96 protein-coding genes, 1 tRNA gene, 3 pseudogenes and 1 riboswitch (2 of these 101 cut by a window edge) are annotated in these 115,343 nt (G+C 47.8%); of the genes and pseudogenes, 23 read left to right on the plus strand and 77 right to left on the minus strand.

Annotated features, from left to right (window positions below):
- A protein-coding gene (locus ACSR9A_RS01370) for a saccharopine dehydrogenase NADP-binding domain-containing protein (RefSeq protein ID WP_473755228.1) crosses the window boundary here: on the plus strand, positions 1–154 show its final stretch. It extends 926 nt beyond the left edge of the window; the window shows 154 of its 1,080 coding nt (coding positions 927–1,080); the start codon falls outside the window, past its left edge; the stop codon is at positions 152–154.
- A gap of 207 nt (positions 155–361) precedes the next feature.
- Here ACSR9A_RS01370 and ACSR9A_RS01375 read toward each other — a convergent pair whose 3' ends face one another.
- From ACSR9A_RS01375 to ACSR9A_RS01385, 3 genes are all read right to left on the minus strand, one after another.
- Positions 362–2,338 carry a methyl-accepting chemotaxis protein gene (locus ACSR9A_RS01375; protein ID WP_473755343.1) on the minus strand — a complete coding sequence of 659 codons (1,977 nt, stop codon included), beginning with the start codon at positions 2,336–2,338 and terminating at the stop codon, positions 362–364.
- A 90-nt stretch (positions 2,339–2,428) separates the two neighbouring features.
- Positions 2,429–2,514: riboswitch (cyclic di-GMP riboswitch) on the minus strand.
- 272 nt (positions 2,515–2,786) lie between these two features.
- Positions 2,787–3,443 (minus strand): M48 family metallopeptidase, encoded by a 657-nt coding sequence (locus tag ACSR9A_RS01380; protein ID WP_473755229.1) that lies wholly within the window; start codon positions 3,441–3,443, stop codon positions 2,787–2,789.
- A gap of 3 nt (positions 3,444–3,446) precedes the next feature.
- A complete protein-coding gene (locus ACSR9A_RS01385) occupies positions 3,447–3,923 on the minus strand; it encodes a GNAT family N-acetyltransferase (protein ID WP_473755230.1) in 477 nt (158 codons plus the stop codon).
- A gap of 185 nt (positions 3,924–4,108) precedes the next feature.
- On the opposite strand from ACSR9A_RS01385, the gene ACSR9A_RS01390 reads away from it, so the two are divergent.
- Together ACSR9A_RS01390 and ACSR9A_RS01395 are read left to right on the plus strand one after the other, a co-directional pair.
- A complete protein-coding gene (locus ACSR9A_RS01390) occupies positions 4,109–4,564 on the plus strand; it encodes a MarR family winged helix-turn-helix transcriptional regulator (protein WP_473755231.1) in 456 nt (151 codons plus the stop codon).
- A gap of 118 nt (positions 4,565–4,682) precedes the next feature.
- Entirely contained in the window at positions 4,683–6,035 is a 1,353-nt protein-coding gene (locus tag ACSR9A_RS01395) for an MATE family efflux transporter (protein ID WP_473755232.1), read from the plus strand.
- 102 nt (positions 6,036–6,137) lie between these two features.
- Here ACSR9A_RS01395 and ACSR9A_RS01400 read toward each other — a convergent pair whose 3' ends face one another.
- The 9 genes from ACSR9A_RS01400 to ACSR9A_RS01440 form a co-directional block, all read right to left on the minus strand.
- Positions 6,138–7,349, minus strand: a complete 1,212-nt coding sequence (locus tag ACSR9A_RS01400) for a VWA domain-containing protein (RefSeq protein WP_473755233.1) — start codon at positions 7,347–7,349, stop codon at positions 6,138–6,140.
- A gap of 3 nt (positions 7,350–7,352) precedes the next feature.
- Positions 7,353–9,662 (minus strand): DUF5682 family protein, encoded by a 2,310-nt coding sequence (locus ACSR9A_RS01405; RefSeq protein ID WP_473755234.1) that lies wholly within the window; start codon positions 9,660–9,662, stop codon positions 7,353–7,355.
- Positions 9,659–10,762 (minus strand): ATP-binding protein, encoded by a 1,104-nt coding sequence (locus tag ACSR9A_RS01410; RefSeq protein ID WP_473755235.1) that lies wholly within the window; start codon positions 10,760–10,762, stop codon positions 9,659–9,661. The genes ACSR9A_RS01405 and ACSR9A_RS01410 overlap by 4 nt, the downstream gene beginning before the upstream one ends.
- A 57-nt stretch (positions 10,763–10,819) precedes the next feature.
- Entirely contained in the window at positions 10,820–12,607 is a 1,788-nt protein-coding gene (locus ACSR9A_RS01415; protein ID WP_473755236.1) for a HEAT repeat domain-containing protein, read from the minus strand.
- Between the two features lie 29 nt (positions 12,608–12,636).
- Positions 12,637–14,076, minus strand: coding sequence for an SWIM zinc finger family protein (locus ACSR9A_RS01420; protein WP_473755237.1), 1,440 nt, complete (start codon positions 14,074–14,076; stop codon positions 12,637–12,639).
- 170 nt (positions 14,077–14,246) lie between these two features.
- On the minus strand, positions 14,247–15,455 hold the full coding sequence (locus ACSR9A_RS01425) for an MFS transporter (RefSeq protein WP_473755238.1): 1,209 nt from the start codon (positions 15,453–15,455) through the stop codon (positions 14,247–14,249).
- A gap of 85 nt (positions 15,456–15,540) precedes the next feature.
- Complete coding sequence (locus ACSR9A_RS01430) at positions 15,541–16,092, minus strand: MarR family winged helix-turn-helix transcriptional regulator (RefSeq protein ID WP_473755239.1); 552 nt, start codon at positions 16,090–16,092, stop codon at positions 15,541–15,543.
- Between the two features lie 165 nt (positions 16,093–16,257).
- Complete coding sequence (locus tag ACSR9A_RS01435) at positions 16,258–18,816, minus strand: winged helix-turn-helix domain-containing protein (RefSeq protein WP_473755240.1); 2,559 nt, start codon at positions 18,814–18,816, stop codon at positions 16,258–16,260.
- Between the two features lie 359 nt (positions 18,817–19,175).
- Positions 19,176–19,886 carry a tautomerase family protein gene (locus ACSR9A_RS01440; protein ID WP_473755241.1) on the minus strand — a complete coding sequence of 237 codons (711 nt, stop codon included), beginning with the start codon at positions 19,884–19,886 and terminating at the stop codon, positions 19,176–19,178.
- A 131-nt stretch (positions 19,887–20,017) separates the two neighbouring features.
- Between ACSR9A_RS01440 and ACSR9A_RS01445 the strand changes: the two genes are divergently transcribed.
- Both ACSR9A_RS01445 and ACSR9A_RS01450 read left to right on the plus strand, forming a co-directional pair.
- Entirely contained in the window at positions 20,018–20,893 is an 876-nt protein-coding gene (locus ACSR9A_RS01445) for a LysR family transcriptional regulator (RefSeq protein WP_473755242.1), read from the plus strand.
- Between the two features lie 131 nt (positions 20,894–21,024).
- A complete protein-coding gene (locus ACSR9A_RS01450; protein ID WP_473755243.1) occupies positions 21,025–21,486 on the plus strand; it encodes an Lrp/AsnC family transcriptional regulator in 462 nt (153 codons plus the stop codon).
- Positions 21,487–21,498: 12 nt separating this feature from the next.
- On the opposite strand, the gene ACSR9A_RS01455 is transcribed toward ACSR9A_RS01450, so the two are convergent.
- Positions 21,499–22,710, minus strand: a complete 1,212-nt coding sequence (locus ACSR9A_RS01455) for an MFS transporter (protein ID WP_473755244.1) — start codon at positions 22,708–22,710, stop codon at positions 21,499–21,501.
- 314 nt (positions 22,711–23,024) lie between these two features.
- Here ACSR9A_RS01455 and ACSR9A_RS01460 point away from each other — a divergent pair, with 314 nt between their 5' ends.
- Entirely contained in the window at positions 23,025–23,759 is a 735-nt protein-coding gene (locus ACSR9A_RS01460) for an EcsC family protein (protein WP_473755245.1), read from the plus strand.
- Positions 23,760–23,830: 71 nt separating this feature from the next.
- Here the strand turns inward: ACSR9A_RS01460 and ACSR9A_RS01465 are convergent, their stop codons facing one another.
- Positions 23,831–24,754 carry an AraC family transcriptional regulator gene (locus ACSR9A_RS01465; protein WP_473755246.1) on the minus strand — a complete coding sequence of 308 codons (924 nt, stop codon included), beginning with the start codon at positions 24,752–24,754 and terminating at the stop codon, positions 23,831–23,833.
- 235 nt (positions 24,755–24,989) lie between these two features.
- Here ACSR9A_RS01465 and ACSR9A_RS01470 point away from each other — a divergent pair, with 235 nt between their 5' ends.
- Positions 24,990–25,841, plus strand: coding sequence for an aldo/keto reductase (locus ACSR9A_RS01470; protein ID WP_473755247.1), 852 nt, complete (start codon positions 24,990–24,992; stop codon positions 25,839–25,841).
- Positions 25,842–25,932: 91 nt separating this feature from the next.
- Here the strand turns inward: ACSR9A_RS01470 and ppsA are convergent, their stop codons facing one another.
- From ppsA to ACSR9A_RS01520, 10 genes are all read right to left on the minus strand, one after another.
- Positions 25,933–28,527, minus strand: a complete 2,595-nt coding sequence (gene ppsA / locus ACSR9A_RS01475; RefSeq protein WP_473755248.1) for a phosphoenolpyruvate synthase — start codon at positions 28,525–28,527, stop codon at positions 25,933–25,935.
- Between the two features lie 49 nt (positions 28,528–28,576).
- Positions 28,577–30,988 carry an RNA polymerase recycling motor HelD gene (gene helD, locus ACSR9A_RS01480; RefSeq protein WP_473755249.1) on the minus strand — a complete coding sequence of 804 codons (2,412 nt, stop codon included), beginning with the start codon at positions 30,986–30,988 and terminating at the stop codon, positions 28,577–28,579.
- A gap of 288 nt (positions 30,989–31,276) precedes the next feature.
- Positions 31,277–31,483 (minus strand): helix-turn-helix domain-containing protein, encoded by a 207-nt coding sequence (locus ACSR9A_RS01485; protein WP_341278689.1) that lies wholly within the window; start codon positions 31,481–31,483, stop codon positions 31,277–31,279.
- Between the two features lie 10 nt (positions 31,484–31,493).
- Positions 31,494–31,976 carry a DUF2975 domain-containing protein gene (locus tag ACSR9A_RS01490; protein ID WP_473755250.1) on the minus strand — a complete coding sequence of 161 codons (483 nt, stop codon included), beginning with the start codon at positions 31,974–31,976 and terminating at the stop codon, positions 31,494–31,496.
- A gap of 174 nt (positions 31,977–32,150) precedes the next feature.
- A complete protein-coding gene (locus tag ACSR9A_RS01495) occupies positions 32,151–32,618 on the minus strand; it encodes a DMT family transporter (RefSeq protein ID WP_341278691.1) in 468 nt (155 codons plus the stop codon).
- The gene (locus tag ACSR9A_RS01500) at positions 32,615–33,343 is read right to left on the minus strand and encodes a Crp/Fnr family transcriptional regulator (RefSeq protein ID WP_473755251.1); all 729 of its coding nucleotides are present in this window, start codon (positions 33,341–33,343) and stop codon (positions 32,615–32,617) included. The genes ACSR9A_RS01495 and ACSR9A_RS01500 overlap by 4 nt, the downstream gene beginning before the upstream one ends.
- Before the next feature lie 37 nt (positions 33,344–33,380).
- On the minus strand, positions 33,381–33,806 hold the full coding sequence (locus ACSR9A_RS01505) for a DMT family transporter (protein ID WP_473755252.1): 426 nt from the start codon (positions 33,804–33,806) through the stop codon (positions 33,381–33,383).
- 96 nt (positions 33,807–33,902) lie between these two features.
- Positions 33,903–35,087: an NAD(P)/FAD-dependent oxidoreductase gene (locus tag ACSR9A_RS01510; RefSeq protein WP_473755253.1), complete on the minus strand. Its 1,185-nt coding sequence runs from the start codon at positions 35,085–35,087 to the stop codon at positions 33,903–33,905.
- A 191-nt stretch (positions 35,088–35,278) separates the two neighbouring features.
- Positions 35,279–36,319 carry an ABC transporter substrate-binding protein gene (locus ACSR9A_RS01515; protein ID WP_473755254.1) on the minus strand — a complete coding sequence of 347 codons (1,041 nt, stop codon included), beginning with the start codon at positions 36,317–36,319 and terminating at the stop codon, positions 35,279–35,281.
- Positions 36,320–36,403: 84 nt separating this feature from the next.
- Positions 36,404–37,603, minus strand: coding sequence for a helix-turn-helix domain-containing protein (locus tag ACSR9A_RS01520; protein WP_473755255.1), 1,200 nt, complete (start codon positions 37,601–37,603; stop codon positions 36,404–36,406).
- Positions 37,604–37,735: 132 nt separating this feature from the next.
- Between ACSR9A_RS01520 and ACSR9A_RS01525 the strand changes: the two genes are divergently transcribed.
- Positions 37,736–37,808, plus strand: a tRNA-Ala gene (locus tag ACSR9A_RS01525).
- Between the two features lie 235 nt (positions 37,809–38,043).
- On the opposite strand, the gene ACSR9A_RS01530 is transcribed toward ACSR9A_RS01525, so the two are convergent.
- Positions 38,044–38,715 carry a TetR/AcrR family transcriptional regulator gene (locus ACSR9A_RS01530; RefSeq protein WP_473755256.1) on the minus strand — a complete coding sequence of 224 codons (672 nt, stop codon included), beginning with the start codon at positions 38,713–38,715 and terminating at the stop codon, positions 38,044–38,046.
- A 168-nt stretch (positions 38,716–38,883) separates the two neighbouring features.
- Between ACSR9A_RS01530 and ACSR9A_RS01535 the strand changes: the two genes are divergently transcribed.
- Positions 38,884–39,852, plus strand: coding sequence for an aldo/keto reductase (locus tag ACSR9A_RS01535; protein ID WP_473755257.1), 969 nt, complete (start codon positions 38,884–38,886; stop codon positions 39,850–39,852).
- 302 nt (positions 39,853–40,154) lie between these two features.
- On the opposite strand, the gene ACSR9A_RS01540 is transcribed toward ACSR9A_RS01535, so the two are convergent.
- The 7 genes from ACSR9A_RS01540 to nrdR all read right to left on the minus strand — a co-directional run bounded on the left by ACSR9A_RS01540 (position 40,155) and on the right by nrdR (position 44,668).
- Positions 40,155–41,171, minus strand: coding sequence for an LLM class flavin-dependent oxidoreductase (locus tag ACSR9A_RS01540; protein ID WP_473755258.1), 1,017 nt, complete (start codon positions 41,169–41,171; stop codon positions 40,155–40,157).
- A 44-nt stretch (positions 41,172–41,215) separates the two neighbouring features.
- A complete protein-coding gene (locus ACSR9A_RS01545; protein ID WP_473755260.1) occupies positions 41,216–41,587 on the minus strand; it encodes a MarR family winged helix-turn-helix transcriptional regulator in 372 nt (123 codons plus the stop codon).
- Between the two features lie 225 nt (positions 41,588–41,812).
- Entirely contained in the window at positions 41,813–42,166 is a 354-nt protein-coding gene (locus ACSR9A_RS01550; RefSeq protein ID WP_046230239.1) for a winged helix-turn-helix transcriptional regulator, read from the minus strand.
- Between the two features lie 65 nt (positions 42,167–42,231).
- A complete protein-coding gene (hxlB, locus tag ACSR9A_RS01555) occupies positions 42,232–42,789 on the minus strand; it encodes a 6-phospho-3-hexuloisomerase (protein ID WP_473755262.1) in 558 nt (185 codons plus the stop codon).
- Positions 42,790–42,794: 5 nt separating this feature from the next.
- Positions 42,795–43,427 carry a 3-hexulose-6-phosphate synthase gene (gene hxlA, locus ACSR9A_RS01560; protein WP_473755264.1) on the minus strand — a complete coding sequence of 211 codons (633 nt, stop codon included), beginning with the start codon at positions 43,425–43,427 and terminating at the stop codon, positions 42,795–42,797.
- A 144-nt stretch (positions 43,428–43,571) separates the two neighbouring features.
- Positions 43,572–44,018 carry a GNAT family N-acetyltransferase gene (locus ACSR9A_RS01565; protein ID WP_473755266.1) on the minus strand — a complete coding sequence of 149 codons (447 nt, stop codon included), beginning with the start codon at positions 44,016–44,018 and terminating at the stop codon, positions 43,572–43,574.
- Positions 44,019–44,188: 170 nt separating this feature from the next.
- Entirely contained in the window at positions 44,189–44,668 is a 480-nt protein-coding gene (gene nrdR, locus ACSR9A_RS01570; RefSeq protein WP_046230243.1) for a transcriptional regulator NrdR, read from the minus strand.
- A 110-nt stretch (positions 44,669–44,778) separates the two neighbouring features.
- Between nrdR and ACSR9A_RS01575 the strand changes: the two genes are divergently transcribed.
- Positions 44,779–44,997, plus strand: coding sequence for an alpha/beta-type small acid-soluble spore protein (locus tag ACSR9A_RS01575; protein ID WP_046230244.1), 219 nt, complete (start codon positions 44,779–44,781; stop codon positions 44,995–44,997).
- 76 nt (positions 44,998–45,073) lie between these two features.
- Here ACSR9A_RS01575 and ACSR9A_RS01580 read toward each other — a convergent pair whose 3' ends face one another.
- The 11 genes from ACSR9A_RS01580 to ACSR9A_RS01630 all read right to left on the minus strand — a co-directional run bounded on the left by ACSR9A_RS01580 (position 45,074) and on the right by ACSR9A_RS01630 (position 57,690).
- A complete protein-coding gene (locus tag ACSR9A_RS01580; protein ID WP_473755269.1) occupies positions 45,074–45,616 on the minus strand; it encodes a lytic transglycosylase domain-containing protein in 543 nt (180 codons plus the stop codon).
- 38 nt (positions 45,617–45,654) lie between these two features.
- The gene (gene coaE, locus ACSR9A_RS01585) at positions 45,655–46,254 is read right to left on the minus strand and encodes a dephospho-CoA kinase (protein WP_473755270.1); all 600 of its coding nucleotides are present in this window, start codon (positions 46,252–46,254) and stop codon (positions 45,655–45,657) included.
- Positions 46,255–46,271: 17 nt separating this feature from the next.
- The gene (locus tag ACSR9A_RS01590) at positions 46,272–47,069 is read right to left on the minus strand and encodes an MntP/YtaF family protein (RefSeq protein ID WP_473755271.1); all 798 of its coding nucleotides are present in this window, start codon (positions 47,067–47,069) and stop codon (positions 46,272–46,274) included.
- A 144-nt stretch (positions 47,070–47,213) separates the two neighbouring features.
- Positions 47,214–48,071, minus strand: coding sequence for a DNA-formamidopyrimidine glycosylase (gene mutM / locus ACSR9A_RS01595; protein WP_473755273.1), 858 nt, complete (start codon positions 48,069–48,071; stop codon positions 47,214–47,216).
- Positions 48,072–48,119: 48 nt separating this feature from the next.
- Entirely contained in the window at positions 48,120–50,795 is a 2,676-nt protein-coding gene (gene polA / locus ACSR9A_RS01600; protein WP_473755274.1) for a DNA polymerase I, read from the minus strand.
- Positions 50,796–51,010: 215 nt separating this feature from the next.
- Positions 51,011–52,246: an EAL domain-containing protein gene (locus ACSR9A_RS01605; RefSeq protein ID WP_473755276.1), complete on the minus strand. Its 1,236-nt coding sequence runs from the start codon at positions 52,244–52,246 to the stop codon at positions 51,011–51,013.
- Positions 52,197–53,828, minus strand: coding sequence for a GGDEF domain-containing protein (locus ACSR9A_RS01610; RefSeq protein WP_473755277.1), 1,632 nt, complete (start codon positions 53,826–53,828; stop codon positions 52,197–52,199). Before ACSR9A_RS01610 ends, ACSR9A_RS01605 begins: the two co-directional genes overlap by 50 nt.
- 266 nt (positions 53,829–54,094) lie before the next feature.
- A complete protein-coding gene (gene pstB / locus ACSR9A_RS01615) occupies positions 54,095–54,853 on the minus strand; it encodes a phosphate ABC transporter ATP-binding protein PstB (protein WP_056030197.1) in 759 nt (252 codons plus the stop codon).
- A 14-nt stretch (positions 54,854–54,867) separates the two neighbouring features.
- Entirely contained in the window at positions 54,868–55,755 is an 888-nt protein-coding gene (gene pstA, locus ACSR9A_RS01620) for a phosphate ABC transporter permease PstA (RefSeq protein ID WP_473755278.1), read from the minus strand.
- Positions 55,752–56,657: a phosphate ABC transporter permease subunit PstC gene (gene pstC / locus ACSR9A_RS01625; RefSeq protein WP_341278713.1), complete on the minus strand. Its 906-nt coding sequence runs from the start codon at positions 56,655–56,657 to the stop codon at positions 55,752–55,754. The genes pstA and pstC overlap by 4 nt, the downstream gene beginning before the upstream one ends.
- A 76-nt stretch (positions 56,658–56,733) precedes the next feature.
- Positions 56,734–57,690 (minus strand): phosphate ABC transporter substrate-binding protein PstS family protein, encoded by a 957-nt coding sequence (locus tag ACSR9A_RS01630; protein WP_473755280.1) that lies wholly within the window; start codon positions 57,688–57,690, stop codon positions 56,734–56,736.
- A 167-nt stretch (positions 57,691–57,857) separates the two neighbouring features.
- On the opposite strand from ACSR9A_RS01630, the gene ACSR9A_RS01635 reads away from it, so the two are divergent.
- Positions 57,858–58,760 carry a LysR family transcriptional regulator gene (locus ACSR9A_RS01635; protein WP_473755281.1) on the plus strand — a complete coding sequence of 301 codons (903 nt, stop codon included), beginning with the start codon at positions 57,858–57,860 and terminating at the stop codon, positions 58,758–58,760.
- Between the two features lie 79 nt (positions 58,761–58,839).
- On the opposite strand, the gene phoU is transcribed toward ACSR9A_RS01635, so the two are convergent.
- The 5 genes from phoU to ACSR9A_RS01660 form a co-directional block, all read right to left on the minus strand.
- Positions 58,840–59,499, minus strand: coding sequence for a phosphate signaling complex protein PhoU (phoU, locus tag ACSR9A_RS01640; protein ID WP_473755344.1), 660 nt, complete (start codon positions 59,497–59,499; stop codon positions 58,840–58,842).
- A 66-nt stretch (positions 59,500–59,565) separates the two neighbouring features.
- Positions 59,566–60,321, minus strand: coding sequence for a phosphate ABC transporter ATP-binding protein PstB (gene pstB, locus ACSR9A_RS01645; protein ID WP_473755282.1), 756 nt, complete (start codon positions 60,319–60,321; stop codon positions 59,566–59,568).
- A gap of 157 nt (positions 60,322–60,478) precedes the next feature.
- Complete coding sequence (locus ACSR9A_RS01650) at positions 60,479–61,696, minus strand: methyl-accepting chemotaxis protein (protein WP_473755284.1); 1,218 nt, start codon at positions 61,694–61,696, stop codon at positions 60,479–60,481.
- Positions 61,697–61,890: 194 nt separating this feature from the next.
- Complete coding sequence (locus tag ACSR9A_RS01655) at positions 61,891–64,002, minus strand: methyl-accepting chemotaxis protein (RefSeq protein ID WP_473755286.1); 2,112 nt, start codon at positions 64,000–64,002, stop codon at positions 61,891–61,893.
- A gap of 176 nt (positions 64,003–64,178) precedes the next feature.
- Positions 64,179–66,245, minus strand: a complete 2,067-nt coding sequence (locus ACSR9A_RS01660) for a beta-galactosidase (protein ID WP_473755287.1) — start codon at positions 66,243–66,245, stop codon at positions 64,179–64,181.
- A 142-nt stretch (positions 66,246–66,387) separates the two neighbouring features.
- On the opposite strand from ACSR9A_RS01660, the gene ACSR9A_RS01665 reads away from it, so the two are divergent.
- From ACSR9A_RS01665 to ACSR9A_RS01680, 4 genes are all read left to right on the plus strand, one after another.
- Positions 66,388–67,215 (plus strand): AraC family transcriptional regulator, encoded by an 828-nt coding sequence (locus tag ACSR9A_RS01665; protein WP_473755288.1) that lies wholly within the window; start codon positions 66,388–66,390, stop codon positions 67,213–67,215.
- A 194-nt stretch (positions 67,216–67,409) separates the two neighbouring features.
- Positions 67,410–68,585 carry a M20 family metallopeptidase gene (locus tag ACSR9A_RS01670; RefSeq protein WP_473755290.1) on the plus strand — a complete coding sequence of 392 codons (1,176 nt, stop codon included), beginning with the start codon at positions 67,410–67,412 and terminating at the stop codon, positions 68,583–68,585.
- Between the two features lie 553 nt (positions 68,586–69,138).
- Complete coding sequence (locus tag ACSR9A_RS01675) at positions 69,139–69,783, plus strand: DUF7662 domain-containing protein (protein WP_473755292.1); 645 nt, start codon at positions 69,139–69,141, stop codon at positions 69,781–69,783.
- Positions 69,784–69,949: 166 nt separating this feature from the next.
- The gene (locus ACSR9A_RS01680) at positions 69,950–70,600 is read left to right on the plus strand and encodes a hypothetical protein (RefSeq protein ID WP_473755293.1); all 651 of its coding nucleotides are present in this window, start codon (positions 69,950–69,952) and stop codon (positions 70,598–70,600) included.
- A gap of 75 nt (positions 70,601–70,675) precedes the next feature.
- On the opposite strand, the gene ACSR9A_RS01685 is transcribed toward ACSR9A_RS01680, so the two are convergent.
- The 4 genes and pseudogenes from ACSR9A_RS01685 to ACSR9A_RS01700 all read right to left on the minus strand — a co-directional run.
- Positions 70,676–71,125 carry a hypothetical protein gene (locus ACSR9A_RS01685; RefSeq protein ID WP_473755294.1) on the minus strand — a complete coding sequence of 150 codons (450 nt, stop codon included), beginning with the start codon at positions 71,123–71,125 and terminating at the stop codon, positions 70,676–70,678.
- Between the two features lie 21 nt (positions 71,126–71,146).
- Complete coding sequence (locus ACSR9A_RS01690; protein ID WP_473755296.1) at positions 71,147–72,037, minus strand: 2-hydroxyacid dehydrogenase; 891 nt, start codon at positions 72,035–72,037, stop codon at positions 71,147–71,149.
- Between the two features lie 298 nt (positions 72,038–72,335).
- Positions 72,336–72,638 (minus strand): annotated as a pseudogene (locus ACSR9A_RS01695) (transposase); the annotation flags it as partial.
- Positions 72,639–72,680: 42 nt separating this feature from the next.
- A pseudogene (locus tag ACSR9A_RS01700) lies at positions 72,681–73,385 on the minus strand (ISAs1 family transposase); the annotation flags it as partial.
- Positions 73,386–74,473: 1,088 nt separating this feature from the next.
- Between ACSR9A_RS01700 and ACSR9A_RS01705 the strand changes: the two are divergent.
- Both ACSR9A_RS01705 and ACSR9A_RS01710 read left to right on the plus strand, forming a co-directional pair.
- Positions 74,474–75,850, plus strand: coding sequence for a chymotrypsin family serine protease (locus ACSR9A_RS01705; protein ID WP_473755298.1), 1,377 nt, complete (start codon positions 74,474–74,476; stop codon positions 75,848–75,850).
- A 551-nt stretch (positions 75,851–76,401) separates the two neighbouring features.
- Positions 76,402–76,908: a hypothetical protein gene (locus tag ACSR9A_RS01710; protein ID WP_473755299.1), complete on the plus strand. Its 507-nt coding sequence runs from the start codon at positions 76,402–76,404 to the stop codon at positions 76,906–76,908.
- A 197-nt stretch (positions 76,909–77,105) separates the two neighbouring features.
- On the opposite strand, the gene ACSR9A_RS01715 is transcribed toward ACSR9A_RS01710, so the two are convergent.
- The 3 genes from ACSR9A_RS01715 to ACSR9A_RS01725 all read right to left on the minus strand — a co-directional run bounded on the left by ACSR9A_RS01715 (position 77,106) and on the right by ACSR9A_RS01725 (position 80,569).
- Positions 77,106–78,902 carry an IS1182 family transposase gene (locus ACSR9A_RS01715; protein WP_473755300.1) on the minus strand — a complete coding sequence of 599 codons (1,797 nt, stop codon included), beginning with the start codon at positions 78,900–78,902 and terminating at the stop codon, positions 77,106–77,108.
- Positions 78,903–79,106: 204 nt separating this feature from the next.
- Positions 79,107–79,523, minus strand: a complete 417-nt coding sequence (locus ACSR9A_RS01720) for a transposase (RefSeq protein WP_473755301.1) — start codon at positions 79,521–79,523, stop codon at positions 79,107–79,109.
- A complete protein-coding gene (locus ACSR9A_RS01725; protein ID WP_473755302.1) occupies positions 79,415–80,569 on the minus strand; it encodes an IS1182 family transposase in 1,155 nt (384 codons plus the stop codon). Before ACSR9A_RS01725 ends, ACSR9A_RS01720 begins: the two co-directional genes overlap by 109 nt.
- Positions 80,570–80,854: 285 nt before the next feature.
- Here ACSR9A_RS01725 and ACSR9A_RS01730 point away from each other — a divergent pair, with 285 nt between their 5' ends.
- Complete coding sequence (locus tag ACSR9A_RS01730) at positions 80,855–81,076, plus strand: hypothetical protein (protein ID WP_473755303.1); 222 nt, start codon at positions 80,855–80,857, stop codon at positions 81,074–81,076.
- Positions 81,077–81,554: 478 nt separating this feature from the next.
- Here the strand turns inward: ACSR9A_RS01730 and ACSR9A_RS01735 are convergent, their stop codons facing one another.
- Positions 81,555–82,523, minus strand: a complete 969-nt coding sequence (locus ACSR9A_RS01735; protein WP_473755304.1) for a 2-hydroxyacid dehydrogenase — start codon at positions 82,521–82,523, stop codon at positions 81,555–81,557.
- Between the two features lie 137 nt (positions 82,524–82,660).
- On the opposite strand from ACSR9A_RS01735, the gene ACSR9A_RS01740 reads away from it, so the two are divergent.
- On the plus strand, positions 82,661–83,527 hold the full coding sequence (locus ACSR9A_RS01740; protein WP_473755305.1) for a helix-turn-helix domain-containing protein: 867 nt from the start codon (positions 82,661–82,663) through the stop codon (positions 83,525–83,527).
- A 413-nt stretch (positions 83,528–83,940) separates the two neighbouring features.
- Here ACSR9A_RS01740 and ACSR9A_RS01745 read toward each other — a convergent pair whose 3' ends face one another.
- From ACSR9A_RS01745 to ACSR9A_RS01795, 11 genes are all read right to left on the minus strand, one after another.
- Positions 83,941–84,666 (minus strand): response regulator transcription factor, encoded by a 726-nt coding sequence (locus tag ACSR9A_RS01745; protein ID WP_056030237.1) that lies wholly within the window; start codon positions 84,664–84,666, stop codon positions 83,941–83,943.
- Between the two features lie 91 nt (positions 84,667–84,757).
- Positions 84,758–86,533, minus strand: coding sequence for a two-component system histidine kinase PnpS (gene pnpS / locus ACSR9A_RS01750; protein ID WP_473755307.1), 1,776 nt, complete (start codon positions 86,531–86,533; stop codon positions 84,758–84,760).
- Between the two features lie 492 nt (positions 86,534–87,025).
- Entirely contained in the window at positions 87,026–91,186 is a 4,161-nt protein-coding gene (locus ACSR9A_RS01755) for a DUF5695 domain-containing protein (protein ID WP_473755308.1), read from the minus strand.
- Positions 91,187–91,280: 94 nt separating this feature from the next.
- Positions 91,281–91,433: a hypothetical protein gene (locus tag ACSR9A_RS01760; protein WP_473755310.1), complete on the minus strand. Its 153-nt coding sequence runs from the start codon at positions 91,431–91,433 to the stop codon at positions 91,281–91,283.
- Positions 91,434–91,638: 205 nt separating this feature from the next.
- Complete coding sequence (locus ACSR9A_RS01765; RefSeq protein ID WP_473755311.1) at positions 91,639–93,642, minus strand: glycoside hydrolase family 127 protein; 2,004 nt, start codon at positions 93,640–93,642, stop codon at positions 91,639–91,641.
- A 27-nt stretch (positions 93,643–93,669) separates the two neighbouring features.
- Positions 93,670–94,521 carry a carbohydrate ABC transporter permease gene (locus tag ACSR9A_RS01770; RefSeq protein WP_473755312.1) on the minus strand — a complete coding sequence of 284 codons (852 nt, stop codon included), beginning with the start codon at positions 94,519–94,521 and terminating at the stop codon, positions 93,670–93,672.
- Positions 94,522–94,525: 4 nt separating this feature from the next.
- On the minus strand, positions 94,526–95,455 hold the full coding sequence (locus tag ACSR9A_RS01775; protein WP_473755313.1) for a carbohydrate ABC transporter permease: 930 nt from the start codon (positions 95,453–95,455) through the stop codon (positions 94,526–94,528).
- 249 nt (positions 95,456–95,704) lie between these two features.
- On the minus strand, positions 95,705–97,078 hold the full coding sequence (locus ACSR9A_RS01780) for an ABC transporter substrate-binding protein (RefSeq protein ID WP_473755314.1): 1,374 nt from the start codon (positions 97,076–97,078) through the stop codon (positions 95,705–95,707).
- Between the two features lie 205 nt (positions 97,079–97,283).
- Complete coding sequence (locus ACSR9A_RS01785) at positions 97,284–98,321, minus strand: LacI family DNA-binding transcriptional regulator (protein WP_473755315.1); 1,038 nt, start codon at positions 98,319–98,321, stop codon at positions 97,284–97,286.
- 187 nt (positions 98,322–98,508) lie between these two features.
- Positions 98,509–98,754, minus strand: coding sequence for a DUF2691 family protein (locus ACSR9A_RS01790; protein ID WP_473755345.1), 246 nt, complete (start codon positions 98,752–98,754; stop codon positions 98,509–98,511).
- A 107-nt stretch (positions 98,755–98,861) separates the two neighbouring features.
- The gene (locus tag ACSR9A_RS01795; RefSeq protein WP_473755316.1) at positions 98,862–99,794 is read right to left on the minus strand and encodes a bile acid:sodium symporter family protein; all 933 of its coding nucleotides are present in this window, start codon (positions 99,792–99,794) and stop codon (positions 98,862–98,864) included.
- A 223-nt stretch (positions 99,795–100,017) separates the two neighbouring features.
- Between ACSR9A_RS01795 and yfbR the strand changes: the two genes are divergently transcribed.
- Positions 100,018–100,617 carry a 5'-deoxynucleotidase gene (gene yfbR / locus ACSR9A_RS01800; RefSeq protein WP_473755317.1) on the plus strand — a complete coding sequence of 200 codons (600 nt, stop codon included), beginning with the start codon at positions 100,018–100,020 and terminating at the stop codon, positions 100,615–100,617.
- Between the two features lie 144 nt (positions 100,618–100,761).
- Here yfbR and ACSR9A_RS01805 read toward each other — a convergent pair whose 3' ends face one another.
- The 7 genes from ACSR9A_RS01805 to ACSR9A_RS01835 all read right to left on the minus strand — a co-directional run bounded on the left by ACSR9A_RS01805 (position 100,762) and on the right by ACSR9A_RS01835 (position 110,090).
- On the minus strand, positions 100,762–101,106 hold the full coding sequence (locus tag ACSR9A_RS01805; protein ID WP_473755318.1) for a hypothetical protein: 345 nt from the start codon (positions 101,104–101,106) through the stop codon (positions 100,762–100,764).
- A gap of 7 nt (positions 101,107–101,113) precedes the next feature.
- Entirely contained in the window at positions 101,114–104,116 is a 3,003-nt protein-coding gene (locus tag ACSR9A_RS01810; protein WP_473755319.1) for a DEAD/DEAH box helicase, read from the minus strand.
- Positions 104,113–105,723: an SWIM zinc finger family protein gene (locus ACSR9A_RS01815; protein WP_473755320.1), complete on the minus strand. Its 1,611-nt coding sequence runs from the start codon at positions 105,721–105,723 to the stop codon at positions 104,113–104,115. Before ACSR9A_RS01815 ends, ACSR9A_RS01810 begins: the two co-directional genes overlap by 4 nt.
- Before the next feature lie 626 nt (positions 105,724–106,349).
- Positions 106,350–106,937, minus strand: coding sequence for an NAD(P)H-dependent oxidoreductase (locus ACSR9A_RS01820; RefSeq protein ID WP_473755321.1), 588 nt, complete (start codon positions 106,935–106,937; stop codon positions 106,350–106,352).
- A gap of 32 nt (positions 106,938–106,969) precedes the next feature.
- Positions 106,970–107,395 (minus strand): MarR family winged helix-turn-helix transcriptional regulator, encoded by a 426-nt coding sequence (locus ACSR9A_RS01825; RefSeq protein WP_473755322.1) that lies wholly within the window; start codon positions 107,393–107,395, stop codon positions 106,970–106,972.
- Between the two features lie 162 nt (positions 107,396–107,557).
- Positions 107,558–109,315: a sensor histidine kinase gene (locus ACSR9A_RS01830; RefSeq protein WP_473755323.1), complete on the minus strand. Its 1,758-nt coding sequence runs from the start codon at positions 109,313–109,315 to the stop codon at positions 107,558–107,560.
- 100 nt (positions 109,316–109,415) lie between these two features.
- Positions 109,416–110,090 carry a tetratricopeptide repeat protein gene (locus ACSR9A_RS01835; RefSeq protein ID WP_341278738.1) on the minus strand — a complete coding sequence of 225 codons (675 nt, stop codon included), beginning with the start codon at positions 110,088–110,090 and terminating at the stop codon, positions 109,416–109,418.
- A 219-nt stretch (positions 110,091–110,309) separates the two neighbouring features.
- Here ACSR9A_RS01835 and ACSR9A_RS01840 point away from each other — a divergent pair, with 219 nt between their 5' ends.
- Positions 110,310–110,534 carry a helix-turn-helix domain-containing protein gene (locus tag ACSR9A_RS01840; protein ID WP_006040330.1) on the plus strand — a complete coding sequence of 75 codons (225 nt, stop codon included), beginning with the start codon at positions 110,310–110,312 and terminating at the stop codon, positions 110,532–110,534.
- Positions 110,535–110,712: 178 nt separating this feature from the next.
- Here the strand turns inward: ACSR9A_RS01840 and ACSR9A_RS01845 are convergent, their stop codons facing one another.
- Complete coding sequence (locus ACSR9A_RS01845) at positions 110,713–110,955, minus strand: hypothetical protein (RefSeq protein ID WP_473755325.1); 243 nt, start codon at positions 110,953–110,955, stop codon at positions 110,713–110,715.
- 236 nt (positions 110,956–111,191) lie between these two features.
- Between ACSR9A_RS01845 and ACSR9A_RS01850 the strand changes: the two are divergent.
- A pseudogene (locus tag ACSR9A_RS01850) lies at positions 111,192–111,441 on the plus strand (hypothetical protein).
- Between the two features lie 476 nt (positions 111,442–111,917).
- Here ACSR9A_RS01850 and ACSR9A_RS01855 read toward each other — a convergent pair.
- Positions 111,918–113,141 carry an MFS transporter gene (locus tag ACSR9A_RS01855; protein ID WP_473755326.1) on the minus strand — a complete coding sequence of 408 codons (1,224 nt, stop codon included), beginning with the start codon at positions 113,139–113,141 and terminating at the stop codon, positions 111,918–111,920.
- Between the two features lie 249 nt (positions 113,142–113,390).
- Positions 113,391–114,182: a YhcN/YlaJ family sporulation lipoprotein gene (locus ACSR9A_RS01860; protein ID WP_473755327.1), complete on the minus strand. Its 792-nt coding sequence runs from the start codon at positions 114,180–114,182 to the stop codon at positions 113,391–113,393.
- Between the two features lie 168 nt (positions 114,183–114,350).
- Here ACSR9A_RS01860 and ACSR9A_RS01865 point away from each other — a divergent pair, with 168 nt between their 5' ends.
- Positions 114,351–115,343 carry the 5' portion of a ketoacyl-ACP synthase III gene (locus ACSR9A_RS01865; RefSeq protein ID WP_473755328.1) on the plus strand. The gene runs 54 nt beyond the window's last position, so the window shows 993 of its 1,047 coding nt (coding positions 1–993); the start codon lies at positions 114,351–114,353; its stop codon lies off the right edge, out of view.

Genomic DNA, 115,343 nt, shown 5'->3' on the forward strand with positions numbered 1-115,343 from the left:
AGCGGCTGTCCAAGCCGAGAAATTGCTGCTAAGGCCTGACAACGAACCGCTCGCTCCCGGCGTTTATTATCCAGAAGAGCTGCCGGATTCGCGGATGGACGCAGCTGCGATTATCGGCTTTTTCAAACAATATGGCGTGCTTGTCTCCTACTAAATTAGAGCGTCATGAAGCCGCTGTACCCGCTAAACCGAACCTATCCCCGTGTCCGCATTCTCAAAATTTCGCTTATTAATCAACAATGCCACCACGCTGCATCCCTGCCACTGGAAAGCTAACGATCGTTAGCTTTCCAGTGGCAAAAAAAAGGCCGTGCCTTAGCGACAGGATGTCAGCTTTGGACATAGCCTCGTTGTAATTCAACTAAACATTAAACCGGTTAAGCATCGTTTTTAGCTCATCCGCTGTGCGTGTCAGTTGTTCCACAGAGCTGTTTATTTCCATAATGGAGGCAAGCTGCTCTTCCGACATTGCGGCAATCGTCTCAAAGCTTTGGGATGAGTTTTTGCCGATTTGCACACTTTCTTTAATCTCGGATTCCACACGCTCCGTATTTGCATTTAACCGGTCGGCGGCGGCGGCAATCCTCTCCATATGAATGGATACGTCCGTCGTTGTCGTCACTAGCGTCTGGAATAAAACGCCAACCTTCCCCACTTGCTCCAAACCAAGCGCAACCTCACCTGTGCCTTTGTCCATTGTCCCCACTGCATGGGTAGTGTCAGCTTGTACCTGATGAATGAGATTCGCAATCTGATTGGAGGATTCTGTAGATTTCTCCGCAAGCTTGCGAATTTCTTCCGCCACTACCGCAAACCCTTTTCCATGAACTCCCGCTCTGACAGCCTCGATTGAAGCGTTGAGCGCCAGAATGTTTGTTTGGGAAGCAATTGATGTAATGACGGACGTAATGTCGCCAATCTCCTCCGAACGCTCGCCCAATTGCTTAATGACTGCTGCGGCTTCTTTAACCGTCTGTTGGATGGAGTCCATCTGATTGGCCAAGCCACCAACGGCTTCATTGCCTGTTTTTGCTCCTTGGGAAGCCTCTGCGGCTATGCCGGAGGTTTGATTGGATGTATTCAAAATGCCATATACCCCTTCACCAATTTCACCAATTAACCCCAAATTCCTTTCATATCCCATCATTTGGCCCTGCAATCCGACATTTGCTTGCTGAATATTGGTAGTGGTTTGCTGAACGGTAGATGATATTTGATCCAGATTGCCCAATAGATGCGACGATGAGCTGGCAACAATCTGTCCCTTATCCAAAATAGAAATGATCAGCCCTTGCAGATTTTCAAGCATCCCGTTAAAACTTCTGGAAAGCTCGCCGATTTCATCCTTCGTTTCAAATGTCAGCCTGGAGGACAAGTCGCCTTCGCTGGCGGAGAGCCCTTGCAGCTTTTCGTTCATGACGGAAAGCGGCTTTAACGTTTTGCGCATGACCGTATAGATGATTGCTGCGGAAACCAGAAGGCACACGATTGTTACAAAAATCGAAAACCGCAACAAGGCGTTGGCTTCAGCATAGGCTTCACTTTTGGGAACCAAAATCGCTATGCCCCAATCCATCATGCCAGATTTCCCATAAACGATCATATGCTCCGAGCCGTTAATGACGGCTTCAGCCAAACCCGCGTCGCCATTCGTGCTGTTCGTTACAATTTTATTTAGCGTCTCATTCTCGTAATCGGCCATATTTTTCTGTAGGGTCTCTTCGGGTTTTTCACTGGCCACAACCGTGCCATCCTTTGTATAAACAATCGCATGACCGCTTTGTCCCAATTTCACTTTGGAGATGAGATCAATCAAGTCCTGAATAGGCTGACCTCCATTGCCGACTCCAACAATATTTCCTTGGTCGTCCCTTACAGGAGTAGCTGTAAGCACAATTGGAGTTCCCTCCACCCCGGGAGACTTTGAGCCTACCGGATCAATGGTGACGGTCTCACCGTTGATCGCCCTTTGAAAATGCGGGTAATCCTTTACACTAACCGTTGCTCCCGGCAAATAAAGCGTGCCGTCAGGGGCAATAAATGCAAATTCGTCCGGGTTATCAGTGATCTCCGTCATTCGGTTGCTATAAGCGAGAATTTCAGGAATATCTCTGTTCCTCACGTCATCGGACTGACTTAATGCCTCGTATTTGGCCTGTGTGCCCTGAATCCAAATATCGATGTAGTTCTGAACAACAGTCAGCTGCTGCTCCGCCTGCTTCTTAAAGTTTGCCTCCAATGTCGTTTTGGCCTTATCATAGCCAAGGAAAGACACACAGCTTAGCGATACTGTCATTAATAGAGTGGTAATCAGGCTGCTTTTGATGGTTAGTTTCATGGTAATCACTCATTTTCCCTCATAAATTTTTGAATACGAAAAAAATCCGGGCCGAATAGACTGGATTTGCGTACACGTACCCCTTCCTTATTCGGCGACCCGGCTAGCATCGCGCTTAGCTCATTAGATCCGAAGCTCTGCGTCCCCACCTTTCAGCGAGTTCGCCTTTACAGAAAAGAATATCGGTAAAATGACACTGAACTTTTATAGTTACACATTAATTATTTATTAGAACTCTTTAAAACTTACATTTTTATCCAAAAAATACAGTACTGATGAGCCAATGAAGGTTTTTTTTGCAATCAACGGGGAAATTGAAGGATATAGAGGAGCTTGAAAAAGTAAGATTAGAGGGGTAACGATGAAACCAGGTCGGGGGCTGGGGCTGGGGCACCCCAGGCACTGCGGACTCGATAACCATTAGGACGTTCTCTTTGACTGCCAAGCTTTAGAGCGTCATGAAGCCGCCATACCTGGCCAAATACTGTTCTTTTTCTTTATAATCCGGCATAAGACTGCCTACGCGCCGCCAAAAGGATCGGTCATGATTCATATGAAACAGATGGCAAAGCTCATGGATAATGACGTAATCAATCACATCAATTGGAGCCATCGCCAAACGATAGTTAAAGGTTAAATGCTTGCTGGAGCTGCAGCTTCCCCACTTCGTCGTGGACTCTACGATCTCAACCGTTTTGGGCTTTATCCTCAGCTGCGCCTGATAAATAGGCAGACGTTCCCCTATTAATTTTTTGCAGCTTGAAAAATAAAACTTCTTGAGGTTTTTCCGAAGCTCCTCCTCAGTTAAGCCATCTGTATTGATTAATTCATGCAGCAAATGCTCTTTGCCAAGGTAGAGAAATTTCTCTGTATCTTGGTATTGCTTCGTTTGCGGCGCTTTAGTAGCCTCCGCAAGATGCTGCGTTTGCTGCAAAATCCATTTCCCATGCCGCTCGACAGCTCGTTTAATGACCTCTTCACTTGCCGCTTTCGGCGCTTTTACCGTAATGAAGCCTGATGGCTCGATTTGAATCGATATTTTCTTTTCACGATTGCCATATTGAACATGAAACGATATCGTTTGATTTTCAAATTCAATGTTCATCGGCTAGTTATAGGTCATCCAGGCTGTTGTGCCGAGCACTTCAAAGTCTTGCTTAAACCAGAAGTTGCGCGTTTTATCCAGTGTGTACACATACATTCTCTGTTTCGGATATTTCGCTTTAAGCCAGTTGATAAAGGATGCCGCTTGCCCTTTGCCTTCATATTCCTTCAGCACATCCAGCGCTTCTATAAAAACAAAATCCTTTTTATTTTTAATGTCGATATAAAAGTCCTTTTCCAAATATTTTTCGTCATCGCTAAAATAATCCTTTTCCGCTTTTTCGATGAGCTGCTTGCCGCTTGCATATTCCCAAATGACGCCATAGCCAACCATCGTCTCTTTGTCTTCAATCACATAAATGTTTTCCGGCAGCTCCGATGGGTCCTTCTTGCTCAATTCGCTTGCATGGTAGGTCGTCGTAATCTCGCCGAGTGCGTTCTGCATTTCTTTATCAAATGGTTTGGCTGTAATGCTAGACATGATTTTAATCTCCTTTTTGTCTGGAAGCTTATCTTCTAGTCGCTCTGACTCGTGACCGTTATCATACCATAATCGATGAATTAAAAAATAATAAAAACGATTTGACAACCGAAATCCATCACGATATATTTAATTAGACATCTAACTATTAGATTTCTAATTCATTTTAACAGAAGGTGATAAGCATGCAGCAAGACCGCAACCTGCAGCATAAATTTCGTATGATCGGACTAATGATGAAGCTCAACGTCAATAAGAAGTTAGAGGCGTACGGGCTAACGGTAGAGCAAGGGCATGCCATTCGGTATATTAATGAACATGAAGAAGGGGGACTTTCCCAGAAGGATCTAGAAATCACCTTTAACCGTAAAGGCTCCTCTATCAGCAGTCTGGTCAACAATTTGGAGAAGAAAGGCCTTATTGTTCGCAGGTCTGATCCGAAGGATGAGCGCCGCAACCTATTGCGTGCAACCCCAGCTGCGAAAGAGCTTCTTGGCTCATTCAATCAATATTTTGAAGATTTTGAACTTACGCTGCTGGAAGGCTTCACCGACGATGAAACCAACTTACTGTTCAGGTTCCTTGCACGCATCGAAGCCAATATCGATGAAGATACAGCGAACTCTTTTGAGCGTAGATAGTAATTTTCACAACTCTCGTAACCCCCTCCTACGCATGAAGGGAAGGGGTTATGATCCTTATATAGTTAGAACTCTAAGTAATTAACTACAAACCATACATGAGAAAGTGGTGACCCACATGGATGCTGAAAACCTCCATTATTTTGAAAAAGCACCGATTTATAAAGCTATCGCTCATTTCGCCGTTCCTATGATGCTCGGCATGTCGATGAGTGTTATTTACTCCATTCTTAACGCATATTTCCTTGGCACCCTGCACAATACCGAAATGCTAACGGCGCTAGCGCTTACCCTACCATTGTTCGCAGCTTTTATGGCGCTGGGTAATCTAATTGGCATAGGCGCAGGTACATTCATCTCCAGATTATTAGGTGAAAAAAGCTATGATGTGGTGAAGCATGTATCCTCCTTCTCCTTCTACACAAGTCTTGTCCTCGGTTTATTGTTGATGATTGTGGGACTACCACTTATTGACCAAATTGTTCATGGGCTCGGGGCAACGGCTAGCTCCTTCGCATTCACAAAAGACTATGTCACCATGATGCTCATTGGTTCGCCGTTTGTCGTCTTATTTTTCTCCTTGGAGAACATTGTCCGCTCCGAAGGGGCCGCAATGACCTCCATGATTGGGATGATTCTAAGCGTTATCGTTAATATTATTCTTGATGCAATCGTTATTTTTGTATTACACGGGGATGTGATGGGAGTTGCAGCAGCAACGGTCATTTCCAACGCAGCAGCAAGTATCTTTTTCGCTATCTATATAGGGAGAAAAAGCAAGTTCCTCAGCATATCGTTGAAATGGTTCAAAGCATCTAAAGAAATTACGAGTAACATTTTCAAAATTGGCACACCCGTATTTATTATGAGCATGTTCCTAGGTGCAATGGGACTGATTTTCAACCACTACCTTATTGAATATGGGAATCAAGCCGTTGCTGGATTTGGCATTTCATCACGACTGCTGCAATTTCCTGAAGTTATCCTGATGGGGCTATGTGAAGGGGTTGTACCACTCATCGCCTTTTCCTTCACGGCCAATAAGCTGCGGATGAAAAAAACGATCAGCTTTACGATTAAGATGGTTGCTGCTTTGGCTACGATCTTCGGTGTTATCGTGTATTTAACTTCGGATCATTTGATTGGCTTCTTCACGAACGATTCGCAATTAATTGAGTTAGGCAGCTATATTCTGCATGTCACATTTTTATCCTTGTTCATTTCGGGGACGACAACGCTCTTCACGGGCATTTTCCAAGCGACGGGTCAAGTAAAAGCGGCTTTCGTAATGGCCATCGTGCAAGGTGTGACGCTCATCCCTGTCTTGTATCTCGCTAATCGCATGAATGGCTTCCATGGTGTTGTCTGGTCGCTCGTTATAGCGGATGCTGTTGCCTTCCTCGTCGGGGCGCTCATGCTTTATGTGCTGCGTAATAAACTCCAGCCGGATTTAGAGCAATTGGCGCAATAAATATATTTTCTATACTGAACGGGTTTTCAGACACGCCCTAATCAAAAAAAGACACGGAAGTCCCCCTTCCGTATCTTTCAGCATCAAATAGAATAAGCTTTCTTACAAAGTCCCCATCCGCTTCGCCAGCTCCGACAAATCCTGCCCCTTCAGTGCGCCTTCCACTAGGGTAGGGAGCAACGCGGGCGTGCAGGCAAAACACGGCGTGCCATCGCGGGACAGCTGTTTCGCAAGTCCTTCGTCATAGAACGGCTGGCCTTTGTCCGACAAAGCCAACAGGCACATCGTGCGCACACCCGATTCCCGCATTTCACGCATTCGGCGTATAAGCCCGGACTGATTGCCGCCTTCATACAGATCCGAGATGATAATGAACAGCGTTTTCTTCGGCTCTTCAATAAATTGCTCACAATATTTGACCGACTTATGAATATCCGTACCGCCGCCAAGCTGAATGCCGAACAGCATATCAACGGGATCGTTAGCACATTGCTCAGTCAAATCCACAACCTCGGTATCAAACACCACTACTCTAGTATTTAGAGCCGGAATGCTTGCAAAAATCGAGCCTATAACCGAAGCCCAAATAATCGAATCGGCCATCGAGCCGCTCTGATCAATATCGATAATGACCGTCCATTCTCGGCTGCGCTGCGCCCTGTCAAAATAATAAAATTTCTCAGGAATGATTACCCGCCGCTCCGTATCATAATGCTTCAAATTCCGCTGAATGGTCCGCTTCCAGTCCAGCCCGCTAAGGGATGGCAGCGGCGAATGCTGTCTCTTGTTGAGTGCCCCCGTCACCGCGCGGCGAATATCGGTTTCCAGCAGCTTCACCAGCTCATCTACTACAGCTTTCACAAGCATTCGCGCCGTATCTTTGGTTTTCTCAGGGATTTTCCCCTTAAGCGAAAGCAGCGTGCCTACGAGCTGAATATCCGGCTTGACGGAGGCGAGCAGTTCCGGCTCGAACAGCAGCTGCTTCCAGCCTTTGCGTTCCATCGCATCATTTTGAATGATAGACACAACATCCTCTGGAAAAAACGACCTCACATCGCCGAGCCACTTGGACAGGTTAAGCGACCCGTGGCCCGCGCTTGACCCTCTTCCGGCTCCAGTGCCGGAGCCGCCCTTCGTACTGCCGGCCGTGCCGCTTTCATCATAAATGGCTGCCAGCGCCGCATCCATAATAAGCTCTTCTTCCGTAAGGGCAAGCCGCCCGTCCTCATTGCAGCTAGCCAATTGGCCCTCCGCTTCTTGCCCTAAAATCAGCCGCCAGCGCGATACTGTATTTTCTTTCCGATTGTCCTCCATACGCTAAAGGTCCTCAAAATCAAAATCATTCAGATCGTCCAGCATTTTTATCTCTTCCTCCATTAGCTCACCTGTTATAATTTCCGCCGCCTGCTCGCCGCTGACTCCCCACAGCTCGCCCAGCAGCTCGCCAATCATCGTCTTCTCCCTTGAAGAGAAGGAGCTGAAGGCTCTCCGCAAAAAGACAAGCGCCCGTTTAAACTCATCGTCCTGCAGCGAATTAATGTAATGGTTCAGCTGTTCCCACAAGCTTGTCCGTGAGAGCAGGCTGTAGCGATTGCGCATCGACAGCCCTTCAAACCAGCCTGCACCAAGATCAGCCGTAATGCCTGGGGACAGGCGCCGTGAAACTTCCGCAGCACACTGCTCAGCGGTAATCGCACCCCGTTCCATCAAGATAGCACAGGAGAAACCGGACAATTTAGGATTGCGGTCGTCCCGCTCCGATAAATGCAGCAGCTCCTGCACCCACAGCTGGTCATCAATAATTTCGCTATGATCCTGCGATATGCGGTTTAGCTCATTTATCGCCGTAATCATGCCGCCAGCTGCTTCATCATTGCAGCCCGAGCCATCCAGCAAATATAAGGAGCCGCGGTGGAACAGCTGCACAAGCAGCGGAATGAGCGGCTCCGTATCTACCTTGCGAATGTCGCCATAGCCAATAATCATCGCTAATTCCCGCGCTGCTGCTGCTATTTTCACGACATCGCGGCTGTCGGCGGCCAGCATCTGCAGCACCCTGCTGCCTTCCTCCATCTGCGAGGTCATGCCACAGCAGCCGGCAATATGAATGAGCGGCGAGGCTTCATCAATAGAGCGGCAGGCAAGAAGCTTCTCACGAAGCATATAAGCACAAGCCACTTCAATGGTTTCCCCAAGCAGCGTCGCTTCTACGACTTGAATTTCAGCTTCCGGCGACCACTGGATAAGCCAATTTTCCGCCCAGGTAGCTCCTTCCTGACCGCTTGGCTGGCTCTTTACAAACGATATGCCGAGCAGAAGCAGCCGGTGAAATAAAATGGAACGGTTTAAGTCCAAAAAAGCAGCTTCCGCAGAAGCGACCCTGCGATTTTCTCTGAGATCAAGCGTTAGGGTACTGGCGACCGTCGTCTTGTACTTTTCCAGCTTTAATCTTTTTAGCTGCCGATTCAAATCATCCTGAATAGGGGTTTGGCTTACGCCTTCTGCCAAGCTGCCTATAGCCGTTCCCACATCAACTCTAGCGAGCGCTTCTGCGACAGCAGATAACTCCCCGTGCCCCAGCAGCGTTTGTGCAGCATCATGGAGATCGCGCAAAGTCGGCGCGCTGCCATCATGCAGCGCAGCCAGAGACTCCGCCATCCGTACAGCTTCAATCACCTCAGCGGTAGAGCGGTGAGTGCCGCCGCTCCTTACCAATCTGGCAACCGAGGCGAGATAACGGTGAGGAAGATCATCCAGCGCTCCACGCTCCATCGCCTCCCACATCATTTGATAATAGTGGGGCGCATCATTTCCGGCACCATACCCCGACATTGTCGACAGCTTATAATAGGAGTAGGGCATTAGCGTATGCTTGGTGCTGCGGGAAGGCAGTCCCGCTGCCGCCTCATCGCTCATCGCCTCGGTCAAATTCGCTAAAGCAGCCGCATGATAGGCGCCGCAGACGACCACGATACGCTGTGGATGATGGCCGGCATCAATCGTTTCCTTGATCTGCCGCCGCATATAGGACTCGCGTAAAGCATTATAGGCATGCTCGGCCGGGCGCTCGCGCTGCTCCTTCTCCTCGCCAAGGGCTCTCATCTCCGCCGAAAATGCGAGAATGGCTTCCCGGTACGCGCCGGGATTGGCATTATGCTCAAAGCTGCGCTCCCAATACATATCATAATCGCTTTCACCAGCAAGCTCGGCAATTCGGTTGTAAATGGAACGTTTCTCTTCCCCTTCAGGTGCAGCAGAAGGCTCCTTTTCCTTTGATCTGAGCGCGTCCTGCAGCGCCAGCGTCACCGACGAAGGAAGGTCGATAAATGCCGCAGCCGCTCCATGCTCCTTAGCCCATTTCATCGCCTGAAACTCCGGCGAATAGACAGCAAAGGGCCATAACACCGTACGCACGGGCAGCTCTTCGGTAAAGGCTAATAGGGCTGCGGGCAATTCAGTAGCAGCATGTGTCAAGTGCTTGATCTCGCCAGTAGCATCGGAGGGCCCTTCAATAAGTACCGCCGTCGGCTGAACCTCATTCAGGTACTCCAGCAAATGCTTCGCCCCGCCAGGGGACAAATGACGCACTCCGAAAATAAACACCTGATCCTCAGCATTTACATTCACTCGTTCATCTCCTTGCAGGCTTGATACAAATTCCGCCACTCTGCTCCCCGCTTCTTCATGACGTTGTCCAAATATTCCTTCCAGACGAGCTTGTCCTTATCATCATCCTTGACGATCGCGCCCTGCAGCCCGGCCGCCAAGTCGCTATCGGTCAGCTCCCCGCTGCCAAAGCTCGCGGCCAGCGCCATGCTGTTGGTCAGCAGAGAGATCGCTTCCGCGGTCGAGATGACACCTGCTGGCGATTTCAGCTTCTCTTTCTTGTCGAGCGTCATGCCGCTGCGCAGCTCGCGGAAAATCGTAACGACCTTGAGCAGCGCCTCATCTGCTGGAAGAGAAGCCTCAAGCTCATAGGATGCCGCAATTTCGCCGACCCGTTTTTTCACTATTTCAAGCTCTGTTTCCAGATCCGATGGTGCCGGCAGCACAATAATGTTAAACCGCCGTTTGAGCGCCGCCGACATTTCGTTGACTCCGCGGTCCCGGGTATTGGCTGTCGCAATAATCGAGAAGCCTTTGCGGGCACTCGTTTCTTTTCCAAGCTCGGGTACCGATATCGTCTTCTCGGAAAGGATCGAAATGAGCGCATCCTGAACCTCCGACGCACAGCGGGAAATTTCTTCAAAGCGGGCAATGCCGCCATCCTCCATCGCCCTCATAATCGGGCTTTTCACAAGTGCCTCCGGCGTAGGCCCATTAGCCAGCAGCATGGCATAGTTCCAAGAATAGCGAACCTGCTCCTCACTCGTTCCGGCGGTTCCCTGCACGACGAGCCCGGAATTGCCATAGATGGCGGCCGCCAAATTTTCCGACAGCCATGATTTAGCGGTGCCCGGCTCGCCAATTAGCAGCAATGCGCGGTCCGTAACAAGCGTTGCAATCGCCATTTCAATTAAACGGGTATTGCCAATGTATTTGGGCGTAATGACCGTCTTGCCGGCTTTGCCGCCAATGATGAAGGTCAGCACCGAGCGGGGCGACATTTGCCAGCCTGCCGGAATTTTCCCTTTGTCTGCTTTGCGCAGCGCCTCCAGCTCGTGGCTGTATAAAACCTCCGCTGGAAGCCGCATCATATCCTGAAGCTGTTCTTGATCTGTACTCATTTGTCCATCTCCTTTAAGTTTCAATAGGCTGTTGAACCTTCAGCGTTAAGGCAGCCCTTATTTTCGCAATAAGCCGATTATTTCTTCCAGCTGCCGCGCACAGTCGTATCTATAGCTCGGAAGAATAGCTTCCAAGCGGTCTGCATAGCTCTTAGGGAAATGAAACATCAGATGGAACAGATAAACAGAGAAGCTGTATTGGCTCCTGTCCTTTGAATCCTCCAAAATCTCCATCAACAGCTCGAGGCGCCTAGCTTCTTCCACTCCGGCATGCTCCAAGCCTTTAAAAAGATGCACGCCTATTGTATTTAAGCTGCTTTTCTTCTTCTCCCTCCACTCTTGCAGGCTCTGCAGCAGAAATTCTTCTACCCTCTTGTGCCCAGGCCGTGCAAAAACAGCAATCAGCTCCCAATGCTTACGATCGATGAGCCAGTCCAGCCAGCGGTCATCCCAAGCTTCGACCAGTGGCGCTGACGTATTAATCTCCCCATTGTAATAGTCATAGTTGGCTACCATGTACTCCATCGTATCCAGCATCTGACGATCGCGAGCGCTCGATGCTTTGGTGACGGCCGATTTCAGCTCGCTCCCAGTAGAACCCACATAATGCATGTATAATTCCTCAGCAGGCAATAGACGCTTCGCCATGCGGAATGAATAAGGCAAATAACGATGATTTTTGTTATCCAGCTCCTGCAGCAGCCTTAATACTTCTGTGGAATTCGTTTGTTCCAAATATTGAGCAGCTTTGTCCAGCAGCGGAATCCAGCTTAAAGAGGTGAAGCGGTCCGCAACACGTACGATCTGATAAAAAAGCTCCTCAAGCTGCGGCATGCGCACATATTCGAACGCTCTCAAAAACGGCTCGATCTTTCCCCATGCTTTTTCGCTAGCCTTCTCATCCTTATTGTTCACAGGAGCCTGATCCAGCTCTGCCTTGAGCAGAGGAATAAGCCTTTCCGTCAACGGCTCAGATGGAAAGCGGTTGAGCGCCTCCGCCGCGAGCTCCTTGTCCTTTCCAGAAAATGCCGCAAATATACGCTCAATGCCCTGCGCAGAAGCTCCTGCGGCCAATGCGGCATAAGCCGCTTCCCGAATGAGCTTCTTTTTGTCCAGCGTCCAGCCTATTAAGGCATCGGTATATCCCTCATGAATGGCAAGACATTCGATGGCAGCGACCCTAATTTCATCTGTCCCATGCTCGGCCGCCTCATAGATAAGATCGAGCTCCGCTGCACCAGCCGCCTTATAAATAACACGAAGCTTGCGCACATCGCTTTTTCCGCCAGAACGATTAAAGCTCTGGATTAAATACGGAACTACAGCCGCGCCATAGGAGGGCAAAATTTTATCCATAGCAAATTCGGCCATTTCAGAATAGGGGTCCTCCAGTGCGCGAATCGCAAATGGAAAAAGTCGCAAATCGTTGAACAGCCCTTCAGCAAAAGCAGCGGTCACGATTTCGTAGCGGCCGCTGCCTGTCGTCGAAAGCGCCTTTTGCACCTCAGCCAGCTTGCGATAGGAGTAGCTTGTGGATAACGGAACGCCTCCGCCTGCGATATCCAAAACCTCGCCATCCACTGCCGTTTGGCCTTGCGTGTAAAGCACGGAGCCAAGCAGCGTGGCAAGCTCTTGCAGCTTCACGGAAGTTTCCGTTCCTTCGCCGGATTCAAGAAGCGCTGTAAGGCCTTCTCCCAATCTTTTAAAAATCGCTGCCCGTTCGCCTAGCTGCTGGAATTGCGGCTGAAGGCGCTTCAGGCGAAAATCTCCCGGAGCCAGATCGCTCCCGGCAATATAAAGCCTTCTTACCTCCTGATGAAGCTCTTGCAATAATGCTGTACTCATGGGCTGTCCCCCTAAAATTATGATAGAAGCTAGTATAAAAGCCGAGTTATGGCTTCACCCTTTATAATAGTCAGCGGCTGAGCAACAAGCCGCCCTTGGTCCATCCGGTGCTCAAACATGACCAGAACACAGCAGTCAATAAGCTGAGCGTCATTCAGGTAAGGCAGCAGGGATACGGTGCCTTGCGGCAGCGCTGAAATATCCTCGAGCACAAGCTGTCCTCCGGCTTCATCTATTAGCGCAAACTGCCCGCTTTCTGTTGTTCCGACTTTGGCGGCGTGCAGCAGTATAACGGGCGACTTGTCACTGAGCGGGTTTTTCAGCTGATTCTTTACGCTCTTGACAGCTTCCTGATAAGAAGTGATCGCCTTCGAAGAAACGTTCGCTAAATCAGCTGGTGCTACTGCTCTCGGCAGCATTTCCTCAAAACGCACCCGTACATTCATATCTCCTGGATACTTGTACAGGAAAGGCACCTGAGCGACTTCAAAAAAGCTGTCATCCTCGCGCATATGCTTTGCCGCTTTGTGAGGACGATATTGCACGGTGCGGTGAATTTCGCCGCTGTCCGCTTCAAGCCAATAGCCAATATCCACAAATTCTTGGCGGGCATCATCGTCATAGCTGTAGAAGGCCAGCTGCAGCAGCTCTGCTTTTTCCGTAACAAGGCCAAATTCCTTCAGTTCGGTCAACTGCCAGGCATGGCCCAGCCACTCCTCAATCGTTGACGTATGATCCAGCGCGAGCTCCGGGTCCTCCAGCTTGGAGAGCAAATAAGCTCGGCCTTTCTTAATAAAAGCATGCAGCGTAGTCAGTTGTTCCGCCGCATAGGTATAACTCGCTTCACGGTCACGTTCATCCGCAAGCAGCAGCGCAAACCGCCGCAGCTCAATCTGGGCGCCGGACAAATAATAGTTGCCCAATTGCTTGACGTGTTCCTGGATCGCTTTAAGCATTTTGCTGTCGATGGTGCCAAGACCGCTGCGAATAAGCGAAAGAATCAGCTTTTCCAGCACATCAAGCCCCTCAAGCTGGGCAGCTATTTTTTTCTTCAGCGCCGTCTTGTTCACCTTCTTCGGTTTAGGCGGCTCATCGCTATTTTCCTTTTGCGCTTTATTTTCAACGCGTTTTTCTGCTTTTTCGCGTTTGCTTATAATATCTTCAGGAATCGGCGCCACTTCAAAGGACAACCCGTCCGTGTAGGCATACAACAAGCCTAAGCCATGCTTGCAAGGAAATTGGCGGCTGGGGCATGTACAGCGAAAGGTCGGCTTCTCTGGGACGATAAAGTCAACCGAGCACTCATAGTTGGACTTGCCGCTGCCTGAGCATTGCCCAAACAATAGCTCCCCTGCCTCGGAACGATTTAATTGTACAAAGCTTTTTTTCTTAACGAGTCCTTGCCCGTTCTTAATAGCGGCAGCATTCGGAGCAAGCGAATCGACATAGGATGCTGAAATTTCAAGCAAAAAAGATTCCTCCCTACTCATTTCCTATAATTTACTTCACATTCTATTATAAGACATTTGCTATTATTTTTGATAGAGCACTAGAATCTGAATAAATCATCTATTTTAAAATATTTCGTTATAAAAATAGGTCTTTCTACACAGAAAATATTGTAATTAATCTATTTTTACTATTGTTCACGCTTTTCACGTCGGATTAGGCTCGCCGCCAGCAAGCCGATGCCGAGCACAAGCGCCAGTAGGAAGAAAGTTATGCGATAACTGCTTATTTTCATGAAAAATAACGAAAGCATCGGTCCAAAGCTGGTTCCCGCGAATAAAATAAACGTATAGACGGATACGGCGATCCCCCGCGATTTCCCGCCAAACTGCCCAATCAGCGACACAAGTGACGGGACAGCGAGTGCTATTCCAGCAACAAATATGACGCTCATTACGATTAATAAGGGCAGGCTGCGCGCGAACCCCAAGGATGCCAGTCCGGCAACCGCGAGCATGAGCCCGCCTTGCAGCACCGAACGGACGCCAAGCCGTTTCGCAAGCGCTCCTGCGAAAGGGGAAACGAGCATGCCGACTACTCCTATGGCACGTACGTAAAGCAGGTCCTGTTTGCCTAGTCCAAAAGCCGGTCCGCTTAAATAGCTGCCCAGCACCGTATACATGCTCACGAAGGACATAAGCAGCACAAAAGCGACGATGTAGCTTAGCACCAAATAAGGCTGCTTCCACACGGTTCCCATTTCCCGCAGCGGTGCCCAAACACTCGCATGCGCTTGCTGCGCATTCCCCTTCGGCAACAGCGACTGTACGAGCAGTGCTGTCACGGTATAGACAACCGCAAGCAGCATAAAGACGGCATTCCAGCCATAATGATCACTTATTAGACTGCTCATGACTTGACCAGCGATTCCCGCGACCAGAAAGCCGGTGCTAATAAAACCAATCGTCGTTACCCGTTTCTCTATCGGAAACATTTCCACAGCATATGCAAGTGCCACAGGCGAGAAGGTTGCAGCCGCAGCTCCCTGCAAACCTCTAAGCACAAGGAGCCATGGAAATTGGTCAACTAAACCAATCGCCAATGATAGCACCGTTAAAGCGGCCAGCCCGATAACAATAATCTTTTTGCGGCCATACTTTTCAGATATTGCCCCATACAGCAGACAGCCTATCGCAAAGCCGAGCGAAAAAATGCTGCCTGCGGCGGCAGCTTGGGTCAGCGTTACGCTAAAATGCTCCGCGAATAGAGACAACAGCGGCAAGGTAACATAGAGACTAGACATAACTGCCATACCGGACCAGCACAAAATCAAGGTCATTACGGAATAGTTCGCAGATCGAGCGGGTAGAGTGACAGATGAAGCATCTTTTTGTAACATACAGCACCTCTTTCAAAAAAATGATTTGATCCTTTATATGGGTTCGCTAATTTAATTAGATTATCTAACTATTATCATAAAAAAATTATCTTCCCACCCCCAGTCTCTTTTCGATGCTCGCATTCAGCTTTACCATTACCTTGTCAAAAACCTGCTGTTCTTCCGGCTCAAGCTCGATTAGCAAAGATGAACAGGTCGACCAAAACACCGGCAATATTCGGCTCACTAATGCGCGGCCCTCCGATGTAATGCTCACATGAATCATGCGGCGATCAATAGCGCTTTGTTCGCGGGCAATCCAGCTGCGCTTCTCCAGCCAATCCAGCAGAGCCGTTACCGAGGCTCTGCGAATGCCAAGCCGCTCAGCAAGCGCGGATGGCGTCACAAGCTCCCGGCCTTCATGCAGCGTTAGCAGCAGCAGCAGATCGAATTTGCTTTCGGTAATGCCAAATTCGGCTAAGTGGTTATCCATGACGTCCAAAATATGATCGCCCAGCCACAGCATAAGCAGTCCAACTGAAGCCGATTTCCGGTCCGTTTCCTGTGCAGCCGTAGCCTGCATGAGCTCCAGGTAGGGACTTGCTCCGAGCTTTGGCAGTTGCTCAGCCGTAAGATCCTTATTATTTTTTCTGGCCATTGCGTACCTCCGCCTTTGCGGCTGCCCTGGTATCTAGTTTTTGCAAGGCAACGATTATAGTTAGATAATCTAATTAAATTTAATTTACGCTATTTTTTGCAAAAAGGCAAGTCGTCTATGAAAAAATAAGCCTTGCCCCGCGGCAAGACTTACAAATCCAATTTATTACAGAAAAATATTAGATTCCCTTGCTACCTGAAGCGCTTGGACGCGATTGCTCACACCGAGCTTTCTGTATATGCTCTTAATGTGCCACTTTATCGTTTCGTTCGCATTGCCGAGCCTCGCGGCAATTTCCTTATTTGCCAAGCCGTCAGCAATGAGCCGCAGCACCCGTATTTCCTGCTCCGTCAAACTTACTTTCGACTGCTGCTCTTCTGGTTCTACATTCAAAGCAAGGAGCAGCATCTGTACATATTCCATCGTTACAACGGGCACCCGCTGCTCTATAGTCTCCTTAGCTGTATGCCTAGTCTGCGTATAAGCGGTGAGCAGCGCAGCCATCCTTTCGCCTTCATCAATGAAGCTGCGAACATAGCCTTGCGGCTCGGCAAGCCTCAGCGCATCCTCCAGATGGGCAAGCGCGGCATCCATTTTGCCTGTTTGCTCAACGATCAAGCTTTGCAAAATGATGCTTTTTATGCGGTCGCGCAGCCGATCCTCCTTGCTTAATAGATGGCTAAGCCGCTTCAGCAAATGCAGCGCATCCTCCGGCCTGCCGCAGGCGGCAAGCACTCTGGCCAATATGAGGTGCTCAGGCACACGGCTTAGCGACACCTCGTCTGTATGCAGCATGCCGCAATGATCGAGCCAGTTTTGCGCTTCTTGGATGAAGCCTTGCCGCAGAGCGAGACGAGCTTGCTCCGCCTCAATTCGCAAATGGAACAATACCGCATCGGGAGAATCGATATGCGACTTCAGCTGCACAAGCAGCCCCGTCGCCCGCTCGTTATTTCCCTTGGCCTGCTCGATTTGCGAAGCGCCCACCGCTAAATGAATCATAATTCGGGCAAAAGGCTTAATATCGGCGCGTGCAAGTGCCTGATTCGCATAAAACGAAGCTTCCTCCAGCCGATTCCATTCATAAAGCAATTTGCTGTACGACACATTGAGGAAGCCGATGAACGGATATTGTTTTTTATGCTGCCACGCTGTAATCCATCTCCGCAAAAAGGCATCCGCCGCATGAAGGTCGTTAATAAACGCCAAATGGTCATCAAAAGCATCATAGCCTTGGTAGCGATTGCGTCCCATCGTTTGAAAAAAGCTGCCCTCGGGCATGTACTGCTCCACTCGCTCCAAATAATCCGACGTCAAATTTAAATCTTTATGTAAATAGGAAACGATTGAGCAAAAGAAATAAATATTGCCCATCGCCCGCTTCCAATCCGCTTCGTTTAATTGCTCTTTCAGCGCTGCAAATCGAATTTGGGCTTGCTCTATTTTGCGAAAAGCAGCTTTCCATTCACCTACCCCAAGCAGGACTGAAATGTAAAACATTTCGACCATCGGCTTGTCTGCAAAGGCGCTCTCCGGCATGACGGACAGCCATCTATTTAATACAACGCTTTTGGTTTGCATAAAGGCTATCAGATTTTTTTCTATTAAACGTACGGCATCGTTATACTGCTGCCCTTGCAGAAAATGCTCAACCGCCTCCTGCTCAAGCCCCCGGCTCTCCAGCCACTGGGCGGCACGAATATGTGCTTGCCGTTTTTTAACCGGTGCGTTCCTCAACAGCTGCTGCTGCAAAAAATCCGAAAGCAAATGATGATACCGATACCAGCCGCGCTGATCGTCCAGCGGAATTATAAATAAATTCAAACGTTCGATTTTTTCCAATTGCTCCTGGCTGTTGGCAAAGCCGGTTACCGCCTCGCATATCGAAGCATTTAATCGTTGTAAAATAGACGTTTCAAGCAAAAAATCACGCAGCTGAATTGGCAGTTGACTAAATACTTCTTCCAGCAAATAGTCGGAAATATGGTGATGCCCCTTAAACTGCTCAATCGATTCCGATATGTTGCGGCTCTGCTTCAAGGAAATGGCAGCCAGCTGCAATCCGCTGATCCAGCCCTCTGTCTGAAGACACAGCAATGCCACCTGTTCTTTCGTTAAATGCAGCTCCGTCATATCCCGAAAAAAAACAAACCCTTCCTCCAGCTCGAACCGCAAATCATGCATCTTGATTTGATGATATTCGCCTTTCGCCCGCAGCCTTGCTGTAGGAATGGACAGCTCATTTCGGCTAGCGATATATATATGAATGTGAGCAGGAAGATGCTCCAGCAAATAAATGAAAGAATGCTGAATGGCAGGCAGTTCAATAGAATGGAAATCATCAAGAACGATGACTAGCTCGCCTTCCAGTGCAGCCAGTTCATCCAGCAGCATGCCCATCGCAGGCTCTGCAGACACCGCTGGCCCTTTGTCGATTAAGGATCGAAGCAAAGGAGCAAAACCAGCCATACGGGCCTGAATGGAAGCAACCACATAGCTCCAAAATGTAATCCAGTCATTGTCATGCACATCCAATGAAACCCATGCCACTGGCGAGCTGCATCCTTTTGCCCAACCGCTTAAGGCTGTCGTTTTCCCATAGCCAGCTTGGGCTGAAACGACGGTCAGCTTCGCTTTCATTCCCTCGTCAAGCTTGCTCATCAGCTTCGGCCGAAAGACCAAAGAGCTGCGAATGGGAGGAACATGAAGTTTAATGCTTGCCATTACTGATGGACACCTCCGAAAATGCCTATGTATCTATACTCATTATTTCAGACCACCCCCTAGTATAGCAGAAAATCGGGCAATAAAAATACGGCCCATACTGTTTGACCAGTATCCACCGTATTTGAATGGTTAACCTATGAAATAACAAGTGTTGAGGTTTCCCACAGATGGACAGCGCCTCCCAGCGGAAGCGTTGCCGCCATCTGTAGTATAGGCTGGCACCATTGGAGCTTGGCAGCTCGGCTGATGCCTTGAGAGGCAAATTGCGTCTTTTTGTGTCACTGAAAAAAACAGTACTGTATGCTTGTTTATCATAATATGAAGCAAGCAATAAGAAAATCCCCCATTTGGGGGGGTCAGCTCATTTCTTGAAACAGCTGCTTCGCTACCTGTATTGCAGCTGCGGCACGCGGCCAGCCCGCGTAAAAGGCAAGATGGGTTAATGCCTCCACGATCTGCTCCTCCGTCAAGCCATGCTGCTGCCCTAGACGAATATGGAAGGGCAGCTGCTCCGTCGATCCGCCCGCCACTAATGCGGATATCGTGAGCAGGCTGCGATCCCGAAGCGACAGCTGCTCTCTTTTCCAAACCTCTCCGAAGAGCACTTCCTCTGAATATTGGACAAATGCGGGTGCAATATCCCCGAACGTCTGCCGAACGTTTGAAGCAATCGTATCTTGAGGCGCAATCATTTGCGCGATTCCACTGCCGAATGTCCAATCCGCAAGCTCCGTCCCGACGAGCATAATGAATACATCTTCCTCTCGAATGGCTAGCTCGCTTGCCAAACGCTGCGCTACCCTTTTATAAAAATGCTGCTTCTGCAACGTGCTTCTTCCCGATTTCAAAGTAATTTGGATATAGAGCAGTTCATCGGTTCGCCTTATGTTTAAATAATGGGGACTATAATAAAACTCGCCCGCTCGATGCCCATGGAATACTTGGAAAAAATCGTCCTCCGGCACATGGAAATGCTCCATCAGTGCGTGCATAATGACTTGGCTAATAGCCGACAATTGCGGCTCATCATATTTATTTTCCAAATAACTGACTCTGACGAATGGCATGCTGGCTTCCTCCTTCCATTGAATGTCCTCATTGTACGCCTTCCTCATTTATTTGTATAATTGAATATAATTATGTTCTTGTTCAATTTTATCGAACGATATGATGAGCGATAAACAAGGAGCTGTTCAGCATGGATTTGAAGGAATTAACGACGTTTCAAACGATTGTTCAAGAAGGCAACTTTTCCAAAGCCGCCCTCAAGCTACATTATGCCCAGTCTACTGTCACGAGTCAGGTACAGCGGCTGGAGAAGGAGCTTGGCATTCAGCTGTTCAATCGGGGCTGGGATGCCGAGCTTACGGCCGCAGGGCAGCTGTTCGCCGCCGAGGTAGACAAGCTGATTGGACATTGGCATTATGTAGCGGAGCAGGCAAAGGCTTTGCAGCAGGAGGAGATTGGGACAGTCAGCATAGGAGCGTTAGAATCGCTTGCAAAGCAGGTACTGCCTGCTTCACTCCGGCGGTTTCAGGTGCTTAAGCCCCGTGTTTCCTGCCATTTTGTTATCGGCAACACCGATACTTTGTCTCGCGCAGTGCTGCAAGGCAGGCTAGACTTTGCCATTTGTGGGGAACCTGCTGATTCGGCTGCCTTTCGCTTTGAGCCCTTATTTGAAGAGAGAATCGCTTTTGTGGCAGCTAACGACCATCCGCTTGCGAGCAGGAAAGGCATAGATTTTGCAGAGCTGCTTGCTTATCCTCTCCTTATTGGAGGAGCTACATGCCTATATTATTTGCGATTATCCAAACAGTTTTCACGCTATGACGATGCTCCTCTCCTGCATACGATCAGCCAAATTTCTGCCATTCCGGCATTTATCCAGCAGACAGCCGCTATAGGCGTTGTTCTTGCTTCGACACAGCTGGCACCGAATCTTGTTGCCCTTGATGTACAGCTCAAGGATGCTTCCATTCCCATTGGCCTGCTGCAGCTGCGCAATGAGGCCTATGCGTCCACATCGAAGCATCAATTGATGCAGTTTATTAAAGAGGAGCTGTCACTTGCTTAAAGTAAGCTTATAGGTTTATGATAGTCGTATTAATGGCTTAATCACCTATAATTATTAGGAAAAAATTTATAATACTTATAAATGCATTGCTTACATTAGTTGAAACTTTTAATTTAAAGGAGGCATTTTTCATGGATCATGTGGATAAACAAATTTTATTCCATTTGCAAAATCAAGCGAGAATTTCCATGACGGAGCTTGGCAAAAGTGTGGGCCTGTCTCAACCCGCTGTAACAGAAAGAGTCAGACGGCTGGAGGAAAAAGGCATTATCGAGGAATATCGTACGATCATTTCTCCGGAAAAAATCGGCAAGCAATCCATCGCCTATATGCTGTTTCAGACGCGGGATTGCCATGCCTTTCTTGATTTTGTCCATTCCTCTTCCGATGTTATGGAGTGCCACCGCATCAGCGGCCAGCACAATTACTTATTGAAAGTGCTGACCGACTCCACCCACTCCCTTGAAGAGTTCGGCAATCAATGTGATAAATATGGTACGTATACGATTTTAATTGTGATGTCGTCACCCATTGACCATAGGCAGCTTATCCCCTCCCTTGCGGAAGCACCTTACCTCACCGATTTAGGCTGATGCTCATACAGCTCAGCTTCTATTCGCACGAAAACCATGCTCCTTGGCAAACCACGCAATGAGCAGAGCAGCGATTACCAACAGGAACAGTACCCATGGAAAGGAAATTACACCAAGCGTTTCAAGCAAAATCGCACCGATTAATCCGCCCCCGCCAATCGCCAAATTCCAGGCCGTCACCAGCATCGATTGCGCCACATCTGCATGATCGCCAGCGGCTTCGGCCACCGCTGTCTGCAGCAGCGTCGCCGCCCCGCCAAAGGTCAACCCCCACAAAGCAATGGCTGCATAGACGAGCATAGGCTGGCTGCTGCCTATGCCCAGCAGGACGGATGCGATGGCGAAACCCGCGAGGCTTATGATGACCAAAGCCCGCTGCATGCGGTCAATTAACAGGCCAATGAATAAGATGCCCGCAACCGATGTCACTCCAAAAACAAGCAAAACGACATCTACGCGTTCCACAAGCCCGATCACAGCCAAAAAAGGCGCTATATACGTATAAAGAATGTTGTGTGCAAGCACCCAGGCCAGGACAACGGCTAAGACGGGCCTTACTCCTTGGATAATAAATACGTTGTAGAGGGAGCGTCTCTTGGCTGAAGCTTGCCCTGCAAAGTCCGGCATCTTCCACATGATCCATAAGATGAGCAGCACAGCAAGCAGCGACATCATTCCAAAAACAAACCGCCAGCCCGCAAACACACCAAGGAAAGTACCCGCAGGAACACCAAGTGCAAGCGCGATCGGTGCCCCAAGCATCGCTATAGCCATTGCGCGGCCCTTCAGTGCATCAGGCACCATGCGGCGAGCATAGCCAGCTGACATGCCCCATAATATGCCGGAGCTTACTCCCGCCATAAAACGGGCAATTATCGTCAGCCCATAACTGGAGGAAAACGCCGTTACGCTGTTGAACAACAGAAAGCCGACCATACATAGCAGCAGCAGAGGACGCCTGCGCCAGCTGCTCGTAGCCGCAGTCAAAGGAATAGCTGTCAATAAGGTACCCAGCGCGTACGCAGTGACCAGTTGACCCGCTAGCGCCTCTGAAATGTGCAGCCCCTCCCCAATTTGCGGCAGCAGGCCCGCGGGAATCGTCTCCGTCAAAATACATATAAACCCTGCCATAGCGAGCGCTAATAATGCGGCCCAAGGCAGACGATTAGATGCTCGGGCAATGGCTTCTGCACTGCGAGCAGAAGCATGATGATGCTTGTTCAATGTAAAACCACTCCCTAAATAAAATGTGAACTTGCCAGCAAAGCCATCCATCGTTTTGCTGCTTTAAGTTTACATAAATAGGAACGTGGTTTACATGAGTTGAACAAGGCAGATAAGTCATTTTTCAATGGAATTGCATGTAGATGTTCATCTCTACCGTTAATTTAAAAGTTCAATGCTTCCACAGTGGTAGACGAGCTAAGAGTTAAGCGGATCCACGACTTTCGTCGGGCTCCGCCACCTGCTGCAGTCTGTTCCAAATCACGGCAACCTCCTGTACAATATAGCCAAATCTGTTGTAGGAGCGAATGACAATGAATTACGAACATAACGTGCACAAAGAAATCGCCGCTTGGGAGCGCCAGTTTTTCAAACCGCCCGGATGGCTGGAGAAAACATCAAAGACGATCGGAAAGCGAATTAACGACTTAATTCCACCCAAGGTGCACAACGTCATTACAGCCACTATAAAGTCGATCGTGCGTACAGCGCTGTTCGGCGCGGAATATACTCCTAAGAGATCGGTGCTGCAAGGCCTTTCTCTAGAGCTCGCTGATCAAGAAGCGAAACAATTGTTTTCCTTATATCAAAAAATTGCGACCGCCGAAGGAGCAGGCACCGGAGCGGGTGGTATTGCGCTTAGCATTGTGGACTTCCCTGCGTTAATTGCAATCAAGATGAAATTTTTGTTTGAACTGGCACATGTCTATGGGTATGATACGAAGCAGTTTTCCGAGCGAGTTTTCATTCTTAAAGTATTCCAAATGGCATTCTCCGGAGCCGAGCAACGTGCCAAGCTGTTACACTCGATTAAATGCTGGGATACTGAAAAAGAATTGTTCTTCTCGGAAACCGAATACTCCAAAAACATGGACTGGGAGACGTTCCAGAAGGAATACCGCGACTCCATCGACTTTCGGAAAATGCTGCAAATGGTGCCGGGGATTGGAGCAGTGGCGGGCGCTTGGGCGAATTACACCATTCTCGAGGAGCTAGGAGAAGCCGCAATGAATGCTTATCGGTTGCGAAGATTGAACGAGGGCTCTTGAAGCTTCGGGCTAATCGCCACCGTCGCAGCCGATCATATTGATCGGCTGCAATCCTGCTTTTTACATAAAAATTATTTTAGGCTCCTCTCTTTTTGCTCATAAATTTCCTTCAGTCGCTTTATATCCGTCTTAGGGGGAAGACCAAACATACGAGAATATTCACGACTAAACTGGGATGCACTTTCATAACCAACCCTATAAGCAACCTCAGTGGCATCTGCTGACTCCATTAGCAATAGGTTCCGAGCCTCTTGCAGCCGAAGCTGTTTTTGAAATTGGAGAGGGCTCATGGCTGTGATTTCTTTAAAGAGTCTGTGGAACGAAGAAATGCTCATGCAAGCGACATCAGCCAGTTTCTCAATTGTTAAAGGTTGATCATAATGTCGGATGATTTGGTCGATTGCCCCCTTGATGCGGTAGGTGTTGCTTCCTTCCAATGCAATTTGTGCCAGTGTTGCTCCATATTGCCCTTGAAGGAGTCTATAAATGATCTCTTTCTTATGAATAGGGGCAAGAAACGGAATATCTTGAGGGGAATCGAGCAATTGAACCAATCGCAGCACAGCATCCAATATAGAAGATTCGATCTGAGCGACAAACATAGCTCGTGAAGCATTATCCTTTAAATTCGCATGAATCTTGGCGTCTTTCAAAACCTCTAGAATTTCATTCTGGCTAAAATCAAGTTTTAAGCTCAAATATGGAGCATCAGGTGATGCCTTAACAACCTGTCCGATCACTGGAAGGTTCATGGATGTTATGAGGTAATTGGATGGGCCATATTCTAGACGTTCTTCAGCTAGGTAGACTTCCTTAAGCCCATGAGTAACGAAACAAAAGGAAGGATTAAATACTTTGTATGCTGGCTCATCGACCTTGTCTGAACGAATAAGAAATAGAGAAGGAATCGTTGTCTGCCATACACCTGATTGTTTGCAATGACGCTTTATGAGTCCTGTGAGGTTATCCTGTTGGGTCATTATTTCTTCAACCATAGGCCACTCCTTGATGTTTTAATTTGTTTTATTATACGTTATTAGTTTGCAAATATCGATTGGCAGTGAGAGGAATAGGCAACCATTTAAGACTATTTCGATATCAGCTATATGTTCAGAAATGCATAATAATGTTATGCCGAAGAGTACTACGGTTAAATCTCCACTTATTTTTTCGGGAAAGATACAGCTGTATGAAATAGATGTCTAATTATAAAAAACTGGAGGGTTTTAAATGCAAAAGGTCATTTTGAACAATGGTGTTGAGATGCCTATATTGGGCTTTGGTGTATTTCAAATTGCAGATCAAACGGAGTGTGAACAAAGCGTTTATGATGCTATTACGGCAGGCTATCGACTGATTGATACAGCTGCCTCTTATTTAAATGAAGAAGCCGTTGGCAGAGCGATTAAACGGAGTGGCGTAGCAAGAGAGGAATTGTTTATTACTACAAAGCTTTGGGTTCAGGATGCTGGTTATGAACGTACAAAACGAGCTTTCGAAAAATCACTGGAAAGATTGCAATTGGATTATTTGGACTTGTATTTAATTCATCAGCCATTTGGCGATGTGCATGGCTCATGGCGTGCGATGGAGGAATTAAATCGTGAAGGTAAAATTAGGGCGATTGGCGTAAGCAATTTCCACCCGGACCGTCTGATCGATCTCATTATTCATAATGAAGTAGCTCCTGCCGTCAACCAGGTTGAAACGCACCCGTTCAACCAGCAAATCGAAAGTGCAGCATTCATGAAAGAGAACCATGTACAGATTCAATCCTGGGCCCCATTTGCTGAAGGAAAAAATAATCTGTTCCAAAATGAGGTATTGGTATCTATAGCTGAAAAATATAATAAATCCGTTGCTCAGGTGGTTTTACGTTGGTTGACACAAAGAGACGTTGTTGTGATTCCAAAGTCTGTTCGCAAAGAAAGATTGATCGAAAACTTCAACTGCTTTGATTTCGAATTAACACAAGAGGATATGGAAGCGATAAGTAGGTTGGATACGAAACAGAGCCTGTTCTTTTCACATCGCGATCCTGAGATGGTGAAATGGCTCGGCACCCGTAACCTTGATATTTAATGGATACGAACATGGGGCTGCAGCAGCGAACTAGCTGCAGCCTTTTTTCCATTCAATTAGCTTATTATCACAGTTGCTTTAATTTCAGCCATTACAATATTTCGATATACCCTTCTGTTCCATGCACGCGAATTCGCTGCCCGTCCTTTATCAGTTTGGTAGCATTCTCCACGCCTACAACTGCTGGCAAGCCATATTCACGTGCAATAACTGCCCCATGAGTCATCAGTCCACCAACCTCGGTAACTAGTCCTTTAATGGATACAAACAATGGTGTCCAGCCAGGGTCGGTAAAGGCGGTGACTAAAATATCTCCCTCTTCTAGATCAGCATCTTCCATTCGTAAGATGACACGCGCTCTCCCTTCAATCACACCGGAAGAAACCGGCAGGCCTACCATGGCTTCGGCTGGAAGATTTTCTCGTTCGTACTTGCCCGAAATGATTTCACCATCAGACGTAATCACACGTGGAGGAGTCAGTTTTCCATATAAGCGGTACTCGTCTTTTCGTTTGCTGATGATCGGGTAATTCAGTTTATTGGTGCGTACAACATTGCGAAGCTCTTCAAAAGTGAGATAGTATACATCTTCTTTTTCTTGAATAACGCCCGCTTGTACGAGCTGTTCGGCTTCTTTCAGTAAAGCTTGCTTATATACGAAGTAGCGATTAATCATGCCGTATTTTGGATATTCACGATAGCCGATAAAATTCCGGATGAGCCTGATCATTCGTTTTGTCTCTGTGGCTTTTCGTTCACCATCCGGCAATGGCTTCAATCGGCCTAATAACTCTTGCTCTTTTTCTAAAGCCTCCTGCCGCCCTTGCTCAAATTTCCGCTTGCCAGCATCAGGCTCAAAGTTTTTGATGTTACCCAAAATCATCGGGACAAGTGTAATTGGTTTTTCACTCCAACGCGTTGTAGTCATATCGATTTCTCCAGCACATCTCATTCCGTATTTATGGAGATAAGCGTAGATAGCATCTCGCGTTTCCCGTCCACCATTTAACTTAACGAGTTCATCCAAAAAGTTATCCTCTTTTACATGCTGTAAATAATCAATTACTTCTGGGTAAGGACGAATGATATCTGCGACATTCATTAGCTCCAGACCCATTTCCGAAGTAATATTGCCGGTCACAGATTGCGAAAGCGTGTCTGCTGCGTTTATTTCACCTAACCACTCGTTCATTTTTTCATTGATCCATGATGAAGCTTCCATAGCAGCCATAAACACACTCGAGCTTTTTGGATCAAATAAAATCTTCTTTAATTGCTGGAAATCTTCCAGAATAAAATCCATTAAATCCGATCCCGATTTTGTTTGGATATTTTGTTTTAACTCTTCTACCGATGTCTCATTACTCTTAATCAAATCAGAAACGATTGTAGGGTCATTCTCGAATGGTGCCAGCATATCTGTATGACTTCTGCCCAGAATCGGTGCTGTTTGATCATTTGGCAACAATTTTACAAAATCGCGCTCTATTAGGGTCATGAGTGCGCCTTTTATTAGCGGATCGGATCCCAAGGCATTTAATAAAGCTTCCCGGCCGACAGATGTAGCCATCCTAGGTGCTATATCAACAAACAACCTTCCACCAGCTGTACGCATGGGCGCAGGAGTCGTTAACAGATAAAAAGACAAGCCTAATGGTTTGATCGGATCAGTCATCATTTGTTGATGACCGACCGATACATAGATGTGATTTTCTTGATCATTCGCTTCAGGGATCGGGTATAAAGTAGTGATTGGTCGGCTCTGGACAATATAGAAGGTATCCTGGTCCAAGCACCATTCGATGTCCTGAGGACAGCCGAAATGTTGTTCAATCTTTCTTCCTATGCGTGCGAGTTGTAGAATTTGTTGTTCAGTAAGGGTTTGAGTCGTATGCTGATCAGGATCAATCTGCTGTGTCTCTGTTCCGCCTTCTTTAAGTCCATAGATAGCTATTTTTTTGGTTGCTATCCTCTTATCGACGATTTCCTCTTCCTGTACTTGATAACAATCGGCGGATACCAAGCCAGAGACCAATGCTTCTCCAAGTCCAAAACCGGCATCAATGGATAGAAGCTTTCGATTGGAAGTAATCGGATCAGCGGTGAATAAAATGCCTGAAGCCTGTGGGAAAACCATCCTTTGAACGATAACGGATAAATACACTTGGCTGTGGTCAAATTTGTTTTGCATGCGGTAGATTACCGCACGATCTGTAAATAAGGATGCCCAACATTTGCTGATATGCTGCAAAATGGCTTCTTTGCCGATGATATTTAAATAGGTGTCATGCTGACCAGCAAAGGAGGCATATGGCAAATCTTCTGCAGTCGCGCTAGAACGCACTGCATAAGCATGCCCATCACCAAACTGGGAGAGATAGTGAGTAACTGCTTGCACAACATCGGAAGGAATTTCTATTTCCATAATGATTTGCCGAATTTCCCTGCTGATTTCACCAATTTGATCTCGATCTTCTACCTTTAGCATGGCTAGTCGACTGAGCAAAGCATGATACGTTTCGTGTTGATCGATGGCTTTTTGATACCCCACTGTTGTAACACAAAATCCTTCGGGTACTTGTATGCCTTCCATTTTTGATAATTCCCCTAAATTCAACCCTTTTCCGCCAACGACCAACAGCTGCGTTTTTTCCATTTCCTGAAAACCCAGAACGAAAGAACTCATACTCTATCTCTCCTAACCATTATATGGAGTAAAAAATGTGACAAGCGTTTCAAGCTTTCTCGTACAAATTCGCAGGCAATGCCTGAACGAACGGCGACCAATCGCCCGTCGTGTAAAGATGAAGCCGGTGCATGGCCCGCGTACAAGCCGTATAAAGAAGCTTGCGTTCGTTGTTCCGGCCGTAAGCTTCGGGCGAAGCATCGTAGACCAAAACTGCATCGAACTCGACACCCTTAGCGAGATACACAGGAATGACCATCACCGTTTTTTCAAAGCCCAACGTCTCCTTTGTAATGTGCTGCAGAGCCTCGCCTCCTTGAATCCGCAACGCTTCATGGGCCAACCGGCATTCGGCTGCGGTCTTCGTAATGACGGCAATGGAATCGAAGCCTTCCACCTTGAGCGCCGCAATGTCCGCCACAATTTGCGCAGCACGCTTCTCCCTGCTGCCGAGTGTCTTCAGGAGAGGCTTTTGACCTCCCCTTTCAAAAGGAGCAATCTCTTCTCCGCCCGGAAGCATCGATTTCGTGAATTCAACAATCTCCCTCGTTGAACGATAACTGCGTACAAGGCAGACAAGGCATGTTTCGGCTTCCCCGAAAAGGCGGACCAGCGGCGAGTCGGATGCAGCCAAGCTTGTAGCCTGCATGAAGATCGCTTGCCCGTAATCGCCTAGCATCGTCATCCGGGCACGGGGAAACAGCTTTTTTAAATATTCATATTGAAACATCGAATAATCCTGACCTTCATCAACGAAGACATAGCGGATATCCGTGTTCGTCCGAACGCCTTCGATCAGTTCTTTTACATACAAATATGGAGTCGCATCCTCATGAAACAACTCGCTTCGAAGCAGCCTTTCCTTGGTTTGGTTGCATATTTCAGGCCATAGCGGAGGGATATCTGTCCCATTCGTTTTCTCCCGATAAGCCGCTTCATCATCAAATAATTGGCCGTATATGCCTTTGACATCTACAAACGAGAATTTCTTCACACTTTTCTTGAGCGGCTTAAAGCTTTCTTTCACGATCCTTCGGCGAAGCAGCTCTTCCTCCCTCTGCCCAAAGTTAAAGTCTCCTTCATCTTCCCGGCGCTTGTTGTTCATTTTCTCGCGAACTTGAGCAATATGCTCCGTAAGGTCGAATACTTCCTTCTCCTTATGCAGCATTTCGAAAACTTCCGCGTAATGCTCGGTGTCTAGATAACTAAGCTCTTCCTGCACCCAAGGCGCTTGCCGTTCCATGCGTTCCAGCAAAGCCAGCTCATCAAGCAGCCATTCCTGCAAGAGTGCGACACGATTGATTAGCGGCAGAGATCGGTCATACCCATAAAATTTCGCACTCATTCGCTCCGCGGTGATCAACTCTCGGTCCCGAATCCGAATACCGTTGAATTGCATGCCTTCCCGTCCCAACCACTTTCCATAGTTATTCAGGGCTTTCAGAAAAGCCTCGGAAGTCTTATATTCGATTCCCTGAAGACGAGCCTTATACCCCGGCTCTCCTTGCGAGGTCAGTACAAATTCGATCTGATCAAAAGCATCCTCCGGCCGTAACGAGGAACCTAGCCAATAGTCGAGATATTCTTGAAAAGTCGTCTGCTGCATATTCTCTTCACCTAGCTCCGGAAGGACGGTGGAGATATAACTGTTAAACATCGGATTAGGTGAGAAAAGCACGATTTGATCAGCCCTGATCGTCTGGCGGTGTTTGTACAGCAAGTACGCCACTCGCTGCAATGCCGCAGAAGTCTTACCGCTGCCTGCCGCCCCCTGTACGATAAGCATCCGGCTTTTGTCGTTGCGGATAATGGTGTTTTGCTCCTTCTGAATGGTTGCCACGATACTCTTCATTTGCGAGTCAGCAGCTTTACCGAGCACTTGCTGCAGCAATTCGTCTCCAATCGTTTCGCTTGTGTCAAACATGCTCTGAATTTGCCCATTTTGAATCTGAAACTGCCGTTTAAGCTCCATCGTCCCTTCGATTCGTCCAGCCGGTGTGACATAAGACGCCGGGCCGGGGGAATGGTCGTAGTATAGGCTAGCGATAGGGGTACGCCAGTCATAGATCAGAAAGCTTAATCCGCCTTCGTCGATGAAGGAAGATACGCCGATATAGATTTGCTCGCTGAGTTCCAGGCCATTCTCCTGAAAGTCGATACGTCCGAAATAAGGAGAGGGGAGCAGACGGTTCATGCTTTTCCATTGCTGCTTCAACTGCTTATGGCCACGCTCCCGTTCGGCCAATACAGCGGACTGCTGGTTAATGGTATAGAAGGTATCTTCAAAATCTTCGTATGTGCTTGTATTGATCGTGACTTCTTCCCAAAACCTCTTTCGGATTTCTGCAGCCTGATCGTACAGCCCGGCAACCTCTGGCTCCAGTTCGGCGATTCTCGCCTGAAGCTTGTTTCTGACCTGTTCAAGCCGCTCCTGTTCCTGCTGCCAATCCTTCGTATCCATCTTTGGTGAACACACTCCTTTTTCCGTTTTTTGGGAATAAAAAGAGCATTGACAAATCAAATTTCCAGATGTACAATTAAAGTAGGAATAAAAATGAATACATACATTGATTGAATTTGTCAATAACGCTATCGAGTATATCATAGTGTTATTTTGTGTTCAATTATTTTTTTGTTACCCTTGGGCAATGCTGGACAGAAACTGTTGTTTCAACGCAAAGCAGCCGATCATTTCGACAGGCTGCTTTCTTGTTCCCTTATGGTTCAATTTCCCTCTAAACTTTTAGCTTCAGTCGCTTTTATATTCTAAAATATCTCCAGGCTGACATTCTAAAGCCTTACAAATCCCCTCTAAAGTGGATAATCTTATCGCTTTTGCCTTTCCATTCTTCAATATAGAAAGATTAGCCATCGTTATTCCAACCCTCTCCGATAGCTCTGTTACACTCATTTTCCTCTTAGCTAGCATCACATCAATATTAATGATTATCCCCATGTTATTCACCTCAGACTGTCAAATCATTTTCTGATTTTATATCAATAGCCTCTGTCAAAAGCTTCTGGAGAACAGCAGCAAACACGGCGATCACCAAAGAGGCAAAAATCATGACCAATCCGATTACGATGATACCTGGGGCATCGTCTTTCTCCGCTATCAGATAGAAAAGCGGCATGCCTACCACATACAAGCTGCTGATCATGATTGCACAAATTTTTATGTTCTTTAAAACACGTACAGATAATTCCGAGAAAGCTTTATTGTGGTCAATATAGCTTAGAAGTTTTAAAGCCTGATACAGGGCAAAGTAAAAAGGGATCGCTGCTGCATATAAATCGATGAAAACGAGATATTTCAAATAAGCATGATCTGGATATAACTCTGCTATAAAATTCGCAATTTCCGGCACCATAAATATACACAAAGCAAGAACTGGGATGCCCATAACAATAACCGCTGCCTTTAAAAAGAGTGTTGTTCCTCGTTCCATAAAAAGCCCCTCACTTAGGATTAAATTTAATTCGACTTTAACATATTATTTATCGTTTTACAATAAAAATTTAATTCTATTTAATATATTATTGTTGTTTTACAAGTTCACATTTTCAAAAAAAAGAGCATTCCTCTCTGCAGAGAACTGCTCTCTCAAAAATACCGTTGGAGACTAAGCCGCCTCGGACACTTCCTGCCGCTCACGCCTGCCGCCAAATTTCAATACAAAAATACCACCGATAATGACCAGCACGCCCAGCAGCTTGTTGATTGTAAACGGTACCTGGGCAAGCCCCATCCAGCCAAGCGAATCCCATAATAGAGCAAATAAAACCTCAGAAGTCATAACAATGGCAATCGTTATTGTCGGGCTAAGCCGCTTCATTGCCTGCATCAGGCTCATGACAACCCCAACCCCGATTAAACCGCTAAACCAAAACCAAGTCTGCATATCCTGCCATGCAAACAGCTGCCTCCCTTCCGAAATAAAACCAATGGTCAAAGAGGCCAGAAACCCGAGTCCCAGTACGAGCGTCGTGGTTGCCCACGTTCCAGCCCGTTCATTTACCTTGCTGTTAAAAATCGCTTGTATGCTGACGAGCGCGCCCGCCATAAGCGAAAACAATATGCCTGTCATCATTGACCCTGCTCTCCCTTCTGATCCGTTAATGTATAATTATGATGATTGGCCCGTTTGCTTAAGGCATCCTTATTTTTAATAACAATCCATTGCTTCGTACGCTCAACGAGACCTTCCTCACAAAACTGCCGAATGACCCGGTTCAGGTGCCGATAGCTTGTGCCAATCAAATTCGCGACATCCTTCAAATTGTCCGTGCTAAGCTCCCCTTTAAATTGCTCATCGGATTCGTCGTAGGAAACCGACAGCAAATAGCTTGCCAGGCGTACATCTACAGGCTGCATGACATTCAAGCTCATGGAATTGGATTTAAAATAAAACTTCCGCGTAATTTTCTCCAATAAAAATCGCAGCAGCGGCGCATAATCCCTCCCATGCTTATCTAGCCAGCGATGCTGAATTCCTATCATAATTACGGGTGATACGGCCTCTACTGTATTGAGAAACTCCGTGCCGCGAATATATTCCACATCGCCAATGACCTCAAGTGGCGTCTTAAAAGAAATAATGAGCGTCTTTCCCTCCAGCGAGTTCGTGTATACTTTAATTTTCCCCTTCACCAGCACATACATATGCTGAGGCGTTTCCCCTTGGCCGCATATGAGCTCCTCTTGTTCAAAGTCGTACAAGGTTAAATAAGAACGCAGCGGCTCATTAAATACAGTCTCCAGCTGGTGCAGCTGCAAATAATGACCAAGCAGCTCGCGGTCTTTGATTTCAATCATTTTCCCACTTCTTTCATAGCGTAGCTCACTTTCGGCATCAGCCTTTTAATAAAAACACACCGCTTATCATCATGCCAATGCCGATCAATTGCGCCCCATTTATTTTTTGCTTCTTCAAACCAAAAAAGCCATTCGTCTCAATTAAAAAGGTCATGCCGAGTTGGGCGATCAGCAGCATCGATACCATCAGCGTTACGCCAATCTGTTGAATGGCCGTTACATTACTGAAAATAATAATAGCTGCAAAAGAGCCTCCTGCCAAATATAAAGGCTTTACCTGCCGAAATTCACGCCATTTTCCAGCACCTACGCACATTAAAATAATAAAAGCCACGAAAAAGCCTGTAAATTGGGTAAGTGTAGCGGCTTGCCACGTTCCGATGCTTCCGCTAATTCTGGTATTTGCTATACCCTGCAGCGTAATACATGCCCCTCCTAATATCGCAAATAAAATCCCTTTCATGATCGCTCTCCCCGTCCTCTTCGTTTCCTTAATTAAACGGCAGAACGCTGCATATTGGAAAGGACATATGTCCCGAATAAGATAATAGTCTCTTTATTACTTAACGGAGCTGGCTATATTCCAAGTAAATTGTTTAATTCGGTACGCCATTTTCCCAGTAATCATCATATCCATTCCCCATTTGTGTACCCATGTTAATCCCCTTTCTGGTCCTAGTCCGATGCTGAAGCTATCCATATAGCCTGTATGCCTAGGAGCAGTCTTCCCTTCAAGATCAGCTGCTATTACCTTGCCAAGTCTAGCCGCTTGCGGAATGGCCTCCTTGCAGGTCAGGCCGTCTGAACGGCCCGTCTCCGGATCGATCACTTTTGCGCAATCCCCAATACTGTATATACCACTGGCAGCCTTAACCCGATAGCTTGCATCTATTTTTACAAACCCGTCCTCTGTTATCGGTAAGCCCAGCTGTCTTAAAGCCGGGTTTGGCATAAGTCCTAATGTCCAAATGAGCAAGCCAGCGGGCAGCTCTTCACCACTGGACAAATGTAGGCGCCCGGCTGCTTCCAACAGCACTCGGCTTCTATGAACGACTGTTACTCCGTTATCCGCTAGCAGCTTCTCTAATTTCGAGGCCACTTTGCTTGGCCCATCCAAAAATAATCTTTCATGCGCATTAAACAAGCGAATGTGTACTTGATACGGCTCCAATCCCAGCTGCTTTGCATCTGCCCTAACATAATGGGCTAATTCGGCTGCTGTTTCAATGCCGCTTATGCCAGCTCCCGCTACAGCAATCGTCATAAGGCGCTCTCGCTCGGCCGGATTGGCTTCGATAGCAGCCTGCTGTAAATTAGCTCGCCATGCTGTCCGAATGTTCTTCGCATGTTCCAAAGTAGCAAGCGGCAATCCGCCTTTTTCCTCGTCAAGCTGCCGAATGATGCTGCCAATAGCTACTACCAGCACATCGTAATATATCGTCTGCACTTCCCCATTCCCATTGCGCAGCAGCAGCTTTTTTTCTGCCTTTTTAACCTCTGTGACGGTTGCCTCAATATGCTCCACACCTTCTGGGAACATTTCGGCAAGAGGTATGCAAATATTTTCATCTGTTACTGCTGGCTTAAATAGGATGACCTTGCGCAAGTGATAGCTATTTTTGTCAACTAATACAAATCGGATAGACTGGCTTCTTTTACCGTTAATTAAATTTTTGCGTAATTCCTTCAACGCATGAATGCCAGCATATCCCGCTCCAACTACGATACAGGTCAATGTTTCCATTACAACCACTCCCTTAAGTTCTTTTGGTTATTTGTCTGTATAACGATAAGAGAGCGTTTTTTGTGACAATGCCACAACTTCAATAAAAAAAAGCTCCTCTCGATGAACATTCATCGTAAGGAGCCGTTTCTGCCTGCAGCACTTAAATGGTATAAATGAATCGCTTTATCTGTTGATGTCGCCCTAGGCGATCATTGTGTTTTCCCGCCTGTAAGCATCGTTAATGTTTCCTTCATTGTCTCACGAATCGTCGTAATATCTGATCCATAATACTTTTCTGTCTCCAGCTTGTGAACACGATTATTTTTGACGGCAGGCAGGTTTTTCCACAGCTCCAGCTGTTCGATTTCCTCCATGGCACCCTTGTCGTCTCCCTCATCACGAACGATGAGCAGCATATGATCAGCCGCATATTCGGGAAGCTTCTCAAGTGAAATTTCGATGGCAGAGCTGAATGGATTTTTCTCGATTTCAGCCTTTACAGCTTCAGGAGCATTGGCTTGCAGCCCACTATGAAGCATATAGCCAGCAAAATTACGGTTTAAGTAAATACGCAGGCGGCCCTTTTCCACACGAAAAATCGAGACTGTGTCTTCGCCTAGCGATTCCTTTAATTGCGTCCTTGCTGTATTAGCTTCTTCCTCATAGCCCTTAATCCATGTATCGGCTTCCGTTTCCTTGCCAACCAGGCTGGCCAGCTTAGTAAAAATATCGTTGATTGGATCTTGATCAAATGAAAGATAAAAGACGGGTGCAATTTTATTCATTTGCTCCATCTGCTCGGGGTAAATTTCAAAAAAAACAGTTGGCGCTACGATGAGATCCGGCTGCAAATCCAATATTTTCTCTGTATTTGGCGGATCTCCAATTGGCTCTACACCTTCCATTTGATCGAGCGTATACACAATTTTAAAGCTGTTGTCACCTGCTCCAATCGGTTTTAAGCCAACCGCGAGCAGTTCACTCGCGAACTCGCCCGCAATGATTCGCTTCGGAGCAGCAGGCACTTCCACTTCCCTTCCTAAATCATCCGTCACCATCTTTGTCGTTGCCGATTCGGATGCCTCAGCACTTCCCGCTTCGCTGCTTTCCGTCTGCTGCGTATTCGCAGATGTATTTTCCACCGCCTGTTTTTGCACATTCGTGCCGCCACATGCCGATACGATTAGCAGTACCAGCAACGCAGCACTCACAAGCAGCATTGCCCTAAACCTTTTGAATAAATGTACCATCTTATCCTCCCGCTATATCTGTGATAATGATAATTAAGATCATTACAAATTGTATCCTAGTCCTGCCGCTGCCTCCATAGGTCATTATTGCATCCATGATGGATAATTCCGACGCCGATTGCCCTTCATTAGCAGCTCCGCTGCTTCATGCATCTGTTTTAGGATCGAAATAGGATCATTGTTGAGCCAATTTGTCACATCAATATGATGGACATTACCCATGCGGACCGCGGGAAAGCTATGCCATGCCTCCGTTTGAGTGATGTTCTGCCACTCGCTTCGAGCCCCGTTGTCAGGCTGAACAACAACAAGCAGATGCTCTGCCTCATAGAAAGGCAATTCTTCAATCGAGATGACACTGGAATGGAAATGCGCATTAAAAATGCTTTGCAATGAAATTTTATCAGGGGGTGCCAGCTTCAAGGAGCGGTAAAGGGGATAGCCCATATTAAGCATGCCGTAAACTTGCAGCACTTGCTCCCTCACACGCAAAATCGCAACCCTCTCCCCACCAATACTGCCAAATAAACGTGACCGCAGCTCCGTGCACTGCGCCTCATAGAGCTGAATCCAAGCTGCAGCCTCTTTCTCGCGACCAAGTGCAGCCGCTACTGCAAATAATTGCGTATAGATGGGATCTTCCAGTACATCAAGCTTAATCGTCGTCGCCACCGTGCTCAACTGCTGCTCCAGCTCTGAATTTGCGGTCAAAATTACATGAGGATGCAGCGCTATAAGCCGTTCGATATCTATTTTTCGGGTCAATAACGGGCAGATATTTAGAATTTGATTAGACGCAGATATATGCACATACCCCCCTGCTCTAGCCAAATCTGCTGCAATCGGCTCAATACCAATAGCTTGGCAGTGGCCAAGTCCGTCCAACGCTATGATTCGGGGCGAATCCTGTTCTTTAAAATAGGTAGGCGCCACGCCAATCATCTGCTTGAAGCGACGGCTGAAATGATAGGGATCTGAAAAGCCCACCATCTTGGCTATCTCCGCGACTGAATAATGTGAATGCTTTAAAAGCGCTTTAGCCTTCTCCATTCGCAAACTCGTCAAATAGCCTATGGGGCTGGTCCCTTTATATTTTCGGAACATGCGAGAATAATGATCGGGGTTAAGCTCCGCAATTTCCGCGAGCTGCTCGCGCGAAAGGGCATGTTGAAAATGATCTTCCATATGGATGACCGTTTTATCAATTTTATCTTTGGAATCTTGAACATATTGGGGATGAACACGTGCTTGCTCAAGGTGTTTTTGTATGAATTGCGTTTGCATGAATGATCTCTCCGCCTTAATTGAGAATAATTATCAACATTAAGAATATTATAGCATAATTATTTAAATCCAATGTTTCTAATTATGTTGCGCGGAATGCTGGTTCTATGTATAATAATAAAAGTGTCACTCGGGGCCTTAGCTCAGCTGGGAGAGCGCATCGCTGGCAGCGATGAGGTCAGGGGTTCGATCCCCCTAGGCTCCATATAAAAGAAGCGCCATCACATTTTTCATGTGGTGGCGTTTCTTTTATATGGAGAGCCAGGGGGCGAACCCCGGGGTTCAGTCCGCGCGCACGGAGCGAATGCGGAGGAGCACGGCGTCTGAATCTACCTCTAAAAGTCCTCGCCGAATACGCTTCGTCAGCCCTTTAATCAAAGATTCGGACATCCCATGATGGATTGGCGAGGTAAACGAGGCAAATCCCAATAGGCTATTCCCTATTGCCTCGACAATTTTTGAACCATCTGATTCAAAAATAAATCCATCTCCGCATTATTTTCTAAGTTAATGAATTCAGATTTCAGGATTTGGTGCCTCATGACTTCGTAATAATCGGACAATGCCTGTTTCAGCGACAAATGATGGAGCATCAGCAGCTTGGGATCAATCATTTTCCTGAGCATCGTGTCCATTTGAATGAGGAGGATCACCGGATTCAAGTGCTGAAACACATCATTTTTCATCCCTCTGTCAAAAAACTCCCTCACCTGCTCATTTCGCACCTCAACCTCACTTGAAAGCGTCTCATACAAGTCTGGGTAGATGCTGCCTAACTCCTGCAAGAAAATATCGGACAAGTACACCGCCATCAGCAAAGACTGCTGAAACACTTTATCAAAGGATTTGACATAGGAGTTGTTATCAGTCAGTGGCCAAGCCTGCACCATTTCCGAAATATATTCCACGTAACGACCTACAACCGCTTCAATGATCTCATCCTTGGAAGCAAAATACTTATACATGGTCGCCTTGCTGATGTCCATATATTTAGCTGCATCATCCATCTTCAGCGTAGAAAATCCGTTTTTTTGAATCACGGGTATAATCTTTATAATAAGCTTTTGGATGGTTTTATTTCTCTTCTCCAATGCCTGGGATTTCGTATCCATGGGGTAAAGCCTCCTATTTCTTCATCCTTAAAATTATAACTCAATTGTTCAAAAATATGAACAATTTGTACTCATTAAACTTTTAAAGACTTTTTAGTTTACTTTTTAGCATTGTGCGTGATATTGTTATTTTCATGAAATGCAAAATTAAAAGGAGGCTTGAACACGATGGAAATTTTGCCATTGGGTAACCAAGGATTGCAAGTATCCCGTTTGGGATTAGGATGTATGGGAATGTCCGAATTTTATGGAGAAACGGATGATTCTGAGTCTTTAAACACGTTGAATCACGCTCTGGGGTTGGGCATTACGTTTTTTGATACAGCGGATATTTACGGTTATGACGAGGACGGCATCGGGGTAAATGAAAAGCTGGTTGGTAAAGGATTAAGAGCACACCGTCATTCCGTCCAGATCGCAACAAAATTCGGATTGCTACGCAATAAAACACAGAACTTAGGATACAATGGAAAGCCGCAATATGTGAAAGAAGCCTGTGAAGCCAGCTTGCAGCGTTTGGGCACAGACTATATCGATCTGTATTACTTGCATAGGGCTGATCCTGATGTTCCAATTACAGAGACGGTTGGAGCCATGGCTGAGCTCGTAAAAGAAGGAAAAGTCCGCTATTTGGGCCTTTCAGAAGTAACCCCCCAACAATTGGCCGATGCTCACGCTGTCTTTCCCATTTCAGCCGTTCAAACCGAATATTCCTTATGGTCCAGAGAGCCTGAGCTTGGTCTATTGCATGCTTGCAGAGAACTTGGGATCGGTTTTGTACCTTATAGTCCGCTTGGAAGAGGTTTTTTGACCGGCACTCTCTCAAGTCGAAGCCAACTGGCACAGGATGACTGGCGCATATATAATCCCCGCTTTTCGGAAGAGGCCTTCGAACAGAATAGCAATATCGTCCATGGAATACAACTGCTCGCCCAGCAAAAAGAAGTGACACCAGCCCAAATCGCGCTGGCATGGGTAACTGCCCAAGGAAACGATATCGTTCCGATTCCGGGTACAAAGAGAGTGAAGTATTTGCAACAAAATGCAGCCGCTTTATCCATCCGCTTAACACCTGAAGAGCTATCCCGATTGAGTGAAATTGCCCCTGCTGGCAGTACCTTCGGAAGCCGTTATTAAGCATTAATAAATAGAGGAGCCCACATTTATAAATGCTTACCCAAGAAAATCGGGTGGGTGCAATGACGAATCCCATTCCAGCGTAATGAATGGAAGGTTATCGATGCGGGAAAACGTTATCCGCAAATGAATGAATACCCCGCATCTCGAGAAGAGAGCGGGGTATTTCAGCTTAGAGATCGGATGAAGCAGCCCTAACAATCTGCATAATATCAAGCTGGCCTCTTCGATACTGTGAGTTTATAAGCACAGTTATAATTATAAAGCGTGATTTTTCCTAGTCATTATAAGGACTGTTTGCATTATTTCGCATCTGGCTGCATAACTTGGGCAAGCAGTTCAAACGACCGGAGGCGCGACTGATGATCATACAACTGGGAGGTCGTCATCAGCTCATTAGCCCTCGTCTGCTTGACAATTGAATCGAGCTTTGTCTTGACCGTATCAGGGCTGCCGATTGCGGAATACCGCATCATTTTATCACGAACCGTCACCTTCTCCTGCTCCGTCCAAAGCTCGTTCATATCGTCTACAGGCGGCATTAATTTGCTGTCACGTCCGCGTATCAAATTAAGCATCTGCTGCTCTTGTGACGTGAAAAGCCTTTTTGCTTCCTCATCGGTATCGGCAACAACCACATTCACACTGACTATTACATACGGACTGTCAAGTTCCTTCGACGGACGGAAGCTGCGATGATACAGCTCAAGAGCCGGCAGTAAATAGTCTGGGGCAAAATGGCTGGCGAACACAAAAGGCAGCCCCAGCTGGCCCGCCAGCTCTGCGCTGAATCCGCTTGATCCCAGCAGCCAGATCGGGATATCCAAATCCACTCCCGGATATGCTTTCACACCTGGCACTGCTCCGTTCAGTGCGGGATTAAAATAAGAACGAAGTTCATGCAATAGCTCTGGAAATTGGCTTCCGTCACTGTGCAGTCCTCTTCGGAGTGCCCTAACCGCAGGCTGGTCCGATCCCGAAGCTCGACCAAGCCCCAGATCAATCCGCCCCGGAAAGAGCGATTCCAAAGTTCCGAACTGCTCCGCAACCGCAAGCGGTGCATGATTAGGCAGCATGATGCCGCCTGAACCTACTCGAATTTTGTTCGTATGCGAGGCTATATGGCCGATAATAAGTGAAGTAGCCGAGCTGGCAATCCCCTGCATATTGTGATGCTCGGTAACCCAGTAGCGTCGATAACCCCATTGCTCCGCATGCACAGCAAGATCAACAGCTTCGCGGAAGGAACGGGCAGCAGTTCCTCCTTCAATAACAAGTGTATAATCTAATATGGATAATGCTACATCCTGAATAGCCATGTTTATATGAGCCCCCTTCTGATTTAACAAAACGTTTATTTATGTTATTTGAGATTGTTCGATATGCGTTCTATAAACGAAGTCATTTCCATTACTTCCTTATCTGAAAAATCCCTCGTCATTTTATCCAGAAATATTTCTTTTCTCCGCGTCAGCTCTATTAATTCGGACTCTCCTAGGGGGGTCAAAGCAACAAGCGTATTTCGTTTGTCGTTCTCATATTTGCGGCTAAAGATTAGTTGATGTTCCTTCAAATCTCTGAGATGTCTGGTTACAGCTGCAGCATCAACACGGAGCAAAGTCTGCAGCTCCAGCTGATTCATCTCCGTGCGTCTATGGATATGACACAGGATTTCCAGCTTCGTGCAGCTCGTCTTCACAGATGAAGAAAAAACTTGTCCCATCTCCTTAGCCAATATATGCAGCCCATATAATAGCTGGTCTTTGTCAGAACACTCCTTTTCGATTCCAATCCTCTCCCTCGCAAATAGTTGATGCATCAATTGATGTATCAACTATTATAAAATAAGCCGGAGCGAAACTCAAATATTTTTCTCCGGCTGAAAATTTTCAAACATAAAAAGGCCGGTGTCAGAAGCATTATCTGCTTCTAACCCCAGCCTATTTTGACTCCAAAGCTGCTATTTCCACACGACTTCCTCGCCGTAGTTTTTGCCCCAATCATACATCATGCGCAGCACCGGCATCAGGCTTTCGCCATAAGCCGTTAAGGTATATTCCACGCGCGGCGGAACCTCTGCATACACTTTGCGCTCAACCAGCAAATCTTCCTCCAGCTCGCGGAGCTGATTCGTCAGCATTTTCTGGGTGATATGGGGAATCATTTTCTTCAGCTCACTGAAACGTTTCGTTCCTTCAAGTCCAAGATGCCACAATATAATCAGCTTCCACTTGCCCCCAATGACGGCCAGCGTAAGCTCCTTCTCGCAGTTGATTTCACGTAAATTAATACGTTCCTTTAATTCCTGAGCCATAACCATTCCCCCTCCTTCCCAGTATACATGATGAAGCAGCTTCCAGCTATGCTGTGCGCTGCCTGCTACTCCAGATTCGCGTGATTGCTGTACATCGTGTTGCCGCTGAGGCCCTTCTTCTCCATCAAGCTTAAGATAACCGCATCATAGAAAATAAGGAGACCTTGCTCAAAAAGAGAAGCCATCGGCTGTACGGTCTGCTTGGCCCCATCCTGCTCTTCCTTCGCTGCAGCCTGCAGCGGTACAACGATATGCGCCGCACGTCCAAGCGCCGACTCTGGATTCGTCGTAATGACGGCCAGCTTGCCGCCGAGCGTCTCCGCCTTTTGTGCCATCGCAATGAGGCTGCTCGTCCCGCCAGAGCCCGAGCCCAGCACAAGTACGTCGTCTTTGCCCAGTGCACGCGTCACCGTCTCGCCAGCGACATAAGCATCAAAGCCCATGTGGACAAGCCGCATGGCAAAAGCTTTGCCCATCAGGCCCGAGCGCCCAGCGCCTGAGACGAAAATACGCGGAGCGCGCATAATTGCATCTGCCAGCTCGCCTGCGGCCTCATCCGGAATGAGCTGCGTCAGCCGCTCCAGCTCCTGTACGATTTCTCCTGCAAGCTGACTAATACGCATCAGCTTTAGGCCTGTTTGATCCACTGCTGCATTTGCGATGCAGTTGCGGATTTATTTTCAGCACCCGTAATACCGCCGCCTACAATAACAAGATCAGGATTAGCAGAAATAACCTCTTGCAGCGTATCGATTTTGATGCCGCCTGCGATTGCGGTTTTGGCTTGTTTTACAACACGCTTGATCGCTGCCAGCTCTTCGAAGGAGTTTTTGCCTTCAGCCTGGTGATCATAGCCGGAATGGACACAAATATAGTCTACCCCAAGCGCATCAATTTCCGCTGCACGAGTTTCAATGTCTTTCACATTGATCATATCGACCATAATTTTGTTGCCCTGCTTGCGTGCTTCTTCAACCGCTCCTCTAATCGTGGAGTCGTCGGAAACACCAAGAACGGTAATGATATCAGCACCCGCTTCGGAAGCTTTCATCACTTCGTAGCCGCCAGCGTCCATAATTTTAAGATCGGCCAGTACTTTCAGATGAGGGAAAGCTTCTTTAATCGCTTTAACCGCATGCAGTCCCTCGTTAATAACGATAGGTGTTCCGATTTCAACGATATCGATAAATGACTCAACCTCTTTAACCAAAACCTTTGCTTCCTCAATGTTCACCAAATCAAGCGCCAATTGCAATTCCATGTATACGCACACTCCTTCATCAAATGTTGGAAAAGGTTACTCTTGCTACAGGTTTTAGTCTAGCCCCTTTCCGCCATTTGAGGAAGTACGCACTTGAAAGTGGTGTAGTTACTTGAAGGATACTATTGTGGTATATCAGGCTTTCTAGACAATTGTATAGTTCATCCAGCTGCCTTGAACCGCATCCATTTTATCAAAAAAATGTTGAGCCCGCTTATTTTGCGGGGATGTTATCCAGAACATATGAGCAAAGCCTTGCTCCTGTGTGTACGATCTGCATTTCAAAAATAGCTCGGCTTCCACTTCCGTATCCCGGTACGGCTCCAGCAGAAAAAAATCATTCATCAGTGTAATCCGAGCTGCTTTCATTGTACTAATCGTAAAATATAACGTAGCGAAGCCAATCAACTGCTGCTCCTTCTCAACAACAAGCTGGATACCACCTTGCTTCTCCAGCAGCTGCTCAATTAGTTGGTGAATTTCTATCGTGCCCGGCCAAGGGTTTTGATAAAATCCTACGATATAGTCGCGCATTAAATCGGTCAAGCTGCTTTTATCCTTATTTTCCGCCAGCCTAATGGTAATTAACATATAAAAAGCCTCCCTTTCAACAATGAATAATTATACATAAAAATGATATTATATTCAATCCGATTGTGCTATTGTTAAACTCATTCTAACGCAAAAAAACAACGCCTTGATCGGCGCTGTTTCATCTAATCTATTCATGCCACTGATTTGGAAGCTAAGCCGCCTCAGATTTAATCCTTCATTCCATTCGGTGAGCTGTCCTTTGACAGCAGGCTGCTGAGCTCCTTCATGAACATATCAATGTCCTTGAACTGCCGATATACAGATGCAAAACGAACATAAGCTACTTCATCGACCGGATAAAGCTGACCCATCACCAGCTCGCCAATGACACGGCTTTCCACTTCAGCATGTGCAGTAGTGCGCAGCTCCTTCTCCACCTCGGAAACGACTACCTCCAGCCTTTCAGCGGGAACTGGGCGCTTCTCGCAAGCGCGGATTAAACCACGCAAAATTTTATCACGGCTGAACTCTTCGCGGCTGCCATCTTTTTTGATGACGACCAGCGGCGTTTCCTCAATCATCTCAAAAGTCGTGAAGCGGCTTTTGCATTTCTCACATTCCCGGCGGCGACGGATGGACTTGTTCTCGTTAGCGGGACGCGAGTCCAGTACCTTCGTTCCGGAGTAGTCGCAATATGGACATTTCATTCTCTTTTCCTCCCTTCTAAGCCATTCCTAAAAATTACCAAACAATTCCTGTAATGAAGTTCGGATTTTCGCACATAATACTTTTACCAACCGCGAGGAGGTGAACACACATGAGCGCAAACCGCAGCAGCAACCAACTGGTTGTACCACAAGCGACAGCAGCACTCGACCAAATGAAATTCGAGGTTGCTCAAGAGCTTGGAATCGCGATTCCACAAGACGGTTACTACGGTAACATGGCTACAAAGGACGCTGGTTCCATCGGAGGGTACATTACCCGCCGCCTGGTACAAATCGCTGAGCAATCCCTTGCAGGGGGCTCCCATTAATAAATAGCTCTTGTAATAACAGACAGCTTTGGCTGCTTAAGTCCTGAAGTGACGGGCAGCCAAAGCTTCTTCCTGTTTACGGCTCAAGTTCCGGGTACAAGTCTTTGTACTTATTATAATACTTCACGACCTTTTGTACATAATCGCGTGTTTCTTTATATGGAATTTTACCAGCATCTTCGAACGTGCCGTCCCATTCCCCCGAATCGAGCCATTGCCGGACTTTACCTGGACCTGCATTATAAGCAGCAATGACAACGATATTATTTTCATCAAATTGTTTGTGCAGCGAGGCCAGATACCATACCCCCAGCTCGATGCTCACGTCAGCGCGATTGCGCAGCGTCTCCTCAGTAACCTGCTCGAAGCCCGCCTTCTCGACGATCCATTCGGCGGTGGTCGGCATAATTTGCATCAGTCCGAGCGCACCCTTCTTCGAAACCTTTCCCGTCTGGAAATTCGTCTCCGCCCTTATAATAGCCGCCACCAAATGCGGATCTACCTGATAGCTAATGGCACTTGCCCGAATGTCGGCCTTATAATCAATGGGATAGAGCTTTTTGAGCAGCCATGCCGGTTGAGCGACAATAATGACAACAATGATAATAAATAATAGCAAAAACAGCCTTCTCCGAGCGACCTTTCTTCTCTTGGCCCTCAGCATGTAAGAACCTTGCTCTGCCAAAACTCTTGAACCTGCTGCCTCGTCTGCGCGAGCGTTCCACTGTTGTCGATGACCCAAGTCGCTCTGCGCTTCTTCTCTTCCATGCCCATTTGCAGCCCCATGCGCCGCCTTGCTTCCTGTTCATCTACGTTGTTTCGCGCCATCAGGCGCTCCAGTTGGATGCGCTCCGGCACGTACACAACGAGTACGCCTTCATACAAATGCTCTTGCTCCGTCTCATACAGCAGCGGAATATCCGCAACGACCAGCGCATCCTGATGCTGACTTTCATAATCAGCCATTCGCTGCTGCATCGTAGCCCTAATCGCCGGATGCAAAATCCCTTCAAGCTGCCCTAGCTTCGCTTTGTTATTAAATACGATTTGGCCGAGCGCTGCCCGATCAAGTGTACCGTCCTTATGTAACACAGCTTGTCCGAACGCAGAGGCGACCGCCGCTAGAGCGGGCTCCCCTGGCAAAACGACTTCTCTTGCTACCTGATCGGCATCCACCAGCAGCGCTCCGAGCTCCACTAATAGGTGGGCAACGGTGCTTTTTCCAGTAGCAATGCCGCCGGTTAATCCGATCCTCATGCCCTTCCACCTCATCTTTACAGCAGCTTTGATATTCCAATCATAATAAGCAGAATGCCTGGCAGTACCGCAAGCGCCTGCATGCCCTTCCAATGCGAGAAGCGAAAGCCGAAGCTGATGCCCCCTAGCAAAAATAATGCGCTAGCCGCAGCGATAACAATCGCTGTCAGCAAGGCCGGCAAACCAATCATCGCGGCCCCAATTCCCGCACCGAAGGCATCAAGCGACAGCGCTACGCCGAGCATGATCGCCTCAGAGGCGGATATTGTGCCCGACTTATCGACGTCCGCCGCCTGCGGTGTCCGTAAAATCTGAATGACAAGCCCAATGCGCCTCAGCTCAACAATCACAACAAGCACCGGATGGCTGGCCTCCGCCGCTGCTGCGGAAAGCCCCGAAGCTGTGGAGGCTGCTTCTGCTGCCTTCTCAGCGGTCGCAGCGTTCGTCTCTACACCAGTCAGACCTGAGCGCTCCTCTGGCAACAGGGTGCTATTACGAGAAGCTTCGGATGCATTCTCCGCATCCACCTTCTTGCTTTCATGGCGATTACGCCGCAGTTGGAGCAGCGCCCAGCAGCCAATGCCCATCAGCACGATGGCGCCAATCAAGCTCGCCGTGCCTGGCGACAAATATTTTGCGATAACACTGCCTAGCTGCATCGACAATAAAATGATCAAGCCCGAGCAGCAGGCGATAATTAGCACAGACAGCAACGGAATGCGAATGCGGCGCAAACCATACGTCATGCCAACGCCGAAGCCGTCCACGCTCACAGCAAAAGCGAGCACGATCAACGAAACCAGATGCAAAGCCAACCCTCGTCACTCCCTGCACATGCAGGTGCCCCGATTTCACCCTACAGGACATCTGCCTATTGTTCATCACAATAAACAGCATATGCAGCTGTATGCCTAGGGTGAATGGCTTCATCATCAATGGCCTGGCTTTAGTATTTGAGATTAGCCTGCGCTTTGCCCACCCGCTTGCTCCGGCGCCTTCTGGCAGCTAGGGCAAATATGCGTGCCTCTGCCGCCAACGACAAACTTCTCAATAGCTTCTCCGCAAGTATGGCAGGGCTCGTCCTTCCGGCCATAAACGAGCAATTGATGCTGAAACATACCCATCTCGCCTTGCCCGTTCACGTAAGATTTAATGGATGAGCCGCCCGCTTCCACTGCTTTGCCAAGCGTAGAGCAAATAGCTGCATGCAGCTTATCCCACTCTCCGGAAGCAAGCGAGCTAGCGGTCCGCTCGGGATGAATGCCCGCTTGAAACAGCGCCTCATCTACATAAATATTTCCGAGTCCGACCACATATTCCTGATTGAGCAGCAGCGGCTTGATTTTCGTAGAGCGCCGCGCCAGCTTGGTTTGCAGCACATCGCGCGTAAACGCAGGCTCCAGCGGCTCAAGGCCCAGCTTATTCAGCGGCGGCAGCTCGAACTCCGTTCCCGGCGTGAACAAATGCATCGTGCCGAACTGCCTGACATCTTTATATCTTAAATCCGTTCCATCCTCAAAATGGAACAGGACATGCGTATGAAGCTCGATTGGTTCATCGCTTTGGAATACTCCATAGCGGCCTTCCATGCGCAAATGCGACACGAGCACAAGCCCGTCCATCACGATGCGCAGAAACTTTCCGCGCCGCTCGACCGTCTCGATCGTCATGCCGACAAGCGCATCCTCGAATTGCTCCGGCACAGCCGGACGCTGAATGATGCGGGGCAGCCGCACCGTAACCGATTTAATCTTTTTTCCTGCAACAAGCTCAATTAATGTTCGTCTAACCGTTTCTACCTCTGGAAGTTCCGGCATATCCTTTCACCTCAACGTCTATTATACCTGATTTCCGCTCCCAGCGGGTTATTTCGCTTCATACCAGTTCGCTCCAAAACTAACGTCCGCCTTAAGCGGAACATCGAGCTTAATTGCGGCTTCCATCACCTCGGGAAGGAGCTTTTTCATCTGTTCCAGCTCATCCTCCGGCACCTCAAATACCAATTCATCGTGTACTTGGAGCAGCATGCGGCTTTTGAGCTTCAGCTCTTGCAGCTTCTGATTCATATGCACCATCGCCAGCTTAATAATATCCGCTGCTGTGCCTTGAATCGGGGAATTCATTGCTGTTCGCTCAGCGAATGAACGTTTATTGAAGTTCGAATGGTTAATATCCGGCAAATACCGTCTGCGATCCAGCAAGGTCGTCACGTAGCCTTGCTTCGCCGCTTCGACTTTAATTCGATCCATGAACGACTTCACGCCTTTAAAGACGCCGAGATATTGCTCAATAAACCGTCCGGCTTCATTTCGCGTAATGTTCAGGTTGTTGGAAAGGCCAAAGTCACTGATGCCGTACACAATGCCGAAATTGACCGCCTTTGCCGAACGGCGCATGCCCGAATCCACCTGATCCTCGGTTACGCCAAATACATCCATTGCCGTTTTCGTATGAATGTCCATGTCCTGAATGAACGCTTCCTTCATATTCTCATCGCCGGAAATATGGGCGAGCACGCGCAGCTCAATTTGCGAATAGTCCGCTGCGAGAATGGTCCAGCCCGGTTCGGACGGGACGAATGCTTTGCGAATTTTGCGGCCCTCTTCCAGACGGATCGGAATGTTTTGCAAATTCGGAAATTGACTGCTCAGACGGCCCGTTGCCGCAATGGTCTGGCGGAAATACGTATGAATTTTGCCTGTCTGCTCGCGAATTTCCTTGAGCAGCCCTTCCACATAGGTCGATTGCAGCTTCGCAAGCGTCCGATAATGCAAAATCAGCGGCACAATTTCACTGTATGGCGCCAGCTCCTCGAGCACCTCGGCATCTGTCGAGTAGCCTGTCTTGGTCTTTTTCCTTGCGGGCAGGCCCAGCTTCTCGAACAGCACCTCGCCCAATTGCTTCGGCGAATTCAAATTAAATTCCATACCCGCCTGCTTGTAAATTTCCGTCACCAGCGTCGCAAGCTGACGCTCTAATTCACTGCCCAGCGCCTCCAGCTCCGCCTTCTCAACGCTAATGCCCTGGTGCTCCATTCCCGCCAAAATAACGGAGAGCGGCAGCTCCAGCTCTTCATACAAGCTGAGCATGTCTGTTTCCTTCAGCTCGTCACGCTGCAAAGGCGCCACTCTGCGCACCGCATCGGCTTTCGTTGCCAAATGCTGATACAGCACAGCCGCAGCTGGAACTTTAAGCTTCGCTCCTTTGCCGTATACCGACTCATCGCTAGGGACAGCTGGCTGTTCGTAGCGATGGACAATGCCGGAGAGCAATAGACTTGATTCCGTCGGATCAATGACATAAGCAGCTAGCTGGACATCGAAGCTCACACCACTCAAAGATAGGCCAGCCCACTTCAAAGCCAGCTCGACTTTATGCGTATCAAAGCCGATCTTCTTCTTGTCTGGATCAGCGAGCCAGCTTCGCAGCGGCTCTGTGAACGCTTCCTTCAGCGCAGCGAAAGGCAGCGCATATGCCGCTTCGGCGTTTGCCAGCGCCAGCCCGACCAGCTCAGCCTGATGCGGATTTTCACCTATCGCCTCCACATACAGACCGAATCCGCTCTCATCCGCTTCAAGCGCCTTCATCAGCTCATCGAGCTTCGGCGCATCCTCAGCCGACTCAATCGAGGTCAGGTTCAGCTCGGCAGCTTCGCCTGCTGAACCACTTCCTTCGCCGCTCAGTCCGAGCCGTTCCTGAACGGATCGAAACTCCAGCCGGCGCAGCATATCCGCAAGCGCCGGCCCATTAAAGCCGCTGTAGCGAATCGCCTCCGGCTCCTGCTCAGGGGCAAGCGGCACCTCGCGGTGAATCGTCGCGAGCTTCTTGCTCATTACCGCATCCTCTTTATGCTGCTCGACCTTTTCCTTCATCTTGCCTTTCAGGCTGGCTGTGTTCGCCAGCACTTCTTCAACCGTGCCGAATTCATGCAGCATCTTCAGCGCTGTTTTCTCGCCAACGCCCGGAATGCCCGGAATATTGTCGGACGCATCGCCCATCAGCCCTTTCAAATCAATGATTTGATTAGGCGTCAGTCCATATTTCTCCTTAATAGCATCAGGCGAATATCGCTCCTGCTCGCTTACTCCTTTACGCGTTAGCGCTACGGTCACATGCTCCGATACGAGCTGGAGCATATCCTTGTCGCCCGTGACGACAAGCGTCTCGACCTTCTGCTCGTCCGCAAGGCGGGTGAGCGTGCCAATAATATCGTCCGCTTCAAATCCGCTCAGCTCAAACTGTGCGATTTGAAAAGCCTGCAGCAGCTCCTTGAGCACGGGGAACTGTTCCGACAGCTCTGGCGGCGTTTTTTCCCGCCCTCCTTTATATTCCGCATAACCTTCATGGCGAAAGGTTGCCTTCCCTGCATCAAATGCAACGAGCACATGCGTCGGTTTTTCGTCTTCTAGCAGCTTAAGCAGCATCGTCGTAAAGCCATATATCGCATTCGTATGTAAACCAGCCGAATTCGTAAGCGGAGGCATTGCAAAAAATGCCCGGTACGCAATACTATTTCCATCTAATAACATCCATTTATCCATTATTGACACCTCATTTATCGGTTCTAATGGTTATCATACCATAACTGCAAATGCCTTTGCTTCCTTCTCGCGCCCCGCTGGCAACATTCCTAAAAACCCGCAGCCGCAGCTTGCATAAGCGAGGTTGCCATGCATATAAGACATGGCCTGTTCGTGAAAAAAAAGCTCTCTCCAAGCTCCATATGGATCGCTCAGAAACAGCTTTTCTCATCCCGTCACCGCTGCTGAACTAGGCCGGCAATTTCGCCCGGCCGCCCTAGCAAATAGCCCTGGGCATAATGCACGCCCATTGCCTTTACTTTGTCCAGCTCCGCTTGGTGCTCAATGCCTTCGGCGATGATCCCAATGGCCATTTTGTCAGCCAGCTGGACAAGCGTATGCACAATATGCTCCTTCATTTCGTGCTCATGTATGCCCATAATGAGGGAGCGGTCTACTTTAATATAATCCGGCTGCAGCTCAATAATGGCCTGCAGCGAGGAGTAACCAGCGCCTACGTCGTCGATTGCAATTTGAAAGCCTTGGCTGCGGTACTGCGCAAGTATAGCAAGCACCGAGCCATAATCCTCAATACCCGAACGCTCGGTAATTTCAAATACGATATGATGGGGCGACAAGCCTCGCTGCTCCATCATTTTAGCGAGCTGATCAGGATAAAAGCTTCCTTCATTTAGCAATTGCGCCGTCATATTTAGAAATAGCTTCTGGTGCGACTGAAGGCCGGTACTGCCCTCCACTGCCTGCTCGCGCGCCGTTTGGTCCAGCCGTGCAACTTCTCCCAGCTCTTCTGCGAAAGAAAACAGGTCAATCGGACTGGAAAACCATTTATTTTTAGGGAACCGCGTAAGTGCCTCATATCCGAATGTCGTCAGCTCGCCGCCGCTTTCTTGAATCGACATAATTGGCTGATAAACGGGAATCAGTAGCTTGCCGCGAATAAGACCGTTCATATATTGAAGCCGCTTGGCGCGTGATAAGGATTCCTTTTGCTGGCCATATAGCAGCGCTCGCTTAGAGGCTTCGTACAGGCGGGAGACTGGGCTTCCAGTGTCGCTGCGCTCAACCAAGCCTACGCCCGCATGCAGACGCATATCCGCAAGAAGCCCAAGCTCGGCTCCATTGAACCCCCGCTCGGCTTCCTCCTGCCATTTGCCTGCGGCCTGCAGCAAATTCTCCTGCAGCTCCTGCTGCTGCAAGTCTGGCAAAGCCATCACAATATACAAATCATCGCCCATCCAGAACTTGTCCCGCACATGAGCAGCCGTCTCCTGATTCGCATAAAGCATCATCTCTATGTATAGCTTCCATCTCTTCATAAAGGAGGGTGGCAGTAGCTGAAAGGTGTCTGCCGACTGCTCACTGTGCCAGGACAAATAAATAACGCCAATATTTTCCGGCTTATCATCCATTATAAGGTTGCTTCGCTGCAATATCGCTTGATGATGTCCCACGTCTCACTTCGATCCCCTCTGTAGCATTACGTTCTTGTGTGCAAAAAGCCATATCTTGCATGACATACACACTGCCTTTTTGCATCTTGGCACGCTTCTTGAGCTTCGCTGTTAGAGTGGATATGTGGCTAGGCGTCGTCCCGCCGGCAGCAAGCATTAAAGATAGGGACAAGGTAACCCCTTCCTGCTCCACTGTGTTGCCGTGACGATCCTCCACCATGCTGACTTCCACTCCACCGTAATACCTTTTTACCCCGCCGTCGAAACGCTCAATCAGCCTGGTGCAAACTTTCTCAGCATAAGAGGCCTCCGTTACCATAATGAAATCATCACCACCGATATGCCCGATAAAATCGCTCGCCATCCCATATTCTTCCTTAATCCCGACTAGCGTATCAGCCAAAAAACGAATAAGCGCGTCGCCTTGGCTAAATCCAAAGCAATCATTAAACCATTTGAAATAATCCAGGTCCGCATAAATGACGGCGAACGGCTTGTCGCCACTGCTCCTGCGAGCCAGCTCCAGCTGAATGCCCTCATTGCCGGGCAGACCCGTCAGCGGGTTGGCTGATCTTGCCGCCTCCATGCGCAGCGTCGTAATGCGCTCCAAAATATCGCGAACCGTCGTTGCGCCAAGCAGCTGGCCTCCCGCTGTAATGATAACGACATCATACAAATGGGAAATATCCCGCGCCATCGCCAGCTGAGACACCTGCTCTATCGGCATGTCCGCGTCCACAATTAACGGCGATGCATTCATAATTTTTTCAACAGGACGAGTAGAATAAAGCGGCAGCCCATATTTCCCCGCTAGCAGCTCATGCAGCTTCTGCTTCATCAGCAAGCCGACGGGGCGCCCCTCCTCCTGTAAAATAACGCATTGCTCCTTGCCGTTCATATTGAAAAAATCGGAAATTTCCGCCACGCGTGCCTGCGCTGAGAAGACGGGAAACGGCGCTGCCTGCTCTCCAATGCTCATGCCAGGGGCTGCATAATAAGCGATCGCCGATTCGTCCGTACCTGCTTGCCCTTCCGGTTCAAGCGCAACCGCTATCTCCTGCTGAGTTTGCCCATCTGCAAATGCCAGCACAGCTGTTGTTTCCCGCTGCATCTCAAGGCTCGGGCTTATCGCCACTTCATCAGCCTGACGGCTTGAACCCCCTATGCTGCTGTACACCGGTTCCGCTCGCCGACAGGCCTCCCTTATAGCTTTCCATGCGGCTTGTTCAGCCGCAGCAGTACTCTGCCCAGTCGGCGGATAAGCGATCACATGGCCTACTAAAACATTTTGCTCCCGGCTTAAGAGTGTATACAGCTCCGCTGCACTGTCATTCAGCGCCTGTTCAGGCGCAAGCTTCGAGCCATTGCTGCCGAGCATAAAATAATACTCCTGTTCAAAGCCGTGCTTCCAGATCAGCCTGAACGACCTTAGCTTCCGCTCCCATATCCGCAACCATTTTACGGGCAAGGCTCGTTCCTCTGTTAGCCTTATATATATGACGCCAATTCCCCCAAGCCGCCAGCTTTCCCTCATCACTTGGAGCAGTTCTATATGGATCAGACCAATTGCCATATCGTCCATGCCAGGTCTCCCTTTAGTCTTGGTTGTTCTGCTTCTACCTTACCAGCCAAATGTGAGCAGAGTAACATATTCATGTAAACTATCTGTAAAGCACAAGACTTTTGCCCTAGATGCAGTCAGCACGCTAGCTAGCGTGCCTGTCTGTTACACATACCTTTTAAAGTACAAAAAAACAACTCCATACCAGCTTGCTTAGCAGGCAGAAGTTGTTGCTGGGGCATACAGGGCCCGATTGAAGCTATACAGGAAGCAAGCATGCAAGGGGATCACCCGAAACGACCTGAAATATAGTCACTCGTTTCTTTTTTGCTGGGATTCGTAAACATTTTCTCTGTATTTTCGAATTCCACCAGCTCACCGGACAGGAAAAACGCCGTTTTGGCCGAAATCCGCGCCGCCTGATGCATATTGTGCGTGACAATAACGATGCAATAGTCCTGCTTCAGCTCCGTAATCAGTTCCTCTACCTTTGAGGTCGAAATAGGATCAAGCGCCGAGGCTGGTTCATCCATCAAAATAATGTCCGGCTTGACCGCAATAGAGCGGGCAATACATAGCCGCTGCTGCTGTCCGCCAGACAGCCTAAGCGCCGACGTATGCAAGCGGTCCTTCGTCTCTTCCCAAAGCGCCGCTTTACGCAGCGATTCCTCGACCAGCTCATCGAGCTCACTTTTATTTTTGATGCCGTGGTAGCGCGGGCCAAAAGCAATATTTTCATAAATCGACTTATGAAAAGGGTTCGGCCGCTGCCATACCATCCCGATGCGTCTGCGCAGCAGCACCACATCGGTTTTTGGATTGTTGATATCCTCATCGCCAATCCAGATTTCTCCGGTCATTTTAGCGTTCGGAATCAAATCATTCATCCGGTTCAGCGTCCGCAAAAAAGTCGATTTCCCGCAGCCGGACGGTCCGATGAGCGCTGTAACCTGTTTATTTTCAAAATCGATCGATACATTTTTAACAGCCTTATTGCTGCCATAATAAACGCTTAAATCGCGTACGGATATGCCATTTTCAGCCATATGCTGCCATCCTCCTATTTCGTAGCGGTAAACTTGCGGTACATGAAGCGGCCTAGCCAGCGTGCGATCAAATTAAACAGCAGCACGGTGATGACCAGTACAGCCGAAGCTCCAGCAGCAATTTCCGCAGCATCGGGAGCAAGTCCCTCGGAATTGATTTTCCAAATATGAACCGCAAGCGTTTCAGCCGGACGCAAAGGGTTAAGCGGCGATACCGGGCTGAACGGGTTCCAATCCGAAAAATCGAGTCTAGGCGAGCTCATGCCAGCCGTAAAGAGCAGTGCCGCCGCTTCGCCGAATACGCGGCCCGCAGCCAAAATCGTGCCCGATACAATAATCGGCAATGCGATGGGCAGCATGGTAGACGTAATCGTCTTCCACTTCGTCAAGCCCAGTGCCAGGCTCGCTTCCTTCTGCTCTCTTGGCACGCTTTTGAGGCCTTGCTCCGTAATCCGCACCATCAACGGCAAATTGAACACGGTGAGCGCAAGCGCACCCGCCAGCAAGGAAAAACCAAGACCGAAATAATTGACAAGCATAAGCAAACCGAACAAACCAACAATAATGGAAGGAAACGAAGATAATACCTCAACGACAAGCCGGATAAAATCAGTCAGCTTGCTCGGCTTCGCATATTCACTCATATAGATGCCTGCGCCAATCCCAATCGGAACGGTGATAATCATCGTAAGCACGAGCAGGAACAAGGAGTTGAACAGCTGTGGCCCAATGCCTCCTCCTGCTCTGAACGATTCAGGAGCCGAGGTCAGGAAGCTGAAGCTGATGTGGCCTAGCCCTCGCACAAGAATGAAGCCGAGCAAGCCGATTAGCAGCAGCACGATGAATGCAGCTACGCAAATAATGACGGCTGTGGCAATTTTATCTACTGTTTTTGGTTTCATAGTTTAGACCTGCCTTCCAGCCAGCGTACGATAAATACGAAAACGAATGTCATGAGCATCAAAATCATCGCAAGCGACCACAAAGCATTGTTATGTGTGGAGCCAGCAGCCGTGTTGCCCATGCTGAGTGTAATAGCGCTTGTCAGCGTCGAAGCCGACTCAAACAGGGAGCGCGGCACAAAGGGCGCGTTGCCGATAACCATCTGTACAGCGAGCGCCTCGCCGAATGCCCGTGCAATACCGAGCACGACACCCGTCATGAGCGCAGGAAGCGTGGTCGGAATGACGACGCGATATATCGTTTGCCAGCGTGTGGCACCTAGTGCGTAAGAGCCTTCCTTAAGTCCAGCAGGCAAGGAAGCGAGCGCATCTGTCGCAACCGTCGTCATCGTTGGCAAAATCATAATGGACAATACAAGTGCACCCGCAGCTACACCCAAACCTTGTCCAGGAAAAATATCACGGAATAAAGGCACGATGACGCTAAGACCGATAAAGCCGTATACGACGGATGGAATGCCCGCCAGCAGCTCAATAACGGGCTGCAAAAACTTGCGTCCAAATTTCGGCGTAATTTCAATCATAAAGATGGAAGCGCAAATGCTGAGCGGTGCCGCAAGCAATGCCGCAAGCAGCGACGTGCTGAAGGAGCCGAAGATGAACGGGAATGCACCGAAGGATGGGGGGGATCCTTCCGGGCTCCATTTTAAACCGCCTAAAAGCTCAAATACGTTTACATGATCTTTAAAAAAGGTGCTCAGTCCACGGGAAGCGACAAAATACACCATGGCAATAATCGTCGCAACCAAAAACAGGACACATAAGGTTGTATATACTTTACCGACCCATTCTTCTACAAAATGGTTATTGCCCGCTGTTTTTTTCGGTATCGTTTGCGCCATAATGATCTCCTCTATACAGCCAGAAAGAGGCAGATTGCGAATCCGCCTCTTGTGCTGGCCTATGAATGATTAGCTACTACTTCTTAGTGATGTTGCCGTCGATATCGCGAACAACTTGCATTTGGCTAGTTGGGATGTAACCCAGCTCTACAACCAAGCCTTTTTCGTTTTGGATTTCATCGCTCATCATGTATTCCAGGAAAGCTTTTGCTGCTGCATCAGGCTCGCCTTTTGTATACATGTGCTCATAAGCCCATACTGGATAAGTGCCGTTTGCTACGTTCTCTACGTTAGCTGCAACGCCTTCATAGCTAATTGTTTTGATGGAATCATCCAGGTATGAAAGTGCAAGGTAACCGATAGCGCCTGGAGTTTCGCCAATAATTTTCTTAACCGTACCGGACGAATCCTCTTGGATCGAGCCTTGAAGATCTTCGGACTTCTGACCAAGTGCATATTTTTCAAAAGTAGCGCGAGTACCGGAGCTTGCTGGACGGTTTACGATAACGATTGCTGCATCGTCGCCGCCAAGGTCTTTCCAGTTCGTTACTTTGCCTGTGAAAATATCAATCAGCTGTTGCTTCGTAAGGTTGTCTACTTTTACTTCTTTATTCACAACTGCTGCCATAGCGACTACCGCCACTTGGTGGTCAACCAATTCTTTTGCTTTATCTGCATCCAGCTTCTCTTCCGCATAAACGTCGGAGTTGCCGATATTTGCTTGTCCTTCGGATACTTGCGTCAGGCCCGTACCGCTGCCGCCGCCTTGTACTTGAATCGTAACGCCGCTGTTTTTTTCCATAAACATTTTCGATGCTTGGTCAACCAATGGTTGAAGTGCAGAGGATCCTGTTGCAAGAAGCGAGCCTGTTAGACCAGATGCTTCAGCTGACGGTTCAGCGGATGGCTCTGTGGATGGGCTGCTTGAGCTTGTTGTGTTGCCAGCTGTTGTACCTCCATTGTTTGCTTGGCCGCATGCAGCCAGTGTAAATGTCAGTACCATTGCCATAATCAACATCAAAGACTTCTTCATTTCTTATTTTCCCCTCTCAATACCTTGTTTGCTTCACAAGACCTATTGTAGATCGGGGGCATTAACCTAATGTTTTCTGTTTGTAAAATTATCAATTAAATCTCATAGATTTTTTCTATGAATACGGATATTATATAGATAAAATGAAAGATTTCAGGAGGCAGCTCATGAGTTTGTTAAAAATGAAGTTAATGGTCCTCATCGATCGCTATAAACAGATCACCGCGGTGGCCAATGCCCTGCAAATCAAGCAGCCCACCGTCAGCTTTCATATGAAGAAAATGGAGGAGGAATGGGGCGTCAAGCTGTTCGAAATGCGAACGGGGAAGGTGCTGCTCACGAAAAATGGAAAGCTGCTGCTTCATTATGCTTCGCAAATTGACCAATTATATAGCGAGGCGGAGTCGAGGCTTGGTGCTATTCATGCGGCAGAGAAAAATCGTTTTGTGATCGGCTGTACGACCAGCACCGCTGCTTACCTGACGAGCAGTGCCGCAATGGGGAAGCTTCGGACACTCTCAGGCAGCCATGCCGCCGTTATCTCCATCGCCGTTCATGATGAGGAGGAGCTTTATCAGAAGCTGCATCTGGGAACGATCGACTTTATTTTGTATGGAGCAGGAAAGCAGCAGGCAGAGGGTGGCGAATTCCGCTATCAGACGATGGGTGCCTCGCCGCTCCGGCTTATTATTCCTCAGCAGCATCCTTTATATGAATGGTCAGGAGAACTATCACTCTATTCGCAGCTGGAAAAATATGAGTTTGCCGAGCTTGCTGACAGCTCCGTCGTTCAGCGCATTCATGAGTGGAGCCGCAAATGCCAGTATTCTTTAACCTCGCATGCCTCCTTCGGATCGGTAGAACTGCTTATAAATACCGCTGCGGCCTGCGGAGATCTTGCTATTTTGCCCGAATGCTTATTGCCGCAAGCGGCTAAACTAGAGGAGCTTGGGTTTAAGCTTGCCGTGCTGGACGATGAAGCAGCGCGGTGGGCCATGATGGCAAGCTGGCGAAGCCAGCACTGGGATCAAGCTTTTATGCAGCAGGTGCTGGAAATAATCAGCTTATAAAACAAAAAAAGCCCCATTTCCACAGCAGCGTGGAAATGGAACCTTTTTCACTGGATTATTAGATTACTAGATTACTAGGCTAAACGTTCAAATCTGGTCTTGTACCTGTCACAATGTAGACGACGCTCTCACCGATGTTAGTGGCGTGGTCGCCGAAGCGCTCCAAGTAACGTCCAACAAAGCTAAGCAGCGAGGACTGCGTAATATTGCGGGGGTTTTCCATCATTAGGGAGTAAAGCTCGCGGGTAATTTGCCCGTACAGCGCATCGACCTGATCGTCATCCTTTGCCATTTTGTAAGCGAGATCGACATTTTCTTGGATGAAGGATTGGATAGATTCCGTTGTCATCATTTGTACAATTTCAGCCATGCGGGGAAGATCGATGAGCGGCTTAATTAGTTCCTGCCCATCCATACGCAATACGACCTTGGCAATATCAACCGAAAGATCACCCATCCGCTCCAGATCGCTGGCAATGCGGAAGGCAGATAATATACGGCGCAAATCCTTCGCTACCGGCTGCTGCGTCGCAATGAGCTTTGCTCCAAGCTCCGTTACTTTCTCCTCCAGCTGATTGAGCGAAGGATCCGCTGCGATAACCTGCTGCGCGCGCTCCACATCAACGGCTTTTAATGCTTCGATGGCTTCGACCAATGCATGCTCAACAAAATTCCCCATCTCTATTACAAAATCATGAAGCTGCTCGAGACCGTGGTCGAACTCCTTGCGTGTTGTCATCATTTTAACTTTCCTCCCAAATGATCAATCTTTACATGGAAAACGCATGAGCCCGCGTGTTCGGCATTAGCCGAAGCGTCCAGAAATATAATCCTCGGTGCGCTGGTCGGTCGGATTGGAGAACAGCTTTTCCGTATCCGCATATTCAACAACCTCGCCGTTCAGGAAAAATACCGTTTGATTGGATACCCTAGCCGCCTGATGCATATTGTGCGTAACCATAACAATCGTATATTTATCCTTCAGCTCCTGGGTCAGCTCCTCGATTTTCAAGGTGGAAATCGGATCAAGCGCCGAAGTCGCTTCGTCCATCAGCAAAATATCCGGATTTACCGCAATCGCTCTTGCGATACACAGCCTTTGCTGCTGACCGCCCGATAAGCCGAGTGCCGAGCGCTTCAAGGAATCCTTCACTTCGCCCCACAGCACCGCGGATTTCAAGCTCGTTTCTACAATTTCATCAAGCTCTTTTTTGTTTGTAATGCCGTGCAGGCGCGGACCATAAGCCACATTATCATAAATGGACTTTGGAAAAGGATTCGGCTGCTGGAATACCATGCCGATTTTACGGCGCAGCGCCTCTACCTCTACTTCGTTAGAATAAATATTTTGTCCGTCAATCATGATGCTGCCTTCAATCTTCGTCCCTTGAATCATGTCATTCATCCGGTTAAGCGTCCGCAGCAAGGTCGATTTGCCACAGCCGGAAGGCCCGATAAAGGCAGTAATTGCCTTAGCCGGAATTGTAAGCGATACGTTCTTCAGTGCGTGGAACGCTCCGTAGTACAGGTTCAGCTTGTCTATGTTAATTAGCGCTTCCAAACGTTCTCCTCCTTATTGCTTTCCATTGCCCGTTTAGCCCTTATTCATGGGTTGTATGTGATTCATTACGAAACTAATCTGTTCCGTTCTATATGTTACAGACTGTTTGTAAATCTTATATTGCATTTATGTTAACGTAGTGTTAAAAGTAGACCAATTAGGAGAACCTACTTTTTTGCAGGCTGCTCATCTCGTCTGCAACATGCTGCACTTGCAAATAAGCCCGCTCGGACAATGTTCCAATTTGCCCGGCATTGCTGTGATTGTCAGCCGCCGCATGAAATAGGCTATTGAACGCGCCTTCTACCTCATGCACATGTGCTTCGCTTGATGCCGTCTCCAATCTACCGCTTTGCGCGAGCTGCGCCGTTTGTTCGATTTCCTGGATAATCGTCTGGATAAGCGATGTAATCGTAGAAGCCGATGTTTTCGTCTGGTTCGCCAGCTTCATCACTTCTCCAGCCACGACCGCAAAGCCCCGCCCATGCTCGCCAGCCCGCGCCGCTTCAATCGAAGCATTAATTGCAAGCAAATTGCTTTGCTCTGCAAGTTCCTTTATAAGCCCTGACACCTTGCTAATAGAGCCAGCCTCCGCTTGCAACGCACGCATCCGCTCCTCCTGAAGCTGTGAATTGGCCGCGATAGAGACGAATGCTTGCGTTACTTTATCCAGCTCGTTCTTCCCCTTTAGTGTCAAATCCACCATCAGGACCGAAAGCTCCTCTCCTTCCTCCGTGGAGCCACGTACGCTTTGAATCGCTGATTCGATCTCCTTTACTCGCTCTTCGGCAGATTGGATCGTCCTGCGCTGGGCCTGCTCCGCTTCCTCCTGCAGCCTTTTGGAAAGCTTCAGCAAATCGGCAACCGTCAAGATGCCTGTGAACTTATCATCCTCTGTTACAAGCACGCAATCATAGAGCACTTTTTCCTGACGATTAAGCGCCCGCTCAATGAGATGCTCCGGTGCACTGTCCATATCTATAATGAGCGGGGCTGCATCCATCATGACGGTAATAGGCTTTTCATAATATAAGTCCGCACTAAAACGATGGCCCAGCTTTAGAAAAAAACGATTCCGCATCATGAGTCCCTTCACTCTGCCTGCGGCGTCGCAAATGACGACACATTCCGATTCGGGATGCTGCTTGAAGACAGCTATCGTCTCTTTGCAGGTCCGCTCCTCCCGTACAAACGGCGCCTGACGAATAAAATCAGCAAGCTGAGCGGCCTGCTGCAATGGAGCGTCTGCCTGCTGCCACATACCGGCAGCCTCTGCAGTTAAGATATTTTCTGCCTGCTGCTCTGGAAGACAGGCTTCTAATTCGTCCATATCCAGCTTTATATCCATCGGATGCGCTAGCTCAGCAGTCGTCATTTGTCATCATCCTTCCATGAGTCCTTCTTCCTTTACTATAGGTCTTTAGCATCAACGGAAATACTTTGCTATGTTAACGCAATGTCAAATTAGACCAAGCCCGCCAAACGGAAATTCCACTTTAAGGAAAAGGGACAAAAAACCGCTATTCACGCTGCTGAATCAGCAGGGGAATAACGGTTTTTGGAGAAAATTTAAATTTTAAACTGCGACAGTTTTCCCAGCAGCTCCTGAACCATATGGTCCAGCGATTCAGCCGCCGCCGATATTTCCTGCATCGACGCGAGCTGCTCCTCGGAGGCCGCCGCGACATTATGGGAATTCGATGCGGTATCGCCAGCTATAACCGCCATTTGCTCAACACTTGCGGTCATTTGCTGCGAGCTTGCATTCATTTGTCCAGCCGCTGCCGAAACCTCTTGAATTTGACCGCTCACCGCGCTCATTTCATTCATAATGGCATTGAAGAGCTCGCCGCTTCCTTCTACGGTTTGCGCGCCGCTGGCCACTTCTTTGGACCCTCTTTGCATCGTTTGCGCCACATGCTCCGTATCGCTGCGGATGCCATCCACAAGCTGTGATACTTGATCCGCAGCCTGCTTCGTTTGCTCCGCCAGCTTGCGCACCTCCTGCGCTACAATTGCAAAGCCCCGGCCATGCTCGCCTACACGCGCAGCCTCAATGCCAGCATTCAGCGCCAGCAGATTTGTTTGTACGCTGATCGCTGTAATCAGGCCTGTCATTTGTCCGATTTGGGCCGAGCGTTCATTAAGCCGTTCAATCGCTGCTTCCGTCTCGGAAACCGAATGCTGGATTTGTCCCATTTGCCGGACAGCTTGCTGCATCAGTTGATAACCATCCGCCGTCTGGAGCGCGACTCCATTTGCAGAGGCTGCTACCTGATCGCTCGATTCAGCTATCCGTTGCACATGGCTGGACATCGCATACATCGCCTCGGCGGTGCCGCCTGCATGCTGATTTTGCGACTCGGCATCCATCGCCACCGTCTGAATGGATTCGGCAATCGTCTCGGACGCTTTGCTCGTCTGGTCAGCGCTAGCCGTCAGCTGCTCCGACGTTTCACTAACGGCTACTCCGAGATTCTTCACGAGTTGGAACATGCTCCTCAGCTTCTCGGTCATGCTATTGAAGGAGGCAGCCATTTTGCCCAGCTCATCCTGCTGTTTAATAGCAATCGACTGGGTCAGGTCGCCCTCGGCCATTTTTTCAAGGCCCTTATTAAACAATTGCAGCTTGCGGATGACCATATAACGAATCAGGAGAGAAATAATAACACCTAATAAAAGCATTGAACTTATCGCAACGATAAGCAGGCTCGTTTGGCTCTCCGTAAATTCTGCAAAAATCGCTGTTTTCGGAATGACGCTTTGGCTGTACCAGAACTGGGTGCTTCCTGGCAGTGCGATCGGCTCGAACAGCCGCAGCACTTCGTCTCCGTCTGCATTCGGGGTATAGTCCGATAGGCGCGTTCCTTTCATCACATCATCCAGCAAAGCCTGTTTTTCGGCATTATCGCCAAAAGGCTGATTTAAAGTGGCTGGATCGTTGGGATTAGCCAAATACATCCCCTTTTCACTTATGAGCGATACATGCCCGCCCATCGGAGCATATTCAGCTGCTGCTTTTTGAAAGCTTTCAATCGATATATCAGCCCCTACGATGCCAAGAAAGGTGCCGCTTTGATCCATTATCGGAACGACGATCGAAGTAATAAGCGTCTGCTGGCCTGCTACTTCATAAAAATACGGATCAACATATGTCGTTTTTTTCGACTGCTTGGGCAATAAATAATAGTCTCCTGCACCTTCCACTGTATAGTCCGTTAGTGGCGTAATCGCTGTTCCACTGCCATTGCGGAAAACATAAGGAATAAACCGGCCTGTTTTATCATCGTATGTCGTGAAATTAATGTTGTCTTCATCGCTCTGGTCAAAAGCATTTGGCTCCCAGAGCGTATAATAGGCGAGCGCTCGCGGATCATTTTCAACCATTGTCTTCAACAGCTCGACGACGGTTTGCCGCGACAGCTGCTGCTTACTGCGGGTTTCCTGAAGAGTGAGCTTCAAGGTCTCTAGCTTCGATTCTACTGCTGTCATTTCCCGCTGAATCGACATCATAAAATCCGTTCCAGCAATTTGCCCCTCCTGCTCGCCTTTCGTAACGGCAAGCGTCCGCAGCTGATTCAAGTTCAGTGTAATCATGACACTGAAGATGGCAAGCAAGCACACGATGACACTGGATACCAATTTAACCGTCAAAGATAAATGTAGATGTTTCTTTCTCATGCTACCCGCTCCCCTCCAAAACAACATGAATCGTTAATCGACAATAAATCCACAATTGTTTATAGGCATATAGAACCATATCGTTAATTCTTCGTACCTAATGTATAATTTAAAGCATTTTTCAATGCAAATAACCGCGAATGAAATTCGCGGTTCCTGCACAAACGTTAGAATGATTAACGAGATTTACGTTTTAAAATCCGAACATCATACGCAGCAAGCGCCAGTGCAGCCCCCACTTGACCACCATTCAAAACATCCTCATAAGAGTGGTCATCGAGCACCACTTGCTGCTCTTGCGGTGTGAAATTGGATACGAATACATAGTCCGACTCCCCCTCGCCGCGCAGCTGCGCGGTCACGCCTTGAGGCAGCTCGGTATCCAGCACTTTGCGAATGCCTTCCTGCTCCACTAGCGTCTTGAAGAAATCTGTGAAAAATGGTTCTTTATTGCGGGAAGCTACATAATACGCTTTCCCCTTGCCCAAGCGGTTTACCGTCAATGCCGGACGGCCAGCATAGAAATCTTCGCCGTATACGGCCAGCGCCTCGGCGCCTTCAAGATGGATAAGGTCGCAAAGCTCATGCGCTTCGTACTCACCGGACAAGCCAAGAGCATTGCCTTCCGACATGACTACGCGATTCGTCTCGCCGTCATGAAGGGAATCAATCTCCTCTGACCAAATGCCAAGCGTTTTGCGAAGCGGCCCTGGGAAGCCCGTCAAGAAGCAAAGATCGCTTTCGTTAACGATGCCTGTCCAGTAAGTCGCAATAAACGTGCCGCCATTTTCAACAAACTTTTCAATAGCCTCGCCAACACCTGGACGCACCATGTACAGCATAGGCGCGATCACGATTTTATATGAATCCAATGCGCATTCGGAATCAATAATGTCTACCGGTATGCCGAGCTCCCAGAATGGACGGTAATGCTTGCGCGCTGTTTCCTCGTAATGAATGCCACAGTTGCGCGGGCCTTGCGAATCTTTGACCGCCCAGCGGTTTTCCCAATCGTAAATGATCGCGACTTCCGGCTTAACCGTTGTGCCGACCACATCTTCAAGCTTCGTAAGCGCATGGCCTACGTCGGTCACATCTTTAAATACGCGGGTATGCTCATGTCCAACATGGTCAACGACCGAGCCATGCAGCTTTTCGCTGGAGCCGCGGCTTTTGCGCCATTGGAAATATTGCACGGTATCCGAGCCATGGGCTACGGCCTGCATGGAAGACAGCAAATGCATGCCTGGCTTCTTCAGCTTGCTGACCGGCTGCCAGTTCGTCATGCTTGGCGTGCTTTCCATCAGCATAAATGGCTTACCGCCTTTGAGTGAGCGGAAAATATCATGGTTAAAGCCGATCCAAGCCGCCAGCTCGCTATCGCTTTCCAAGCTGTGCCAAGTTGGGTAAGCATCCCACGAAATCATATCGAGCATATCTGCAAACTTCCAATAGTTCAGCCCTTCGAAGTCGAGCATAAAATTAGTTGTAATCGGCAGCTCCGGATTAATGGCACGAAGCGGCTCCATTTCCTTACGGCAGAAGTCCACCGTCTGATCAGTGACAAAACGCATCCAGTCCACATTCATGCCGTGAACAGCTCTTTCTCCGCGGCGCGTTGGTGTATCGACTTGGCTCCAATCGGTATAGGTGTGACTCCAGAACGTCGTCCACCAAGCGTCATTCAAGGCATCAAGTGTGCCATAACGCTGCTGCAGCCAGCCGCGGAACGCCTCGGCGCACAGGTCACAGTGACATTCGCCGCCGAACTCATTGGAAATATGCCAGCCAATAACAGCTGGATGGCTCGAATAACGCTCCGCAAGCTTCGTATTCATAATTTTCACTTTCTCGCGGTACACCGGAGAGGAGAAGCAATGATTATGACGTGCGCCATGCAGATTGCGAATGCCATTTTCATCTACACGGAGCACTTCCGGGTATTTGGAGGACATCCATGCCGGTCTTGCTCCGCTCGGCGTTGCAAGCAGTGCATAAATGCCATTAGCCGCAAAGCGGTCGAGTAATTGATCCATCCATTCAAAGGTGAAGACGCCTTCCTCTGGCTCAAGGGCAACCCAGCCAAAAATACCCACTGACATGACATTGCTGTGCGATAATTTCATTAAACGAATATCTTCCTCTAAAATATGAGGATATTTAAGCCACTGGTCCGGATTATAATCCGCGCCATGAAGCATTTGGGGAATTTTCGAGCTGATTGGTGGAAATTTGCTGCTCATCTGTTTAACCTCCTGTAATAGCGGCCCTCGTTTGACGAATGCCCATTCTTTAACTATATTCATATTATATAATTCGGTTTATCGAAACTAAATCTCACAATATTCTTATCTCTATAAAAATATGAAACAGGATGTGCAGCAAATGGATACAATTGCATTCCCACTTGTAACAGATACCGAGCTTGCGCTGCCGCTTTTCGTCGACATTATCGGACATTGGGGCAATCAGGAGACCATCGATCGCATGAACGGCTTTCCCCATTATCAATGGCTGCAGGTTGCTTCAGGGGAAGGCGAGCTTATTATCGGGGAAAAAAGCTATTCAGTGAAAAATGGCCAAGGCTTCTGCCTGTTCCCCGGGGTGCCCCATCGGTATTATGCGACCCGCGAGCCGTGGGATGTGCATTTTGTAAGCTTTGGCGGCAGCCTGTGCGAAACGTTGTTCGGGCAGGCCGGCATTACCGAATCCGGCGTCTATGCAACTGCAGATGGAGAGGTATTAATTTCACATATGCGCAGCATCTACGCCATGTCGCAGTCGGACCGCCCTTTCCTCGGGCTGGAATGCTCGAAGCTGCTCTATGCGATGCTGCTCGATCTGATGAAGGTCGTTCGTGTCAGCTCTCATTCGGCGCATCAAAGCTTATCGCGGCTCCATCCCGTCATTCAGTACATTGAAGCACATGCTGGCAGCCTCATTACGATTGAGGATTTAGCAGGTGCGATTAATGTGACGCCGCAATACTTGTGCCTTCTATTCAAGAAAGCGATGCGCATGCGGCCGATGGAATACGTCAACCGCGAGCGTATCAGCCGCAGCAAGCAGCTGATGTTCCGTGAGAGCACGCTGAAAATGCAGGAAATTGCCAAGCTGTCCGGCTTCGACAGCGCCAGCTATTTCAGCTCCGTCTTCAAACGGCTGGAAGGCGTCGGTCCCGAACAGTTTAAAAAAATGCACGGCATGCGTTAAGCCAACTATTCGTATAACGCTCGCTGAGACTAGACGCTTACTAGACGCTTGGTACTGCGCCTGATTGGCTTGTTCGCCTTGCATCCCCACGTATGCGGCTGGCTATCTAGTGGACTGCACGGCATGTTATAATGCCAGCATCTGCTTTATTTAATATGTCGTGACAAGTGGTTGTTTAGAAAGGAATGAAGAGAATGTTGAACAAACCTACGATTTTTGAGGAAATCGATCGTCATAGCGAGGAATTCAAGGCAATTTCCCGTTCCATTTTTGCAAATCCGGAGCTTGGGCATGAGGAATTTAAAGCCTCAGCAGCGCTGTGTGCGGAGCTTGAGCGTCAAGGCTTTTGCGTTGAGCGGGGCACGCTTGGGCTGGCTACTGCTTTCATCGCTACCTATGATACAGGCAAGCCTGGCCCTGTCGCCGCTTTTCTTTGTGAATACGACGCTTTGCCGGAAATCGGCCATGCCTGCGGCCATCATCTTATCTGCATGATGAGCATTGGAGCCGCGGTTGGGTTGAAATCGGTTTTAGAGGCGGGAAGCATTCGCGTCTATGGTACGCCTGCGGAAGAAACGAAGGGCGCCAAGGTGCCGATGGCAGAAGCCGGCTTGTTCGATGATTGTGATTTCGCCCTGATGGCGCATCCTTATCATACGTTTGAAAAATCTGGCGAATCGCTGGCGATGGACGCTGTGCAGTTCGAATTTACTGGAGCGGCTGCACATGCGGCAGCAAGCCCCTATGAGGGCATTAATGCGCTCGATGCGGTTATCCAGCTGTTCAACAGCGTCAATGCCTTGCGCCAGCAAACCCGCAGCGATACGCGCATTCACGGCATTATCGACAATGGGGGCAAGGCGCCCAACATTATCCCTGACTATGCCTCGGCGAAATTTTATATTCGCTCGGCTTCGCGCACGTATACGAACGAGCTGACGGAGAAGGTGCTTCGCTGCGCCGAAGGGGCAGCCCTGCAAACAGGCTGCGAGCTGCGCACGAACAATTATGAGCTGTCTTATGATGAGCTGCGCACGAATGAGGCGCTGTCGGAGCAATTTTCCGCCAACCTGCTTGCCTCCGGCATTCAGCCGGAAGAAATTCAAATCGGCAAGGACCATGGCTCGGTCGATCTCGGCAATGTGTCCACACACTGCCCAGCTATTCATCCTTATGTGAAAATCGTCGAGGAGCGCCTTCTGCTGCACACGGAAGGATTCCGTGACGCAGCCATTACAGAGCGGGCGCTGGAGCGCATGATCTTCGGAGCGAAAATGCTCGCTGCAACTGCGGCGGATGTATATAACGATCCAGCTTTGCTGGCACGGATTAGAGCGGAGTTTGAGCAGCAGAATTTAAATTTAAACTAAGTTTAGTAATTGAATCTATTGATATGCACAGAGATCGACTTTATTGCGATGGTTGCAGACAAGCTGCGGATCGAGCATAAGGTTTCGTAACAAGCAGTAAATATCCAAATTGGATGTTTCTAAACCTATAAATTTCTGAATAGTAAACCAACTGATACCACTTATTTATTGGTTCTCTAAAATCAATAAATAAGTGGTATTTTTCATGACCGATTTTGATTTTTAACTGGACAATTTTACTCTTTATTGTTTGTCCAAAAACCTTTCACGTAAGACTTTGGCAAGTTGCAAGTAGATGTTAAAGCTGGCATACCTATTCAGAATGTCGCAAAACTGGCTGGGCATGATTCAACACAAACTATATTAAGATACGTTAAACCTTCGCAGTAGGATTTTAAGGAAAGTAATCAATTTAATATGATTGAACTTGGGGCGAACTTTAAAGAGAAGCCACTCTATTTTGCTAATTTTTAATCAACTTATTAAGTTACTATTTAAGTAATAATATTTAAGTGATATGATTAGTTTATGAAGAGGAACGGGGGAAGGTAAAATGGACAATCAACAACAAAAGGTTGAATTGATTCGTCAAATGATCGATGAAAAGGTAAACAAAAGGAGCAAAATGCGCATTCAACTCGAGAGTATTCAAAACGAGATGAAGCAAGTTGAAATGGCAATCACTGCGTTTCAAAATGAATTAGAATTACTTACAGGTGAAAAGGTTGATAAACCTCTAATGATACTTAGGGGGCAAGAAATCGGAGAAGCAGCTATAGAAGCGTTGGAGCGTTTAGGTGGCTCGGCACACTATCAAAAAATAAAAGAAGAAATTGAAAAGCATTGTGAGATAAGTGGTATCAATGAGAAAAGCAAGGCTGATTCAGTCTGGACTCATCTAAACAAGAGTGATGCCGTTATTAAAGTGGGGAAGGGAGAGTTCGGCTTGACTAGCAAATATACACCTATAGCTAACTATTTGAACAGACAAATTGAACAGAGATGTATAACACTAACGTTTAATGAAATTGAGGATATATTGAGCTTCACACTCCCTTCATCCGCTTATAAATACAACGCATGGTGGGCTAATGAGAATGACGGAAACCATACTCATGCTCGCTCGTGGCTGTCTGCTGGTTGGAGAACAAAAAATGTGGAAATAGGAAAAAAAGTGACCTTTATTAAAGAAGGCTAACATCCGTAAACTGTTGTTGCTAGAATAAGGGGAGTTTATGCCTTTGTGAGCGCCCCTACACCTAAAGGGGAGGCGCTTCTAGCGACTGCTTCAAGATTTAGAATTTTATGATATAATGAGAACAAATGTTTTTACTTTCTTATAAGATATGAAAGGGTGAATTTAATTGCCAGAAGATTTTGATTTACGTATAGAGGAAAAGCGTCATGAAATAACCGAAGCCAAATGGGAAATGGAACAACTTAAAGAAAGATTTAAGGATGCATTGTCTGATTACACAGAGGAATGGTATCAAACGTATGCAAGAAAGCTGATTGTTAACAATCCAGAAACATCTGGAAAATTGACAGACGCTGAACTCAAAGAATTAAAAGATGAAGTAAAAAATTTGGCTAGGAGTGCCGGCGAATATATTGATTTGCATTTTGACAAGGATGAATTATGGTGGCATTTAAAAGAAAATACATATAGTTATTCGGAATATATGGATAAGAGATTACCACCTATATTGTCGGAAGAGGTTTCTTATTTATTGGGGAGGCTAGGCCAATTATTTCTAAAACATAAAGTAATACAAGCAGGAGTAAAATCTAGTTATACGAGCGAAAGTTATAAATTTGACTTTGTTATAGATCAAACTAGTGGAAGGAAAGAATTGAAACTAAAACATGTAGGGGGCTTCCCCAATCATATTACAAACTTAATGGAGGAATACAACAAGCTTCTTGGGAAAGCGAAACATGCAAGGAGCCAGATTGAAGAATTACTTGAAGTGAAAAGAAGAACTTCAATTGGTGATTTATGGGATTCGTTATAATCGGTTTTAAGAAATAAAATGTATTTTCATACAGACGCTTTATGTCAGTAGAGCGAAGATTCATGGGTATGTATCTTACATGAACTCTAATCCATCTAAACCCTTGATGCGTAAGGCTTCAGCAACATTGACAGCACCAGCTACCTGTTTGGCTACACAATTAATATCAGCAAGTCCAAGCCGACCAACAGCGAGTTGATGGGCAAAGCCGCGGCCTATTTCAACAGAATCACGTGTTATGAAACAGGCTGCGGATTTAGGAGCCGCTAAATTTCTGCAAATGACCCTGATGAGATACTGAGAGCAATAATGGCTTGGCTTGCTAGTCTGCGTACAGTCTGAAATTGTAGCAATAGCAAAAATAGGGGAAGCTTCGTCCTTCAGCAAAGGATTGAGCTTCCCAAACTGCAAGCTGCATGGTCTGTGCAAAAATTGCAGACAGCAGATACCCATCATTAATCGTCTGATGAGATTAGTCTCAATAAACTGCTGAGCAAAGACAGACAAGCCCGCTCTAATCCACATATATCTCCTACATCAAGACAACTACTTCAGCTCAGGAATCACATATTGCGGCTCGCGGCCGTACAAGCCGTCCACCAGATTGCGGGCAGCAAGCATCGCCATATTGAATCTCGTCTGATGGGTAGCCGAACCAATATGCGGCAGCAGCACCGCATTGTCGAGCTGGAGCAGCGGATTATCCGGCGTAACCGGCTCTTTTTCAAAAACATCCAGCCCTGCGCCGCGTATCGTGCCACTTTGCAGTGCCTGGGCGAGCGCCGCCTCATCAACCGTCTCTCCTCGCGAGCAGTTAATAAAGATGGCACTGCGCTTCATCCTTGCAAACTGCTCCTGGCCGATCATATGCTTTGTCTCCGGCGTTAGCGGCGTCATCAGCACGATGAAATCGGACTCTTGGAGCAGTTGATCAAGCGGGCTGTACTGAACGCCAAGCTGCTGCTCAACGTCTGGCTTGCGCGAACGATTATAATAGCTGACTTCCATATCAAACCCGAATTTTTCACGTCTGGCAATGGTTTCGCCAATGCGGCCCATGCCAATGATGCCAAGCTTGGCGTGATGCACATCAATGCCGAACAAGGATGTGCCGATGCCGCGCTTCCACTCTCCTGCGCGAACGAGCTTGTCAAGCTCCGCCACCCGGCGGGCAGCAGCGAGCATAAGCGCCATCGTCAAATCTGCCACCGTATCATCGAGTACGTAGGGCGTGTGCGTACCGATAATGCCGCGTTTTTTCATCGCATCCAGATCATTATTATTGTAGCCGACGGAAATGTTGCTGACTACTTTCAGCTTCGGTGCCGCCGACAGCGGACGCTCGCTGATCGCATTGCCCGCAGCAAGCAGACCTTCCACTTCGCTAATTTCTTCCGCCAGCTGCGCGCCGGTAATCCCCTGCTCGCCCTCCCACATCCGGGTATCGCAATGCTCATCGAGAACTCGAAATAAATACTTTTGGTTTCATGTTATAATCCTCCATTTTCCAGATTTCATGATGTTCCTGCTTTCCTGCTCTTGCCTTTAAGCCCTATCCACTCTACAATAAATCATATTGCCTCCACGGCAAATTCACGAACCTGTATATTACCATATAAAAAATAAAGATCTTTTTCGATATTTTACAGACTTCTCCTTCCATGTATGCTGAAGGTATAAAGAAGCTGTTCCGATATGAAAAAATGTGGTGAGGCTCATCATCTTTTAGCTATTCCTACATTTGATTGAAAGCCATGTTAATCAAATAATCTCGATAGTCTAAATCCATGGCTGCGACGATTCTTTTTTTGGGCTTGCTCTTTTTCGGCTGGATTTTAGTTTCATTTTCGAGCACATTGAAGACCATCCGTTTGACGATGGCTAGATTGTGCGCTGCTCCAGTTTCCCTTGTTTGATTGCGGTCGTCTCCAAAGGTAACATCCAGACTCCAATGCATGCTTTCCACGCCCCAATGTTTCCTCGCAGCCGTAGCGAAGTCGGTCACATTGTCTATGCTGCCGATATAATAAGACGTTTCTGTCGTTTTTTTGGTGGGTCAGAGATAAACGATACCTCGCGTTTAACCATTCCAACCCCTGTCCGTTTGCTCCAGCCTTTTTCGCATCGCCCATGCAATCAAGAAGCGTGGAATAAAAATAGGTTCTATTTTCGATTCGTCCCTGCCCTTGCTCAAGGGTACCGAGAATCTTGAACATTGGTTCTTCGGTACGCTCCTCCTGGATCGCTGCCAGTCTCCCGGATTGTTCGGCCCCAACGAAATAATCTTTACTTCTTTATGTAGCGTTCCTTGATTCCCTTTGAGGTTGATGACATAATCCCCCTTGTTCTCTTCAACCATTTGTTCCACGATTTTCCCCTGAGCGCCCATGGCATCGATCGTCACGATACAGCCTTTGATCATCAACTGTTCGAGTAATGCTGGGATGGCTGTAATTTCATTACTCTTCTCCTCTGTTTTCATCTGCCCAACGATCATACCGTTAGAATGACACCGGGCACTCACGATATGCAGCGCTTTTTGATCGTTTCCCTTGGAGCCACTCGACATTTTTCCATCATCAGACACGACATCCTTGTTCGGTAACGAAAACGTACCCAACATCCAATCGATAAAGCGGGCTGAATATTCCTGTGGCTGGATCAAGGAAAAACCTCGTTTGATCGTGGATAGGGAAGGCAAGCCATTCCTTAAAGCAATATATTTCTGTAACCATTTTTTAGTTGCTGGAATTTCTGCCCGTATCCGCAAAGTACGCCGCTTACGACAATAAACAGAATATCCGTTAGTCGATGATACACTTTTCCTTCCTGCCTCATAACCTTTAAATCACTAAAGTACTCAAAAAAGTGCCTTGATATCTTTCGTTGCTCATCATGATCCCTCCGTGAATGCTTTCAAGCAATAGCTTACATCACGAGGGCACTTACTGAAAGAATCTATATTTAACTTCGGGTTTTTTAGCCTGCTGTTATTTGCGGCATTCCACTTTCCGTGATCATATGCTAATGAACCATTATTTGCCTGTTTCTACCAGTATGTTTCTTCATGAATTCGCCGTGCCTCCTCTTCCAGTTGATCATTATGATTATTAGGCTGTATAGATGGGATTCCATCGATTCAGACGTTGTGGTAATTGTGTATGGGAAAGCAGCGCACCGACCGAAGCCAAGCCTGCATGTGTCGTTAAGAGAATTTCCTTAGAATGGGTGAATTAGATCTTCATTTTCAGCACCTCACAGGTGAAATTAGATAATCGTCGATTATCTTTACTTTTCGCTTTCAAAGATACTAGGGCGTGTCTGAGAACTCTGAGGGCAGCAAATTTTGCCGAATTTTCGTTCCATGCAAGGCGCGCTTGTGAAGGCGTACCGGGGGTACGTCAAGCAAACGGAACGAAGCAGGGGGCGAAAAGGCGGTGAAAGGTGCCACTGAACGGGTTTTCAGACACGCCCTAATTACCTTTGTTTTTCTTCATTTTTATAGATTGTCTATCAGGAATTTATATAAGTGAAAAAAAATCCATTTCCCTTCAAACGGGAAGTTGGAATTACTTTACATGAAATTGTGCAACAATTTTGTCTTCTGTACGTCAGATAATTTGCCTGAATTTGTATATAGGGATTAGTGAAGAGAAAGAGAAAATAGGAATATGTCCCTATTCATGAAAATGATAATATAAATTACAATTAGTTTTATAATTAGAAAATCTAGAAACTATATCCAAACTAACTGTTTAGGCTAAGCCTAGAGAATGAAGCATTGCCTATGGTTGAGAGGTGGTGGAGTGGGAAGTTTATTATCAATTTGTAGTAAAAATCTATTTATATCAAAAGGAGGTATTACTTTAAATTATGAAAGTCTTAAAGAAAAGATTTTTAGGGATATTGATTATTACTTCAATGTTGGTATTAATGACACCCTCATTCGAGGCCTCTGCTTTGAATGATAATGTGAATAGCCAACAACTTGGTATAAAAAAATTCTACGGTACTATATCAGAAATTGAAAAAGCCCTGAGCGAGCAAACGGATAAAGAGACTAAACAATTATATAATTCTCAATTAAAAGTTTCTGAATTGGAAGATTATCAGGAGATAGTAAACGTTAAGGTTGATGCTCCTGTTATAAAGGATATTATAGAAGAATTTCCTGATACTTTTTCTGGAATGTACTATCAACCGGAAAGAGGAACTATTGTAGTGCAAATTACTAAAGATTCGGTCGAATCACGAGACAAAATATATAGAAGTATCACTCATAAGGAGAAAATCGAATTTCAAATTACAAAATATTCTAAAAAGGAGTTGGACAACGCACAGAACATCATCAGAGAAAACTCACCTGAGGGAATAATAAAAGCTTTGATTCCTGATGTAGAAAACAACAAACTAATCGTATCTTTATCTGAATTAACTGATGAGAATAAAAGAATAATTGAATCATTGGTTGAAAAATCTGATTTTATTGAGTTTATTTCACCAATTAACCTTGATCTTCAAGTTGTAGATGAAACGAATTATGGTGATCCATTTCCTTTTGGGGCGAGAATTTCGAGGTATTTTAGCGAGGGAGGAACAAACTATCAGGGGAGCTGCACGGTTGGTTATTTTGGAGTAAACCAATCTGATAAAGATGTATTAGTTACTGCAGGTCACTGTGATGATGTTGGTTCAACACTTGCTTGGTTTCAACCGAATAATAGCACACCCAAGATAGGTAATTGGGCATTTAGAACTTCATCATCTTTGACTAATGGTACTGACAAAACAAGTGATGCCGGGTATATTACACTTACAGGAAGAGACGGCATGCCGTATGTTCCTTATCCATCGAGCTCAGATATGACTCCAATCACTGGCATTTATTTAGACGACCTTGCTAATGACACAGTTTATCTTAGAGGTTCTACTACTGGAGCCCTCGTATCTGGAAAAATAAAATATTCAGGTGTAGACGTCTGGATGGGACACGAGGGATATGGCTACTTAAGAAGTATGGTACTTGCTTCCTATAGCTCCCAAGGTGGTGATAGTGGTGGTAGTGTTGTTACCGATTATGCATGGGATAACGCAAAACAAACCTATACCTTTGATTTAGCCGGGACACATACAGGAAGGTTAACAATAAGTGATCATGATGATATTGAAGATGGTAATTATGCTGTATACAACCCTATTTGGACAACGTATACTGATCTAGATTTAGCTGGCCTCTATCTTGTGCAATAAGAATTAAATAAAATTAAAGTCGGCGCTCGTTAGTTCATCAAAGGAGCGCCGTTACTTATTTAATCAGTGAAATCATCTAAATTTAGTAGATAGGTTTAGTGCAATGTTTCATTACATTTTCCAAAGACGTTCACTACCATTTAGTCTTATATTTGAGTTTAATCCACTATAATCCTTTAATTGCAGAGGAGTAACAGCCGAATATGGTTATCTGCGAACTGCCGATGAATTGATAGCCTTACTGCAGAAGTTGACGGTCAAGTATAACAATTAAGCTGGGACAATCTAAATATCCATCAAAACGGTCATTTGAAGCGCTTGACGCTTTCTAAGGAGTCACGGGATCATGTACTTATTCTTGCGTCATGGATATATAGAATCTAAATCATCTTTTCGATTCTGTACAAGCGTTACTTAAACCGTGGAGGCTTCTTGTCCATAGCATATTTGAAAGAGAAGATAATCACGTTTATTCAGCAGTGAAATGAAACGGAATGTAATCTGTCTAACTTAACCTTCAGTGTTAATTTGCAAGGGGGACATGGTTTGCAATGAAATTACCAATCAATCTATTGCGTGTCTTGTTTATTTTCAGTTTGGTTGCCTGTAGTAATAATCCTGTTATTAATGATGGGACACAGGTTGAATCCGTCCTTAAAGACGAACAATTAGCACAGGGAGCTGCCATGCCTACAAAAGAAATTTTTGGAGTTAGTATATCGGTATCCAACCAGTATAAGGTAAACGAAATATTTGAAGTTGAAGCTCAGTTTCGAAATTTATCAGAAAACCCTTATGAAATGGAGCGTCGGTCAAAGTTGTTTTATTTTTACATCGCAGATGAAAACAACAAAATTGTAAATACCTTTGTGACACCCGATATGATGATTTCAGGTCAAATTCAAAAGAATCAGATGATTAAAGAGCAGTATCAATACAAACTAGACAAACCTGGACAGTATGATGTGTGGGCTGTCGCTAAATTTGCGATTGTTATTGAAGGCAATCAACAAGAATATGAAATCGAGACAAAAAGAGTGAGCATTGAAATAAATTGAAGGTGGCTTCCGTTACCGAGTCGTCGTAAGGACGCTAAGTCTGAAACCTTCTATATTACATAATGAGGAAACAGATGAAGATGAGGTATTATTTGCATACTACATGGAACAGTCGCTGGAAATGAGGAAGCATCAGGTTGAGCTTACTACGTTTCGTAGGGTTATTCAGTGAACGAAGCTTCTATGACAGTCAAGAGTTAAATCAACTGTGCTAGAGTAAAGGGGCTGTCCAATAAGTCCCTAAAATAAAAAGTTGGACGGAAAAACGCAATGTTTTCCGTCCAACTTTTTTTGCCCATGCTTTTGCAGAAGGTAACAAGGCGAATGCCTGCCACCTTCAAGAGATTGTGAGCCAACGCCACAATCCCAAACTCCGTGTGAACCTTGTCCAGCCCTCGCAAGGAGAACCGGCGGAACGAACGGTTGCCCTTGATGTGACCAAATACGCTCTCTACCTCGACTTTACGCCGAGCATAAATGGCGGATTTATCGTCATCCTCAAGGGCTTTTTTGGCCTTTGCTTTTAACTCTTCCCAAATCGTATTCCAGTGAACCTGGCGATTTCCCTTTGCTTTGCTGCATGCGGGCTTGAAGGGGCAGTTGCTGCAATCTTCACATTCATACAGCTTGAAGCTTTGTTCCATACCAGAAACATTCTTTTTCGTTTGGTATTTCTTAAAGCGAACGTAGCGGCCATTCGGGCATACAAAGCGGTCATCATGCTCTTCATACGTCCAGTTCGAGGCGTGCCGGATGTCCTTTTGGTAACGACGCGTTTTTTCTTTCATATAGGTGCCGTAAGGAATGAGAAAATCAAAGCTCGGCTCTGTTTCTCCGCCCATCGCATACAAGTAGTTCTCTTCGCTGCCATAGCCTGCATCGGCAATTACGGTTTTGGGCATGGGCAAAGAAGACGCCCCCAATTGCTCCATATGCGGAATGAAGCAGCGCGTATCCGTAGGTCGCTGATGGAGACTGTAAAACAAAACGAATTGGTTTTCCGTGGCCATTTGCACATTGTACCCCGGTTTCAGTTGGCCATTTTTCATGTGATCTTCCTTCATCCGCATAAACGTGGCATCGGGATCGGTTTTGGAGTAGCTGTTGCGATCGCCAAAGCAGGCTTTCTGCTGCTCATACCTCGCGAGCCTGGGAAGAAAATCCTCCCGAATCTGCTTCAGTGGCTGCTTCCAGACACGGCGCGCTTTACGTAAGGCTTTTCGCGTTTTATTGTCGTTTGCCCGAGCCATTTGTTCCGTTAACCCTTCAACCTTTTCTTCCAGCACAGCTGCTGTTTCCTCAAGCTTTGCAGGAAGCTCATTTGGATCTGTAGCGGCGTATTCTCCAGCTTCTTGCTGCGTGAGGGCATGAATATGCGCAAGGGTCTCCCGCACCTTTACCTTGAGCTTTTCCTCCAATCGCAGCGTGGATTTTTTCCACACAAACGAATATTTGTTATCATCGGCTTCGATCTTTGTACCGTCGAGAAAGTAGTTCTCCATCGTGATGTAGTGATCTGCGATGAGCTTGTGGGTCATCGTTTCAAACAACTCATCCATGAATGCTTTCATGCGCACGCCTCGGAAGTCGTTTAAGGTACGGAAGTCCGGCTGCTGCATCTCGGCCAGCCACATCGCGGGGATGTTTTCTTGCAGCAGCTTTTCGATCCCTCGGCATGAGTAGATCTTTTGCGAGTAACCGTAGAGGATCACCTTCAGCATCATTTTGGGATGGTACGAACTGCGCCCTCCACCTGTGTAGTGGGCAAACAGCTGCTGGTCAGGGATCGCTTCCACCATCTCATCGATAACGCGCGCTACATGATGAGCAGCAATATACATCTCCAAATCCAGAATCATCTGGACTTGTTTGTTGTCGTAAGACTTAAAGGTAGGGGCTAGTTCTCGCTTGGCACGTGTCTTCTCTTCCATTTCTCCTAGATGAAGTTTTGGTTGCATGGTATACTGTTTAGTAGTAGTCGTCAGATTACGCAAAAAAATCGCCCTTTCTTGAGTTGGTGGTGTGGTAACTTCCATTCTACAAGAATTGGCGATTTCTTTGTGTTTATTTTTAACATCTAATAAAAACGGGGCGTCCAGTAGTCAGCTTTCACTGACTTTCTGGACAGCCCCCTCCTCATCAAACCGTACGTCAGACTGTCTAACAATTGATTGCTAGGCATGTATTAAAACATAAATTTATGCAGTTTTACTCAAATATACGTTGTACACCTTAGATATCGAATGAGCTCGGTCTATGAAGAGACGTATGAGCTCCTTGACTCCCATTATATTGATCACTCTCTTGAGATTATAAGCAAGACAAATTAGATTGGTCTCAGTGCTTACTGATCCCAACCCTCGTGTTAAAAAGTATGTATAGCCCCAGTGACGTTTTATTGTCCCAAAAGGGTGCTCAACGATTGCCGCTCTTTGCTTATATGTATTGCTTTGACTACGGGTATTTTCGGCAATCTGTTCAATCAATTCTTCATCTTTAAGCCTGGTTACCGACCTTCCGCCTTTGGCAGACGTGCATAACTTTTTTTTCCGCAGATATCGAAGGTTTCGCACGTGTATCGCTTGTATTCTTTTCCATCTTGTTTTCCATTCCATTTAAACGGTAATTCATAACCCAACGGGCAAATATATTTATCGCTAGTGGCATCATATTTAAAGTTCTCTTTATCAAATCCGTTTGCTACTTTGTTTTGTTTTCCCTTCTGCGGTTTAATTAAGAGTTCGGTGTTTTCGTCGACAACGTCAATCATTTCAAGATAGTTATAATAGCCTGTATCGGCCAGAATTGTAGTTTTTTGATCACGAAAAACTTGCTTTATTTTCTTCCCCATATTAGACAACTGCCCTTGATCGTTGACATCATTGACCGTATCGCAGTCTATAATCAATTTATACTTGCTGTCCACCACAGTTTGAACATTGAAACAAACTTCATGCTTTCCGTTATTTTTCATTGATTTAGCATCGGGATCAGTAACACAAAGCTGGTTTTCACCTGTTTCCTTGAGTTTTTGTTTCATTAACTGCAACTCATACATTCTCTCTTGATAGATCTCTAACTTTTCTGTGATTTCCTGCTTTTTGAGGCAAGTATCCTCCATTAAGAAGTCGCGCAAATAGGCATCGATTTTTTTATCGAGATACTCTAGCTTTTTACTGATAATGTTGTCGTTAAAGTGTTTCTTTTTTGAGCAGTTGGCCTTTAATTTTGTGCCGTCAATATCGACAAGTCGACCATCGATCAAGCCAAAACCTTTTAACAATAAGGTGAACTCTTTAAATTGTTTTTTGATAGCCGTTTGGTTATTTTTCATGAAAGCAGACAAAGTACCGTGGTCGGGCTGGAGCTTTCTGATTAGCCACATAAGTTCAATGTTTCTTTTCGTTTCGTTTTCCATCTTGCGAGAGGAACGGATGCCGTTCATATAGCAGTAAAGATAAAGTTTGAGAAGATCTACTCGGCGGTAAGGTTTTTGCCCCGCTTTTCTTCCCGAATACACCTGAAACCCTAAATCCTCCAAGATCAAACTATCGACGTAGACATCGATGACTTGGACAGAATTTTCTTCTTCTACAAAATCGTCCAATGTATTTGGCAGTAAGTAAATTTGATGTCTATCTTCACCTTCGATATAAGGCATACACGTTCATCTCCTTTGATATAGAGATTCGACAAAGGACATCCATTTACATGTAAAAAAAAGGAAATTATTAATAATTGTTAGACAGTCTGACGTGAGGTTTTCCCTCATACGGCTTTCCGATGTTCGTCTTTCATGCGAATGCAGCTTTACAATAACGTTTTTAATCCACTTTGCTTGGCTAGAAACTTCATCTCTTGAAAAGAACTCATCCATCTTTTTCGTTGTCTATTCTTCGCGTACCATCGTGTGAATCGCGCAAGGAAACATTGGGGCATTGAAAGCATGCATTGGAGTCTGGATATTACCTTTGGAGACGACCGCAATCAAACAAGAAAAACGGCAGCAGCCCAAAATCTAGCCATCGTCAAACGGATGGTCTTCAATGTGCTCAAAAATGAAACCAAAATCCAACCAAAAACAAGCAAGCCCAACAAAAGAATCGTCGCAGCCGCGGATGTAGACTATCGCGATCATTTGATAAACATGGCATTCAATCAAATGTAGTATTAGCCCATCAGACGGTACCCTCAATATACATGAAAGGAGAAGTCTGTAATATTTCGAAAAAAACATTGTAATTTTGAATGGTAATATGTGGGTTCATGAATTTACCGTAGCAATATAGCTGATCAAACAAGTAATTCATCGTCACAGACTTCATCTGAAATTCGCGAATTATACCTGGAACTAAATCAAACGAATACCATTCTGACTGTTTTAGTTATCGTCATTGTCATAAAAATCATCCTTGATTTTTGGTACAGAAAAAAATAATGGCAAAGTAAGAGATTCGTGTTTTTAAGGTTCTGTCCCTTAGCGGAAACGCCGAGTAAGTCAGTAAAAAATATGGAATAAAGAAGCATCCAACTCCACATTGAAAGTGGGATTGGATGCTTCTGTTTAATTGGAATCTGATTCAAAATAGGGTCTAACCCTACTATTAATTTTCACGCGGCCTTTTAATCCATGTTCTCACGACTCACTACTTCAGTTCCGGAATCACATATTGCGGCTCGCGGCCGTACAAGCCGTCCACCAGATTGCGGGCAGCAAGCATCGCCATATTGAATCTCGTCTGATGGGTAGCCGAACCAATATGCGGCAGCAGCACCGCATTGTCGAGCTGGAGCAGCGGATTATCCGGCGTAACCGGCTCTTTTTCAAAAACATCCAGCCCTGCGCCGCGTATCGTGCCACTTCGCAGTGCCTGGACGAGCGCCGCCTCATCAACCGTCTCCCCTCGCGAGCAGTTAATAAAGATGGCACTGCGCTTCATCCTTGCAAACTGCTCCTGACCGATCATATGCTTTGTCTCCGGCGTTAGCGGCGTCATCAGCACGATGAAATCAGACTCTTGGAGCAGTTGATCAAGCGGGCTGTACTGAACGCCAAGCTGCTGCTCAACGTCTGGCTTGCGCGAACGATTATAATAGCTGACTTCCATATCAAACCCGAATTTTGCGCGTCTGGCAATGGTTTCGCCAATGCGGCCCATGCCAATGATGCCAAGCTTGGCGTGATGCACATCAATGCCGAACAAGGATGTGCCGATGCCGCGCTTCCACTCTCCTGCGCGAACGAGCTTGTCAAGCTCCGCCACCCGGCGGGCAGCAGCGAGCATAAGCGCCATCGTCAAATCTGCCACCGTATCATCGAGTACGTAGGGCGTGTGCGTACCGATAATGCCGCGTTTTTTCATCGCATCCAGATCATTATGGTTGTAGCCAACGGAAATGTTGCTGACTACTTTCAGCTTCGGTGCCGCCGACAGAAGACGCTCGCTGATCGCATTGCCCGCAGCAAGCAGACCTTCCACTTCGCTAATTTCTTCCGCCAGCTGCGCGCCGGTAATCCCCTGCTCGCCCTCCCACATCCGGGTATCGCAATGCTCATCGAGGTAGTTTTTCACCTCTGGGGGTATTTTGCTCGAAATAAATACTTTTGGTTTCATGTTATAATCCTCCATTTTCCAGATTTCATGATGTTCCTGCTTTCCTGCTCTTGCCTTTAAGCCCTATCCACTCTACAATAAATCATATTGCCTCCCGGTACCAACAATCGATTTCGTTCCCTGAAGGAGGAGCAGCCTTGGAAGCCTTTAACGAGCAGGTTCCCTATGAGAACCCGTTGCTTTCTATCCGAATTTTTCGAACACAGCGCTCGACCAGCGAATTGATCAAATGGCATTATCACAAACAGCTGGAGCTCATCTATATTATAAAAGGCAGTCTCAAGATCGATATTGAGGATGACAGCCTTGATCTTGAAAGCGGAGACATCGTTGTCCTCGGCTCAAGCCAGCTGCATCGCGACCGTAATATTGGCAAGCTGGACTATATTGTGCTGCAATTCAATCTCGAGGATTTTTTCGACAACAGCACCATTCCTTATATCCGCTATTTTTCCGAGACGGAAAATCCGCTGAGCCGCGCCAACTATATTTTTCGTGAAAATCAAGCAATTCGGCAGCAGGCAAGCCAGGCTATTACTGAGCTGCTGCATGAAGCAACCCACAAGGAAACCGGCTATGAAATTGCCGTCAGCATCCAGATCAAGCAGTTGCTGCTGCTCATGCTGCGCGGCGACAGCCAGCGCATCCTGGCCAGGCAGGATGATTTTGACCATATCCGGCTAAAGCCTGTCCTTGATTATGTCGAGAACAATCTAGGCGAACGCATTCAGGTGGAAGACATGTGCCGAATTGTGAATATGAGCTACTATTATTTCGTTAAGTTTTTCAAAAAAACGATTGGCCTTTCCTTTACCGAATACGTTAATTATCGCAAAATCAAATGGGCGGAGCGGATTTTGCTCACGAAGGACTTAAGCATTGCCGACGTAGGCGAGCGGATTGGCATGCCGAATATGGCCCATTTTTATAAAACCTTCAAAAAATACAACGACTGTTCACCCAAGCAGTTCCAGCGCAAAATGCTGGAATGGGACCGCAGCTAAAGTTAATAGCTTCTCTGATTTAGGTTCCCATTTTCGTCTTCGTTTGTTAAGCTCTTTGTCTTTGTCTTTGTTCTTTGTCTTTGTTCTTTGTCTTTGTTCTTTGTCTTTGTTCTTTGTCTTTGTTCTTTATCTTTTGTACTTTTGCTCTTCCTGCTCTACTGACTTTGCTTTTTTTATTGTTTTTTAGGAGGAGCGAGGAGAGGAGGGGCTGGTGTGGAGAGGAGCGAAAGGTTTGAGCTGGAGAAGCGAAGCGTTCGCTTTTGCTGCCCAATTTCTACGATGCGGAGCATAGTTCAGAGAAATTGGGCAGCAATGGCGATCGTAGGCCAAACCTTTCACGCAGCGCAGCACAGCCCTTCCTCACCGAGCCGCTGCACTCGTCCCTAACAACCCATGAAAAAAGCTTGTCCACCTTAACTTTTAGGTGTGACAAGCTTTTTGTGCATAACGAGCTTATAGCCGACGCCGCGAATCGATTCGATTTGCACCGACTGCTGACCCAGCTCCAGCTTTTTGCGAAGCGAGCTGACATGCACATCTACGGTACGCTGACCGCCGATGTAATCGAAGCCCCACACGACATTCATGAGATCGTCGCGCGTAATAACCATGCCTGGCCGCTGCACAAGATACAACAGCACTTCAAATTCCTTCGGACGCAGCGGGATCGATTCCCCATCCAGCACGACCTCATATTTATCCGGATAGATCGACAGCTCGCCCGCTGTAATGATCTTCTCTGTCGTTTCAGGCATCATGTTATCGTCCTGAAGCTGAGTCCGGCGCAGCACCGCAGATACGCGCGCCAGCAGCTCGGCAACGCCGAACGGCTTAGTAATATAGTCATCCGCACCATGCTTCAGACCTTGCACGACTTCTTCCTCGGCATTGCGGGCTGTCAAAATAATGACCGGCGTCCGCAGGCCATTTTGACGCAGGCGATTTAAAATGTCGAAGCCGTTCATTCCCGGCAGCATAATATCCAAAATAATGAGATCAAAGCTGCGCTGCAGCGCAGTTTGCAAACCTTCTCCACCATGATCGGCGACCGTAATTTCGTAGCCTTCCTGCGTCAAATTGTATGACAGAAGTCTAGCGAGTGTCGGTTCGTCTTCAATGACAAGCACTTTATGCGACATGGTAACCTCCAGCATTATTGCATTTATTCATCCCTATTCTAACATGAAATTATATAGAAGTGGTAAACCTTTTGCGCTAAGCGTGAAACCGCTACTGCTGAAGCACCGGAAGTTCAATAATAAATGTCGTTCCACGGCCCACTTCGCTCGTTACCGATATCGTTCCTTTGTGCAGCTCAATCAAATGCTTAACGATCGACAAGCCAAGCCCCGTGCCGCCTGAACTGCGCGAACGCGCCTTGTCCACCCGGTAGAAGCGCTCAAAGATGCGCGGCAAATCCTTCTTCGGAATGCCGATTCCCGTGTCGCTGATACGTATGCGGATATGGTCCTCGTTTATGCCTTCCATTTTCACGGTCACCCGCCCGCCCTCTGGCGTATAGTTGATGCCGTTCGAAAGCAAATTCATCACAATTTGCCGCAGCCGATCCTCATCCGCTTCCATATATAGGCCTGCTTCAAGGTCCATCTTCAGCTCAATTACCTTGCGCGATGCCTCTGCCTCCAGCAGCTTGAGCGTTTTATCCATAAATATATCCATATTGACCGGTGAAAAATAGAGCGGAACCCGCCGCGACTCGATTTTCGACAGCTCCAGTATATCCCCGATCAACCGATTCAACCGATCGCTCTCATCAAAAATAATTTGCAAAAACGAGCGCGAAGTTTCCGCATCATCCACAGCTCCTGCGATCAGCGTCTCCGCGAAGCCTTTAATCGCCGTAATCGGCGTTTTCAGCTCATGCGATACATTCGCAACGAATTCGCTGCGCATCCGCTCCAGGCGGCGAATAGCTGTCACATCCTGCAGCACGAGCAGCATTCCCTCATACTCTTCTCCCTCTTGCTCGATCGGCACCAGATTTAGCTCCAGCAGCCGCTCCTCGGGAAAATAGAACGTAACCTCCTCGCGGATATGCTCGCGAGTTTCCAGCCCCTCTTGAATCATTTGAGCCAGCTCAAATTGCTGTTTGCCTTCGGCGTAATGGCGCCCAACGAGCTCGCGTGCCGAGAAGCCGAGCAATTCCTCTGCGTGCCTGTTCATCAGCACGAAGCGGCCGGTACGATCAATCATGACGACGCCGTTGATCATGTTGTCCAGCACGCTTTCCAGCTGGCTTTCATTTTGGCGGATCTGCGTCATTTGCACCTGCAGGCTGTCTGCCATGGCGTTAATCGCATTGCCAAGCTCGCCAATCTCATCCTGCTTGGCTACCACCACGCGCGCCTGATAATCCATATTTTTAATCCGCTTCGCGACGCTTGTAATTTGCTCAAGCGGCCGCGTCAGACTGAGCGCAATACGGTAGCTGACAACGGCAGCAGCCAAAAACAGCAGCAGCAGCCCGCCGCCAATAACCGTCCATACGTTGCGGATGCTCTGCTCTACATCACTTAGGCTCATCGCCAATCGGATAACATTGGAGTTCGGGTTGCTGCTATCGGTCAATATCGCCACATACAGCAGATTCTGGTGCAGCGTATCGCTTTCCCTGATCGTGCGGCCAACGCCGTCCTCGCGCGCTTCGGCTACCTCCGAGCGGCTGTTGTGATTGTCCATCGTGGACACTTCATGATCCGAGTCGCCCACTACGATACCATCACCGGAAATAAAGGTGACCCGGGCGCCAGTGAAGCCTTTCAGACTTTTTGCTTCCTCGGTAAAATAGGGCTCCACCTCGCTCAGCGTGCCCTGCTTCCATTCCATTTTCGCCAAAATGATGTGCATTTCCCGTACCATATTGTCTTCCAAAGCACTAATATGATTTTGCTTGAACGTATTTGCCATAATAAGTCCGGCCGCCGTAACGGATAAAGCAATCATTAAAATCATAATAATCGTCAGCCGATTTCGAAAGCTGTTCACGCCACCCACTCCTCGTGTTCTTTGCACTCGTTTATTATAAAACCGGGGGACTGGTGCTTCGCTGCGCGAAAGGTTGGTCTTCCGATCGCCATTGGTATTGATTTTCCTGAACAATAAATACTGTATCGGAAGAAAACCACACCATGGGTAGATGCTTACGAAGCTGCTTTCCTACGGAAAGCTTTAAGCGAACACTTCGTTTCTCCAGACCAACCCTTCACTCCACTCGCACTATCCACCCGTTTTCTAAAAAAACCTCGTCCATCCTGAACATCTTATCATACCGATATAGAAAAATGGCATCTGCATTTTTCATATAAAAAAACCCCATAAGGTTGCAGCGGCCAGCTTATCTTTACAGATAAACTCGCCTACTGCAAGCCCTATAGGGATTATGCCCCGCTTTTCAACGAGGGCAATGGCTATTTTAAAGAAAATATTTTATTATTGTAAATCCGCTTCACAAAGCCATTTCATCCTTTTAATAACCAATTAATATCCAAATACCTTCCAAGATTGGAGACCAATTAGCACCGACTCATCACCAGGGATAAGAACGCGAATTTTATTCGTTTTCACCGGCGTAAAGCTCGTTTCATTGTCTTCATTCACCTTCAAGCCAAGACCCGAAGCCTCCGCAACATCAAGCCATTGCTCGCCATCCCAATATTGAACCGAATATTGCTCCGGCAGCTTAACAGCTCCTTCGCCATCGTTCCAATGAACACGAATACTGCTAATCGTGTAATCTTGGGCAAACTCGTATTGCGCCCATTGAACAGGCGCTTCAATGACCTCCGGAACCGAAGAAGGAGCACTCGGCGCCTCGGATGCTGGCGGAGCATCCGCATTTAGAGCGAGTCGCAGTATATGGAGGCCTACTACCGCCGCTGGTGTCACTGCACCAGTACCAGTATCAGGCTGGCCAACTGCCTGTTCACCGCTGGACTGTGTTCCTGCCTCCACACCTTGAGGCTCATCCTGCGAGGTCGAAAGCGTACCTTGCTCTGAAATATCCGCAGCCAGCGAGGAACCGCTGAATATGGAGCCGATCTCCGCCCCGCTTAACGCACGGCTGTAAATTTTAAAGTCATCCAAAGCTCCATCCAAATACGGATCGCCATATTGGGATTTGCCGAGGTAATTCAAATTCGTATTGCCAAGGCTTGATGGCTTTAAGGTCATCGCTGTATTAATCGCAACCTGTACCCCATCAACGTACATTCTGCCCGTCGTGCCCGAAAGCGTCACGGCGACATGCTTCCAGACGCCAGTAGGCAATACCGGTGCATTAAGCTGCTGCTCCGCGCCGTTGCCGCTTGACGTAATGGCAAAGCGCAGCCCGCTGCCGCCAGCACGCGGCGTCAGGAACATATTGGCATTCGTTCCTGTGCCAAAATCGAAGATGCGCGACCAATCGCTAATCGTGTCTAATTTGACCCATGTCGAAATCGTAAAATCATTTACAGCGCTGACGATGCCCGTTGGCAAGGATGCATAGCCGCTCGTGCCGTTAAGGTCGAGCGCATTGCCCGAACGTCCCGCTACCCATGCCGTCGTGCCGGATAGCGTTGCATTTTTCCCATTGCCTGAGGAATCTGTCGCTGTCGTGCCACTTGTCTGATTAAACAAGTAGTTCGCAATGACCTCTGGCAAAGGAGCTGCAGGGTTAACCGTATGCGTAACCGTTGCATTCGCAGTCAGGCTGCCATCATTTGCCGTAAGCCTGAATACATAAGTTCCCGCCGTCGACACCGTCGCCGTCGTATTTACAGCTGCTGCGTTTGCGAATACAGCCGTTCCTGGACCGCTAACAAGCGTCCAGACGCTCGTCAAAGTGCCAGAAGGCAAACCATCATCCGTTGCAGTTCCTGCCAGAGCAACTGGCGAAGGAAGCGTGAATGTGCCTGCTGTTCCTGCACTTACAACAGGTGCTGTATTCGTTGGCGCTGTTCCTTGCGCAAGCTCAATATCATACGTTGCAGCCGTACCAATGTTTAAGGTAACCACTGCTGACCCACTGCTCGAAACATTGATTCCGCCAGCTACAGCGTTGTTAACCAAAATATTATAATAGCCAGCAGCCAAGCCTTTGAAGGTTACTTTCGTTGTGTGCGCCGTTCCCGATGTCGAGTTTTTCAAATTGAATTTCACATTGTTTTTGGCCTTCGTAATCGTTGCTGTTGCAATTTTGTCACGCTCCAGCTCCATGCCGAATTTCTCGGTAATGAGGTTAAGACGCTGGAATACGCCATCCTTCGGCACAACCGTGTAGCTGGTGCTATTGTCGGTTGCATCGCAGCCATAACAGTAGACGCCGAAAATAGGATCAACGGCTACGTCAGAGCTCAAAATTTTAATGGCGCCGAACAAGCCCAGATCTGCTTCTCCTGCCATGCCACGCCAGCCGTTTTGCAAGGCGCCGCCGCCTACTCCTAGTGCAGGATAGTTGCCTTTTTCCGCCTGATACGTCCAGGCTACAGCACCAAGATCTGCCGGGTCTGCGCTGATTTGACCGGAGTTAATCGCGCCGACGTTGGCGATTTTGGCTGCATAGGACATACGCTGCTCCACTTCCGCATTGGTCGAGTTATTGCGAACCCAATCGTCCATCGCATAGCCCGCCAGCGACACCGTGTACTGGAAGTTCCACCAGTTCTCGCCGGTAATCGTGACCGGATCAGCATAGTAGTACCAGACTGGCATATGGCCGCGTGCTGCGCGCGTTTTCAAATTGATTTTGCTTTTCATCGTATTGTTGTTGTTCATCTTGGCAAGCGTGTAAACCGCTTCTTCGCCTGTATTATCGTAGTTATACTCCGAGCCGTATGGGTATGTCGTATTTGCGAAATTATTGTATTTGGTCGCCATTTTGGCGATCAAATTATTCGCTTCCGCCGTGTAGCCCTCGTCCTGCAGCGCCTTAATAATGTCCGGCGTTGTCAATTCGCCCATGAGGCCCGTGTTCCAGTTGTAAGCGATACCTGGTCCGTACAGGGCATTGAAAATATTATAAGCCCGCAGCAGATAGGTGTTTTTCGGATTGTCATACGTAATCAAATTCGGATACAGCTTAGCGATTTTGTACATGCTGAAATACGTGTTGTAAATATGCGGATATGCGTAGCCGCGGTAGGTTGGCGTATCATTTGGCTCTGGCATCAGGAAGTCGTGGATCAAATAATCCGTCTGATGCTGCGCCATCAGCCTACCCCAAATGGCCACCGTCAAATAATCGTCAAGCGCCGTAACCTCGGAGGCAACGGGGGTTTGAACATTTTTCTCCGCTAGGAACTGTGCATGAGTGTAACCCCAATCATCGCCCCAGCCCCAATAGCCGTTGAAAATATTGCGTTTGGAGTTGGTATCCATCATCCAGTCGTCAAACACCTTGTCGCGAATATCGCCCGGAACGTTCCACTGCGTGCTGTTCACCATGAAGGTCGAATGCCGCTGGAGCGCTGCATCAACGGGTTCAATCGCATAAAACTGCAGAACCGTCTTTTCCCCGTTTCCATAGTTGACCGTTATCAAATTCTGGCCCAGCTTGTTCATCGTAATTGAATACAGCTTATGGTTCGTGCCCGTTGTACCGAGTGACGTAATCGTCGTGTCGGACGGGTATTGCGCTGTAATCGAATTAATCGTTTTCGTCGTGTGCAGATCGAATTTAGCCGTTTGGTTCGTTGGCACGATCATGCCCGGAACGACCGTAACATCGATATGGCCCTCGTTGTAAAGACGATCCTTTACATCATTTTCGTTAGCGACTTTGAAAAATTTAAACGCATACGTTTTGCTTGCGCCCGGTGCGAGCGTCAGGCTCGTATTCGGCAAATAGCCGCGATTCGTGCTTTTGATCACATTGGAGTGGATGTAGAAGACGTTGAGGCCTTCAATCCAGCCGCCTTGATCCATCGCCCATTTGCTGCCCGGATGCTCCTCGACTCTCCAGCGATCCTGGTATTCAAAGCCTGCTCCTGTGCTCGCATCAGGAACCATCAGCAAATAAGGGCCGATGCCGCTTGGCCGTGCTGCTGTAATATAGGAGCTGTTGTTGCCGACAAAGGAGTGGGTTAGCACGCGTGTTTCATAAATTTGCTCGTTGCTGCCGCCCGTCCAAAATTCATTGAACGGCAATGGCAAACCAACGTCGCCAAATTCAATCGTTTGTGTGCTCGTATTCGTCAGCTCGATTTTCCATAAAAAATAATCGTTTACGAGCGAATACGAATTAACCAGCTTGAAATTTTTGACGCCATTGGCATTCGTCGAGTTCTGGTAAGTAATCGTTACGTTGTTGCCCGTCTGGCTTTGCGTTCTGCCGTCGGAGGAGCTTTGCGTCAATGCCGTCTGCCAAGCTCCTGTACCGAAGCGGTACTTGAACATGAGCTCGCCCAGCCACTGGTGATCAGCCGTGTTCTGATTCGGCGTTACCGTCGGATTCATCACATATTGCGTGTTGAAGGTGTCTCCCGTCAGGCGCAGTGAGTTGATTTCTCCGTTTGTGCCGGTGGAAATGTTGAAATTGCTGTCGGAAAGCGTGTAAGCGGAAGCGATGTGAGGAATTAAAATTACCATTAAAGCGGTTACAAAAAAAGATGTTGCCAGCTTAAGCATTTGCCTTGAACGAGGTAGCCATTGCATGGTCATGCGGTTTAGCCTCCCTGAACCTATTTTTATAATGCCTCTGTCCTCCCCAGGATGTAAAAGCCATCTTTTTCTTGAAATATAGGAAAGTATAGGATTACGCCATACTTTCTCTATATTTCTCGGACTGAAACGCGCCGCGCCGCCAAAGGACGGAGACAGCCGTTTCACCTTGGGGCAGCGTCTTGCACTCCCGGTATGGTACGCCCGTATGCCGCTGTGCCGCCTTGCCGCTCTGTAATCCCCACACCACCTCCTCTCAGCGCTTTTTTCCATTAAAAAAGACCCTATTACTCAGAGCTGCGACTCCGTTAGCCTGCTGCTGGCAATAGGGAAGATGGGGGAGTAATCATTACTCCCTCATCCGGCAAACCATTTCATGCTGTAAACGCTATGGGATGGATCAACTCGTACTCTATTAGTTACACTTCTTTTCAACATACTCCCATTTGGGACTATGTCGTTTCTCTCACCCAAACAGCCATTTCCCCTGCACCGCGATTCGCCCAAGCAAAATACGGAATAAACTTCAGCTCGGCAGCTTCCTGCTGCCAGTCCGCATTATGACGATACAGCTGTCCTTGCCAGCCGTCCGAAACCTGCCGCTGTCCGAGCACCGAAATCGTCTGCATGCCTCCTAGCAAAGCAGGCTCAAAAGCGGTACTAAGCTCACTTCCCGCAGGCAGCGCCAATTGGTAAAGCTGCTCGCCATTGTCCGTTTCCTCCAAGCAATAAACGAAGGGGCCGCGCTGCAAAGCTACTTTGCCGGCATTCTCGCGGACTAGCGGATGGCTTTTCATCCGGTGAATCGGCATCGTAAATACGAGCTCCACCGTATCGCCGCTCTGCCATACACGATCGATTTGGGCATAGCCATTGTCAATTTCACTTCCACTAATTTGCTGTGGCTCGCCACCATTAACTGCCCATGTTGCCTCCCCGCACCAATCCGGAACACGCAGCTTTAGCGCAAACGCAATCGGACGCGCGGTGCTGATTGTAAAGCTGACTTCACCGTCCCAAGTATAGGCCGACTGCTGTTCGAGCTGTACTTCTGTATCCGCTATTTCAAGCTTTGCCGCGCCCCCTACATACAAATGCACATAAATAGCCGACTTCGAGACCGTATACACATATTGACCGAGCGAAGCCAGCAAGCGCGCGATATTCGGCGGACAGCAGGCACAGCCGAACCAGCCCTGCCTTTGCCCGCATACATGATGCGTATTTTTATTCCCGGCGAGCTGTGAAGGATTAACCTCCAGCGGATTGACGTAGAAAAAGGTTTTGCCATCCCGTGCCATCCCGCTAACGACCGTATTGTAAAGCGCCCGCTCCATCACATCCGCGTAGCGGCTGTCCGGCTCGATTTGCAGCATGCGGTGGGCGAAGAAAATCAGTCCGATTGAGGCACATGTTTCGGCATAAGCCGTATCGTTTGGCAGATCATAATCTGATGTAAAAGCTTCCCCCTCCGCCATCGAGCCAATGCCGCCAGTAATGTACATACGCTTGGCTACTATGTTGTCCCATAGCTTTTTGCACGCTTGCAGCAAGGCTTCATCTCCCGTTTCAGCGGCCAAATCGGCCATGGCTGTACACATATAGACGACACGCACCGCATGGCCAACCGCTTGCTCCTGCTCCTGAACCGGAAGATGAGCCTGGCTGTAGGGCAAATCATGGGCGATGTCCAGCTGTGGAAAATGAACCTTCCGCCCGCGCTTCTCCCACTCTTGCTCATAGAAGGACGGCTTAGCGCCCCTTTGCTCTATAAAATAACGGCTTAGCGCCAAATAATGGTCTTTTCCCGTCGCATGGTAAAGCTTCACAAGTGCCAGTTCAATTTCCTGATGACCGTCATAGCCGTTCAGCTTGCCGGGTTCCCGTCCAAATACACGATCGATATAATCTGCAAAACGGCAGGCTACCTGCAAAATCGTCTCATTGCCCGTCGCCTTGTTATAGGCGACTGCCGCTTCTATTAAGTGGCCTGCGCAATAAAGCTCATGGCATTCCGCCAAATTCGTCCACCGGTTTTCAGGTTCCTTCACTGTAAAATACGTATTTACATAGCCGTCAGGCTGCTGGGCTTTCGCAATTAGCTCTACGACGCTGTCTGCTACCTGCTGAAGCGCCTGATCTGGCTCCGTTTCCAGCAAATAGCTGACGGCTTCCAGCCACTTCGCCACATCGCTGTCTTGAAATACCATGCCGTGGAAAGCGCCTTCCGCTTCACCAGCGGCGATTTTAAAGTTTTGAATCGCATGGCTTGGCTCGGCTTCAGGCACCCGGTCGTTCAGCGCCTCCCATTGATAAGGGACAACCACGTCGCGCACGAGCCGAATATAGTCCGACCAGAACGGGTCGCTAATTCTCACCTTGTCCAAGGTTAGCGGTTTTGAGCGGTCCGTCGGCTTAATTCCTTCCTGCAGCTGTTCATTCAATTGGTTATTCATTCTCTTCCTCTCCTCTTCTATCTATGGTCAGCCTTTAACGCCGCCTACTGTGAGCCCTGCTATAAAAAAGCGTTGAAAAAACAGGAACAGCACCAAAATCGGAATAATCGTCATAATCGAGCCTGCAAGCAGCACCTCATAATTGTTGCTCGTTGGCGACAGCAAGCCGGACAAGCCAATCGGCAAGGTGAATTTCTCAGTTGAACGCAGTACGATGACCGGCCATAAAAAGTTGTTCCAGCTGAACAAGGCTTGCAAAATCGTCATCGCGCCAAAAGCAGGAAGCATCAGCGGAACCATAATACGGAAGAAAATACCGAATTCCGTACAGCCATCTATGCGGCCCGCATCCATAAAATCCTTCGGCAGCCCAATCGCAAATTGGCGAAAAAAGAAAATCGGCAGCGGCGCTACAACAAATGGCAATATAACGCCCCAAATCGAGTTAATGATCAGCAGATCAATCGACAGCTTATACAGCGGAAGAATAATAATTTCCACCGGAATCATCATGACGGCAAGCACGAGTGTAAATACAAGCGCCCTTCCTTTAAAGCGGTACATCGCTAGCCCATAACCGACCATCGAGGAAAGCAGCAGGCATAGGAAGGTAAATAAGAGCGTAATGACCAAGCTGTTGCGATACCAGTGAAAATAGTTCTGGGAGCCCCCTTTTCCCGAAAAAATCATTTTGTAGTTGGCCAGCGTCATCACATCAAAGTCCAGCCTCACATTCAGTCCGTAACGAAACAGCTCTGACGCTGGTTTAAACGAAGCAAGCAGCAGTGCAAACAACGGGAACAGTGCGAGCACTGCAAACGCCCCGAACAACAGCACCAGCAGGAGGGAGAACCCTTTATTCCCCTTTTTTTCAGCCATCTCCCTAATCCTCCTTTTTGAAAAATCCGAGCAAATTCAGCTGAATGACGCTAACGACCAAGGTGATGCCGAGGAGCGTAATCCCAATCGTTGAACCAAAGCCCAGATCAAAATATTGAAAGCCTTGCTGATAAATGTAGCCCACCATCGTCAGGCCGATATTTTGCGGTGACCCCCGGCTCCCCCACAGCATAAAGCTTTCGGTAAACATTGCATAACCGCCATAGATGGTAATCGTGAATACATAAATAGTGATCGGCTTCAACAGCGGAATCGTAATTTTGAAAAATTTGCTCAGCGTGCCCGCACCGTCCATATCCGCCGATTCATACAGCTCACGCGGAATGCCCTGCAGCGCCGACAGAAAATACAGCATATTAATGCCTGCCCAACGCCAGGTAGCTAGCACGACTAGCGCGAACATGCTCAGGGAGGGGCTAAGCAGCCATTTTTGACTGGATAGGCCAAACAGCGAAATGAAGGAATTCATAATGGCACCATCCAGCTCGCTAAAAATAAGCCTGAAAATAATGCCCGCGACTACTATGGAGGTCAAAGCCGGTATAAACAAGCTGGCTCTGAAAAAGTTTTTCGCCCGCATAATGCTGGAGTTCAGCAGTGCTGCAAGCGTGAGCGGCAGCGGAATGAGCACCAGCAGCGTCCAAAATACATAACGTGAATTGTTCCATAAAGCCTGATAGAAGTCGCTGTTCCATAATTTGCGATAGTTGGCTAAGCCAATAAATTTCACATCTCCCGGCAGCACCTGCTGAAAGCTCATAATGACCGCATGAATGAGCGGATATGAGAAAAACAGCAGAAATGAGACGATAAACGGCATAATAAACAAATAGGGAGCGAGCTTCTGTGAATTCATGCGCCTGGGCGCTGTTTTTTGCTTCTTAAGGGCGAGCCTGCCCATGTTGGCATTCATGCTGATTTCACCTCCGACTTACGCATACTTAGGAGCTGCGAGGAAATTAGCGGTACTTTATTTCGTCGCAGTCTCTTATAGTTAACGTTTTCTGTATAGACGCAGCGCTTGCGCAGGCTGCCCATGCTAACCAGGCCGAGTTGCAGCATTTCGGCTAGACCGCTGGCAGCCATGCGAGCGCAGGCGTCTTGCTTAAACCTGTGTCCCTCTCGAATTGCTCTTTAGCTCTGTGGTTAATTGATTAATTGATTATTTCCCTGTATCCTTGCGAAGCTTGGCTGCGACTTCTGCAATTACGGTTGCTGGATCTTCATTGAATTGAAAGATTTTAGGAACGATTTCGTTACGGACAGCATCGAACACAACTGGCGACGTCTCGCGAATGTTAACCGGATAAATTTCATCCTTGATTTCAGTCAGTGTCTTGAAAATATCTGTGCCAAAGTAGTCGGTGAATTTATTCGGCTCCTCCATCGCTGGATCGCTCCATACTTCGGTACGAATTGGGTCCATGCCAAGCTGCTTCCATACTTGAATGTTGCCGTCTTTGGACAGCTTCGCATAAGCAAGGAATTTTTTGGACAGCTCCAGATTTTTCGTCTGAACAGTAATCGACAAGCCGGTTCCACCCATGCCTGCTGAACGATTGCCGCCTTCTTCCCATGCCGGCATTGGACGAATGATCATTTTGCCTTTCAAATCAGGCATTTCATCCGTGAAGCGATTCATAAACCAAAATGGCATAAATACCGATACTGCGCCGCCGCCATTCATAAAGGCTTTGTACTCTGGCGTATCGTGTCCAACACCTGGAGAGACCGCTGCGATTTTTTCATCCACCAGCTTTTTAAAGAAGGTCATCGCTTCGATATTGCGCGGATCATCAACCGTAATTTCACCGTCCGGGCCCACCTGATCAGATTTCAGCTGATTAATTGCCGGCCACCATGACCAGTTGCCCGCGCCTTCAAACGTGATGAATGGCACGCCTGTTTTTTCCACTACCGTCTTCCCGTATTTCTCAACATCGGACCACAGCTTAATATCATCTGGGTTGACGCCTGCCTTATCCATCAGCTCCTTGTTGTAATACATGACCGTTGCGCCAACGTGCATATCTACGCCATAATACTTGCCGTCCTTGCTGTAAATATCGACGCGGGATTTCACAATATTCGAAATTTCCGGATCAACGATATCATTAAGCTCCGCAAGCTGAACCTCTCCCTTCATAAAATTCGGGAATTTGCTTTGCTCAATATCGACCAAGTCCGGTGCCCCTTCATTCGATTGCAGAGCAAGCAGCAGACGAGTATGCATATCATCATAAGGAATCGTTTGTGCATCCAGCGTTATTGGCTGATCCGGATTGTTTTTATTCCATTCTTCGGCCATAAACGTATAGAAGTCTGCATGCTGCTGGACAAACGTCCACAGCGTCAGCTTGACCGGGTCCGCCGCTGGCGCCCCCGCCTCTGCGGATGCTGCTGCTGTCGGCTCGGAAGTACCGTTGTTTGTAGCTGATGCCCCACCATTCCCATTTCCACCGCTGTTGCTGCAAGCCGCCATCAGCATTGTGACTGCTAAAATGCTTGCGGTTATACCCAATCTCCCTTTTTGCATTCCATCATCCCCCGTGAACGTTTTTATGCTTAATCCTTGCGGATTATAGCCACACATAGGTAAGCGCTTACACTAAAAAGTTAAACGTTTAGATTTATGTTGAAAAGTAACGGATGGTACCTTTGTTCACCATTCGCTTCCATATTGCAAGTAGTGGACGACCATCCGTTATTGTCATATCCTTTTTAAAAACCAATGCACCTATTCAAGTTGCCAGCTCGGCTACCGAATCCCGTTCAATCAGCTTGCAGACAGGCTTCTCGCCCGTTTCGACCTGCTCTCCATGCAAAATACGCGACAGTGCCTCCATTGCCTTATATCCCATTTCATGAAGTGGAAGATCCATCGTCGTAATACTTGGACTCACATATTCGCTGAATTCACGGTTGTCAAAGCCGATAATCGACAGCTGCTCAGGAATTTGGATGCCCAGTTCCTTCGCGGCCCGCATGACTCCGACAGCCATGACATCATTCATCGCCACAATAGCTGTTGGCGGCTCGGGTGTCTCCAGCAGCTCTTTCGCCAGCCCGTATCCGGATTCCGCCTCCCAGTCGCCCATTTTAATCCACTGTGGATTGAATGGCAGCTCGAATGCCGTAATCGCTTTATAAAAACCGCCCAATCGCAGCCGTGATGGCATGGAATCCACCGCCCCGCTGATGATTGCAATGCGGGAATGCCCTTTACTCGTTAAATAGCTGATGGCTTCAAAAGAAGCCTGCTCATCGTCGTATTGAATGGACACATCGTTTTGCGTATAGCAGTAGGTATAGACGATTGGCTTGCCTTCCGTATCGAAGAGCCCCGTCAAATCGCGGGGATGAGCGCCGATATAAATCATGCCATCCACTTGCTTGCCAAGCAGCTCTGACACGGCATCCTCCGCATATTTGCGGTAAGCGTCCACCTGATCGAACTGGCGGCCAATCCGCTTATCCAGCCGCAGGTTGGTCAGCAAAATATGCATATCGAGGCGATCTGCGCAGTCGTTGATTCCGTCGATAATCTCCGGCACATTAAACACCGTCACGTCCTCTGCAATGACTCCAATCGTATTCGTCCGCTTGCGCTTCAAGCTCTGAGCCGCATTGTTAGGCTTGTAGTTCATCTCCTCAATGACCTGCTCAACTCTTTCGCGCGTCTTTCGGCTGACATTTCGCGTGCCATTTATGACATAAGAGACTGTGGCGGTTGAAACTTGGGCTTTGGCAGCGATGTCTTTAATGCTAATAGTCGACAAACCGTCACTCCTTTATGTTAAACGATTAGATTTTGTTCTAAATTGGTTATAACACATGAAATCATTTTTATGCAAGCGCTTTTTTGTTAGGCCATGCATTTTAAAAAAAGCCAAGGTCTCAAAATCACCTTAGGCTTGGAAACTCCCTTTTCCTATAAGCATTACAAGAAATGAGTTATCAACGGTTTTACCATACCGACAGCCTCGTTCTTGTGTCATTTTCGCTAGTCACATACTCGATATTTTTGAATTCATTAACAGTTGCGATATGATGCAGTCTTTCAAGTACCTCCATATCCTTGCAATAAATCGTGATATAGGTACAATCAACGACTAGTAGCACCAATTGACAGTCACTTTTTAAATAATCCTCAAAAGTCGCTATATTGGTGGCAATCTTCCCTTTTGGAAAAGCTTTTAAATCTGCAAAAATGACATAATACCGCGTATTATGTCAAAGGGCCTTAATAGCTCGCCAATAATGCTTCCAAATGGACCAGGAATCTGAAAAGCTATTCCTATTTTCAATGATAAAACTCCTTAACGTATAATCATTGATTTCTCTAAATGCTCTTTCCTTTTTTGCATCTTTTGCAAAATAAAATGATGGAGCGTCGCCAGCGGCTGCTGCACCATAATAGACAGAACAACGGGTACGGCGGCCAGTGGGCTGAAATAGCCGAGCGCAAGCACCATGCCTAAGGAAATGTTGCGCATGCCAGTCGCAAACGATACCGTAATTTGCACTTCTTTGCTTACTGCACGCATCGTTCCGATAAAGCCAACAGCGTAGCATAGCGAGACGAGCAGCACAACGAGCGGCAAAAGCTTGAACAGGTCACCCTTAAGCTGCTCGGTATACGGGGCAATTGCCGCTGCATTCAGCGCGACTACCGCCACAAAGCACAGCTTTGAAAGGGGCGCTGCGACAGGCTTAACCTGCTCCAGCAGCCGCCCACGGCTCAATTGATGGAGCAGCACGCCGAGCAGCGTTGGCAGCACAATGATGAGCAGCAAATCCAGCATGAGCGGTGCGCTCTCGATCTCTACTGCCGTTTGGAAAAATAAATGGAGCCCCGCAGGCACGACGAACGGGCATAATGCCGAATCGATAACGACCATCGCGAGCATGAGCGGCACGCTGCCGCCTGACATGCCTACCCACAGAACCGTAGACACGCCCAGCGGAATAATGGTAAACAGCACAAGCCCCACCACATAGGGCGACGATGCGCCGAACAGCAGCGTGCCAAGGCCATAGGCGATTATTGGACAGAGCACATGCGCGAGCAGAAACGTCCAGGCAAGCACGCCCGGCCTCTTCATAACCGCTCCAAGCTCCTTCACCCCGCAGCCAAGCGCCATCGTCAGCGTCACATAAGCGAACAAATAAGGCACAGCAGCCACCATGCTGCTAAGCCTATCGGCGAATATAAAGCCAGCAATTAACGAAAAGGGAATAATAACAAACATCCATTGCTCAAAATAACGGTTAAAAGCTAGTCCAAATGCTTTCGTAAGCCATCCCTCTTTTGTTAGGTTCTAGAAGTCTATACAAGCCGTGTTTTCAATAAAAATAAAATCAAGATGCTGAGGGCAGCCTAGCTGCACTTGCATTCAGCCTTTATAATAGCATAGAACAGCAAGCGTCTCTTGCTTTCATCTCCATTTTATCGCACAAAGGAGTCCACATCTTATGGATAGTCATTTTTTTGCTTACATGTACCGCCTCAACTATATTGAGCGCTGGAGTCTCATGCGCAATACGACAAAGGAAAACGTCGCCGAGCACTCCTTCCATGTCGCCCTGCTCGTGCATATGCTTTGCGAAATCGGAAATTCGCTTTTTGAAAAGCAATATAATGCTGATCGCGCGGTGACGCTCGCTTTGTTCCACGATGCGACGGAGGTGTTTACCGGCGACATTCCTACGCCGGTCAAGCATCATAATCCTAAAATGCTCGCCAGCTTTCGCGAGCTTGAAGCGCTCGCCGCTGAGCGGCTGCTTGCCATGGTTCCTGAGCCGATGCAGAAAACCTATGCTCCGCTGCTGGGCAAGCACCACGGCAGCCTTTCTCCTGAGGAACAGACGCTTCAATCGATGGTGAAAGCCGCTGATTTGCTTGACGCTTACTTGAAATGCCTCTATGAACTATCGGCAGGCAATCGTGAATTTCTCGTGGCACGGGGTCAAACTGAGCAAGCGCTAGCCGCATTAAATATGCCCGAGGTCGAATGGTTTCTCACCCATATGGCGCCAAGCCTCGGCATGACGCTTGATGAGCTGACTGACTGAAGCTAAGCAGGGCTAGGCTGGGTCGGACTGGATACGCTTATCCAAGCGTATTCATTCTGGCTGCTCCATACCTGAAAAGGAAGAAAGGACGGAATAAATCCCGTCCTTTCTTCCTTTTTTCTTTTCCGCTAAACAAACCTTGGCTCAGTCACGCATCTTTGAAACATAAGTACTAATGGCTTCATAGAAAGCTTTCCATTCTTCACTCGGTTGTTCAGCTGAACTAGCCTCAGGCAATGGCGTTAGCTGATCGGTTGATGGCTGCATAGGGCTAAGCTCCTCCTGCTCCTTGGCATGCAGCGCTCCGTTTGGCGCTTCGCCTCCAACTGCATTTGAAGCTGTATCCCATGCTTCGCTAGCTGCCGCCCCCAGCACCTGAGCCGTTGCCTGACCCTGGCCTTCTTCGGTCTCGACTGTCCCTTCGCCGCTTCGTTTGCGGCGCTGGGCCATCACTTTCGTTAGCTGGTCTCTCAGCTTCTCTTCTGCCATCTGGCACTCACCCTTTCAGCCAGTTTTTCCGCAGCTCAAACAGCTCTTTCAGCTCGTCTGTTGACAGCTCGGTAATCCACTGCTCAGACTGGCCGACGACTTGGTCATTCAATGACTGCTTGCGTTCAATCATTTCATCGATTTTCTCCTCAAGCGTGCCTAGCGTAATGAACTTATGAACCTGCACCTCGCGCGTCTGCCCAATTCGAAAGGCACGGTCCGTCGCTTGATTTTCCACTGCCGGATTCCACCAACGGTCAAAATGAAACACATGATTGGCCGCTGTAAGATTAAGTCCCGTTCCGCCTGCCTTAAGCGATAGAACGAAAGCGCTGCAAGGCTGTTCGGGATTTTGAAAGCCTTCGATCATCTCGTCGCGCTTTATTTTCGGCACTCCGCCGTGCAAATAAGGAACGCTCGTGCCCAGCCGCTCTTCCAGCAGCTTCTTGAGCTGATGGCCCATCTCAACGAATTGGGTAAAAATCAGGCAGCGCTCCCCTTCGGCAGCGACCTCCTCCACCATATCCATCAGGCGGGCGACCTTGTTCGAACGTTCTTCCTCCCACTGCTTCGCTCCGCCATTATCCCCTTCCATCAAGCCGGGATGATTGCAAAGCTGCTTAAGCCGGGTCAAGGAAGCCAAAATAAGACCGCGCCGCTGCATCGCTCCTAACGTATCGAGCTTCTCCAGCAGGTCCGAGACAATATTTTCATACATCGCGCCCTGCTCTGCCGTAAGTGTAATATACGTCTTGCCTTCGAATTTCTCTGGCAACGATAACTGAATGGCCGGGTCTTTCTTAATGCGGCGAAGCATGAACGGCTTCACCCAGCGCTGCAAGCCTGCAATCATTTTCTCATCCCGCGTCCGCTCGATAGGAGCGACTACTTCCTTGCGGAACTCGTTCACCCCGCCCAAATAGCCGGGATTGATAAAATCATAGATGGACCACAGCTCCGTCAACCGGTTTTCCATCGGTGTGCCTGTCAGCGCCACTCGGTGGCGGGCAGGCAGCTTGCGAATGGCCGCCGACTGCTTCGTGTAAATATTTTTTATATTTTGCGCCTCATCCAAGCATAATGCATCCCAGGCTACTGCACCTAAGTCTTCTTCATCCAATTGGGCCAGCGAATACGAGGTAATAACCAGATCCATGTCACGGACTGCGTCCTCGAATGCTTCCCCCTTCTCCCGCTTAGGGCCGTAATGAAGATGAACCTTAAGCTCCGGAGCAAATTTCTCCAGCTCCTTCTCCCAGTTGCCGATAACCGAAGTCGGGCATACAAGCAGCGAAGGCGCATGAGCGAGCGCCGGGGAATTTCCCAGCTTAAGCTGCTCCTCGCGCTGTTCCTTGACGTAAACGAGATAGGCCATGAACTGAATCGTCTTTCCCAGACCCATATCGTCTGCCAGACAGCCGCCAAAGCCGAACCTCCGCAAAAACAACAGCCAAGAAACCCCTTGCAGCTGGTAAGGACGAAGCTCCCCAAGGAAAGCCTCCGGCTTTTCGATAAGCGGAATTTCCGACGTATGCTGAAGCTGCTCCAGCCATCTGGTCAGATGCTCATTGAGCTCTACTTCGGCCCGCAGGTCGTGTGCCTGCTCCTCCTCATCCTCCAGTACAGCTCCGCCCAACAGGTGCATTTCCATCACATCGCGGAAGGACAAGCCGCTCTTCTTGCCAATTTTCGAAACCCAGCTGCGGATCTGCGCCACATCCTGCGGATCTAGATGCACCCATTCGCCGCCAATCTTCATTAGGCGCCGGTTTTCCTCGGCCAGGCGCATAAACTCCGCCTCCGACAAATCGACATTGCCGAGCGCCATTTTCCAATCGAATTGCACGATTTGGTCGAGACCGAACATCGGCTGCGCATCCGAGCCAACCGATGATTTCACCTTCGCCTTCAGCCGCAGCTTGCGCGATCTAACAGCTTCCCACCAGCTCGGCAGCAGCACCGGGCAGCCTGCTTCCAGCAGCGTCAAGCTTGCCGATTCCATGAAGCTCCATGCTTCATTGTCCGACAGCTGAAGCTTAATTTGGCCAGCCGTCTCAGGCTCCTGCCAATCTGGCAAAGCGCTAACCCACTTCGCTTCCTCTTTCGCAAGCTTCGCCGGCAGCAAGGGCAGCCACTCTTCGGGCAGTCTCGCCTCAGTGGGCACCGAACTATCCAGCTCCGCCTTCCACGGCGGCTGCCTTTCAGGCTCTCCGTCCGCAGCCAGCTCCCACTCTCCTGCAGCGCTGCGCACGAGCGGCAGCCACTCTCCGCCTCCGCTGCGGCTTTGCAGAGCCGGCCGCAGCGTCCACTGCGGCTGCTCGCCCGGCTCAACGAGCTGCAAAGCCACCCTGAACGGCAGCGAATCTTTCCGCAGCCCAAGCGCAATCAGCCAATCTTCCTCCTCGGCTGCTTTGCGCAGAACGACGATTTCGCCGCCAGCAGCTGTGCCGACCTTCTGCCATGCTTTCGCAGCCAAGCTTTCCGGCTGCTGCAAAACCTCCTCTACCGCGAGGCTTAGCCAGTGCTGCAGCTCAACATCTCCCGCAGCTCCCGCTTCCTGAATAAGCCGCTCCCACAGCGCGCCTGCCTTGACGCCTGCTTCTGTATCTGGCACATACAGCTTCCACGCCCGCTGCTCCTCCGACCAGCCGCCCCAATCTGGCATAAACCAGCCTTGCAGAAGCGCCTCCCGGATCAGGGAAGCCAGCTCCCTCAGCCGCTGTGCCCTTTCCGTCCACTCCACCTGCAGCAGCCGTGCATACTTAGGCTGCGACAAATAATCAACTGCCAGCAGCGGCGACAGCAGCAAGGCTTTGCGATCGCCATGCTGGGCGTCCTCCACTTCCGTGCCGTACCAGGATGCTTTGTGCCAAGCGAATAGCACGGAACGCAGACGCGTCGCCGACTCCTGCTGGTCGCCAGCAAGCAGAGCAATCCGGTATTCGCCGCTCTCCGCCTTCAACCAACAGGCGTCCATCGTTAAAATTCCAGTGCCAATAGATGCTCTCATGTCACAATTTTTCCTTTCCACAGCTCCTCTTGGAACGCGCGCAGCCGCTGGTATTTACGACCGATGCCCGTAATATAAACCTGCCATCTGTCCATTTCCTTCTCGGCTTTATAAATACGCTCCAGCTTTTTAAGCTGCTTCACCGCCATCCGGTAGCCTTGGCGATTGCGCGAGCTGATCCAGCTGTCGATCGCCTGATGATAGAGCGGCATCATGACGCGCGGATTCACCTTTGACACCTCGCGTACATCCTGAATCGGCAAATCATCGGGCAAGGCGCCAATCAGCATTTGCAGTTCAGCCCATTCCTCGTATTTTTTCTGCGCAAACCAGTGATCCGTAAGCTCCGAATAAGAATGCGGCAGCAGTGACGTCATATAGGACGTCCATTTCAAATTATCCGGTTGATCCGTATCTGCACGGCGGCATAAGGTCAGGAACGGTCCCACCGTCCTTCCGCTTCGAATCGCATAAATATGCTTGTAAAGATAGGTCATCCAAGCCTCAAACGGCTCCCAATCTCCTTCCTCCAGCCGCTGAGCAGCGCATGTATAGACCATTTTTTGCGAACCGCGAAAATCCGTTTCTCCGAAATGGGCCAAAGCTTCCTCATCCTGCCCATCAAAAAAATACATCATAGCAATCGCCGTATGAATAAACGTGTCATTTATTTGCTCATCAGCAGTTTCCGTCTGCTCACCTGCCGATGCAAGCATTGAGGCCAGCTCGCGCTGCTGCCAGTCCCGATTTTCCGACATCTTCCCGCACAGCGCCAAATAAATATAAGGCCAGTCGAATAGCTGCTGCTCCTTCCGCAGAGCCCGGTTATAGGCATATCCAACAACCGCATCCGCCCAGTCACGTTCGTCCTCCAGCATTTCGGCAGGGGCCAGCTCCAGTACGAGCGTATAATAATGCTCCAGCCATGGCTCAGCCATACGGACGAACGACATTTCGTGATAATAGCGGCTGAATGAATCTACCGCTTTAATTGCTTGCTCTGCCTGATCCAGTACAAATAAAATGACATTCATCCAGTGCAGCCGCTGCTTTTTTTTATCCCAGTCCTTGGAAGTGCCTTTAAGTGCAGACAGCACGGGCTGCAAGGAATGCAGCGAGTGGCGGCATACGCGCCATGAATCGCCATACTCCTGCTCCATCCACGCCTGCCAATCTGCAGGAGACGCATCCATACCTGGAGTGGAGGCTGTTTTCCCCCGCTGCTCCACAACGACAGCCGCCCGCGGCGCAGGCTCCGGCTGAAGCCCAGTCAGGCGGCGATACGCAGACTCCGGCGTACCATGCAGCGCCTGGTTATGGTCGCAAAAAGCAAAAAATACAGCGGCCATATGCTTGCAGAAACCACCATATGGACACGTACATCTGCTATAGGCATAATCCATCACATCAATGCTTACCGCATACAGCTCCGACCCGGCAACGACGCCTGTCAGCAAATGCTGATCGTGCACCTCTACTTTTCGAACATTGCCTTTACGAAAATATTCCCAGCCGCGCTCGACAATAACCTGCTGCATATGCTCCCTGATATTGCCCTCTAACAGCTTCAATAGCTGACCGTCATTTCTAGTCAAAGCTTTGTTCACCCGCTTCCTTCCGCTCAAGTAACATTCTTTCCATTATAACACATGAGAAGACGACTTTCCGAGAAGTCTATAGCCCTAGCGCGAAGAGACAACCAACATCTGTGAAAAGCTGCAAGCCCTCATCAGCCTTTGTTTGCAATTTAATCTCATTTAGACAAGGCAGCTATTCCAAACGAGGATGCTGAGAGAAGGATTATGCCGAACAGAAAAAAACAAGGCAATACCCCGCATTCAATGCCGGAGAATCGCCTTGTTTTAATTTATAATGAAAGGAAAAACTACCTCCTTTTTTAAAGGACTGAGTTTCCGCTATTCTGACTTATAAGAAGATTTGAGGTCGTGCGCGGACAGGAAATCCGTTATTTCCTTGATTTCCCCTTCAAAATGAAGTTTGGCAGCCCATTAGCGTCTCCTGAGTCCGCGTATGCTACCTTAACCAGTGATTCGGCTGAAATAGCGGCCGCTGTGTCCACCAAAAGTTCATTCACGAAGCTGCCTTTCGGTGCGTAGGTTCCTATCCATTTCTATACTCATCACTGCCAGAAGGAGCCTAGAAAAAACCTCTATCCGAGCTGCTTAATCAGCAGTCGTGCCAGAGGCCTTTAGGTAATACTTACTACCATTCATTAACCCTGAAATACCGTTTTAACCGTCTGCTCCACTTGCTGCAGGTTCGCCTTCAGCTCAGCTTCGCCGATTTGGCCAATGCTGCCAAAGAACAAATGTCCAACGGACTCAATGCCGACAAAATCAAAAATGCCTGTATCGGAAGTGTTTTTCATGCCAGCGGTCATCCCGATTTGATCATAAATTTCACTTGGCGTGCCGTGCGTGTTAATGATGAAGCCTTTTTTGCCGGTAAGCAGCTTGTCAATGCCAGTTTCTCCGTAAGCATAGGCGTAGCCGTATGCAAATACGCGATCAACATAGCCTTTCAAAATAGCAGGAAGACCCGTCCACCAAATCGGATAAATAAAAGTAACCGCATCAGCTTCAGTAAGGTACTTCTGCTCTGTCAAAATATCTTCCGGCGTCTGGCCAGCACGCATGGCTGCTGTGTCTTCCGGCGTCAGCACCGGCTGAAACTTCAGCTCATACAGGTCACGCACCGTTACTTCATGGCCTTCTGCCTTCAAGCTTTGCACCGCTGTGTTCAAAATGGCACGGTTGTAGCTATCTTCATTCGGATGGGCAAATACGATAAGATGTTTCATGGGGAAATCCTCCTAAATAATCATTATATTTTTTAAAACTGGGTGTGTACTTGCTCCAACAGCTGCTCTAGCTGCAAGCTCTGTTCTTCGCTTAAGCTGCCATAAATCGTGTCATTAACCTGCTGGGAAATAGCTACAAAAATCGGTTCCAGCCCCCGTCCCTTCTCGGTCAAAAGGATCAGCGATACGCGGCTGTCTTTCTCGTCCTTTGTCCGATCTACAAAGCCAAGCTGCTCCAGCTTGTTGATGAGCACGGTGGTCGTCGGCTGTGTGCGATGGATTTTCTCTGCTAATGCCTTGACAGACAGCGGCTGCTTCTCCCGATAGAGAAACATGAGTATATCACCATGGGAAGGCACAATTCCTGTAATCTGATTTGCTTCCAGCTCACTGACAATCAGCTTATTCGCTTTGTCTCGAATTTTAGCAACTAAGGATAAGGCGTTATGTTTTATCATAATACGATTATACATAGATATCTATGCATTTTCAAGCGCTTATTTTTCACTGTTAGCATTTCCCCCGTTTCGCTCCAAATACTCTTATAAGTGGCTTATTTATAAAATAAAGCAGCTCCCGGCTTTCATAAGGAAAGCAGGAGCTGCTGCGCCGCAAAACGATTATATTTTATGAGGAATCGTGATAAAAAAGGTCAGACGGTCAGGTCCATCAGCATAAATGTGTATGGTGCCTTTATATTTGTCTACAATCGACTTCACAATGGACAAGCCCAGCCCTTGGTGATCCTGCTGATCCTTCGTGGAATAGCCCGATTGGAAGAGCGGCATCGCCGCCACCTTCTCGGCGTCCTCGCAAGTATTCGTAATCGTGAACTCAAGCATGCCATTTCGCTGCAAGCCTTGCAGCTCCACTACTCGCATGCTCTCCGGATATCTCATCGTCTCATCAAAAGCATTGTCAATGAGATTGCCAAGTATACGATTCAAATCGAGCGTCTTGACGCCCATTTCCAGCTTGTCAAAGCTCGTAAAGGTGCACTCTAACATAATGCGGTAGCTTTCCGCCTGCGATGTTTTCGAGCGAATAAGCGCGGCAATCGCGGGATTGCCAATATTAATAATGTCGTTCATTTGCCGAATTTCACCCGTCAGCTCCTTCGTATAGGCAATGAGCTCCTGGTGCTTGTTTAATTCCGCAAGCGAATGAATGGTCTGCACATGATTAAGAAAATCATGTCGCTGAGCCCGAATCGATTGAAACATCTGATTGATTTCATCGACGTACGTTTGCTGGGTGACCTGCACCGCATTTTCGCGGGAACGGCGGTAATAGTTCATCACGACACCTGCCGTCACCAGACTTAGTGCTGTTACAAGAACAATGATGATGGCAATATTCAACAGCTGCGTAGACATCTGGTCGCGAATAACCTGATAATCGGATACCAGCGTCAGCACATAGCTGTCCATAGGCACGCCGTTCTCATCTACAATATTCAGTCCTTTGTCTTCGGTAAAGACGGGAATGAACATTTTGAAAACATGCTTGCCACCCACTACTTCATCCACAGTTACTCTTTGTTTCGTATTGAAGGCCTTCGATACGTTAGCTACGTCGCCGTCCGCAACATAATTGTAGCTTCCATACAAGATCGGCTGCTGCAAAATATGCTCCTGCACGTCGCCGTTCGGGTGAACCGTCTCGAAGGGCCCTTTCGCAAACGTCTCCGGATTAAGCACCGTGACCTCAAGCAGCGCCTTATTGCTTTCAATGGTCTTCTTAATCAACGAATCTACACCCGTTAGCTCCTCATATTCCGCCAGCTTCGTATAGCTGACATAAGGATCGGTTATGTAATTCGTCGTCCCGTCAAAATAATAGCCCCATTTATAAATGCTGCCTGGGTCGGTAGAAGCCACCTCGAAGGGACCGCTCCAAAAGTTGGGCAGCGATTTGCCTAGCCAGTCGATTTCCACATTTCGCTGATCGAACAGCTGGTTAAACACGACAAACCAAGGATCCCATGATTTCGTGCTTTTGCCAAGCTGTGTCTCATCGGACGATTTATACAGTAAAATATCGTCCTTCACGCGCTTGAGCAGCGTAATATGATTGACGCCAAGCTTCTCGCTTAGCTCCACAAGCTGCTCGTTCGTGACTTTATCAACGTCGGGATCAAGGGCATATTGGGCAGCAATCGATACGACCCGAAGCTCATCGCCGATTAAATCCTGATAACGCTCCGCCCCTAACCGCGATTGCTCCACTGAAAATTCAATTTGCCTGGCTACGGCGGCAACTTCCCGATTCAGTGCATCCTCCAAGGATTCTTTCGTTAAAAAATAATAAGCTGTGTTGTTCAATAAAATAATGACTACAATAAGTGAAATCGCCATAAACCATATATTCCGCTGCATGTATTGCTCCTCTATCTTCTACGCTATTAACTAGATTATGTACGATTTTTAGGCAAACGACAATAAACGTTTTTCATACGCTGCCTTGTAATCTTTTCCATTACTTGCTCCATCTTCTGAACCATAGGCGAAGCGCCCATTTACGCTCTCCGCGTTTTTTGTATTTCGGCAGCGTTCGATAAATGCGCAATCCTTCCTCGATTGCCTCTTTCGCATCCTGTTCCTTGCCCATCGCCTTATATATGCCCGCCAGACGTTCATAGGCCTCACAGGAAGACGATTGAATGCGCTGAAACGCTTCAATATAGTAAATAGCCTGGGATGCATCTTTGCCTGCATACAGCGCAGCCAAACGCAAATACGGCGCGCCGTATTTCACCCGTTCGTTTAGCGCAAGCGCCCGTTTAATGGCCTCTTCGCCGCGCTCCATCTGCCTCGCCTGCAGCAAGCAAAGGCCTAGATCATCCCAATATTCAGCGGAATCCTCAAGCGTGTGCTCCATTGGAGAAAGCCAGCCTAGCGCTTCGTTATATTTTTTCTTCTCGATTAAAATTCTCGCGATTTCCTGTTTGGAGGACACATCGTTAGGCGCCATATCAACATGACGTCTTAGCTTCCTAAGCTGGCTCGATCTGCGTAAAGGCCGTACAAAGCTTGGCGTCAAGCCGACAAATCGGCGATCCAGCGCATACAAAATAAGCAGCAGTACGATAATCGCAATAAACGGATTTCCCGTGAGCCAAGTCAAAAAGAAAAATAAAAAGATTTTACTCATTCGTTCCTCCCATGCCTGAATAACACCGCAAGCGTTCAGTGGAACAGCTCCGGCGTCAATTGGTTAATTTTTTCATCTATCATACCATAAAATTCGCCGATTGCGCCCATTTTCTCCGCCAACAGCACCATTGGCACCCGTCATTCATACTATATTTTGACTGTATCCCTTAACCTTGTTAAACCATAAAAACCCAAGCAAGGAGGGGTGACTGAAAAGGTGAAAGGTAGCGACCATAAGAGCAAGTTTTTACTGACACATCGTGAACGCGAGGTATTCGAGCTTCTAGTCCAAGACAAAACAACACGAGATATTGCGCAACAGCTGTTCATTAGCGAGAAGACCGTCCGCAACCATATCTCTAATGTGATGCAAAAATTAAACGTTAAAGGTCGTTCGCAAGCGGTTGTCGAGCTAATCAAGCTCGGGGAGCTGCAGATTTAATTCACGGCTCTCCCTTCTTCATTGCTTTGGCAAAAGCCATTTGCTAATAGGTTGTTACCATTTATGGTATTTCGCGAGGCAGCATAGTGCGCTATGCTGTCTTTATTTTTTTGTGTGTAAAACATGGAAGCCTAATATTAAGGCATTCATGTTCGGCTTGATGTAGCTTTGTTTTTCATTAAAACTCAAACAATTGTTCACTACAGGCATGTATTCTTGCCAGCTCGGATTTAGGAAAGCCAAGCAACTTTGTTTTATAACAACACCAATAGCAGGAACAATGCACCTTTCCTTTTGCAAAAAGGCCTGCAAATTTCACTCCCCATCCATAACGCTTGGACAAATTCAGCTTGCTCTGAATAACCCGCCTTCTGTGATGCCGTACATAGGCCTGACTGCGATTTTTTTGATGTGGTTTCATTAATACCATCACGCTCCCTTGGGCAAAGGCTCCGCCCGTAAAAAAGTCAAAGGAATCACTCTTTACGGGCAAAGCATGATGGTAATTACAACCTTGTTATAAGTCATCTTTGTCTCCTCGAAAGCACTAATTTTTAAAAAACTATTTCATAGAAAATAGAAATCCGCTCTCTCTTATTGTATTTATATTATGATAAAATAGAGTCAGATTTCAGATTATCACTGGAGGGATTATCAATGAAATGGCAAGAAGTCAGAGATTTGTTTCCCGATCAATTTGTACTGCTTTCCATACTTGACTACCGTGAAGAGGATGAGAAAAAAAATAGTTACGGAAGTAGCACCTATTCGGATGGTTCTCGATAAAGATGCCAATCGAGAGTTTTTCAATGTTGAGCCAGGCAACCTTGTTTATCACACCTCCAATGAGGATTGCATCATTCATCTGCGCAAAGATCCTCTGCTGAGAGTGAGACGCTGGTCATGAAGATGGCTTATGATGGACAACTGATAACAGCGACTCTAACTATTTGTTATCGTGGACAAATACTGCAACTGACAGATATCATTATTGATACTGGATTATATTCAAATTGATGCTCTTCAGATCAAGAATATTGAGATTGATGTCGGAATGCTCCCTAATTCACATAAAGGTTTACTTGGTTTAGATATTTTGAAAGCCTATGGATTTATCGTGGATTTGGAAAAGCTAGAACTTCACTCATCACTTTCGACTCCTTAAGCGCTTGAATCGTCTTTCACATCATTGCCTCATTTATCTAACGTTTAATTTTCACATTACATTAGTGATACAAAAATTAAACGTTAGATCGAGCAACCAACCATTCAAAGCCATCTAAACATAATAAAAACAGAGTAGAGATTGCCCTACACTCAAGGCAACCTCTACTCCACTTTCAATCTATCCAACTTTCAAAGCGAGCCGTTATGAATTCCTCTCTACCCCTCCGAAGCCTCCGGCAATTCTACCTTCATGCGCTGGAACAAAGCAAATATGACAATACTGGCCAAAATAATGACTATACCCGACCAAAAAAACCACACCTGTACGCCATACTTATCGACAATAGGTCCTGCTAATGCTAGCCCAATCGGGGATGAGAGCATCATCACGCTTGTGACGAGCGAAATAACGCGTCCCAGCATTGAAGGCTCAAACGCCCTTTGAATCATGGCCATATAAGGCCCATTGAAGAAAGGTGCTGCCGCTCCCATAAAGAAAGATACGATCACGAACAGCACAAAAGCCTCCTTGCTGATCACACCGCTCAGCACACAGGTCAGACCAATCATGGCCAAGCTCAGGCTCATATACGTAATGTCCTTCCATTTTGAAGCGACGACCGAAAGCAGTACACCACCCGCAATCATGCCAATGCCAAAAATCGCTTCAACGAGGCTTGCACTATATCCCCCACGCCCGAAATGAGACAACGTCATGTAAGGAAACAATGTCGCCAAGGGCATAAATACGATGCTGAAAATAGCTGTAGCTATCGTAATCACGACAATTGGCTTTACTTTAATGAAAGCATCCCAGCCCAGCTTAAACTCCTTGAAAAAGGATGGCGCTTGTGTTGTCTCCGACTTTGGCTGATGAATCCTCACGAACAATAGCATGACATTGGCAATTAATGCCCCTGCCACATCAAGGAACAACAACGCTCCGAGCGAAGTTGCTGAATAAATAGCAATGCCAAGCGCCGGTCCGATTACACTGGAAAAGGAATAAACCATCTGCTGCCAGCCCGCCACACGCGTCAACTGATCCTCAGGTGCCATTAATGGGATCGCAGCTTGAAAAGCAGGCGCATGGAATGCAGAGGCAGCAGAGCGAACCATTAAAATAACGTATACAAACGCTAGACTCGGCTCGCCAAAAAAGAAATACAAGCCTAAAATCAAACTAAAAAAGGCAATTGCACTATCAGCTATAATCATCGTCAATTTACGGTTCCAGCGATCCAGCCATACGCCAATAAAAGGCCCTAAAATTGCCTGTGGCAAAAATCCAGCCAAGCCCGCAATCATTAAAACCGAAGCGGACCCGGTCGTTTGCGTCAGATGCCAAATAACCGAAAATTGTACCATCGAACTCGTCAATATGGAAAAGATTTGTCCGCTGAAAATAATCGCGAACGTTTTTTGCCATTTAAGCTGCATGGATATAGTCTCCTTCATTCATTTTGACTATGACATATGCACCTTAAATTAACGTAAACGCATGGAATGGGTCAAGAAAGACACCTCCTAAAATTTAGAATTATTATAGCAAATAATAGTGATGCAGAAAAGACAAATTAACTGAACACAAACAAAAGCAGCCGGCTCTAATTCGCCGGCTGCTGCTATCATTTAAATGCTTTAGCGTGAATCACGCTGAATGCTTCATGCCCTATTTTTCACTAAACGTTAGTCGTAAATCATCGGACTGCTTCTGTGCGCATTCGTGTAATTATCGCGGTCTGTACGGTCGGTCATGCTGCGATAGTTCATGTTGCCATCATAATTGCGCGTTTCAATTTTGTTAGCGTTGGCCGGGAACAGACGCTCCGCCATGGCATTAAATTCAACCAAGAAGCCTTGGATCGGATGGCCATTGCGGACATCTGTCATATAGCTGGTCATTCGGCCGACAAAATCCGGGTTTGCCGATACGTACACATTGTCCACACCTGGCTTCACCCTTCTGACTTCCTTGGCGATGTCGGCTTTAATTTGTGAGGTCAGCGCGTTTTCGCCTGTGCTCATCGTATTCATGCGGCGTTGGTAATTGGAGCCGTCTCGGCCCATATAGCTGGAGTTTGTGCGGCTCATCAGCTTTTTATCGCCATTATTTAGGTTGTCCTCAAAGGATACGGCCACATAGGCATTGTTATCGGTCAACAATACATTAGCTGATCTAACATTATGCTTATTGGCAATGCGCTTCGCAATTTCTTCGCTCATTTCCATTTTATAATTTTTATGACTCCCTACAATATTGTTGCCTCGAATGCTTTTGCCGTTTACGTAGTTTTTCTCATTCATATGATCGTTGGCAAAACGATCCTTTAACATTTTGTTGCCATTTGCATCTTCCCTTACCATTTTGGTGCGAATGTTCTTATTACCTAAATCCCCTTGATTGGCTGCACAGCCTGTCAGCATAGCGCTTAGCAAGGCTCCTGCGGACAAGACAGCAAGAAAATTCGTTTTACGCATGTGCCGTATTCCTCCCTTGTTGTTGTTTACAGGCCTCATGACCCGCTATTAGGATGGGTGTCCGGGATTCAGACTATGCACGAATGGGACTTGACAAATTGTATGGAGAGGAGTAATTTATTATCAGGTATTAGCATCTGGTACTAAATTGTGAAGGAGTTGTTTTCAATGACTATTTCCACTCTCGTTCATTCCCATGCAGCAGTAACGGCTATCGGCACTTATGTACCTGAACGCATTTTAAGCAATCAAGATTTGGAGAAGCTCGTAGATACTTCGGATGAATGGATTTTTCAACGCACAGGCATTCGCGAACGCCGTATTGCGGGAGAAAGGCAATATGCAAGCGATTTGGCCATTGAAGCCGTTCGCGATTTGATCCATAGATATGAAAAAAACGTTCATGATGTCGACTACATCATTGTCGCGACCTCTACACCGGATACTTTCGTCCCAAGTGTAGCCTCAAGAGTGCAGGCCGCATTCGGCATGAAAGGCTGCGGAAATGCTGATTTGCAAGCCGCATGCGCCGGCTTCACATCCGCCCTGCAAATGGCAAACGGCCTATTGCTCTCCAAGCTATGCCGCAAAATTTTAATTATTGGCACCGAAACCCTTTCGCGTGCTACTGATTATACAGACCGGACGACCTGCATTTTATTCGGCGATGGCGCAGGTGCCATGCTCGTTGAAACGACCGATACGGGAGTAGGAGTAGATATTAGCACGACTAACTCTGATTCAACACTTTCTGCTGGCGACATACTTGCTTCGAATGCAAGCACCGATGGCGAGCAGGGCCATCATGTATACCGCAGCAGCCTGGCGCCGCACATCGGCAGCTTCGAGCTTTCCCAGAACAGCATGCTCGTCCAAAACGGCCGGGAAGTGTACCGCTGGGCATTAAGCCGCGTAGCAGCAGGCGTTCAAGAGCTGCTAGACGGCAGCGGCTACACCGCTCAGACGATTGATTGGTTCGTTCCGCACAATGCCAATCAGCGTATAATTGATGCTTTATGCGAGCGTATCGGATTTGAAGCGCAGCAGGCGCTGTCCAGCATTGAGCATTATGGCAACACCTCTGCAGCTTCCATTCCGCTTGCGCTTGATGCAGCCGTCAAAGACGGCAGAGTGCAGCCGGGTCATCTGCTGCTGTTGTAC

It is taken from the genome of Paenibacillus sp. R-74696 (assembly GCF_055814915.1).

Excerpts from the sequence above, each read along its gene's own strand:
- ACSR9A_RS01575 (WP_046230244.1), top strand. The coding sequence starts at position 44,779 with ATGAGCGCAAACCGCAGCAGCAACCAACTGGTTGTACCACAAGCGACA.
- ACSR9A_RS01385 (WP_473755230.1), bottom strand. The coding sequence starts at position 3,923 with ATGTCTAGCATTACAGCCAAACCATTTGATAAAGAAATGCAGAACGCA.
- ACSR9A_RS01855 (WP_473755326.1), bottom strand. The coding sequence starts at position 113,141 with ATGCAGCTTAAATGGCAAAAAACGTTCGCGATTATTTTCAGCGGACAA.
- ACSR9A_RS01505 (WP_473755252.1), bottom strand. The coding sequence starts at position 33,806 with ATGAAAGGGATTTTATTTGCGATATTAGGAGGGGCATGTATTACGCTG.
- ACSR9A_RS01705 (WP_473755298.1), top strand. The coding sequence starts at position 74,474 with ATGAAAGTCTTAAAGAAAAGATTTTTAGGGATATTGATTATTACTTCA.
- ACSR9A_RS01635 (WP_473755281.1), top strand. The coding sequence starts at position 57,858 with ATGAGTTTGTTAAAAATGAAGTTAATGGTCCTCATCGATCGCTATAAA.
- ACSR9A_RS01685 (WP_473755294.1), bottom strand. The coding sequence starts at position 71,125 with ATGTGGATTAGAGCGGGCTTGTCTGTCTTTGCTCAGCAGTTTATTGAG.
- coaE (WP_473755270.1), bottom strand. The coding sequence starts at position 46,254 with ATGAGGATCGGATTAACCGGCGGCATTGCTACTGGAAAAAGCACCGTT.
- ACSR9A_RS01665 (WP_473755288.1), top strand. The coding sequence starts at position 66,388 with ATGGATACAATTGCATTCCCACTTGTAACAGATACCGAGCTTGCGCTG.
- mutM (WP_473755273.1), bottom strand. The coding sequence starts at position 48,071 with ATGCCGGAACTTCCAGAGGTAGAAACGGTTAGACGAACATTAATTGAG.
- ACSR9A_RS01535 (WP_473755257.1), top strand. The coding sequence starts at position 38,884 with ATGGAAATTTTGCCATTGGGTAACCAAGGATTGCAAGTATCCCGTTTG.
- ACSR9A_RS01825 (WP_473755322.1), bottom strand. The coding sequence starts at position 107,395 with ATGATAAAACATAACGCCTTATCCTTAGTTGCTAAAATTCGAGACAAA.
- ACSR9A_RS01415 (WP_473755236.1), bottom strand. The coding sequence starts at position 12,607 with ATGAGTACAGCATTATTGCAAGAGCTTCATCAGGAGGTAAGAAGGCTT.
- ACSR9A_RS01490 (WP_473755250.1), bottom strand. The coding sequence starts at position 31,976 with ATGGAACGAGGAACAACACTCTTTTTAAAGGCAGCGGTTATTGTTATG.
- ACSR9A_RS01485 (WP_341278689.1), bottom strand. The coding sequence starts at position 31,483 with ATGGGGATAATCATTAATATTGATGTGATGCTAGCTAAGAGGAAAATG.
- ACSR9A_RS01725 (WP_473755302.1), bottom strand. The coding sequence starts at position 80,569 with ATGCCTTATATCGAAGGTGAAGATAGACATCAAATTTACTTACTGCCA.
- ACSR9A_RS01425 (WP_473755238.1), bottom strand. The coding sequence starts at position 15,455 with ATGTTACAAAAAGATGCTTCATCTGTCACTCTACCCGCTCGATCTGCG.
- pstA (WP_473755278.1), bottom strand. The coding sequence starts at position 55,755 with ATGAAACCAAAAACAGTAGATAAAATTGCCACAGCCGTCATTATTTGC.
- ACSR9A_RS01720 (WP_473755301.1), bottom strand. The coding sequence starts at position 79,523 with ATGGAATGGAAAACAAGATGGAAAAGAATACAAGCGATACACGTGCGA.
- ACSR9A_RS01765 (WP_473755311.1), bottom strand. The coding sequence starts at position 93,642 with ATGAATAACCAATTGAATGAACAGCTGCAGGAAGGAATTAAGCCGACG.
- ACSR9A_RS01510 (WP_473755253.1), bottom strand. The coding sequence starts at position 35,087 with ATGGAAACATTGACCTGTATCGTAGTTGGAGCGGGATATGCTGGCATT.
- ACSR9A_RS01430 (WP_473755239.1), bottom strand. The coding sequence starts at position 16,092 with ATGGCCAGAAAAAATAATAAGGATCTTACGGCTGAGCAACTGCCAAAG.
- ACSR9A_RS01395 (WP_473755232.1), top strand. The coding sequence starts at position 4,683 with ATGGATGCTGAAAACCTCCATTATTTTGAAAAAGCACCGATTTATAAA.
- ACSR9A_RS01390 (WP_473755231.1), top strand. The coding sequence starts at position 4,109 with ATGCAGCAAGACCGCAACCTGCAGCATAAATTTCGTATGATCGGACTA.
- phoU (WP_473755344.1), bottom strand. The coding sequence starts at position 59,499 with ATGACAACACGCAAGGAGTTCGACCACGGTCTCGAGCAGCTTCATGAT.
- ACSR9A_RS01860 (WP_473755327.1), bottom strand. The coding sequence starts at position 114,182 with ATGCGTAAAACGAATTTTCTTGCTGTCTTGTCCGCAGGAGCCTTGCTA.
- ACSR9A_RS01795 (WP_473755316.1), bottom strand. The coding sequence starts at position 99,794 with ATGTTTGTTATTATTCCCTTTTCGTTAATTGCTGGCTTTATATTCGCC.
- ACSR9A_RS01805 (WP_473755318.1), bottom strand. The coding sequence starts at position 101,106 with ATGGCAGAAGAGAAGCTGAGAGACCAGCTAACGAAAGTGATGGCCCAG.
- ACSR9A_RS01435 (WP_473755240.1), bottom strand. The coding sequence starts at position 18,816 with ATGGCAAGCATTAAACTTCATGTTCCTCCCATTCGCAGCTCTTTGGTC.
- polA (WP_473755274.1), bottom strand. The coding sequence starts at position 50,795 with ATGGATAAATGGATGTTATTAGATGGAAATAGTATTGCGTACCGGGCA.
- ACSR9A_RS01755 (WP_473755308.1), bottom strand. The coding sequence starts at position 91,186 with ATGACCATGCAATGGCTACCTCGTTCAAGGCAAATGCTTAAGCTGGCA.
- nrdR (WP_046230243.1), bottom strand. The coding sequence starts at position 44,668 with ATGAAATGTCCATATTGCGACTACTCCGGAACGAAGGTACTGGACTCG.
- ACSR9A_RS01530 (WP_473755256.1), bottom strand. The coding sequence starts at position 38,715 with ATGGATACGAAATCCCAGGCATTGGAGAAGAGAAATAAAACCATCCAA.
- ACSR9A_RS01660 (WP_473755287.1), bottom strand. The coding sequence starts at position 66,245 with ATGAGCAGCAAATTTCCACCAATCAGCTCGAAAATTCCCCAAATGCTT.
- ACSR9A_RS01690 (WP_473755296.1), bottom strand. The coding sequence starts at position 72,037 with ATGTGGGAGGGCGAGCAGGGGATTACCGGCGCGCAGCTGGCGGAAGAA.
- ACSR9A_RS01630 (WP_473755280.1), bottom strand. The coding sequence starts at position 57,690 with ATGAAGAAGTCTTTGATGTTGATTATGGCAATGGTACTGACATTTACA.
- ACSR9A_RS01735 (WP_473755304.1), bottom strand. The coding sequence starts at position 82,523 with ATGAAACCAAAAGTATTTATTTCGAGCAAAATACCCCCAGAGGTGAAA.
- ACSR9A_RS01770 (WP_473755312.1), bottom strand. The coding sequence starts at position 94,521 with ATGGCTGAAAAAAAGGGGAATAAAGGGTTCTCCCTCCTGCTGGTGCTG.
- ACSR9A_RS01845 (WP_473755325.1), bottom strand. The coding sequence starts at position 110,955 with ATGAAACCACATCAAAAAAATCGCAGTCAGGCCTATGTACGGCATCAC.
- ACSR9A_RS01830 (WP_473755323.1), bottom strand. The coding sequence starts at position 109,315 with ATGCAGCGGAATATATGGTTTATGGCGATTTCACTTATTGTAGTCATT.
- ACSR9A_RS01710 (WP_473755299.1), top strand. The coding sequence starts at position 76,402 with ATGAAATTACCAATCAATCTATTGCGTGTCTTGTTTATTTTCAGTTTG.
- pstB (WP_056030197.1), bottom strand. The coding sequence starts at position 54,853 with ATGGCTGAAAATGGCATATCCGTACGCGATTTAAGCGTTTATTATGGC.
- yfbR (WP_473755317.1), top strand. The coding sequence starts at position 100,018 with ATGGATAGTCATTTTTTTGCTTACATGTACCGCCTCAACTATATTGAG.
- ACSR9A_RS01655 (WP_473755286.1), bottom strand. The coding sequence starts at position 64,002 with ATGAGAAAGAAACATCTACATTTATCTTTGACGGTTAAATTGGTATCC.
- pstC (WP_341278713.1), bottom strand. The coding sequence starts at position 56,657 with ATGGCGCAAACGATACCGAAAAAAACAGCGGGCAATAACCATTTTGTA.
- ACSR9A_RS01810 (WP_473755319.1), bottom strand. The coding sequence starts at position 104,116 with ATGAGAGCATCTATTGGCACTGGAATTTTAACGATGGACGCCTGTTGG.
- ACSR9A_RS01450 (WP_473755243.1), top strand. The coding sequence starts at position 21,025 with ATGGATCATGTGGATAAACAAATTTTATTCCATTTGCAAAATCAAGCG.
- ACSR9A_RS01675 (WP_473755292.1), top strand. The coding sequence starts at position 69,139 with ATGGACAATCAACAACAAAAGGTTGAATTGATTCGTCAAATGATCGAT.
- helD (WP_473755249.1), bottom strand. The coding sequence starts at position 30,988 with ATGGATACGAAGGATTGGCAGCAGGAACAGGAGCGGCTTGAACAGGTC.
- ppsA (WP_473755248.1), bottom strand. The coding sequence starts at position 28,527 with ATGAGTTCTTTCGTTCTGGGTTTTCAGGAAATGGAAAAAACGCAGCTG.
- ACSR9A_RS01460 (WP_473755245.1), top strand. The coding sequence starts at position 23,025 with ATGAATTACGAACATAACGTGCACAAAGAAATCGCCGCTTGGGAGCGC.
- ACSR9A_RS01610 (WP_473755277.1), bottom strand. The coding sequence starts at position 53,828 with ATGGACGATATGGCAATTGGTCTGATCCATATAGAACTGCTCCAAGTG.
- ACSR9A_RS01730 (WP_473755303.1), top strand. The coding sequence starts at position 80,855 with ATGCATTGGAGTCTGGATATTACCTTTGGAGACGACCGCAATCAAACA.
- ACSR9A_RS01550 (WP_046230239.1), bottom strand. The coding sequence starts at position 42,166 with ATGGCTCAGGAATTAAAGGAACGTATTAATTTACGTGAAATCAACTGC.
- ACSR9A_RS01650 (WP_473755284.1), bottom strand. The coding sequence starts at position 61,696 with ATGACGACTGCTGAGCTAGCGCATCCGATGGATATAAAGCTGGATATG.
- ACSR9A_RS01495 (WP_341278691.1), bottom strand. The coding sequence starts at position 32,618 with ATGATGACAGGCATATTGTTTTCGCTTATGGCGGGCGCGCTCGTCAGC.
- ACSR9A_RS01465 (WP_473755246.1), bottom strand. The coding sequence starts at position 24,754 with ATGGTTGAAGAAATAATGACCCAACAGGATAACCTCACAGGACTCATA.
- ACSR9A_RS01380 (WP_473755229.1), bottom strand. The coding sequence starts at position 3,443 with ATGAACATTGAATTTGAAAATCAAACGATATCGTTTCATGTTCAATAT.
- ACSR9A_RS01375 (WP_473755343.1), bottom strand. The coding sequence starts at position 2,338 with ATGAAACTAACCATCAAAAGCAGCCTGATTACCACTCTATTAATGACA.
- ACSR9A_RS01470 (WP_473755247.1), top strand. The coding sequence starts at position 24,990 with ATGCAAAAGGTCATTTTGAACAATGGTGTTGAGATGCCTATATTGGGC.
- ACSR9A_RS01515 (WP_473755254.1), bottom strand. The coding sequence starts at position 36,319 with ATGGTACATTTATTCAAAAGGTTTAGGGCAATGCTGCTTGTGAGTGCT.
- ACSR9A_RS01670 (WP_473755290.1), top strand. The coding sequence starts at position 67,410 with ATGTTGAACAAACCTACGATTTTTGAGGAAATCGATCGTCATAGCGAG.
- ACSR9A_RS01835 (WP_341278738.1), bottom strand. The coding sequence starts at position 110,090 with ATGAGTAAAATCTTTTTATTTTTCTTTTTGACTTGGCTCACGGGAAAT.
- ACSR9A_RS01520 (WP_473755255.1), bottom strand. The coding sequence starts at position 37,603 with ATGCAAACGCAATTCATACAAAAACACCTTGAGCAAGCACGTGTTCAT.
- hxlB (WP_473755262.1), bottom strand. The coding sequence starts at position 42,789 with ATGCGTATTAGTCAGCTTGCAGGAGAAATCGTACAGGAGCTGGAGCGG.
- ACSR9A_RS01410 (WP_473755235.1), bottom strand. The coding sequence starts at position 10,762 with ATGAGTACAGATCAAGAACAGCTTCAGGATATGATGCGGCTTCCAGCG.
- ACSR9A_RS01775 (WP_473755313.1), bottom strand. The coding sequence starts at position 95,455 with ATGAATGCCAACATGGGCAGGCTCGCCCTTAAGAAGCAAAAAACAGCG.
- ACSR9A_RS01780 (WP_473755314.1), bottom strand. The coding sequence starts at position 97,078 with ATGCAAAAAGGGAGATTGGGTATAACCGCAAGCATTTTAGCAGTCACA.
- ACSR9A_RS01440 (WP_473755241.1), bottom strand. The coding sequence starts at position 19,886 with ATGCCATTCGTCAGAGTCAGTTATTTGGAAAATAAATATGATGAGCCG.
- ACSR9A_RS01565 (WP_473755266.1), bottom strand. The coding sequence starts at position 44,018 with ATGTTAATTACCATTAGGCTGGCGGAAAATAAGGATAAAAGCAGCTTG.
- ACSR9A_RS01445 (WP_473755242.1), top strand. The coding sequence starts at position 20,018 with ATGGATTTGAAGGAATTAACGACGTTTCAAACGATTGTTCAAGAAGGC.
- ACSR9A_RS01745 (WP_056030237.1), bottom strand. The coding sequence starts at position 84,666 with ATGTCGCATAAAGTGCTTGTCATTGAAGACGAACCGACACTCGCTAGA.
- ACSR9A_RS01500 (WP_473755251.1), bottom strand. The coding sequence starts at position 33,343 with ATGATTGAAATCAAAGACCGCGAGCTGCTTGGTCATTATTTGCAGCTG.
- ACSR9A_RS01540 (WP_473755258.1), bottom strand. The coding sequence starts at position 41,171 with ATGGCTATTCAGGATGTAGCATTATCCATATTAGATTATACACTTGTT.
- hxlA (WP_473755264.1), bottom strand. The coding sequence starts at position 43,427 with ATGGAATTGCAATTGGCGCTTGATTTGGTGAACATTGAGGAAGCAAAG.
- ACSR9A_RS01400 (WP_473755233.1), bottom strand. The coding sequence starts at position 7,349 with ATGGAGGACAATCGGAAAGAAAATACAGTATCGCGCTGGCGGCTGATT.
- ACSR9A_RS01820 (WP_473755321.1), bottom strand. The coding sequence starts at position 106,937 with ATGAAACATCTTATCGTATTTGCCCATCCGAATGAAGATAGCTACAAC.